The organism is Agreia sp. VKM Ac-1783, assembly GCF_900177765.1.
Classification (GTDB): Bacteria; Actinomycetota; Actinomycetes; order Actinomycetales; family Microbacteriaceae; genus Agreia.
The window spans coordinates 344348-458003 of the sequence record NZ_FXWI01000002.1 but is presented as its reverse complement, the minus strand read 5'-3'; the positions used below and the strand labels follow the sequence as shown (position 1 = coordinate 458003).

Annotated in this window: 113 protein-coding genes, 3 tRNA genes and 1 other RNA gene (2 of these 117 cut by a window edge); 79 read left to right on the top strand and 38 right to left on the bottom strand. The window is 65.6% G+C overall.

What is annotated here, in order from left to right:
* The 3 genes in view from CCK87_RS07220 to CCK87_RS07210 are tightly spaced (at most 48 nt apart) and all read right to left on the bottom strand, a layout consistent with a single transcriptional unit that may run on beyond the window.
* Positions 1-749 carry the 5' portion of a 2-dehydropantoate 2-reductase gene (locus CCK87_RS07220; protein WP_086460751.1) on the bottom strand. 244 nt of this gene lie to the left of the window's left edge, so the window shows 749 of its 993 coding nt (coding positions 1-749); the start codon lies at positions 747-749; its stop codon lies beyond the left edge, outside the window.
* 31 nt (positions 750-780) lie between these two features.
* A complete protein-coding gene (locus CCK87_RS07215; RefSeq protein ID WP_140162779.1) occupies positions 781-1437 on the bottom strand; it encodes a hypothetical protein in 657 nt (218 codons plus the stop codon).
* A 48-nt stretch (positions 1438-1485) separates the two neighbouring features.
* Positions 1486-2400 carry an A/G-specific adenine glycosylase gene (locus CCK87_RS07210; protein ID WP_086461214.1) on the bottom strand — a complete coding sequence of 305 codons (915 nt, stop codon included), beginning with the start codon at positions 2398-2400 and terminating at the stop codon, positions 1486-1488.
* Between the two features lie 76 nt (positions 2401-2476).
* Between CCK87_RS07210 and CCK87_RS07205 the strand changes: the two genes are divergently transcribed.
* From CCK87_RS07205 to CCK87_RS07160, 10 genes are all read left to right on the top strand, one after another.
* A complete protein-coding gene (locus tag CCK87_RS07205; protein ID WP_086460749.1) occupies positions 2477-3124 on the top strand; it encodes a GNAT family N-acetyltransferase in 648 nt (215 codons plus the stop codon).
* 41 nt (positions 3125-3165) lie between these two features.
* Entirely contained in the window at positions 3166-3720 is a 555-nt protein-coding gene (locus CCK87_RS07200; protein ID WP_086460748.1) for an AAA family ATPase, read from the top strand.
* 39 nt (positions 3721-3759) lie between these two features.
* Positions 3760-4776 (top strand): WXG100 family type VII secretion target, encoded by a 1017-nt coding sequence (locus CCK87_RS07195; protein WP_140162778.1) that lies wholly within the window; start codon positions 3760-3762, stop codon positions 4774-4776.
* A 49-nt stretch (positions 4777-4825) separates the two neighbouring features.
* Positions 4826-5497 carry a hypothetical protein gene (locus CCK87_RS07190; RefSeq protein ID WP_086460746.1) on the top strand — a complete coding sequence of 224 codons (672 nt, stop codon included), beginning with the start codon at positions 4826-4828 and terminating at the stop codon, positions 5495-5497.
* A 116-nt stretch (positions 5498-5613) separates the two neighbouring features.
* A complete protein-coding gene (locus CCK87_RS17975; protein ID WP_140162777.1) occupies positions 5614-5814 on the top strand; it encodes a hypothetical protein in 201 nt (66 codons plus the stop codon).
* Between the two features lie 33 nt (positions 5815-5847).
* A complete protein-coding gene (locus CCK87_RS07180; protein WP_086460744.1) occupies positions 5848-6471 on the top strand; it encodes a hypothetical protein in 624 nt (207 codons plus the stop codon).
* Between the two features lie 57 nt (positions 6472-6528).
* Positions 6529-7503 carry a tRNA pseudouridine(55) synthase TruB gene (gene truB, locus CCK87_RS07175; protein ID WP_086460743.1) on the top strand — a complete coding sequence of 325 codons (975 nt, stop codon included), beginning with the start codon at positions 6529-6531 and terminating at the stop codon, positions 7501-7503.
* The gene (locus CCK87_RS07170; RefSeq protein ID WP_086460742.1) at positions 7500-7868 is read left to right on the top strand and encodes a hypothetical protein; all 369 of its coding nucleotides are present in this window, start codon (positions 7500-7502) and stop codon (positions 7866-7868) included. Before truB ends, CCK87_RS07170 begins: the two co-directional genes overlap by 4 nt.
* A gap of 40 nt (positions 7869-7908) precedes the next feature.
* Positions 7909-8370 carry a hypothetical protein gene (locus tag CCK87_RS07165; RefSeq protein WP_086460741.1) on the top strand — a complete coding sequence of 154 codons (462 nt, stop codon included), beginning with the start codon at positions 7909-7911 and terminating at the stop codon, positions 8368-8370.
* A complete protein-coding gene (locus CCK87_RS07160) occupies positions 8367-9296 on the top strand; it encodes a bifunctional riboflavin kinase/FAD synthetase (protein WP_086460740.1) in 930 nt (309 codons plus the stop codon). The genes CCK87_RS07165 and CCK87_RS07160 overlap by 4 nt, the downstream gene beginning before the upstream one ends.
* On the opposite strand, the gene CCK87_RS07155 is transcribed toward CCK87_RS07160, so the two are convergent.
* Complete coding sequence (locus tag CCK87_RS07155) at positions 9293-10267, bottom strand: ROK family protein (RefSeq protein WP_249273765.1); 975 nt, start codon at positions 10265-10267, stop codon at positions 9293-9295. The two genes, CCK87_RS07160 and CCK87_RS07155, sit on opposite strands and share 4 nt — an antisense overlap.
* An 80-nt stretch (positions 10268-10347) precedes the next feature.
* Between CCK87_RS07155 and CCK87_RS07150 the strand changes: the two genes are divergently transcribed.
* The 4 genes from CCK87_RS07150 to CCK87_RS07135 all read left to right on the top strand — a co-directional run bounded on the left by CCK87_RS07150 (position 10348) and on the right by CCK87_RS07135 (position 14530).
* On the top strand, positions 10348-10812 hold the full coding sequence (locus tag CCK87_RS07150) for an SRPBCC domain-containing protein (RefSeq protein ID WP_086460739.1): 465 nt from the start codon (positions 10348-10350) through the stop codon (positions 10810-10812).
* A gap of 72 nt (positions 10813-10884) precedes the next feature.
* The gene (locus tag CCK87_RS07145) at positions 10885-12396 is read left to right on the top strand and encodes an SDR family oxidoreductase (RefSeq protein WP_086460738.1); all 1512 of its coding nucleotides are present in this window, start codon (positions 10885-10887) and stop codon (positions 12394-12396) included.
* Between the two features lie 24 nt (positions 12397-12420).
* Complete coding sequence (locus CCK87_RS07140) at positions 12421-13017, top strand: GDSL-type esterase/lipase family protein (protein ID WP_249273764.1); 597 nt, start codon at positions 12421-12423, stop codon at positions 13015-13017.
* Between the two features lie 34 nt (positions 13018-13051).
* Positions 13052-14530: an FAD-dependent oxidoreductase gene (locus CCK87_RS07135; protein WP_170927180.1), complete on the top strand. Its 1479-nt coding sequence runs from the start codon at positions 13052-13054 to the stop codon at positions 14528-14530.
* Here CCK87_RS07135 and CCK87_RS07130 read toward each other — a convergent pair.
* Genes CCK87_RS07130 through CCK87_RS07110 form a run of 5 tightly spaced genes read right to left on the bottom strand, consistent with a single transcriptional unit; the run spans position 14506 to position 18827 of the window.
* Positions 14506-15180, bottom strand: a complete 675-nt coding sequence (locus CCK87_RS07130; RefSeq protein WP_086460735.1) for a Pr6Pr family membrane protein — start codon at positions 15178-15180, stop codon at positions 14506-14508. The two genes, CCK87_RS07135 and CCK87_RS07130, sit on opposite strands and share 25 nt — an antisense overlap.
* A 5-nt stretch (positions 15181-15185) precedes the next feature.
* Positions 15186-16544, bottom strand: a complete 1359-nt coding sequence (locus CCK87_RS07125; RefSeq protein ID WP_249273763.1) for a M20/M25/M40 family metallo-hydrolase — start codon at positions 16542-16544, stop codon at positions 15186-15188.
* Between the two features lie 9 nt (positions 16545-16553).
* Complete coding sequence (locus CCK87_RS07120; protein WP_170927179.1) at positions 16554-17507, bottom strand: PfkB family carbohydrate kinase; 954 nt, start codon at positions 17505-17507, stop codon at positions 16554-16556.
* Positions 17488-18411, bottom strand: coding sequence for a pseudouridine-5'-phosphate glycosidase (locus tag CCK87_RS07115; RefSeq protein WP_086460733.1), 924 nt, complete (start codon positions 18409-18411; stop codon positions 17488-17490). The genes CCK87_RS07120 and CCK87_RS07115 overlap by 20 nt, the downstream gene beginning before the upstream one ends.
* An 8-nt stretch (positions 18412-18419) precedes the next feature.
* Positions 18420-18827 carry a hypothetical protein gene (locus CCK87_RS07110; RefSeq protein ID WP_086460732.1) on the bottom strand — a complete coding sequence of 136 codons (408 nt, stop codon included), beginning with the start codon at positions 18825-18827 and terminating at the stop codon, positions 18420-18422.
* Between the two features lie 79 nt (positions 18828-18906).
* On the opposite strand from CCK87_RS07110, the gene CCK87_RS07105 reads away from it, so the two are divergent.
* From CCK87_RS07105 to CCK87_RS07095, 3 genes are all read left to right on the top strand, one after another.
* Positions 18907-19917 carry a DUF1731 domain-containing protein gene (locus CCK87_RS07105; RefSeq protein ID WP_086461211.1) on the top strand — a complete coding sequence of 337 codons (1011 nt, stop codon included), beginning with the start codon at positions 18907-18909 and terminating at the stop codon, positions 19915-19917.
* Positions 19918-19929: 12 nt separating this feature from the next.
* Positions 19930-20286: a DUF6804 family protein gene (locus CCK87_RS07100; protein WP_086460731.1), complete on the top strand. Its 357-nt coding sequence runs from the start codon at positions 19930-19932 to the stop codon at positions 20284-20286.
* A gap of 212 nt (positions 20287-20498) precedes the next feature.
* Positions 20499-22619 carry a DEAD/DEAH box helicase gene (locus CCK87_RS07095; RefSeq protein ID WP_086460730.1) on the top strand — a complete coding sequence of 707 codons (2121 nt, stop codon included), beginning with the start codon at positions 20499-20501 and terminating at the stop codon, positions 22617-22619.
* 42 nt (positions 22620-22661) lie between these two features.
* Here the strand turns inward: CCK87_RS07095 and CCK87_RS07090 are convergent, their stop codons facing one another.
* Complete coding sequence (locus CCK87_RS07090) at positions 22662-23708, bottom strand: glutathione S-transferase C-terminal domain-containing protein (protein WP_086460729.1); 1047 nt, start codon at positions 23706-23708, stop codon at positions 22662-22664.
* 80 nt (positions 23709-23788) lie between these two features.
* Here CCK87_RS07090 and CCK87_RS07085 point away from each other — a divergent pair, with 80 nt between their 5' ends.
* Complete coding sequence (locus tag CCK87_RS07085) at positions 23789-24907, top strand: magnesium and cobalt transport protein CorA (protein WP_249273762.1); 1119 nt, start codon at positions 23789-23791, stop codon at positions 24905-24907.
* A gap of 94 nt (positions 24908-25001) precedes the next feature.
* The gene (locus CCK87_RS07080) at positions 25002-26624 is read left to right on the top strand and encodes a stealth family protein (RefSeq protein ID WP_249273761.1); all 1623 of its coding nucleotides are present in this window, start codon (positions 25002-25004) and stop codon (positions 26622-26624) included.
* A gap of 48 nt (positions 26625-26672) precedes the next feature.
* Here CCK87_RS07080 and CCK87_RS07075 read toward each other — a convergent pair whose 3' ends face one another.
* From CCK87_RS07075 to CCK87_RS17970, 3 genes are all read right to left on the bottom strand, one after another.
* Complete coding sequence (locus CCK87_RS07075; RefSeq protein ID WP_086460727.1) at positions 26673-27629, bottom strand: phosphodiesterase; 957 nt, start codon at positions 27627-27629, stop codon at positions 26673-26675.
* A gap of 100 nt (positions 27630-27729) precedes the next feature.
* Positions 27730-29913, bottom strand: coding sequence for a S9 family peptidase (locus tag CCK87_RS07070; RefSeq protein ID WP_086460726.1), 2184 nt, complete (start codon positions 29911-29913; stop codon positions 27730-27732).
* The gene (locus CCK87_RS17970) at positions 29862-31286 is read right to left on the bottom strand and encodes a phosphotransferase (RefSeq protein WP_140162776.1); all 1425 of its coding nucleotides are present in this window, start codon (positions 31284-31286) and stop codon (positions 29862-29864) included. The genes CCK87_RS07070 and CCK87_RS17970 overlap by 52 nt, the downstream gene beginning before the upstream one ends.
* A 69-nt stretch (positions 31287-31355) precedes the next feature.
* Here CCK87_RS17970 and CCK87_RS07055 point away from each other — a divergent pair, with 69 nt between their 5' ends.
* A complete protein-coding gene (locus tag CCK87_RS07055) occupies positions 31356-32195 on the top strand; it encodes an aldo/keto reductase (RefSeq protein WP_086460723.1) in 840 nt (279 codons plus the stop codon).
* Between the two features lie 20 nt (positions 32196-32215).
* Here the strand turns inward: CCK87_RS07055 and CCK87_RS07050 are convergent, their stop codons facing one another.
* Positions 32216-33082, bottom strand: a complete 867-nt coding sequence (locus CCK87_RS07050) for an alpha/beta hydrolase (protein WP_170927178.1) — start codon at positions 33080-33082, stop codon at positions 32216-32218.
* 188 nt (positions 33083-33270) lie between these two features.
* On the opposite strand from CCK87_RS07050, the gene CCK87_RS07045 reads away from it, so the two are divergent.
* The 4 genes from CCK87_RS07045 to CCK87_RS07030 are packed head-to-tail and all read left to right on the top strand — an operon-like array spanning position 33271 to position 37782.
* Positions 33271-34464: an inorganic phosphate transporter gene (locus tag CCK87_RS07045; protein ID WP_086460721.1), complete on the top strand. Its 1194-nt coding sequence runs from the start codon at positions 33271-33273 to the stop codon at positions 34462-34464.
* Entirely contained in the window at positions 34461-34757 is a 297-nt protein-coding gene (locus CCK87_RS07040) for a hypothetical protein (RefSeq protein WP_086460720.1), read from the top strand. Before CCK87_RS07045 ends, CCK87_RS07040 begins: the two co-directional genes overlap by 4 nt.
* 25 nt (positions 34758-34782) lie before the next feature.
* Positions 34783-36177, top strand: a complete 1395-nt coding sequence (locus CCK87_RS07035) for an aldehyde dehydrogenase family protein (RefSeq protein WP_086460719.1) — start codon at positions 34783-34785, stop codon at positions 36175-36177.
* Positions 36178-36231: 54 nt separating this feature from the next.
* Positions 36232-37782, top strand: coding sequence for an aspartate ammonia-lyase (locus tag CCK87_RS07030; RefSeq protein WP_086460718.1), 1551 nt, complete (start codon positions 36232-36234; stop codon positions 37780-37782).
* Here CCK87_RS07030 and CCK87_RS07025 read toward each other — a convergent pair.
* Positions 37763-38809: a YihY/virulence factor BrkB family protein gene (locus tag CCK87_RS07025; RefSeq protein ID WP_086460717.1), complete on the bottom strand. Its 1047-nt coding sequence runs from the start codon at positions 38807-38809 to the stop codon at positions 37763-37765. The two genes, CCK87_RS07030 and CCK87_RS07025, sit on opposite strands and share 20 nt — an antisense overlap.
* 56 nt (positions 38810-38865) lie before the next feature.
* Between CCK87_RS07025 and CCK87_RS07020 the strand changes: the two genes are divergently transcribed.
* From CCK87_RS07020 to CCK87_RS07005, 4 genes are all read left to right on the top strand, one after another.
* Positions 38866-40287 (top strand): FAD-linked oxidase C-terminal domain-containing protein, encoded by a 1422-nt coding sequence (locus tag CCK87_RS07020; RefSeq protein ID WP_086460716.1) that lies wholly within the window; start codon positions 38866-38868, stop codon positions 40285-40287.
* 67 nt (positions 40288-40354) lie between these two features.
* Positions 40355-41686, top strand: coding sequence for a PrsW family intramembrane metalloprotease (locus CCK87_RS07015; RefSeq protein ID WP_249273760.1), 1332 nt, complete (start codon positions 40355-40357; stop codon positions 41684-41686).
* Positions 41687-41749: 63 nt separating this feature from the next.
* Positions 41750-44014: a UvrD-helicase domain-containing protein gene (locus CCK87_RS07010; RefSeq protein WP_249273759.1), complete on the top strand. Its 2265-nt coding sequence runs from the start codon at positions 41750-41752 to the stop codon at positions 44012-44014.
* 66 nt (positions 44015-44080) lie between these two features.
* Positions 44081-44452 (top strand): FKBP-type peptidyl-prolyl cis-trans isomerase, encoded by a 372-nt coding sequence (locus CCK87_RS07005; protein WP_200920223.1) that lies wholly within the window; start codon positions 44081-44083, stop codon positions 44450-44452.
* 94 nt (positions 44453-44546) lie between these two features.
* Here CCK87_RS07005 and CCK87_RS07000 read toward each other — a convergent pair whose 3' ends face one another.
* Together CCK87_RS07000 and CCK87_RS06995 are read right to left on the bottom strand one after the other, a co-directional pair.
* Entirely contained in the window at positions 44547-45872 is a 1326-nt protein-coding gene (locus tag CCK87_RS07000) for an MFS transporter (RefSeq protein WP_086460713.1), read from the bottom strand.
* A 55-nt stretch (positions 45873-45927) separates the two neighbouring features.
* Positions 45928-46782 (bottom strand): LysR substrate-binding domain-containing protein, encoded by an 855-nt coding sequence (locus tag CCK87_RS06995; RefSeq protein ID WP_086460712.1) that lies wholly within the window; start codon positions 46780-46782, stop codon positions 45928-45930.
* 144 nt (positions 46783-46926) lie between these two features.
* On the opposite strand from CCK87_RS06995, the gene CCK87_RS06990 reads away from it, so the two are divergent.
* Together CCK87_RS06990 and rpsO are read left to right on the top strand one after the other, a co-directional pair.
* Positions 46927-48243, top strand: a complete 1317-nt coding sequence (locus CCK87_RS06990; protein ID WP_249273758.1) for an MFS transporter — start codon at positions 46927-46929, stop codon at positions 48241-48243.
* A gap of 121 nt (positions 48244-48364) precedes the next feature.
* Positions 48365-48634: a 30S ribosomal protein S15 gene (rpsO, locus tag CCK87_RS06985; protein ID WP_044438586.1), complete on the top strand. Its 270-nt coding sequence runs from the start codon at positions 48365-48367 to the stop codon at positions 48632-48634.
* A 78-nt stretch (positions 48635-48712) separates the two neighbouring features.
* Here rpsO and CCK87_RS06980 read toward each other — a convergent pair whose 3' ends face one another.
* The gene (locus tag CCK87_RS06980) at positions 48713-49012 is read right to left on the bottom strand and encodes a hypothetical protein (protein ID WP_086460710.1); all 300 of its coding nucleotides are present in this window, start codon (positions 49010-49012) and stop codon (positions 48713-48715) included.
* 62 nt (positions 49013-49074) lie between these two features.
* Here CCK87_RS06980 and CCK87_RS06975 point away from each other — a divergent pair, with 62 nt between their 5' ends.
* The 8 genes from CCK87_RS06975 to CCK87_RS06940 all read left to right on the top strand — a co-directional run bounded on the left by CCK87_RS06975 (position 49075) and on the right by CCK87_RS06940 (position 56808).
* Positions 49075-49530 carry a VanZ family protein gene (locus CCK87_RS06975; RefSeq protein WP_086460709.1) on the top strand — a complete coding sequence of 152 codons (456 nt, stop codon included), beginning with the start codon at positions 49075-49077 and terminating at the stop codon, positions 49528-49530.
* A 16-nt stretch (positions 49531-49546) separates the two neighbouring features.
* Positions 49547-49978 carry a hypothetical protein gene (locus tag CCK87_RS06970; protein WP_086460708.1) on the top strand — a complete coding sequence of 144 codons (432 nt, stop codon included), beginning with the start codon at positions 49547-49549 and terminating at the stop codon, positions 49976-49978.
* 56 nt (positions 49979-50034) lie between these two features.
* Positions 50035-50460 (top strand): hypothetical protein, encoded by a 426-nt coding sequence (locus CCK87_RS06965; RefSeq protein ID WP_086460707.1) that lies wholly within the window; start codon positions 50035-50037, stop codon positions 50458-50460.
* Positions 50461-50500: 40 nt separating this feature from the next.
* Positions 50501-51139, top strand: coding sequence for a hypothetical protein (locus CCK87_RS06960; RefSeq protein ID WP_086460706.1), 639 nt, complete (start codon positions 50501-50503; stop codon positions 51137-51139).
* A 371-nt stretch (positions 51140-51510) separates the two neighbouring features.
* Positions 51511-53784 (top strand): polyribonucleotide nucleotidyltransferase, encoded by a 2274-nt coding sequence (locus CCK87_RS06955; protein WP_086460705.1) that lies wholly within the window; start codon positions 51511-51513, stop codon positions 53782-53784.
* 79 nt (positions 53785-53863) lie between these two features.
* On the top strand, positions 53864-54796 hold the full coding sequence (locus CCK87_RS06950; protein WP_086460704.1) for an aldo/keto reductase: 933 nt from the start codon (positions 53864-53866) through the stop codon (positions 54794-54796).
* Positions 54797-54811: 15 nt separating this feature from the next.
* Positions 54812-56209 (top strand): pitrilysin family protein, encoded by a 1398-nt coding sequence (locus CCK87_RS06945; protein WP_086460703.1) that lies wholly within the window; start codon positions 54812-54814, stop codon positions 56207-56209.
* Entirely contained in the window at positions 56206-56808 is a 603-nt protein-coding gene (locus CCK87_RS06940) for a histidine phosphatase family protein (protein ID WP_086460702.1), read from the top strand. The genes CCK87_RS06945 and CCK87_RS06940 overlap by 4 nt, the downstream gene beginning before the upstream one ends.
* Here the strand turns inward: CCK87_RS06940 and CCK87_RS06935 are convergent.
* Positions 56805-57278, bottom strand: coding sequence for a GNAT family N-acetyltransferase (locus CCK87_RS06935; protein ID WP_086460701.1), 474 nt, complete (start codon positions 57276-57278; stop codon positions 56805-56807). The two genes, CCK87_RS06940 and CCK87_RS06935, sit on opposite strands and share 4 nt — an antisense overlap.
* A gap of 44 nt (positions 57279-57322) precedes the next feature.
* Between CCK87_RS06935 and dapB the strand changes: the two genes are divergently transcribed.
* Together dapB and CCK87_RS06925 are read left to right on the top strand one after the other, a co-directional pair.
* The gene (gene dapB, locus CCK87_RS06930) at positions 57323-58066 is read left to right on the top strand and encodes a 4-hydroxy-tetrahydrodipicolinate reductase (protein ID WP_086460700.1); all 744 of its coding nucleotides are present in this window, start codon (positions 57323-57325) and stop codon (positions 58064-58066) included.
* Positions 58067-58127: 61 nt separating this feature from the next.
* Positions 58128-58544 carry a tetratricopeptide repeat protein gene (locus tag CCK87_RS06925; RefSeq protein ID WP_170927218.1) on the top strand — a complete coding sequence of 139 codons (417 nt, stop codon included), beginning with the start codon at positions 58128-58130 and terminating at the stop codon, positions 58542-58544.
* Positions 58545-58551: 7 nt separating this feature from the next.
* Here the strand turns inward: CCK87_RS06925 and CCK87_RS06920 are convergent, their stop codons facing one another.
* The gene (locus tag CCK87_RS06920) at positions 58552-59472 is read right to left on the bottom strand and encodes a TIGR01777 family oxidoreductase (RefSeq protein ID WP_086460699.1); all 921 of its coding nucleotides are present in this window, start codon (positions 59470-59472) and stop codon (positions 58552-58554) included.
* A gap of 210 nt (positions 59473-59682) precedes the next feature.
* Between CCK87_RS06920 and leuA the strand changes: the two genes are divergently transcribed.
* The gene (leuA, locus tag CCK87_RS06915) at positions 59683-61449 is read left to right on the top strand and encodes a 2-isopropylmalate synthase (protein WP_086460698.1); all 1767 of its coding nucleotides are present in this window, start codon (positions 59683-59685) and stop codon (positions 61447-61449) included.
* A gap of 19 nt (positions 61450-61468) precedes the next feature.
* Here the strand turns inward: leuA and CCK87_RS06910 are convergent, their stop codons facing one another.
* Positions 61469-62185, bottom strand: a complete 717-nt coding sequence (locus tag CCK87_RS06910; RefSeq protein WP_249273757.1) for a TRIC cation channel family protein — start codon at positions 62183-62185, stop codon at positions 61469-61471.
* Between the two features lie 65 nt (positions 62186-62250).
* Here CCK87_RS06910 and recO point away from each other — a divergent pair, with 65 nt between their 5' ends.
* The gene (gene recO, locus CCK87_RS06905; RefSeq protein ID WP_086460697.1) at positions 62251-63006 is read left to right on the top strand and encodes a DNA repair protein RecO; all 756 of its coding nucleotides are present in this window, start codon (positions 62251-62253) and stop codon (positions 63004-63006) included.
* Entirely contained in the window at positions 63003-63812 is an 810-nt protein-coding gene (locus tag CCK87_RS06900; RefSeq protein ID WP_249273756.1) for an isoprenyl transferase, read from the top strand. The genes recO and CCK87_RS06900 overlap by 4 nt, the downstream gene beginning before the upstream one ends.
* 161 nt (positions 63813-63973) lie before the next feature.
* Here CCK87_RS06900 and CCK87_RS06895 read toward each other — a convergent pair whose 3' ends face one another.
* Positions 63974-64543, bottom strand: coding sequence for a DapH/DapD/GlmU-related protein (locus tag CCK87_RS06895; RefSeq protein WP_086460695.1), 570 nt, complete (start codon positions 64541-64543; stop codon positions 63974-63976).
* A complete protein-coding gene (locus tag CCK87_RS06890) occupies positions 64540-65412 on the bottom strand; it encodes a helix-turn-helix transcriptional regulator (protein WP_086460694.1) in 873 nt (290 codons plus the stop codon). The genes CCK87_RS06895 and CCK87_RS06890 overlap by 4 nt, the downstream gene beginning before the upstream one ends.
* 180 nt (positions 65413-65592) lie before the next feature.
* On the opposite strand from CCK87_RS06890, the gene CCK87_RS06885 reads away from it, so the two are divergent.
* The 3 genes from CCK87_RS06885 to CCK87_RS06875 all read left to right on the top strand — a co-directional run bounded on the left by CCK87_RS06885 (position 65593) and on the right by CCK87_RS06875 (position 67550).
* Complete coding sequence (locus CCK87_RS06885; RefSeq protein ID WP_086460693.1) at positions 65593-65991, top strand: cupin domain-containing protein; 399 nt, start codon at positions 65593-65595, stop codon at positions 65989-65991.
* 42 nt (positions 65992-66033) lie between these two features.
* Positions 66034-67068, top strand: coding sequence for an alcohol dehydrogenase catalytic domain-containing protein (locus CCK87_RS06880; RefSeq protein ID WP_086460692.1), 1035 nt, complete (start codon positions 66034-66036; stop codon positions 67066-67068).
* Between the two features lie 89 nt (positions 67069-67157).
* Positions 67158-67550 (top strand): hypothetical protein, encoded by a 393-nt coding sequence (locus CCK87_RS06875; RefSeq protein ID WP_140162775.1) that lies wholly within the window; start codon positions 67158-67160, stop codon positions 67548-67550.
* Positions 67551-67568: 18 nt separating this feature from the next.
* On the opposite strand, the gene CCK87_RS06870 is transcribed toward CCK87_RS06875, so the two are convergent.
* The gene (locus CCK87_RS06870) at positions 67569-68057 is read right to left on the bottom strand and encodes a YbaK/EbsC family protein (RefSeq protein WP_086460690.1); all 489 of its coding nucleotides are present in this window, start codon (positions 68055-68057) and stop codon (positions 67569-67571) included.
* A 91-nt stretch (positions 68058-68148) separates the two neighbouring features.
* Here CCK87_RS06870 and CCK87_RS06865 point away from each other — a divergent pair, with 91 nt between their 5' ends.
* The 15 genes from CCK87_RS06865 (at position 68149) to CCK87_RS06800 (ending at position 82676) form a co-directional block, all read left to right on the top strand.
* A complete protein-coding gene (locus tag CCK87_RS06865; RefSeq protein WP_086460689.1) occupies positions 68149-68853 on the top strand; it encodes a DsbA family oxidoreductase in 705 nt (234 codons plus the stop codon).
* Positions 68850-69026, top strand: a complete 177-nt coding sequence (locus CCK87_RS18225; RefSeq protein WP_170927177.1) for a hypothetical protein — start codon at positions 68850-68852, stop codon at positions 69024-69026. Before CCK87_RS06865 ends, CCK87_RS18225 begins: the two co-directional genes overlap by 4 nt.
* Positions 69027-69094: 68 nt before the next feature.
* Positions 69095-70300, top strand: a complete 1206-nt coding sequence (dusB, locus tag CCK87_RS18445) for a tRNA dihydrouridine synthase DusB (RefSeq protein ID WP_086460688.1) — start codon at positions 69095-69097, stop codon at positions 70298-70300.
* A 4-nt stretch (positions 70301-70304) separates the two neighbouring features.
* Positions 70305-71582 (top strand): deoxyguanosinetriphosphate triphosphohydrolase, encoded by a 1278-nt coding sequence (locus tag CCK87_RS06855; RefSeq protein WP_086460687.1) that lies wholly within the window; start codon positions 70305-70307, stop codon positions 71580-71582.
* The gene (gene dnaG / locus CCK87_RS06850) at positions 71582-73477 is read left to right on the top strand and encodes a DNA primase (protein WP_086460686.1); all 1896 of its coding nucleotides are present in this window, start codon (positions 71582-71584) and stop codon (positions 73475-73477) included. The genes CCK87_RS06855 and dnaG overlap by 1 nt, the downstream gene beginning before the upstream one ends.
* Positions 73478-73671: 194 nt before the next feature.
* Positions 73672-75303, top strand: coding sequence for an ABC transporter substrate-binding protein (locus CCK87_RS06845; protein ID WP_086460685.1), 1632 nt, complete (start codon positions 73672-73674; stop codon positions 75301-75303).
* 107 nt (positions 75304-75410) lie between these two features.
* Positions 75411-76511 (top strand): ABC transporter permease, encoded by a 1101-nt coding sequence (locus CCK87_RS06840; RefSeq protein WP_086460684.1) that lies wholly within the window; start codon positions 75411-75413, stop codon positions 76509-76511.
* Between the two features lie 101 nt (positions 76512-76612).
* Positions 76613-77575, top strand: a complete 963-nt coding sequence (locus CCK87_RS06835; RefSeq protein ID WP_086461207.1) for an ABC transporter permease — start codon at positions 76613-76615, stop codon at positions 77573-77575.
* The gene (locus tag CCK87_RS06830) at positions 77572-79296 is read left to right on the top strand and encodes an ABC transporter ATP-binding protein (protein ID WP_086460683.1); all 1725 of its coding nucleotides are present in this window, start codon (positions 77572-77574) and stop codon (positions 79294-79296) included. Before CCK87_RS06835 ends, CCK87_RS06830 begins: the two co-directional genes overlap by 4 nt.
* A gap of 11 nt (positions 79297-79307) precedes the next feature.
* On the top strand, positions 79308-80120 hold the full coding sequence (locus CCK87_RS06825) for an ABC transporter ATP-binding protein (protein ID WP_086460682.1): 813 nt from the start codon (positions 79308-79310) through the stop codon (positions 80118-80120).
* Positions 80117-81112: a D-isomer specific 2-hydroxyacid dehydrogenase family protein gene (locus CCK87_RS06820; protein WP_086460681.1), complete on the top strand. Its 996-nt coding sequence runs from the start codon at positions 80117-80119 to the stop codon at positions 81110-81112. The genes CCK87_RS06825 and CCK87_RS06820 overlap by 4 nt, the downstream gene beginning before the upstream one ends.
* A gap of 68 nt (positions 81113-81180) precedes the next feature.
* Positions 81181-81253: transfer RNA gene (locus CCK87_RS06815), tRNA-Asn, on the top strand.
* A 69-nt stretch (positions 81254-81322) separates the two neighbouring features.
* The gene (locus tag CCK87_RS06810; protein WP_086460680.1) at positions 81323-81634 is read left to right on the top strand and encodes a hypothetical protein; all 312 of its coding nucleotides are present in this window, start codon (positions 81323-81325) and stop codon (positions 81632-81634) included.
* 26 nt (positions 81635-81660) lie between these two features.
* Positions 81661-82374, top strand: a complete 714-nt coding sequence (locus CCK87_RS06805) for an AzlC family ABC transporter permease (protein ID WP_086460679.1) — start codon at positions 81661-81663, stop codon at positions 82372-82374.
* Positions 82371-82676 (top strand): AzlD domain-containing protein, encoded by a 306-nt coding sequence (locus CCK87_RS06800; protein ID WP_086460678.1) that lies wholly within the window; start codon positions 82371-82373, stop codon positions 82674-82676. The genes CCK87_RS06805 and CCK87_RS06800 overlap by 4 nt, the downstream gene beginning before the upstream one ends.
* Positions 82677-82689: 13 nt before the next feature.
* Here CCK87_RS06800 and def read toward each other — a convergent pair whose 3' ends face one another.
* Positions 82690-83256: a peptide deformylase gene (gene def, locus CCK87_RS06795; RefSeq protein ID WP_086460677.1), complete on the bottom strand. Its 567-nt coding sequence runs from the start codon at positions 83254-83256 to the stop codon at positions 82690-82692.
* A 42-nt stretch (positions 83257-83298) separates the two neighbouring features.
* Between def and CCK87_RS06790 the strand changes: the two genes are divergently transcribed.
* From CCK87_RS06790 to CCK87_RS06780, 3 genes are all read left to right on the top strand, one after another.
* Entirely contained in the window at positions 83299-84216 is a 918-nt protein-coding gene (locus tag CCK87_RS06790) for a DMT family transporter (RefSeq protein WP_086460676.1), read from the top strand.
* Positions 84217-84328: 112 nt separating this feature from the next.
* Positions 84329-85549, top strand: a complete 1221-nt coding sequence (locus tag CCK87_RS06785) for a glycosyltransferase (protein ID WP_249273818.1) — start codon at positions 84329-84331, stop codon at positions 85547-85549.
* A 55-nt stretch (positions 85550-85604) separates the two neighbouring features.
* Positions 85605-85678, top strand: a tRNA-Ile gene (locus tag CCK87_RS06780).
* A gap of 56 nt (positions 85679-85734) precedes the next feature.
* On the opposite strand, the gene CCK87_RS06775 is transcribed toward CCK87_RS06780, so the two are convergent.
* Positions 85735-87291, bottom strand: coding sequence for an SPFH domain-containing protein (locus CCK87_RS06775; protein ID WP_086460675.1), 1557 nt, complete (start codon positions 87289-87291; stop codon positions 85735-85737).
* A 254-nt stretch (positions 87292-87545) separates the two neighbouring features.
* Here CCK87_RS06775 and CCK87_RS06770 point away from each other — a divergent pair, with 254 nt between their 5' ends.
* The 4 genes from CCK87_RS06770 (at position 87546) to CCK87_RS06755 (ending at position 92786) form a co-directional block, all read left to right on the top strand.
* Complete coding sequence (locus CCK87_RS06770) at positions 87546-88070, top strand: hypothetical protein (protein WP_086460674.1); 525 nt, start codon at positions 87546-87548, stop codon at positions 88068-88070.
* Between the two features lie 166 nt (positions 88071-88236).
* Positions 88237-89169, top strand: a complete 933-nt coding sequence (locus CCK87_RS06765; RefSeq protein WP_086461205.1) for a MoxR family ATPase — start codon at positions 88237-88239, stop codon at positions 89167-89169.
* A 42-nt stretch (positions 89170-89211) separates the two neighbouring features.
* Positions 89212-90501: a DUF58 domain-containing protein gene (locus CCK87_RS06760; RefSeq protein WP_170927176.1), complete on the top strand. Its 1290-nt coding sequence runs from the start codon at positions 89212-89214 to the stop codon at positions 90499-90501.
* A complete protein-coding gene (locus tag CCK87_RS06755) occupies positions 90498-92786 on the top strand; it encodes a DUF3488 and transglutaminase-like domain-containing protein (RefSeq protein WP_170927175.1) in 2289 nt (762 codons plus the stop codon). Before CCK87_RS06760 ends, CCK87_RS06755 begins: the two co-directional genes overlap by 4 nt.
* Here CCK87_RS06755 and CCK87_RS06750 read toward each other — a convergent pair.
* Entirely contained in the window at positions 92783-93334 is a 552-nt protein-coding gene (locus tag CCK87_RS06750; protein WP_086460671.1) for a PadR family transcriptional regulator, read from the bottom strand. The two genes, CCK87_RS06755 and CCK87_RS06750, sit on opposite strands and share 4 nt — an antisense overlap.
* Positions 93335-93541: 207 nt before the next feature.
* Between CCK87_RS06750 and CCK87_RS06745 the strand changes: the two genes are divergently transcribed.
* Positions 93542-94045 carry a DUF3145 domain-containing protein gene (locus CCK87_RS06745; protein ID WP_249273755.1) on the top strand — a complete coding sequence of 168 codons (504 nt, stop codon included), beginning with the start codon at positions 93542-93544 and terminating at the stop codon, positions 94043-94045.
* A 72-nt stretch (positions 94046-94117) separates the two neighbouring features.
* On the opposite strand, the gene CCK87_RS06740 is transcribed toward CCK87_RS06745, so the two are convergent.
* From CCK87_RS06740 to aceE, 6 genes are all read right to left on the bottom strand, one after another.
* Positions 94118-95356: a beta-ketoacyl-[acyl-carrier-protein] synthase family protein gene (locus CCK87_RS06740; protein WP_086460670.1), complete on the bottom strand. Its 1239-nt coding sequence runs from the start codon at positions 95354-95356 to the stop codon at positions 94118-94120.
* Positions 95357-95461: 105 nt separating this feature from the next.
* Positions 95462-95710: an acyl carrier protein gene (locus CCK87_RS06735; RefSeq protein WP_044438497.1), complete on the bottom strand. Its 249-nt coding sequence runs from the start codon at positions 95708-95710 to the stop codon at positions 95462-95464.
* A 65-nt stretch (positions 95711-95775) separates the two neighbouring features.
* The gene (locus CCK87_RS06730) at positions 95776-96783 is read right to left on the bottom strand and encodes a beta-ketoacyl-ACP synthase III (RefSeq protein WP_086460669.1); all 1008 of its coding nucleotides are present in this window, start codon (positions 96781-96783) and stop codon (positions 95776-95778) included.
* 35 nt (positions 96784-96818) lie between these two features.
* The gene (locus CCK87_RS06725) at positions 96819-97739 is read right to left on the bottom strand and encodes an ACP S-malonyltransferase (RefSeq protein ID WP_086460668.1); all 921 of its coding nucleotides are present in this window, start codon (positions 97737-97739) and stop codon (positions 96819-96821) included.
* A gap of 90 nt (positions 97740-97829) precedes the next feature.
* Positions 97830-99059: a PucR family transcriptional regulator gene (locus CCK87_RS06720; RefSeq protein ID WP_086460667.1), complete on the bottom strand. Its 1230-nt coding sequence runs from the start codon at positions 99057-99059 to the stop codon at positions 97830-97832.
* 66 nt (positions 99060-99125) lie between these two features.
* Positions 99126-101852, bottom strand: coding sequence for a pyruvate dehydrogenase (acetyl-transferring), homodimeric type (gene aceE / locus CCK87_RS06715; RefSeq protein WP_086460666.1), 2727 nt, complete (start codon positions 101850-101852; stop codon positions 99126-99128).
* 241 nt (positions 101853-102093) lie between these two features.
* On the opposite strand from aceE, the gene CCK87_RS06710 reads away from it, so the two are divergent.
* The 3 genes from CCK87_RS06710 to CCK87_RS06700 all read left to right on the top strand — a co-directional run bounded on the left by CCK87_RS06710 (position 102094) and on the right by CCK87_RS06700 (position 103976).
* A complete protein-coding gene (locus CCK87_RS06710; RefSeq protein WP_055781107.1) occupies positions 102094-102567 on the top strand; it encodes a peroxiredoxin in 474 nt (157 codons plus the stop codon).
* 8 nt (positions 102568-102575) lie between these two features.
* The gene (locus CCK87_RS06705) at positions 102576-103829 is read left to right on the top strand and encodes an alpha-amylase family glycosyl hydrolase (protein WP_086460665.1); all 1254 of its coding nucleotides are present in this window, start codon (positions 102576-102578) and stop codon (positions 103827-103829) included.
* Between the two features lie 74 nt (positions 103830-103903).
* Positions 103904-103976: transfer RNA gene (locus CCK87_RS06700), tRNA-Val, on the top strand.
* Here CCK87_RS06700 and CCK87_RS06695 read toward each other — a convergent pair.
* The 3 genes from CCK87_RS06695 to CCK87_RS06685 all read right to left on the bottom strand — a co-directional run bounded on the left by CCK87_RS06695 (position 103950) and on the right by CCK87_RS06685 (position 105803).
* Positions 103950-104549: a GNAT family protein gene (locus tag CCK87_RS06695; protein WP_086460664.1), complete on the bottom strand. Its 600-nt coding sequence runs from the start codon at positions 104547-104549 to the stop codon at positions 103950-103952. The two genes, CCK87_RS06700 and CCK87_RS06695, sit on opposite strands and share 27 nt — an antisense overlap.
* A 7-nt stretch (positions 104550-104556) precedes the next feature.
* Positions 104557-105087 (bottom strand): hypothetical protein, encoded by a 531-nt coding sequence (locus tag CCK87_RS06690; protein ID WP_086460663.1) that lies wholly within the window; start codon positions 105085-105087, stop codon positions 104557-104559.
* A 74-nt stretch (positions 105088-105161) separates the two neighbouring features.
* On the bottom strand, positions 105162-105803 hold the full coding sequence (locus tag CCK87_RS06685; protein ID WP_086460662.1) for a class I SAM-dependent methyltransferase: 642 nt from the start codon (positions 105801-105803) through the stop codon (positions 105162-105164).
* A gap of 130 nt (positions 105804-105933) precedes the next feature.
* On the opposite strand from CCK87_RS06685, the gene CCK87_RS06680 reads away from it, so the two are divergent.
* From CCK87_RS06680 to rnpB, 3 genes are all read left to right on the top strand, one after another.
* Positions 105934-106749 (top strand): Nif3-like dinuclear metal center hexameric protein, encoded by an 816-nt coding sequence (locus CCK87_RS06680; RefSeq protein ID WP_086460661.1) that lies wholly within the window; start codon positions 105934-105936, stop codon positions 106747-106749.
* Between the two features lie 56 nt (positions 106750-106805).
* Positions 106806-107540 carry a hypothetical protein gene (locus tag CCK87_RS06675; protein WP_086460660.1) on the top strand — a complete coding sequence of 245 codons (735 nt, stop codon included), beginning with the start codon at positions 106806-106808 and terminating at the stop codon, positions 107538-107540.
* 36 nt (positions 107541-107576) lie between these two features.
* Positions 107577-107960: RNase P RNA component class A (gene rnpB, locus CCK87_RS06670), an RNA gene on the top strand.
* Positions 107961-107991: 31 nt separating this feature from the next.
* Here the strand turns inward: rnpB and ppgK are convergent.
* A complete protein-coding gene (gene ppgK, locus CCK87_RS06665) occupies positions 107992-108810 on the bottom strand; it encodes a polyphosphate--glucose phosphotransferase (RefSeq protein WP_086460659.1) in 819 nt (272 codons plus the stop codon).
* 167 nt (positions 108811-108977) lie between these two features.
* Between ppgK and CCK87_RS06660 the strand changes: the two genes are divergently transcribed.
* Entirely contained in the window at positions 108978-109166 is a 189-nt protein-coding gene (locus CCK87_RS06660; protein WP_086460658.1) for a hypothetical protein, read from the top strand.
* Between the two features lie 24 nt (positions 109167-109190).
* Here CCK87_RS06660 and panB read toward each other — a convergent pair whose 3' ends face one another.
* Entirely contained in the window at positions 109191-110024 is an 834-nt protein-coding gene (gene panB / locus CCK87_RS06655) for a 3-methyl-2-oxobutanoate hydroxymethyltransferase (RefSeq protein WP_086460657.1), read from the bottom strand.
* A gap of 129 nt (positions 110025-110153) precedes the next feature.
* On the opposite strand from panB, the gene CCK87_RS06650 reads away from it, so the two are divergent.
* From CCK87_RS06650 to CCK87_RS06640, 3 genes are all read left to right on the top strand, one after another.
* Positions 110154-112067, top strand: a complete 1914-nt coding sequence (locus tag CCK87_RS06650) for an alpha/beta hydrolase (protein ID WP_086460656.1) — start codon at positions 110154-110156, stop codon at positions 112065-112067.
* 71 nt (positions 112068-112138) lie between these two features.
* Complete coding sequence (locus CCK87_RS06645) at positions 112139-113476, top strand: glutamine synthetase family protein (RefSeq protein WP_044438472.1); 1338 nt, start codon at positions 112139-112141, stop codon at positions 113474-113476.
* Positions 113477-113530: 54 nt separating this feature from the next.
* Positions 113531-113656 carry the 5' portion of a bifunctional [glutamine synthetase] adenylyltransferase/[glutamine synthetase]-adenylyl-L-tyrosine phosphorylase gene (locus CCK87_RS06640; protein WP_086460655.1) on the top strand. The gene runs 2862 nt beyond the window's last position, so the window shows 126 of its 2988 coding nt (coding positions 1-126); its start codon is at positions 113531-113533; its stop codon lies off the right edge, out of view.

Sequence of the window (113656 nt, the reverse complement as noted above, 5' to 3'; positions counted from 1 at the left end):
CCTATGGCGATCGGTGCGATCGCGAATGCCCTCAGAATCGGCTGACTCATGCCCTGTAACGACGCGAAACGGACTCCGGTCGCGAAACCGATCCGCACCGCTTCACGCATGCTTGCCGTGACGATACGGCCCAGCACAGGATGCACGAGCGTCTCCTGCGCCGACAGCCCGGTGATGGCGGGCATCGCGTTGACCTGATTGACGATCAGTTTCGACCACTGAGCGCCGCGGAAGTCGGTGACCAGCAGCGTCGGCATGGCCGCACGGAGCACGGATGAGACATGGGCGGCGACCTCCCGGCGGGCCGGATGGTCGGTGCCGATGACGGTGGGTCCTGCAGCCGTCACCTCGATGAGGCCCGGCTTCAGATAGCTCGCGGCGTAGATCGCGATCGCCCCGATGACGGGGGAGTCGGGCAGCATCTCTTCGGCGAGGCGCACCCCGTCGAGCCCGTTCTGCACAATGACGACGGGGATCCCCGCCAGCGATTCGGCGTTCGCCGTGATCGCGCCGGCCGCATCCTGCGCTTTGGTGCACACGAACGCGAGCTCGGGCGTCACGTCGAGCACTGCGGATGCCCGGGGCCGGGCCGTGTGCTCGCCCCAACCGCCCGATATGCGCAGACCGGATGAGCGGATCGTCTCCAGCTGTTCGCCCCGCGCTGTGATCGCCACGTCATGTCCAGCACGATCGAGGAGTGCCGCGATGGTGCCGCCGATCGCACCTGCTCCGATCACGGCGATTCGCATGAGTCCAGCCTATGCGCCGAGATGCCTCGACCTAGTTCCACACGTCGCTGACGAGCGTGTCCAATAGTCCTGGAGTCGAGACGTTGGCCTGGCTCACCCGGATGAATACGCCGTCGCGGACGAGGACGGTCTGGCCGACCTCGACGTTGTACTTGGTCTCTGTCGTGAACTTGACGCACGTCTCGGCGGAAGCCTCCTGGGTGCAACTGAAGCCATCGGCTGGCAGCGACTGCAGATACGGGGCCGAAATGGCGGGGGTGACCTCGCCGATCTCGACGGACAGGTTCGTGATGTCGGCCTGGGGGTCTCTCCACACGCATCGGAGTTCCGTTGCTGACAACATCGACTCGAGCAGAGTCGCATCGCTCGGTGCTGGGGCCGGAGCGATGGGCCCCGTAGGCGTGTAGTAAGGCCCGCCGCGGTTTCCGACCACGGCCGGATCGTTCAACGGCCAGCTGCCGAACGTGGAGGCGAAGGGCGTCGATGCAATCAGCGACGCGCAATCTGTCGGTATAGCGAATGCTGCCGGCTCAGGGGCTGGCAGCGTGGTCTCGGGCGCGGCCGGGCTCATCGTGGGTGCCGCCGCTGTGGGTGGCGCTGTCGTTGACTGCCCGCTTGGCGGCGACCCCGCACATCCGGTCAGCATGACACCGAGAATGGTGATCGACACGCCGACAAGAGCCCTCATGCTGGTACCACCTTCGTCTTTCGATTCTGCTGGCCAGCATAGGGCCGGTCACGAGGGAAGGGCGAAGCCATCCGGTGTTCGCGCGAGCAGGCCGTCGCTGACGAGGCCGTCTATGGCCCGCTCGAGCTGCACGCTGTCGTGCCAGACCGCATCGACGGCCCCCATGGGTACGCCTTGGGCGGCCTCGCTCGCTCGGAGGAGCGCGAGGACAAGACCGCGCACCTGACGGTCCGACCCTTCGAACTTCTTCTGCACCTTCTTGCGCGGTCCGCCGGTCTCGGGGAACCCGGCGCGAAGCCATGCGCACGAGGCGCGAATCGGGCAGATGTCGCAGTCCGGTCGGCGCGCCGTGCACACCACGGCGCCGAGTTCCATGATGGCCGCGTTGAACCGGCGCGCATCGTGTTCGTCGTCGGGCAGCAGCCGCTCCATGGCTTCGAGGTCGCGTCTGGCGCTCGGCGGACCTGCGTCGTCGCGACCTTCGATGGAGCGGGCGATGACACGGCGGGTATTCGTGTCGACGACCGGATGCCTGTCGCCGTAGGCGAAGACGGCCACGGCTCTCGACGTGTAGTCGCCGATACCCGGAAGTGCCCGCAGCGCCGTCACGTCGGACGGCACAACACCGCCGTGCATCTCGGTGATCGCGACGGCGCAGGCGTGCAACCAGAGGGCACGTCGCGGGTATCCGAGCGACTGCCAGGCACGCACGGCCTCGCCGGGGGAGTCTGCAGCGAGAGCCTCGGGAGTGGGCCAGCGTTCGAGCCATTCTTCGAGTCTCGGGATCACGCGAGCCACGGGCGTCTGCTGCAGCATGAATTCGCTGACCAGGATGCCCCAGGCGCCGAACCCGGGAGCGCGCCACGGAAGATCCCGCGCAGACTCCTCGAACCATTCGATGAGCGCGCGAGCATAATCGCTCGTGGCGGTCGCTCCTGCAGATCCACTGGGCGAGGCGTTCATCGTCACCGTGACAGCCTAGGCTCACCGTGAGCCGCGATCGTGCCCGCGGTCGCGACCTTCGTGAGAAACTCGTGGCGTGATCGCTGACTACTGGCCCCTTCTCAATCTGCAGTTGACGACCGAGCGATTGGTCCTCCGTTCGCCGAACGACGATGAGCTTGCAGCACTCGCCCACGTCGCCGCTCAGGGCGTGCACGCGCCCGGGGAGCGCCCGTACCTCGTGCCCTGGACGGAGGGGACGCCCCGAGAGCGTGCGGTGCACGTCGTGCAGCAGCATTGGCGGCGGCGTGGTGAATGGTCTCCCGACTCCTGGGAGCTCGAGATGGGGCTTTTCCTCGATGGGCAGCCCGTAGGGATGGTGGCCATGCGCGCCCAGGACTTTCGAGTGCGGCGAGAGGTGAAGACGGAATCGTGGCTCGGAATCGACCACCACCGGCGCGGGCTCGGAACCGAGGCACGCGCAGCGCTGCTGCACCTCGCATTCGCAGAGCTCGAAGCCGATAGCGCGGTGAGCGAGGTGTTCCCAGACAACGCAGGGTCTCAGGGCGTCTCTCGACGCCTGGGGTATCGCCACGACGGAATCTCACGCGACAGGCGCGGCGACGATGTGCTCGTCTCCGATCGCCTTCGCCTGGACCGGCAGGATTGGGCCCGACTAGGCCGCCCGGATGTGGGCGTGCTGGGCCTGACCCCCTGCTTGCCGTTTTTCGGCGTCTCGCCGTGAGCTGAATGTGCTCGCACGGTCGCAGCGATAGAGTCCGGTGCATGATCGTATGGCTGAACGGCACCCACGGTGCAGGCAAGACGACGACAGCCGCGCTGCTGCAGCCTCTGCTGCCTGATTCTCGGGTTCTCGACGCGGAGCAAGTCGGCGGAGTGCTGATGAACATCACGCCCGGCCTGCCGGAGACGGACAACTTTCAACATTGGCCCCCGTGGCGGCCCCTGGTCGTCGAGACGGCGCGCCGTGTCCTGCAGTACGCCGGGGGAACGCTGGTGATGCCCATGACGGTGCTCGTCGAGGAGTACTGGCGGGAGATCAGCTCGGGTCTCGCCGAGCACGGTATACCCGTGCGGCATTTCGTACTGCATGCGGAGACGTCGGTGCTCCGCAACAGGATCATGACAGACGAGGTGATGGGTCCGTCGAGGTTCAGACTCGCCTACCTGGAGCCCTACGCCGACGCTGCTCGTACATGGCTGCACAAAGACGCCGAGGTGATCGATACCACCTCCGTCTCGCCTGAGCAGGTGGCGCGGCAGATCGCCGAATCCATCGTGCAAACCGGATGCGCGACCACGCCCGTTCCCGTGATCTAAGCTTGGCGACTGGCAAGGCCGACGAGGAAAGCTGCGGGAATGACTTCAGGCATGTGGGGCGCCGACCCGACCGAGTTGCGCACTCTGGCGAAGAGTGTTGATTCGGCCGCGCAGCAGCTGGGTGGCATCCTGACTTCGCTGACCTCGCAGATCAATGGCGTCAGCGCCTGGGCTGGGCCGGACGCCGATGGGTTTCGTTCTCAATGGAACACGACTCACAGAAACTCGATCGCCTCGGCCAACAACGCCCTCCTCAAAGCCTCCACGACGCTGCTGGCCAATGCCCGAGAGCAGGAACAGACCAGCGCCGTGGACGGATCGACCTCGGGTCCTTCTGGCGTGCCGAGCTCACCACCACATTCCGATAGCCCAGGATCGAGTCCAGAACCCGACCTGCTCGCTGATCTGCTCGATGACCCGGCCCTCGCCGCAGCCGGGGAGGCTTTCACCGACGCGGACGCGTTCGGTTTTGTCAGCGACCTCGCGAAACTCCGCCTCGGAGCGAGCTTCGACAGTCTCGAGGGGGCGCTGCACTTCAGCAGATTCGAGCAGGGATTCGGTGCCCTCAACGATTTCCTCCACGGCGAGAACTGGGGTGCCGCCACGCAGCGGTTGAGCAACATGCTCGGCGACGGTGTACTCGCCGGCAAAGTGGGTTCGGCGGCCGAAATTCTCGGTAACGCCGGCAAGATCCTCGGTCCTGCCGGTGCCGTGCTCGGGGTGGTCGGGGTCGCGAATGACATTGTCAAGAAGGATTACGGTCGTGCGGCGTACGACGGTGTTGCGACCGGATTGGGAATCGCGGCGATGGTGACGCCACCGCCCGTCGACTTCGCCTTGGGTCTCGCAGCTGGTGGTATGGCGCTCGGATCAGTTCTCTATGACAACGTTCCGTTGGTGCACGACATCGTCGATGGTGCCCCAGCCGCCATCGGTACTGCGGCAGACGCGACGGGCAAGGCCATCGGCGCGGGTGCCGAAGCCGTGGCTCATGGCGCGGAGGACTTCGCCGAGGGCGTGGCGGACACGGCCAAGAAGTTCTGGCCTTTTGGATGACCGCCCTGAGGTCCGCTGAACCGATGACAACCGCATACAAGGAGAAGAAATGACCTTCCTCAGGACTGACGCGCAGCCCGTGCAGCCGCCGGCCGACCCGAACGACGGTGTGGTCTGCTTCGGTGCCGCCGAGGTGGCATACGCGATCTCTCTGTCCGAGGGCATCCAAAAGCGCAAGGCCATTTCTTTTCTTCAGGTCGATGACGCCTTCCTGACCGACCAGATCATCGCCCTGGGGGCGTCGAGCCTGCTCGCACGCGGACAACTCTCGATCGAAGGAGACGTCATGCGCCCGAGAGGAGGCCTGAGGCTGCTTGCCGCAGCGCTTCGTACGGCAATGCGATGGACGGAGATTGCTCTCGTCAACGAAGACGGAACAACGGCTGCCGTCTACGTCAGCGCACCCGATTTGTCGATCTTCCTTCAACCTGCGGCGATGAGCACCTGGGAGCTCGTGGTGAAGGCCCCTCTTGTCTCGGACGCCGACATGCTGATGCAGATGATCGAGAGCAACGCCGTGAGGCACCCGGTCGGTGTCACGTACTTCGGAACGGAAACGGCTACGTCGCCCAAGAACCACCTGTTCGTTCGTGCCTCGGAGGACGGCACGTGGGGTGTCGCTGACGTCGAGAACGTCGACGACCGGAGGCATGTAGACGGTGTGTCAACGGAGGTATTGCGGGAACGTCTCGTCGAATTCGCGGAGCTTCCGGCGCTATGAGCGCGACCCCGCCGCCCACGGATGGGGTTCCGGCCGAGCCGTTCCCCTGGATGAGCAAGACCAAGCCGACGGGCCCATATCGGTTCACTCTCCGGAGTCCCGCGAGTGAGGCCGTCATGGGGATTTTTCTTACGGTCGTCGGCTTCGCGTTCGTCGCTCTGCTCCTCAGAGACCCGTCGACACCGGCCATAGCGGTCGCCGTTCTGCTCTTCGTGCTGACCGTCGGTCCGGGTGTAGTGCTCCTCGTCATGGCCGTGGCCCGAGCGCGCTGGATCCGGGCGTACAAGAGAGTGCACGGTCACGTGCCCCCGTACTGACCCGCTTCGGAGACGCGTGCCTAGACTTGACATGTGTCCTCAGACCTTTCTCTCGATCGAGCAGTCACCCGCCGGTTCTTCGACGCTCAGGCGGCGGAGATCCTTCACAACTACGGTCGCGGACGAGCCATCGTCGCGGTAGACGGCGCGGTCGGCGCCACAGGGTTCGGCCGCGAGCTGGTCGCTGCCCTCGAGCGGGCCGGTCACGCATCCGTCTTCGCCTCGATCGACGACTTCGCGCAGCCGACAGCTCCGGGCGAGGCCGCTCGGCAGACGTCGTCTGACTACTACGAACGGCGCTACGACTACGCCACGTTCAGGCGGGTCCTCGTCGATCCGTTCCGTCTCGGGGGCAGCGCCGGCTTCGTCGTGGCGGCCTTCGACGAGAGTGCCTCGCGGGCGATCGAACCGGTCTGGCGTACGGCGGCGGCCGACGCCATCCTCGTGGTGGCCGGACCATTCCTCGCGCGGCCAGAACTGCGCGGAACATTCAACTACACGATCTTCCTCGAGACTCCGGCTCGCCCCCGATCCGTCGCACTCGATGAGGCGCTCGACCGCTACACGGCTGACGCCGGGCCGCGCTTCGTGGCGACGGCCATCGTCGACACCACAGACCCCGACCGTCCCCGGAGGGTATTCGCGGACAGCTGCTGACTCGACAGCCCCGGCGCTCGGCCAGAGTTCGGCGCACCGCGCGTTTACAGTTGAGGGGTGCCACACCAGTTCACCCGAGAAAAAGTCGAGCCGTCGACACGAAGCGGCGTCCTCCTGATCGACAAGGCCGAGGGGCTCACGAGCCACGATGTGGTCGCCCGCACCCGCCGAATCGCGGGAACACGCAAAGTCGGGCACGCGGGCACGCTCGACCCCATGGCCACGGGCCTGCTCGTTCTCGGGGTGAACGCCTCGACTCGGCTGCTCACATATGTGGTCGGCCTCGATAAGGAATACCTCGCGACGATCAGGCTCGGCGCCGCTACGACCACGGATGACCGGGAGGGAGAGGCGGTCTCCGTCGCTCCGACCGGCCTCGTCAGTACTCTCAGCGCGGCGGACATCCGGTCTCAGATCGATGAGCTGACGGGCGACATCGAGCAGACGCCGAGTTCGGTGAGCGCCATCAAGGTCGACGGCAAGCGAGCCTATGCGCTCGTTCGTGAGGGGGTCGAGGTGCAACTGAAGTCCCGGCCGGTGACGGTGTCTGAGTTCGAGATCGTCGATCAGCGCGCCGCGAGCATGGAGGACGGCGCCGACGTGCTCGACCTCGATGTGCGGATCGTCTGCTCCTCGGGAACGTATATTCGGGCCCTTGCCCGCGACCTGGGCAGGTCTCTCGGAGTCGGGGGACACCTGACCGCCCTCCGACGCACACGCATCGGCCCGTTCAGCGTGACGGAGGCATCCGACCTCGACACTGTCGTCGTGGCTGAGGCGCTCGAGGCGCCTGCCACAACGGCATCGCGGCTCTTCACGACGCTCCGCCTCACCGAGGAGCAGAGCATCGACCTCGGGCACGGCAAGAAGCTCGCGCTGGGCGACGATGTCCCGGATGCCGGAGGCCCGGTCGCCGCGGTCGCTCCCGACGGTCGTCTGGTCGGGCTCGTATCGGTGACGGCCGGTCGCGCCAAGACGCTGGTGAATTTTCCCCCAGACCCGGAGCAGGCCGCATCAGGAGCGTCCGAATGATCGAGTGGCTCACCATCGTTCAGGTGGCGGTCGCAGTCGCCGGAGGCATCCTGTGTCTCGCCCTCGGATTCGCGGGACGCAAACCGAACGACTACACCCTCGGCGTCGTGGCGCTGGTCGAGGTGCTGCTGGTCGCGCAGCTGATCTCGGCGATCGTGTCTCCGTTCGTGGGCAACACCCCGAGCGGCGACCCTCTCGAGTTCTATACCTACCTCATCTCCGCGCTGCTGCTTCCGGCCGCGGGGGTGTTCTGGGCGCTCGTCGAGAGAACCCGCTGGAGCACGGTGATCCTGGGCGTGGTCTGTCTCGCGATCGCTGTCATGGTCTATCGGATGAACGTGATCTGGTTCGTGCAGGGCGCCTGACGGAGTAGAGGCCTCACGCGGGTTGTAAACTCGATTAGCCATGCCAGAACTCACCGCTCCCGCACCCCGCTCGACACGCTCGAAGGGCGTCGGCAGGCTACTCGTCGTCGTCTACGGCATTCTCGCCCTCGGGGCTACGGGTCGCTCGTTCGTGCAGATCGCCCATTCGCTCGAAGACGCGCAACAGGTGCCCTTGGCGTTCTGGCTGTCGGCCCTCGCCAGCGTGGTCTACATCGTCGCGACCATCGCTCTCGTCGCGCCGGGCCGGATCTGGTACCGCATCGCCTGGATCACGATCACCTTCGAGCTCGTCGGTGTGCTGGTCGTCGGCACGCTCAGTCTCACCCATCCCGAACTGTTCGCCAGGCCCAGCGTGTGGTCCTGGTACGGCAACGGGTATCTGTTCATTCCGCTGTTCCTCCCCGTTCTGGGCATGATCTGGCTCCGTTCGCGCCGCCGCAACCTCGACGCGGCCGATCGAGACGCGTCGGCCGCCGCATGAGAGTCTTCGACGATCTCGCGTCGGTGCCCTCGGACATCGGGCGCACCGCTGTCACCATCGGCAAGTTCGACGGCGTGCATGCCGGACACAGGGCTGTGATCCGCCAGCTGCTCGGAGTTGCCGAGGCGGAGTCGCTGACGAGCGTGGTCGTGACCTTCGACAGGCATCCGCTCGCGCTGCTCTCGCCGGGCCGCTGCCCGGCCACTCTGGTGGGCACGGAGCGCAAGGTCGAGCTGCTGTCGTCGACCGGCGTCGACGCGGCTGTCGTTCTCACCTTCGACAGGGCGTTCGCAGATCAGAGCCCTCAGGAGTTCGTCTCCCGCATGCTCGTCGACGCTCTGCACGCCAAGGTCGTTCTCGTCGGCAGCGACTTCCGCTTCGGCGCCCGCGGCGCCGGTGACGTGGGCCTCCTTCGAGAACTCGGGCGGCAGCATGGATTCGAGGTGCAACTCATCGACGATGTGCGACTCGACGGCGATCGCCGGGTGTCATCGACCTGGATCCGCGAGCTCCTGCGCGAGGGCGACGTCGAGGGCGCGGCAGAACTGCTCGGCCACATCCCCACGGTGCGAGGCATGGTCGTGCACGGCGCGAAGAGAGGGCGTGAGCTCGGTTTCCCGACAGCCAATCTGTCGCCGGAGTCCCAGGGCCTCATTCCGGCCGACGGAGTCTATGCGGGGTGGCTCACCGACAACGGCGTGCGATACCCCGCGGCCATCTCCGTGGGCAACAACCCGACGTTCACGGGTGTGCCGCAGAAGCAGGTCGAGGCATTCGTGCTCGATGAGGACATCGATCTCTACGACCACATCGTCGATGTCGAGTTCACCCATCGCATCCGAGGCATGGTCAAGTACACGGGAGTCGGGCCGCTGATTGAGCAGATGAACGACGACGTCGTGCAGGTGCGTGGGCTGCTGGCCTAGATCGACCGGTAGACGAGAGCGGCCGCGCCGATGAGCGGACCATCTGCATCGAGTCCGGTAGGACGAACCTCGACGCGGCGCGCGTAGTCGAACCGGGAGTAACGGTCGATCGCGGCGCGGATGATGTCGAAGAGGTCGGGCGTGACGAGAGAGAAGCCGCCTCCGATGACGACCACCTCGAGATCGAGAAGTGTCGACACCGACGCGATCGCGCGGCCGATCGCCGTTCCGCTTCGAGTCACGGCGGCCACGGCGATTCGATCACTCTGGGCATAGGCCTTGGCGAGATCCTCACCGGTCTCGCCCTTGAAGCCCCGCTCCCGCGCCCAGGCGACCGTGTGCGGGCCGGCGGCGATCTCTTCGAGCGTGCACGGCGCATCCGGCTCGGTGAAGCCGGGCACCTCGAGCTGCCCGATGTGACCGGCGTTCCCAGAGAAGCCTGCGACGACCGCGCCTCCCGAGATCACGCCACCGCCCACACCAGTCGAGACGATCATGCCCATCATGTTGTCGATGCCTCGGCCGGCACCGACCCAGTTCTCGGCAAGGGTGATGCAGAGGCCGTCGAGCCTCAAGACCGAAGGCGCGTCGTATCCGGCCTCGCGCGCCGCGGTCGCGACGGTCTCGCGCAGAGGGAAGTCGCGCCACACGGGCAGATTGACGGGGGAGACGCGGCCCCTTTCGCGATCGATCGGGCCCGCTGCGCCGATGCCGATGCCGCGAAGCGGCGTTCCTGCTGGAACGCGTTGAAGAGACGCTGTCACGACGGCGGCCACGGCGTCGGCGAGTTCACTGGCCGAACGATCTCGTCCGGTCGGTCGCCGAAAACGGCTGCCATCGACAAGGGTTCCATCGTCGCGGACGAGCGCGGACTCGACCTTGGTTCCGCCGAAGTCCACCGCGAGCACGACGCTCGCCGGGTGGAGCTGTTCGACGATCGACGGTGTCGTAGTGGGGCTCGCTGTTGGCACGCAGACAGCCTAGGCCACGGCTCGCCCGTGCCCCGAGCGGATGCACCTCGGCTGTCGGCCGTGCCGGATATCGTGAGGACATGGTCTTCGACGCGAACGCAGCCCCCATCTCGCCCAGGCGCGTCGTGGAATCTCGTATCGAGGTCGTGTTCTCGCCCGCCGTCGTGTGGCACTGTCTCATCGACCCTGTGCTGCTCGACGGCTGGCTCGGCCATGTTCTGACCGACGGTCGTGTCGACAGCGGGTTTGCGATCGTCTGGCCTCTGGGCGATCCCCACGAGGCCGATTGGTTCGGAACGATCGACGAGAGCGAGCCGCTCCACAGGCTCGCCGTGCGATTCGACCCGTGCATCAGGGTCGAGTTCGGCATCGCTCCTGGCTCCCCAGCAGATCCCCGATCGTGCACGGTGATCGTGCGGCATGAGGCTTTCCTCACTGCCCCCGAGGAACGGGCGGTGCGTGCATTCTGGGCACGGCGTCTGCACGATCTGTCCGAGCTCCTCCACGGCCGCCCGGTCCACTGGAATCGCGCCGACATACGCTGACGGCGCTCCGACGATGCGTCTCTGTGTGTCAATGCCTCCCTGGCTCACACCTGGGCGCCGTACCGTGAGGGAATGGACAATGCCGCGCAGTCTCGTGTTCTCGTCACCGGAGCGACTGGATACGTCGGTGGCAGGCTCGTTCCCCGCCTGATCGATGCCGGATTCCGGGTGCGGGTCCTCGTGCGCGACCCCGTCAAACTCACGGACGTTCCGTGGGCGTCGGAGGTCGAGATCGTCACGGGCGATCTCGATGACGCCAGCACCCTGCCCGCAGCGATGGAGGGCGTCGACGTTCTGTACTACCTCGTGCACTCGATGGGCAAGCCCGGACATTTCCGCGAGCAGGAAGAGCGCGCGGCCGAGAATGTCGCGCGGGCGGCCAAGGACTCGGGCGTCAAGCGCATCGTGTATCTCGGCGGACTCCACCCCGAGAACGGACGCCTCTCCGAGCACCTGGAAAGCCGGAAGCGCGTCGGAGACATCCTCCTCGCCTCCGGCGTGCCGACCGTCGCTCTGCAGGCCGGGGTCATCATCGGATCGGGCTCGACGTCGTTCGAGATGGTGCGCCATCTCACCGATGTGCTGCCGTACATGCCCGCCCCGCGGTGGGTTCGCAACCGCATCCAGCCCATCGCCATCCGCGACGTGCTCTACTACCTCGTGCACTCCGCGACCGTGCCATCCGACGTCAACCGAACCTTCGACATCGGCGGGCCCGACGTCTTGCGCTACGGCCAGATGATGAACGGCTATGCCCTCGAGGCCGGCCTGAAGCAGCGACCCATCGCCGCGCTTCCGGTGATGACGCCGTGGCTGGCTTCGCAGTGGGTCAACCTCGTGACCCCGATCCCGCGAGCCCTCGCGGTGCCCATCATCGCGTCGCTGCAATTCGACTGCGTGGCACACGAAGACGATATCCGCACCCTCATCCCCGATCCCGAGGGAGGGCTCACGTCGTACCGCCGCGCCGTTCGACTCGCTCTGGAGAAGGTGAACACCGGCGCCGTCGAGACGAGCTGGCAGAATGCCGTCGTGCTCGGCGCCGCCAGCGATCCACTGCCGTCGGACCCCGATTGGGCCGGCCACACGGTCTTTCTCGATGTCAAGCAGCGTCACAGCAGCGCGGACCCGTCCGAGCTGTGGAAGGTGATCGAGGGCATCGGCGGGGAGAACGGCTGGTACTCGTTCCCTCTCGCCTGGGCGGCCCGGGGGTGGATGGACAAACTCGTCGGCGGTGTCGGGCTTCGTCGCGGTCGGAGGAGCGCAACGGAGCTGCACAACGGAGACGCACTCGACTTCTGGAGGGTCGAGACCATCGAGCGCGGATCCCTTCTCCGCTTGCGGGCGGAGATGAAGGTCCCCGGGCTCGCCTGGCTCGAGATGCGCGCGACACCCGCCGAAGACGGTCGAGGCTCCATCTACGATCAGCGCGCCGTCTTCTTTCCCCGCGGGCTCGGCGGGCGCCTGTACTGGTTCTCGATCCTTCCCTTTCACGGCGTCATCTTCACCGGCATGGCCAACCGCATCACGGCGGCCGCGGAGAAGGCGACGACGACCAAGCCGAGGCCGACTCCCTCCTCGTGAATCGACCGCCGCGTATCATGGCACGTGAGCACTAACGGAGGCATGATGACTGACAAGCCCGTGACCGCATTCGTCGGAGACAGCATTACCGCCGCAGGATCCTGGCAGGACTGGTTCTCCGAGGTCGATGCGCGCAATTTCGGAGTCGACGGAGATACGACCGACGGACTGCTCGAGCGGCTGGATGCCGTCATCGAAGCCGATCCGCAGACCATCGTGCTGCTCATCGGCACGAACGATCTGGCCGAGCGCCGCAGCATCGAGCGCATCGTTCGCAACATCGAGAGCGCGCTCGTGCGACTGCACCAGGAGTTGCCCGACGCGCGCATCCTTCTGCAGTCCGTGCTGCCCCGTGGGCGCGAGTACGCCGACAATGTGCGCGAGATCAACCGTCACATCTGGCAGTTCGCCGCCACGCAGCGGGTGCACTATCTCGACCTGTGGCCGGCGCTCGCCGATGGCGACGGAGAGTTGAACGCGGACTTCAGTGAAGATCGCCTTCACCTCAATCAGGCGGGCTACGACGTGTGGCTGTCCGAACTGCGTCCGGCGCTCGAGAGGGTCAACGACCTTCCTCCTATGTCTCGCCCGATCAGGTTGCCGGACCTCTCCGCGCAGTGACGCGACGCCTTCGCCGGGAGTCTGGGATATGACCGTGGATCGTCGCACCTTTCTGGTGGGCGCGGCAACCGGTGCAGCGGTACTCGCTCTGTCGGCCTGCGTTGGCCCCCCACGCCCTGCGCCCACGTCGACGACGCCCATGCCTTCGCCGACGCCCGGCACGGTTCCGCCGCCGAATGGTTTCATCCGGTCGAACTGGGCTGCGGATCCCTTCTCTCTCGGCAGCACCAGCTACATCCCCGCAGGTTCATCGCCCGACGCCCGCGAGGCCCTGGCCGAGAGCGTCTCCGACCGACTCTTCTTCGCGGGCGAGGCGACGAGCAGCGACTATCCCGGCACCATGAACGGCGCTCAGAGCTCCGGTGAGCGAGCGGCTGCAGATGTGCTGCGCGAGGCGTCCGAGGGTGAGCGCATCGGAATCATCGGGGCCGGCCTCGCGGGTTCCGCGGCCGCCAAAGCGTTGGTCGCGGCAGGCTACGAGGTCTTCGTCTTCGAAGGCCGCGACCGCGTGGGGGGTCGGGTGGATGCCCATGGTCCCGGTGATTGGCCCCTGGTCGTCGACCTCGGCCCGAGTTTCGTACGCGGCGTCGACTCGTCGACCCTGACGGATCAGCTCAAAGACGACGATGTCGTCACCGTGCCCGTCGACGCCACGTCGCGCGTGCAGTTCACCCGCGCATCCGATCCCGTGCCCGACAACGCGGTCGGCCGTGACGCGGTCGATGCCGCGGTCGCGTGGGGCGCGGCTCAGTCGCGAGACCCCGATCTCGGTGACTCGCTCGCGCAGGGAAGCAGCACATCGGTCGACGTCTCGGTCGACGAGATCGGGGTCAGCCCAGCGTCACGGGTCGCAGAGTATGTCGACCGAACCGTGGTCACGATGCTCGGAGCCGATGCCGGTGAGCTCTCGACGTGGTACGGATTCGATGATTCGGCCGAGGGCGAGGGTGGCGATGCCTTCGTCGTCGGCTCGGCACAGCAGCTGATCGTCGACGGGCTCGACGGTGCCGATGTGGCGCTGTCGACACCGGTACGCGAGGTGTCGCTCGACGACGACGCCGTTCGATTGAAGATGGCCACAGGCGAGTCCATTCGAGTCGATCGGGTGATCGTCACGGTTCCTCTCGGCGTGCTGCAGTCGGACTCGATCACATTCGATCCACCACTTCCGTTCGGCCACCGAACCGCGATCACCACCCTCGGATCAGGCGCCGTCGAGAAGGTGTGGTTGCGCTATGACACGCCGTTCTGGACTCGTGAGGAGGCTTTTTGGAGCCTCGTCGTCAACGCGCCCGCTTTCACGGCGGATTCGACGCCGACCCCGTCGACGACCCCGTCTGAAACGGAGTCGCCGATGATCACCCAGTGGATCAATCTCATGCCCCTCACGGGCGACGCAGTTCTGATCGGTCTGGTCGGAGGCAGCGTCGCCCGCGCATTCGCCGATCTCGGTGACGACGAGGTGCGCGACATCGCGCTGGCCAGCCTTCAGCCCTTCTTGGCTACGTCATGACCCCGTCGTCTCGTTAGGGCGATGAGCCCAGCGGCCAGCCCCACGATGACCAGCAGGATGGCGCCCGAGTACGCGGCGAATTCGAGGGGGCCCGACACCTGGCCGGGGTCGAGGAAGAAGTACGGGTACCAGCCGACGATCGAGCCTCGGATCATGGTGAAGCCACCCCACACGAGCGGGTAGATGAGAACGAGCCACAGGCGTCGCCACGGAATGCTCGTGCGGCCCGGCGCGAGGAGCCAGTCGAGGATGACATAAGACGGAATCCAGAAGTGCAGCAGCTGGCTCGACCAGGGAACCACGATGCGATAGTTGTAATCGCCTGCCTGACTGACGATCAGCCCGAACACGATTCCGGAGATGATTGTGAACGTGGCCGTGAGCATCCGGGCCGTCATGAGCCAGCCCGGATCGGTCGGGCGCGTGAAGGAGAGCCACGCGCCGATCGCCAGCACAACGACTCCGGCGGCGTTGCTCTGATTGGTGAAGTAGGTGAAGTAGTTGACCGTGGAGAAGCTGCTGAATCCGAGGATGTACTGGAAGTCGCCGACCAGGGCCACGACGCCCACGATCGCGACCACCGCACGCGCCACCCCGAAGGCGGTGCGTGATCTCTTCTGGCCGGAGCTCGGCCTCGTCTTCAGCCGCACGCCGGCTAGAGTCGCTCGATCAGGGTTCTGTAGAACCGTATGCCCGACAAGAACGTGCTCACGTGCATGCGTTCGTCGATCGCGTGCAGGGTCGCGCGTTCCTCCGCCGACATCTCGAACGGTGTGAATCGGTAGACGTTCGCGCTGATCGCCGTGAAATGTCGGGCGTCGCTCGCGCCGAGCATGACGTAGGGCGACACGATCGCGCGGGGGTGGACGGCAGCGACCGCGTTCGAGAGGAGCTGCCAGATCGGGCCTGTCGAGGGGGATACGGGCGACGGTTCGCTCGGAGCGTCTGCCTCGATCACCACGAGCGGGTCTCGGACGGCACGCCTGATGTGTCGCAGGGTCGCGTCGACGGAGGAACCGATCGCAATGCGGGTGTTCACCACCGCGACGGCACGTTCGGCCAGAGCGTTGGCCGAGTCACTCGCACGAAGCTGCGTGACGGCCGCGGTCGTTCGGATCATGGCGTTCGTCTCGTCGCTGAGCCGAGAGAAGAGGGCGAGGAGGGGCAGCCGGAACACGCGCGCTCGAGTGAAGACGAAGCGGAGCACCGGAGTGGAGTGCGATCCGATCGTTCGAATCATCTCGAGGGTGGGCGCCGGTATCGACGCGGGGAAGGGACGCTTCTCAAGGCGGACAAGCGCCCTGGCGAGTCTGGCGGTGGCTGTCATACGCGGGGGCGTCGAGGCGTGGCCGCCCGAGCGTTCGACCGTCAGAGTGACGTTCGCCATGCCCTTCTCACTCACCCCGACGACAGCGGTCGGTCGGGTCACTCCGGGAAAGACGTGATCGATGACCGCTCCGCCCTCGTCGAGCACGAGTCGCGGGTGCACGCCCCTGCGCTCGAGTTCGGCGACGAGTTCGGCAGCCCCCGATCCCGCGGTCTCCTCGTTGTGGCCGAAGCTGAGGTACACGTCGTGCTCCGGAGTGAAGCCGGCGACGAGGAGACGGTCTACGGCCTCGAGGATCGCGGTGAGGGCACCCTTGTCGTCGAGCGTGCCCCGCCCCCAGACGATCTGCTCGGCGCCCGAGCCGGTGACGGTCGCGGCAAACGGCGGATGCGTCCAGACGGCCTCATCATCGGCCGCCACGACGTCGTAATGCGCCATCAGGACGGATTCGTCGCCCGCCGATCGACCGGCCCAGCGCAGGAGCAGGGCGTGCCCATCGATGACGTCGACCGACATCGCGGAATGAACCCGCGGATAAAGCAGCGCAAGAGTCGAGATGAATGCATCGAACTGAGACCAGTCGATCATCGACTCGTCGAGGCGTGAGACGGTCGGAATCCTGATCAGAGTACGCAGGTGGTCGAGTGCGAGCGCATCGCTGTGCCGCTCGGCTGCCTCATCTTCCACACCACGACTTTACGCGGTGGGCCTCGGCCTCGCCCCAACTTCGGCGACGGCGCGCGCTGCGGCGTCGAGCCCCATCGACATGGCTTGCGAAAGAACGTCACGACCACGGACGGGTTCGTGCAGCAGCTCGGCCAGGAACGAGGCGCAGAAAGCATCTCCGGCCCCGGTCGTGTCGATGGCGTGGGTTGCCCTGCTCGGTGCCCAGAGGCGGACTCCGTCGTTCGTTCCCAGTGCGACACCCTCTCGGCCCAGCGTCAGAGCGACGAGAGCGAAGCGTTCGACCAGAGCATCGAGGATGGCCGCCGGATCCGAGAGGCCGGTGAGCGCGCGACCCTCGTCGAGGTTGGGAACGATGATGTCCGCGTCTCCGATGGCATCGAGGAATCGATCGCGCCCGAAGTCGTCGATGAAGCCGGCCGATCCCGGATCGATGCTCACCGTGACCGCGGCGTCGTGTGCTCGGCGGATCAGGTCGGGAAAGTCGGATGTGCGCGCGTGTCGAAAGACCGAGTACCCCGTGAAGTGAAGATGGTTCGCGCGCGAGAGACGCTCCGGCCCGATATCGCGCGGGGAGAGCGCGGCGTTCGCGCCCCTCTGGGTGAGCATGGTGCGTGCTCCGTCAGCTGAGACAATCACGACGATGGCACCGGTCGGCAGGTCTGGTTCGCCGAGAAGATGAGGACTGACCCGCGCCTCGACGAGGAGAGCGCGATGCCGTTCGAGGTCGGTCACGTGCACCCTTCCCACGAAGTCGACGTGGCATCCGGCCCATGCGAACCAGGCGGCCGAGTTTGCGGCCGAGCCGCCGGCGGTGCGCACGATGCTCGCGGGCGTATCGGTGTCAGGCCGGATGTCGCCCGTCGGAGTGACGATGATGTCGTCGATCACGTCGCCGAAAACGACGACGCGCGGTGAGCCCGCAGAGAGATGCGTGGCGGCGCGATCAATCAACGGTGGACGCACGCTCGCTCCATGCGATCGCGATATCGGCCGCGAGACGCACGTTGTTGCGTGCGATGTCGAGGTTCACCTCGAGACTGTCACCGCCCGATGCCTCGACGATGAAGGCGAGCAGGAACGGCGTGACCGCCTTGCCGTGCACCCCTGCAGCTTCAGCGGCGGCGAAGGCCTGGTCGAGGATGCGGTCGTGCTCGTCGGGATCCCACTGCTGATCTAGAGGAATGGGATTCGCCACCACGATGCCTTGGTTCTGGCCCAACGCATCCTGGCTGTGCATGACCTCAGCGATCTCAGCCGCAGAGTCGACCGACCAGTCGAGGGTGTGGCCCGAATCGCGGAGCCAGAAGCTCGGAAAATGCGTGGTGCGGTAGCCGAGGACCGGTACCGAGAGCGTCTCGAGTCGCTCCAGAGTCGCTCCGATGTCGAGGACGCTCTTCACTCCGGCAGAGACGACGGCCACCGGAGAGCTGGCAAGAGCCGAGAGGTCCGCCGACTCGTCGAACGTCTGGCCCGCACCGCGGTGCACTCCGCCGAGGCCGCCTGTGGCGAAGACGCGGACGCCGGCCTTGCTCGCGAGGTACGCCGTCGCTGCCACCGTGGTCGCACCGCTGATCCGTTTCGCCGCGAGGATAGGGAGGTCGCGCACGCTGGCCTTCGCCATGTCTTCGGATGCGATCCGCTCGACCCCCTCCGCATCGAGGCCGATGCGCGGGACACCATCGAGGACCGCGATCGTGGCGGGGGTGACGCCGCGCGAGAGCAGGATCTGCTCGAACTCGCGCGCCGCGTCGAGGTTGCGCGGACGGGGCAGGCCGTGCGAGATGATCGTCGATTCGAGTGCGACGACCGGTCGGCCGTCGGACAGCGCGTCAGCGACGGCGGCTGCGACCCGAAAAGGCGACGTCATTCCTTGGCTCAGCCGAGTCGCTCGCGAAGGGCGGCGACGGGGTCTGCCGCCTGGAGTACGCCCGGCCCGAATCGCAGAACGGTCACCGTGTGCGACACCGGGCCCGCTCCGGCGGAGAGGCGTGTGGCAACGGTCGCCCGCTCCCAGATGAGGATGGCCTCCTGTGCCAACTGGACCGTCAGAGCGAGCGGCTGCGTGTTGCCGACACGCTGGGCAGGCAACGTGTAGCCGCCGAGAGATGCGAGCGCGTCATAGATGTCTGACACGTCACGCTGGGGCAACGGGGCCGATGCCTGGGGCTGGAAGACGGCGACGAACAGGCGCGCGGCGAGCTCGACGGGGTCGGCGTTCCACACGCCTTCAGGGCCGGAGAACAGGGCGGGGGAAGGGGCACCGAAGGGCACAGGAGAGGTCATAAGGAAAACTTAGCGTCGCGGCCGGTCTCGAACAATCGACGTGGCCGTGAATATCGGGGGCATCGACGAGACTGGATGCATGACACTCGACTCCTCTGCCCCGCTCGCCCCCCGCCGTGCCGTGCTTGCCGGTGCGAGCGGGTTCATCGGGGAAGTGCTGCGGCGCGAACTCGTGGCGGAGGGTTACGAGGTCCGTCTCATCGGTCGGTCGGTGCCGGCCGTGGGCTGGCACGATACCGAGGCGATCGACGCAGCGATCGATGGCGCGTCGCTCGTCATCAACCTCGCAGGCAAGAGCGTGAACTGCAGGTACACGGAGAGCAATCGGGCAGAGATCAGGCGGTCTCGCGTCGACACCACGCGCATCCTCCGCGAGTCGATCTCACGGGTCGCGTCGCCGCCGGCCCTCTGGCTCAACTCGAGCACGGCCACCATCTACCGGCACGCCGAAGATCGGCCGCAGACAGAGTCGACCGGTGAGATCGGCACCGGCTTCTCGGTGTCGATCGCTACCGACTGGGAGGACGCGTTCTTCGCGGGCGAGCTTGCCCAGACTCGGAGGGTCGCCCTCCGAATGGCGATCGTCCTCGGTCGCGGCGGCGCGCTGACACCCCTCGTCCGCATCGCGCGGCTCGGACTCGGCGGAACCCAGCACGACGGGTGGTGGTTCCGCTCTCTCTTCGGGTCCGCGGCCAGGCGTCGGGCCGGCGTCTGGCACGAGAAGAGGGGAACGAAGGGTCTGCAGAAGTTCAGCTGGGTGCACATCGACGACGTCGTGGCGATCGTGCGGTTCATCCGCGACAGGCCGAACATCGACGGCGTCGTCAACGTCTGCGCCCCGGAGCCGAGCGACAACAGGCGGCTGATGGCTCTGCTGCGTCGCAACGTCGGCGCACCCGTCGGCTTGCCGGCCCGCCGATGGATGCTCGAGCTCGCCATGTGGGTGCTCCGAACAGAGACGGAACTGGTTCTGAAGAGCCGTTGGGTCGTGCCCGAGAGGTTGCAGAATGCGGGCTACGTCTTTCGTCACAGCACTCTCGAGCAGGCGCTCGACGACCTCGCGCGGCCGGCACCCGCCGCGACCCGTTAAGCTGACGACACGATGTCGCAGCGCTATCCGAACCCGTCCTTTGCTCGTCTCGCGCTCGCGCCCGGACTCCTTGCGGCCATCGTCCTGCTCGCGGGCGTCGCGCTGATCGATAGCGACTGGTTCACCATCTTCCGGTATGCGATCAGCATCCTCGCGGCGATCATCGGTGTCTTCGCCTATCAGGCCAAGCAGTGGTGGTGGCTGCCTGCTCTGGCCGCGATCGTCGTTCTCTGGAACCCGATCGTTCCGCTCGAACTGGAGCTGTTCGTCTGGCAGGTTCTGCACCTCGCGGCGGCCGTGGTCTTCGTGGCGGCCGGCCTGCTGATCAAGGTGCCCATGGCGCCCGACAGGGCATCCACCCGTCGTTGAGACTGGCGGCGGCGTGGGTCCCACAACCGGTGACGTAGACTGTCTCAAGGCCGGGCCGCTTCGCTCTCCCCGTCGACCGTGACAATGTCATGTTGCTCGACGCCCTTACCCGGCCAGCACGACCGCACCGATCCCGGCCAGGGATCGTTACTGAAGCATCGTCGTCCACAGAGGGAGCACGGACGGCGGGGCCCACACTCCACAGGAGGAGCATGTCTCGATCCGGCGGACGCCGATCACCCAAGAGCGTCGACAACACCGGCCTCATTCCGATCCTCGCGCGCAAGGTGCGCGAAGTCGAAGCGGCGGCACAGCGTGGCAAGGTCGCGCCTTCGAACCGCACCAAATTCCTCGTCGTGGCTCTTCTCGCCCGCGAGGAGCGCGTCTCCGTGCGCAACAACCCGGAGCTCTCCGACGCGGACCGCGCCGAGCAGATCAAACGGCTCGACGGCATCGGGTCGATTCTCGCCAAGACGGCCGCACGAGACACCTCGCTGATCACTCTTCTCGAGAACGATGCGCCGATTTCGCCCGTTGCACAGAAGCTGCGCCGGCAGTACCTCGAGGAGGCTGGCGTGGACGTGCCCGACGACGTCGTCGAAGCACCCAAACAGACCACCATGCTGCCTCCGGAGCTCGCCGAGCGACAGGTCATTCCGCAGTCGGTGAAGGCGCGGCAGCTCGCGAACCCGTTCCTGGCCCCCGACTTCTCGTCCGCCTCGACGCAGAAGCACTCGTCGCACGGCCGGCTATCGAACTGGGAGCTGCTCGGGCCGCTGTTTCGCGCTTTCGAGTACGGAGCGGGAGGTCAGGTCGCCAGCATGGAGCTTCCTGAGGCACCCCGCATCGACAGGCTCTCGCCCCCTGGACAAGAGCTCATGCGACACCAGGCGCGTTTCGTAGCAAGCGTGGCTCAGGGTCACCGTTCGTTCCTGCTCGCAGACGAACCCGGTCTCGGAAAGACGGCCCAGTCGCTGCTGGCCGCATCCGTCGCCGACGCATACCCGCTGCTCGCCGTCGTGCCGAACGTCGTGAAGATGAACTGGGCGCGCGAGGTCGAGTTGTGGACTCCCTACCGGCGCGCGACGGTCATCCACGGTGACGGAGCAGGTCTCGACGCGTTCGCCGACGTCGTGATCGTGAACTACGAAGTGCTCGACCGGCACCTCGCCTGGCTGAGCACCCTCGGGTTCCGCGGCATGGTCGTCGATGAGGCGCACTTCATCAAGAACCTGTCGTCGCAGCGGTCGAAGCACGTGCTCGCCCTCGCCGAGCGCATCCGGTCGCAGGCGCCGGGCGGCAACCCTCTGATGATGGCGCTCACGGGTACACCGCTCATCAACGACATCGACGACTTCCGTGCGATCTGGCAGCTCCTGGGCTGGATCGACGGCACCAAACCGACACCGCAGCTCATGGAGAAGCTCGAGGAGACCGGGCTCACCCCCGCCGACTTCGGATTCTTCTCAGAGGCACGCGAGGCGGTCATCGACATGGGAATCGTGCGACGTCGCAAGCTCGACGTGGCCGCCGACCTGCCGGCAAAGAGGATCGTCGATCTTCCTGTCGAACTCGACGACGATCTGGGCCGCTCGATCAGAGAAGCGGAGGCCGAGCTCGGTCGTCGACTCGTCACTCGCTATAAGAGGCTGCTCGCCGCGCGTACGAAGTCAGACCCGGATGCCGAGGTCTCGACAGAGAATCTCATGCGGGCGGTCGCGCGTCAGGAGGTCGAGGAGTCGAAGGCTCAGGGCGGCAGCGGAGACAACGTCTTCACCATGGTGAGGCTCATCGGCCAAGCCAAGGCGTCGCTCGCCGCGGACTACACGGCCCAGCTCGCCCGATCGGTGGGCAAGGTCGTGTTCTTCGCCAAGCACATCGACGTGATGGACCAGGCTGAGGAGGCTTTCGCCAAGGCGGGGCTGCAGACGGTCTCCATCCGCGGAGACCAGTCGGCGCTGCACCGTCAGAAGGAGATCGACGCGTTCAACAACGATCCCGCCGTTTCGGTCGCGGTCTGCTCGCTGACCGCCGCTGGCGTCGGACTCAACCTCCAGGCCGCGTCGAACGTCGTGCTCGCCGAGTTGTCGTGGACTGCCGCCGAGCAGACGCAGGCGATCGACCGCGTGCACCGGATCGGCCAGGAGGAGCCCGTGACGGCGTGGCGCATCGTGGCAGCCCAGACGATCGACGCGAAGATCGCCGAGCTCATCGACAGCAAACAGGGTCTCGCGGCCCGCGCCCTCGACGGCAGCGACGAAGAGGTATCCTCGGGCGACAGCGTGCAGCTGGATGCGCTCGTGCACCTTCTCGAGCAGGCGCTGGAGGGCTAGGTCGACGCTCCGCGCCTGCTCGATTCTCGGGGTAGGTGCGGATCAGACCAGATCCGGTACTCTCTCGGCCGCGGGCGGGGGAGGAGGAGGCGTGCCGTCTCCGAACGGACGCCCGCCCAGGACCTCGCGACCCGACGGCTCGAGCCAGCCGGTCGCATCCGGACCGACCGGCACGATCTGGGTCGGATTCAGATCGGTGTGCACGATGTAGTAGTGCTGTTTGATCTGCTCGAAATCGATCGTGTCACCGAAACCGGGTGTCTGGAACAGGTCGCGCGCGTATGCCCAGAGCACGGGCATCTCGGTGAGCTTCTGCCGATTCGTCTTGAAGTGGCCGTGGTAGACGGCGTCGAAGCGAACGAGAGTCGTGAACAGTCGAATGTCGGCTTCGGTGATCGTGTCGCCCACCAGGTAGCGTCTCGTGCTGAGCCGTTCGGTGAGCCAGTCGAGCCGGGCGAAGAGCGTGCGGTAGGCGCGCTCGTAAGACTTCTGTGATCCGGCGAAACCGCAGCGGTAGACGCCGTTGTTCACGTCGGAGAAGACCACGGAGTTGATCTCGTCGATCTCGGCTCTGAGGTGCTCTGGGTAGAGCTGCGGTGCCCCCTCACGATGGAAGGCGGTCCACTCGAGTGCGAAATCGATGGTGATCTGCGGATAGTCGTTGGTGACGACCTGTCCGCTCGACACCTCGACGAGCGCGGGAACGGTGATGCCGCGCGGATAGTCGGGGAAACGTGCCAGGAACGCGTCCTGCAGGCGGGGGATGCGCAGCACGGGGTCGAGGCCGTCGGGATCGAGGTCGAAGCTCCAACTGCGCTTGTCGTGCACGGGGCCGGCGATGCCGAGAGAGATGGCGTTCTCGAGGCCGAGAAGTCTCCGAGAGATGACGGCGCGGTTGGCCCACGGGCACCCCCTGGCTACGATCAGCCGGTAGCGGTCGGATTCGACCGGCCAGAGCAGACGTCCTTCGTTGTCGCGACCCGACTCCGTCGTGAAGGCCGTGATGCGGTCGTCGATGTAGTTGGTGTCGCGGGTGAATTCTGCTCCGGCGGTCACGTAGGAGCCGGCCGTGCTCAGGTCGTCGTTCATGTCTCGTTCACATCCATGTGTCAAGGTTAACCGCCCAAATCCGGGCGCGTGCAGAAGAGGTGACGATGAAGAAGCCCAGCGTGTCCCAGGCCCTCCGGGCGATGTCGTCGCTCCGACCGGGATCTCACCCGCACACGCCGTCCGTCGCCAAGGTCGACACGGTGCCCTCGCCCCGACACAGCAGCACGGTCGACAACGCCGTGTACGCCGACGGCCGTCGCGTTCTTTCGCCGACGAGCCTCGAGGACACGCTGTCGGGATGTGCCCGGTTCACCGACTCGATGGCGTGGATCGGCCTCTATCGGCCCAACGAGGCAGAGCTGGCAGCCATCCAGAAGGAATTCGACCTGCACCCCCTCGCCGTCGAGGATGCGATCGGCGCGCACCAGCGCCCGAAGCTCGAGCGCTACGGCGACACCCTCTTCGTCGTACTCAGGGCGGCCAGTTATTCCGACGAGCGAGAAGAAGTCGACTTCGGCGAGCTGCATCTCTTTGTCGGGCCCAACTTCGTGGTCTCGGTCAGGCACAGCGAGTCACCGGATCTCGCCGTCGTGCGTCAGCGCATGGAAGCCGAACCAGAACTGCTCGCACTCGGCCCGGTCGCGGTGCTCTACGGCATCCTCGACGCGGTCGTCGATCAATATCTGCCTGTGGTCTCAGGGCTCGAGAACGACATCGACGAGATCGAGGCGCAGGTCTTCGCGGGCGACGCCGAAGTGTCGAGGCGCATCTACGAACTCTCGCAGGAGGTGCTCGACTTCCAACGCGCAACCCTTCCGCTCGTGGGCATGCTCGAGACCCTCCGCGCCGGATTCGACGCGTTCGAGACCAACCTCGAGCTTCGCCGAGCACTGCGCGACGTGGCCGACCACACCGCCGTCGTGAACGATCGCGTCGAGGGATTCCGCGGCACGCTCCGCGAGATCCTGGCCGTGAACGCGACGCTCGTCGCGCAGCGCCAGAACGAAGACATGAAGGTGCTCGCCGAGGCGAGCAACCGGCAGAACGAGGAGGTGAAGAAGATCTCGGCCTGGGCCGCAATCTTCTTCGCTCCGACGGTGATTGCGGGCATCTACGGCATGAATTTCGACGCCATGCCCGAGCTGCACTGGCAGTACGGCTACCCCGTGGCGATCGGCGTCATGCTGGTCGCCATGACGGGCCTGTACGTAATGTTCCGCCGCCGGGGTTGGCTGTAATAACGCATCGCGTCCGGCGTCGCGGACGCACGATAGAATAACGGAAGCGAAAACTGGGGCCGCCCCGTACTGCTCGGAAAGGCTTGATATCTACTTGTCCGGAAGCTCTGCCACTCACAACATCGACATCGACGAAGGTGTCGAAGCTTTCACCCCCGAAGAACTCTTCACAGCAGCCACGGGGGTACATGGCGCACCTCGCTCGTGGCCCGAGGTCCACGGTCGGCCCGACGTCATCATCAAGAAGGGTCTTGCGACCCTCATCAACACGTCGCTGACGCCGCACCAGGCCATGGTCGAAGATCTGCTCTTCATTCGCGACGCCTTCATCGCGGGGGGCATCGATTTCGTTCTCGTGCGCGGAAATGATGAGCGCCCGGTCCTCGTGGTCGACGCGCCGCTGCGCCGACGAGTCGAGAAGACTCTCGCGCTCGCCTGCGCCGACGAGCCGTTCTACTCGCGCACGGTCGGCGGCCGGCGTCGCCCACCGGTCTTGTTAGGAGACGGACTTCTCTCGGAGAAGCGCTCCGCAATGATCTTCCGGCTCTTCCGTCCGAGGCTCGAGCCCCTGGGGGGTCTCAGCTACGGGTCGTCGACCGGCATCGAGTTGCAGTTCTGGAGTATCGAAGGCGACCACTACGTGTGTCCCGTCGAGAACTCGCTCACCCGTCGAGAGCTGCCCCTGGTGGAGGCAATTCCCGCGACCGTCGAACTGTACGGCCGCAGCTGGGACACCTTCCAGGGCATGTTCGAGCCGCACGCGACCGACGTCACCTTCGACATCGACCTCGTCTTCTCGTGGGTCGACGGCAACGATGTCGAATATCAGAAGGCGAGAGCGGCCCGCATGGAGGGCGTCGTCGTCGGCGAGGGAGACGAGGCCGACGCCCGCTACCGCCAGGTCGATGAGCTCAAGTACGCCCTCAGATCGGTCTACCTCTTCGCCCCGTGGGTTCGAAACATCTTCATCGCGACGGATTCGCCGCGTCCGGCATGGCTCGACGACCACCCCCGCGTGCAGCTGATGCGAAGCGAACAGTTCTTTGCCGACCCTTCGGTGCTGCCCACGCACAACTCGCAGGCTGTCGAGAGCCAGCTGCACAACATCCCGGGCCTCAGCGAGCACTTCCTGTATTCGAACGACGACATGTTCTTCGGCCGTCCTGTTCCTCCGTCGATGTTCTTCTCATCGGGCGGCGTCACCAAGTTCATCGAGGCGACGACGCGCATCGGCCTGGGCTTCAGCGATCCCAGCCGCAGTGGTTTCGAGAACTCGGCCCGAATCAACCGCGACCTTCTCCTGAAGAAGTTCGGCCACGTCATCACGCGTCACCTCGAGCACACGCCGGCGCCGCTGCGCAAGAGCGTCATCGATCTCCTCGAGGCGGACTTTCCCGAGGAGTTCCGGCGCACGGCCGCCAGTCGGTTCCGATCGAAGTCGGATATCTCGGTCACCAACTCGCTCTACCACTACTACGCGCTCCTCGAGGGGCGGGCCGTCACTCAGGACGACGCGAAGGTGCTATACGTCGACACCACGCTGAAGAGCGGGCTCGGCAGGCTACCGGCGCTGCTACGTCGGCGGCAGTACGACCTCTTCTGTCTGAACGATGGCAGTTTTCCGGAGGTTCCGGCCGACGAACGCGCCGAGCTGATGGTCGACTTCCTCGAGAAGTATTTCCCCATCCCGGCGCCCTGGGAGAAGACGTCCGCCTGAGAACTGCCGGCCTCAGAAGTACGCTTCCTGATCGAACGAACGAGTCGATCAGGAAGAGATCGTGGCTTCCTGGGGCAGCAGCTGGGGAACGGTCAGCACCGGGTCGATAGGAATCGCCGTCGGCTTCGCCGGACGGATCACAACGTTCTCGCGTTCGAGGATCCGCGCGGTCTCCTCGGCCGAGGTGTACGACGTCGTGCTGTACGTTCCGATCGGAACGACGGTGTGCAGGATCGTGTTCTCGTAGACGTGCACGAGGTTGAACCCCTGTGCGCCGTCTCGAGCTCGCGTGCCACCCACGGGGACATTGAGGTCTTGCGTGTAGCACGTGGCCGAGGCGACAGACACGGGGATGCCGGCGAAGGTTGCGGTGCTCGAATAGTGCAGGTGCCCCGCGAGGATGGAACGCACGTCTGTTCCCTCGAGAACTTCGGCCAGGGCCGACTGATCTCTCAACTCGACGAGAACGGCCAGGTCGAGAACGCTGGGCACGGGCGGGTGATGCAAAGCGAGAATGGTGCCGTGGGGAGCGGGGGAGGAGAGCTCCTCGGCAAGCCAGTCGAGCTGCTCCGGCGTGATCTCGCCGTAGTGAGAGCCAGGCACGCTCGAGTCGAGCGCGATGACCCGCAGTCCGTTCACGTCGTGAACCCTGTCGATGGGCTTCATCGAGGGAAGCTGACCGAGCAGGCCCGCCCGGAACGACGCACGGTTGTCGTGGTTTCCCATCACCCAGATGAGCTGGGCACCCAGCCGTGCGGCCACGGGTTCGACCATGGCGCGGAGCTTCTCGTAAGCGCGGGGATCGCCCTTGTCGGCGAGATCTCCCGTGAAGACGATGGCCTCTGGCCTGGCATTCGAACTCTCGAGTTCGCTCAGCAGCTGGGCGAGGTGGGCCTCTGCATCGACGGCCCCGTAGAGAAGACCGTCTTCCCCGATGAAGTGCGTGTCACTCAGATGCAGGATGAAGTGATCGGGGCGGGGGTACTCGGCGGTTCTGACAGGCATGTCAACCTCGGGTGTGATGCCGAAGGCTCGGGCGACCTCCGTGCGTTTGCATCCAATAAACCATGCCTCCTTGAATGAGAGGTAAACGGCGCGCAGATTCCTAGCTATTTTTGATGAGCGGTGCGGTCCCGAGGCCCATGCGGTCGAGCACCCAGGCGTACTCCTGGGCGACTTCCTTCCACCGTTCGTATCGACCGCTCACCCCGCCGTGTCCGGCTGTCATCTCGGTCAGCAACAGCACGGGAGCGCCCGCTTGTCTGAGCCGCGCCGTCCATTTGGCCGGCTCGACGTAGAGGACTCGCGTGTCGTTCAGGCTTGTCACCGCCAGGATGGGCGGGTACCGGATGTCGTCGCGCACGTTCTCGTAGGGCGAGTACGACTTCATGTATGCGTAGACCTCTGCGTCGTGCAGCGGGTCACCCCATTCGTCCCATTCGATCACCGTGAGCGGCAGATCCGGGTCGAGAATCGACGTCAGGGCGTCGACGAACGGAACCTGCGCGAGGATTCCGGCGAATCGATCCGGGGCGATGTTCGCGACGGCGCCCATGAGCAGTCCTCCCGCGCTCCCGCCCTGCGCGACCAAGAGCTCAGGGCGCGTTCTGCCAGACGCGATGAGTTCGTCGGCCGCTGCGACGAAGTCGGTGAAGGTGTTCTTCTTCGCCAGCATCTTTCCCTGCTCGTACCAGGCCCGACCCAGCTCCCCACCACCCCGCACATGAGCGATGGCGAAGACGACTCCGCGGTCGAGGAGCGAGATCCTCGGAATCGAGAAGCCCGGATCGATGCTGGCCTCGTACGAGCCGTAGCCGTAGAGGAGCGTCGGGTGGGGTGCGTGCGGTCCGTCGACTCGACGGCTGACGAGCGAGATCGGGATGCGCGAGCCATCGGACGCCGTCGCCCAGACGCGCTCCTGCTGGTAGTCGTCGGGGTCGTAGTCGCCCTGCACCGCCTGCCGCTTCAGAAGAGTCATCGTGTTGTCGGCGACTGAGAAGTCATAGACCGTCGACGGAGTGACGAACGACGTGTAGCCGAGTCGCACCGTCTGTTGCGTCCACTCCGGATTGCCGCCCGTGCCGACCTGGAAGAGGGGCTCGTCGAACGGGATCTCCTCGATGGGGCCGAATGGTTGGGTGCCGCCCCGAAGCCTGATGACAGCGACTCGAGTGAGTCCGTCGCGGCGATACTCGAGGGTGAGATGGTCGGCGAAGGCGTCGACCTCTTCGACGCGCCGTCCGGGGCTGGCCGGCACGAGTATTCGCCACGAGCTCTCATCGAGCGGACGGTCCGCCGGCACATCGATCACCTGGAAGTCCTCGGCACCATCGTTGTTCACGATGAGCAGACGGTCTTCTCCCGCAACGATGGCGTGCTCGACCTGGTACTCGACTCCCTCTCGCCTCGGCCAGACGATCTCGAAATCGCACGACAGGTCGCGCGTGTCGAGGAGTCGCACCTCGCTGGTGATCTTCGACGCGATGTCGAGCACGAGATACCTGCCGCTGCGGGTGAGCCCGACGCCGACCCAGAATCGTTCGTCGGGTTCGGTGAACACGGCGATGTCGTCGGATGCCAGGGTGCCGACCGCGTGGCGCCAGATGGTGTCGGGGCGCCAGGCGTCGTCGACGGTCGGGTAGAAGACCACGCTCGCGTCGGGTGAGAAGGTCGCGCCCGGAAAGGTGTTGGGCACCACGTCGGCTCGATTGGAGCCCGTCTCGAGGTCACGGATGTAGAGCGTGTACCGCTCGTCGCCGGTGGTGTCGACCGAGTAGGCCAGCAGCCGTCCGTCGGTCGAGACATCGAAACTCCCGAGTGAGTAGAAGTCGAATCCCTCCGCCTCTACGTTGTCGTCGAGGAGGACCTCTTCTCGACTGTCGCCAGAGGAGACGTCGGGAGGTGTCCAATCGTCGTCACGCGCGAGGGGAATCCGGCAGTGGATGCCGTACTGCCGGCCTTCCACCGTTCGCGAGTAGTACCAGTACCGACCCTGACGCACGGGCACCGACAAGTCTGTCTCGAGCGTGCGGGACTTGATCTCGTCGAAGATCGATCGACGAAGCCCCGCGAGATGCTCTGTCGAGGCCTCTGCGAACGCATTCTCCTCGTCGAGATAGGCGCGAACGGCAGGGTCGTCTTTGTCGCGAAGCCACTCGAAGTCGTCGATCACGGTGTCGCCGTGGTGGATGCGCGGAGACGGTCGTCGCTCCGCTCGCGGAGCGTCCGAGAATTTGGTCACGGCAGGGCAATCAGTCGGGAGATAGCGGTCACGGGTATCGGCAGCCATGCGGGACGATTTCGAGCCTCGTAGATGGATTCGTAGAGTGCCTTGTCGATCTCGAGTGCGTCGAGAAGCACGCGGAAGTGGGCGACGTCGATGCCGGCGCGTTCGGAATATCCCTGGAGAAACGCCGCTCGGGACGCCGAGGCCCAGTCGCGAGCGGATTCACCCGGGTGGGCCTGCTCGTAGGAACCGGAGACGTAGTCGAACGACCTGAGCATGCCGGCCACATCACGGAGAGTGAGATCGGGTTGCGACCGTTCGGCAAGCGGCCGGAGGGGCTCGCCCTCGAAGTCGAGGAGAACCCACCCACGATCGGGAACGGCGACGACCTGACCGAGGTGATAGTCGCCGTGGATGCGCTGGAGGCGAGGCCACTCGGCCGATTCCGCGCGCGTGATGATGGCGTCGACGGCGGATGCGTAGACCTCGAGTTCGGGCACCTCGGCCACGGCGGCGCCCAGCCGACGACGCATGCTGGCCGCGACCTGCGCCCTCTCGTCTGTCGAGGCAGCTACCGTCGGCAGGATGTCGGCGAGAACAGCGTGCACCTCCGCGGTTGCCGCTCCGAGGCTTCGTGCTCGGTCGCTGAAGTCCTCGCCCTGTTCCGCAGCCTCGAGGGCGACGCGCCAGGCGTCTCGCACGCCCGGCAGGAATCGCTGAGCGAACGCGAGATGCCCGCTGTCCACGGGAGAGTCGTCTGATGCCTCAGCCCGCCACACTCCGGAGACGTAGCCGACAGACGGAGGAACGAGCGTGCAGCCGGCCTCCGCGAGCGCCGATTGAACGACGATGTCGGGGTTCTCACCGTGGTGGAGGGTGCGGAAGACCTTGCAGATGACGGGCAGCGACGGCTCGCCTGCGGAATCGACGGTCTCGAAGATGATCGACGTGTTCGACTGCTCGCCGCGGAGCACATGTGCCGCAGCGAAGACGGAGTTCGACGTCGTCGGATGGCGATGCCCCGCCGCCGCGGCTCCCGACGAATGCGCGCTCTCGAGGCTCACGCCGCCGTCGAGCATAAATGCGAGCAGCGCGGCGCAGTACGCCGGGTCATGCGGAGCGTCGTAGACCCACAGTGTGGCCGGTGAGCCGTCGACGTCGCCCTCTACGGTGCCGACGAGCGTGGACTCGGCGGCGTCGGACCTGGGTGCGGATCGGTAGGCGAGCGGCACCTGATAGAGAGTGGATGCGTCGCCCGACCCGTCGCGAAGCAGATGCGTCACGAAGGCGGTGCCGTCGGGCGCCGGCGGAAGGAGCCACTCGCCGACGAGGACGAGCTCGGCGGTCTGGGCCGCGCTCTGGTACCACCGTTGGCGGGCGACCCAGCCGGGCAGAGTGTTCGGACGGCGATCAGGACGGACTGCACCAGCGCTCATTCCTTGACCATACCCCGGGCAGATGTCGACACCCAGGGGGCTTGCCGCGCACAGGTTTAGGCTCGATACATGACGATCGCACCCACTCACCTGCTTGCAGACGGCAACACCCTCCCGGCCGTGGGGCTGGGCACCTATCCGTTGAAGGGAGCCGAGGCGGTGACCGCGGTGGGCGCGGGCCTGACCGCAGGGTATCGATTGATCGACAGTGCTGTGAACTACGGCAACGAGGATGCCGTGGGGGAGGCGGTGCGGAACTCCGACGTACCGCGCGACGACATCGTCGTGACCACGAAGCTTCCGGGTCGCGCCCACGGATACGAGAGCACCCTCGCCTCGTTCCAGGAGTCGCTCGACAGGCTCGGGCTCGATCGCATCGACCTCTATCTCATCCACTGGCCGAATCCGGGCGACGACCGCTACGTAGACAGCTGGCGGGCAATGGTGCAGTTGCACGAGCAGGGCCTCGCGCGATCGATCGGCGTCTCGAACTTCACCGAGGAGTACCTCACCCGCCTGCAATCCGAGACGGGAGTGTTGCCCACGGTGAACCAGGTCGAACTGCATCCCTACTTCCCTCAGCTCGCGCTCCTGGAATTCCACGAGGTGCACAACATCCGCACGGAATCGTGGAGTCCCTTGGGTAAAGGGTCAGACGTGTTGACGTCGCCGGTCATCGTCGAAGCTGCCAGGGCACACGACGTGACCGAGGCCCAGGTCGTGCTTCGCTGGCACGTTCAACTCGGCAGTGTGCCGCTTCCGAAGTCAGCTGATCCGGTGCGACAGGAAGGGAATCTCGGCGTCTTTGGCTTCGAGCTCTCCTCGGACGAGATGGAGGCCATCACTCTGCTGGGGCGGCCCGACGGGCGGCTGTTCGGTGCAGACCCCGTCACGCACAACGAGCAGTGACCGACAACGAGCAGTGACACTCAGTCGAGAGTGCTGATGAGCTTCTCGACGATGCTGCGAGCCTCGTCGCCCGATGCTCCCGACGACATCGCGAAGACATGGTTCGCTCCAGAGAAGGAGACCAGCTCGAAATCGAGACCCGCCTTTTTCGCCCGGACCTCGAGCCTCTGCGCATCCGGGTAGAGGATGTCGTTCGTGCCAGCCAACACGGTCGTCGGAGCGAGCCCGACGAGTGATCCGTTGATGGGGCTGAGTCTGTAGCTCTGCGGATCGTCGCCGTCGGCCCACGCGAGACCGTTCGGTACGAGGGCCTTGCGGTCGAGCAGCACGTCCGTCGCGTCGATAGCGGGGATCTCGGGATTCGTGAGGGTCAGGTCGAGCCATGGCGAGATCAGAACGATGCGATCCGGTTGAGGGAGGCCTTGTTCCACGAGGCTCTGCGCGAAGCCCAGCGCGAAGCCGCCGCCTGCGGAGCCGCCCATCAAAACGATCGGTGAATCGGGGTGCGCTGCCCGCAGCTCGAGGTAGACGTCGAGCACCTGCTTGTACGCGACACGGTAACCGTGCTCGGGAGCCAAGGCGTAGAGCGGCATGGTGATCGTCGCGTTCGCGTTGCGAAGAACTTTCTCGAAGAAGGGAGCGTGAAGGGCCGAAGCCTCGTGCACGTACGACCCGCCGTGAATGAACAGCACCTGAGTGTCTGTCGGCTTCGACGCGCTCGAGAAGATCTCGCTCGTCACACCGCCCACCAGAGCCTGCGCCGCCGGTTCCGCTCCGGATGCTGCGGCGACGCGCTCGGGTACTGCCGGGTCCGACGTCGGCTGGCATCCGCCGAGCGCAAGGGACGCGAGCACGATTGCGCACACGAGCACGAGCTGTCGGCGCATGGGGCGATTCAGGTCCATCTGCTCGGGACCCGCCGGAGAAGTTGACCGTGCGGAGCGAAGGATGCGATTATCGAGATGCCCGTGAACAGGGCAACCCTAGACACCCTAATAGTGTGTGAACTCATCGCGAAGTGAAGCGGTGAAATTCCCCTGCGCGAACGTGTGTGCACCTCTAGAGAGAGTCGCTGGTGGATCTCACCCTCATCGTTGTCCTGGTCATCGTTCTGGCCCTCTTCTTCGACTTCACGAACGGCTTCCACGACACCGCGAACGCGATGGCCACCCCCATCGCCACGGGCGCACTGAAGCCGCGAATGGCCGTCGCACTCGCTGCGGTCCTCAACCTCGTCGGCGCTTTCCTCAGCACCGAGGTCGCTCGCACGATCTCGGGCGGTTTGATCAAGGAGGGCGACGGAGGAATCCAGATCACGCCGGAGATGATCTTCGCCGGCCTGATCGGAGCCGTCTGCTGGAACATGGTCACGTGGCTCTTCGGCCTTCCGTCGAGTTCGTCTCACGCGCTCTTCGGAGGTCTGATCGGCGCGGCGATCGTCGGGGCGGGCCTCGGGTCGGTCGACTTCACCGTCCTCGTGTCGAAGGTCGTGCTTCCCGCACTCGTCGCGCCCATCGTCGCCGGCGTCGTCGCCTTCGTCGCCACGCGGCTCGCGTATGCCATCACGCGTGATCCCGCGACGGGACGCGGCCTCGGCCGCGGCAACTTCCGTTACGCGCAGATCTTCTCGTCGTCGCTGGTCGCGCTCGCGCACGGCACGAATGACGCGCAGAAGACGATGGGAGTGATCACCCTCACCCTGATCGCCACCGGAGCCCAGGCCGTCGGCACGGGTCCGGAGTTCTGGGTCATCGCCGCCTGTGCCCTCGCGATCGCGCTGGGAACCTACACGGGTGGCTGGCGCATCATCAAGACGATGGGAACGGGTCTCACCGACATCAAGCCGGCGCAAGGATTCGCGGCGGAGACCAGTACCGCAGCGACCATCCTCGCGTCGAGCCACCTGGGCTTCGCCCTGTCGACCACCCAGGTCGCATCCGGTTCTGTGATCGGGTCGGGTCTGGGACGAAAGGGAGCGTCCGTGCGCTGGCGCACCGCCGGCCGCATCGCTCTCGGATGGCTCCTGACGCTCCCCGCTGCTGCTGCCGTCGGCGCCGTGGCTGCACTGCTCGCCAGCATCGGCCCGGTCGGCATCGTCATCGATGCGGTGCTCGGTCTCGGTGTGATCGTGGCGATCTTTATCATCTCGTCTCGCGACAAGGTCACGAGCGGAACCGTCGTCAGCGAGGTCGACGCAGCTGTCGGCGCGGTGCGCACGCCGAAGGCCACTCGCAAGAACCGCAAGAAGAAGAGGCAGGCAGCCGAATGATCGACTGGGCAGCGTTCGCCATCGTGGCAGCAGCGGCACTCGTCTCGGCGTCTGTCGTCGTGAGCCTGTTCGCTTTCGGCCTGAGGCTGTTGAACGTGGGGCGCGGCCTCGACGCCGACGACACCCCCGGCATCATCGAGACCACGCCGTCGGGTTCCGTCTCGGTTGTGAGCGGCCAGGCGGAGCGGCGACCTCGATGGGCGACGGTAGCCGCTATCGCGTGTTTCACGCTGTGCAGTGGCGCGGTGCTCTTCGGCATCTATCTGATCGTGCCGGTTTTCCACTCGTCGTGAGGTCGGTGACGCTAGGGTCGTGGCCATGAATTCAACTCCGGCTATTCCCGAACTCATCTCCGCTGTTCGCGGCAGCTTCGATTCGGGGCGCACGCGGTCGCTCCGATGGAGACTGGAGCAGCTCACCGGCCTCCGTGCCTTCCTCGTCGAGCGTGGCCCCGAACTCGAGCGTGCTCTCCGCGACGACCTGGCCAAGAACCCCGGCGAGTCGCAACTGACCGAGATCGGCGTCGTTCTGGCCGAGGTCTCCCACACGATCTCGAACCTCAAGTCCTGGCTCCGTCCGCGCCACGTGCGGGTTCCCCTGGCTCTGGCTCCGGCATCCGCATCCGTCATGCTCGAGCCGCTGGGTGTCGTGCTCATCATCTCGCCTTGGAACTACCCGGTTCAGCTTCTCCTCGCGCCGCTGGTCGGCGCGCTCGCAGCAGGCAACGCGGTCGTCCTCAAACCGAGCGAACTCGCGCCCGCGACCTCCGCCGTCATGGCACGCTTTCTGCCGCGCTATCTCGACGCCCAGTCGGTTCTCGTCGTCGAGGGCGGGGTCGACGAGACGACCGAGTTGCTCGCCGAGCGCTTCGACCACATCTTCTACACGGGCAACTCGAGGGTTGCACGAATCGTCGCTGCTGCAGCGGCCAAGAATCTCACGCCGGTGACGCTCGAACTCGGGGGAAAGTCGCCGGTCTACGTCGACGACACGGTCGATATCGACGCCGCGGCGAGACGGATCGCGTGGGGCAAGTTTCTGAACGCCGGTCAGACGTGCGTCGCCCCCGATTATGTGCTGGCAACACCGGATGTCGCGGGTCGCCTCGTCGAGGCGCTGCGAGGAGCGATCGGTTCGCTCTACGGCCACGACCCGCGCCAGACCGCGGACTACGGGCGGATCGTCAACGACGCTCAGTTCGGCCGTCTGTCAGCACTCGCGGAGGCAGGCAACGCCGCTATCGGAGGCCGCTCCGAAGCATCGGAGCGCTACATCGAGCCGACCGTGCTGACCGATGTCGATCGACGAGACGATGTCATGGCGCAAGAGATCTTCGGACCGATCCTCCCGATCGTGACCGTGACCGGGCTCGACGACGCCATCGCCTACATTCGTTCCGGTGACAAACCGCTCGCCCTGTATGCCTTCACCGATGACACGTCGGCGCGGCGCAGGTTCTTGACCGAGACGTCCTCTGGCGCCGTCGGTTTCGGCGTCGCCGTGGCGCATTTGAGCGTTCCAGATCTGCCGTTCGGTGGCGTCGGCGAGAGTGGAACCGGCAGCTATCACGGAAGGCGGACCCTGGAGACGTTCAGCCACGAGAAGGCGGTGTTCTCGAAGCCCCTGTCGCCCGACACCCTCGGTCTGGTGTACCCGCCGTATACGCCCAAGCGCACCTCATTCATCCGCGGCCTCCTGCGCAGGCTGAGCTAGGGTTGGTTGCTGGGCCACGAGCCCCTTTCACCAAGCAATGGAGCTGATATTCACATGGAGAATGCCCCGACGACGGCGCCCACAACGGCCGCTGAGAGACTCGCCGCGCAGACCTCGGCCGAGACCGCGGCCAAGCCTTCGACGGCTACCCGCTTTCGCACCGAGACCGACTCGCTCGGCAGTGTCGACATTCCCTTCGATGCGTTCTGGGGGGTGCACACAGCGCGAGCACTCGAGAATTTTCCGATCAGCCGTCGACCCATCTCGGTCTACCCCGATCTGATCGACGCGCTCGTGATCGTCAAGCAGGCCGCCGCCAGGGCGAACGTCGAGATCGGCGTTCTCTCGGCAGAGAAGGGCGCCATGATCGATGCGGCGTGCGAGGCGATCCGTCAGGGCGAGTACCACGACCAGTTCGTCGTGGGCGTCATCCAAGGAGGCGCCGGCACGTCGACGAACATGAACACCAACGAGGTGATCGCCAACGTCGCCCTCCAGCTCGCGGGCGAAGAGAAGGGGCGGTACGACCTGCTGCATCCCCTCGACGATGTCAACCGCAGCCAGAGCACCAACGACACGTACCCGACCGCGGTGAAACTCGCGCTGTGCTTCTCGCTCAAACGACTGCTGGTCGAGCACGCTCTGATGCGCGACTCCTTCGCCGCGAAGGGCAAGGAGTTCGTCGGCGTGCTCAAGGTCGGCCGCACGCAGCTGCAAGACGCGGTGCCGATGACCCTCGGCCAGGAGTTCCACGGCTTCGCGACCACGCTCACCGAAGATCTCGACCGGCTGGAAGAGACCGTCCCGCTGTTGTGGGAGATCAATCTCGGCGCCACGGCCATCGGCACCGGCATCACGGCCGACCCTCGCTATGTCGAATCGGTGCGTGCCCACCTCAGCGCCTTGACCGGCTACGAGCACATCACCGCGGCCGACCTCATCGAAGCGACCAGCGACGCCGGCGTTTTCATGCAGCTGTCGGGAATTCTGAAGCGCAGTGCCATCAAGCTGTCGAAGATCTGCAACGACCTCAGGCTCCTCTCGAGCGGGCCCCAGGCCGGTTTCGGCGAGATCAACCTGCCGCCGCGCCAGGCGGGTTCCAGCATCATGCCCGGCAAGGTGAACCCCGTCATTCCCGAGGTGGTCAACCAGATCGCCTTCTCTGTGGCGGGCGCCGACCTGACCGTCACCATGGCAGCCGAGGGCGGCCAGCTGCAGCTCAACGCCTTCGAGCCTGTCATCGCCCACTCCCTGCTGCAGAGCCTGGCGTGGATGAGGCAGGGCTGCCGAACGCTGCGCATCAACTGCATCGACGGCATCACGGCCAATCACGAACGGCTCGATGCCATGGTCGCATCCAGCGTCGGCGTCGTCACCGCTCTCACCCCCTACATCGGCTACTCAGCGGCATCCTCGTTGGCGCATGCGGCCCTTCTGACGAAGCGCAACATCGCCGACCTCGTCGTGGAGGCGGGTCTGATGGACAGAGAGCGCGTGCTGAAGCTGCTGTCGCCCGCTCGGCTCACCGGACTCGAGCCGGTGACCGACGTGATCCAGGTGATCGCACAGGCCGAGGCCGAGGCGTCTAGGAACGACCATCGCTAGCCTTCGACTCCGTCTCGTGCAGCATCTGCGAGAGACGACGCAATTCGCGACCGTCTGCGAGGTCTGCCGATAGTCGTCGGGCCAGGATGCCGTTGCGCGCGGTATCGCGCAGCGGCACCTGGATCGTCTCCTCGGCGGGCAGCCCGGCGAGCAACTGCCGTGCGCGGGTGAGCTCGGCATCCACCTCGACCCCGAGCATCAGCACCGCCGACGAGATGTACAACCAAATGAGTGCGGCGATCGGAACTCCGAGCCAGCCGTACAAGCGGTCGTAGTTGGCGAACGTGGCGAGGTAGATACCGAAGGCGACGGCTGCGAGGGTCCAGACGGTCACCGTGAATGTGGCGCCCACCGAGAGCCAGCGCAGGCGTGGTCGATGCAGATTCGGTGTTCCGTAGTAGAGGAAGCCGACGGTGAAGATCGCCACCAGGGCGAGGGGGATCCACTTGAGCGCCGACCAGAGCTGGGCGATGATCTCGGGCCAGCCCAGGGACGCGACGAGAGCGTCCGCCACCGAGGGAGTGATGGCCACGATGAGGCCGATCAGGAGGTAGCAGGCGATCAGTCCCGCAGCGACGCCCAGCATCAACACCCGGTTCTTCGTCAGCCGACGCCCTTCCTCGACTCCGTACACGTTGTTCATGGCGCGGCCGAACGCCGTGGCGAACCCCGACACCGTCCAGAGGGTGAGCAGGGTGCCGACCAGGAGCGCCCACCCCGAGTTCGGAAGGAGCGAGAGCTGGTCGAAGATCGCGCGCACCGCCGTTGTCGTCTCGGGATGTGAGAGCCGCCCGACAACATCGAGGATGAGCTCGATGGTCGACCCACGGCTGTCGAACAGGGCGAGTCCCGATACGAGCGCGAGCGCCGCAGGAAATAGCGACAGCGCCGAGAAGAAGGTGATCGCTGCCGCAGCGTCGATGTCGCGATGCAGGATGAACCCGTGCCAGGTGCGACGAAATGCATAGCGGGTCGCTCGTCGGTCGAGCTGTCGGCGGGTGGGAAGGGGATCACCCGCGCTCGTCATGATTCGATAGTAGAGGGCGCCCTGAAGAGTGCGGCGACACGGCCTAGCATGGCCGTATGTTCTCCTCCGAGCCAACGTCGACTCAGTCCGCACTCGAGCTGCTCCAGGCGGAATTAGGCGATGCGGTGTCCACCGATCCGGCGCTTCTCCAGTCCGTGCGCACCGACAAGTCGGGATGGGTGGCGCCGGGCGTTCCCCTCGCGCTGGTTCTCGCCCGCACGACGGAACACGTGCAATCGGCCATGCGGATCGCCAGCAGATTCAGGATTCCCGTCGTACCGCGCGGTGCGGGCACCGGACTGGCCGGCGGAGGCGTCGGCACTGACGGCGCGCTCGTGATCTCGACGGAGCTCATGAACGCGATTCTCGAGGTCAACCCGGCCGACGAACTCGCCGTCGTGCAGGCCGGCGTGATCAATCAGCAGCTGAGCGATGTCGTGGCTCCGCACGGCCTCGTGTTCTCGCCCGACCCGGCATCCAAGGCCATCTCGACGATCGGGGGCAACATCGCCACGAACGCCGGAGGACTCCTCTGCGCGAAGTACGGGGTCACGAGAGAAGCCGTTCTGGGGCTCGTCGTCGTGTTGCCCGACGGCTCGCTGCTTCGAACGGGAAGACGCAGCGTGAAGGGTGTGACCGGCTACGACCTCACAGCACTGTTCACCGGATCCGAAGGCACGCTCGGGGTCATCGTCGAGGCGACCGTGCGCCTCCGGCCGATTCCGTCGGGCGACATCGTCACGCTCGGAGCTTTCTTTCCCGACGTGCGCGCCGGTGCGGCGGCGGCCGCAGCGATCACGGCTGCCCTCATCAGACCGGCCGTGATGGAGTTGATGGATCACGCGTCGCTGGTCGCTATCGACGCATACTCCGGCACCCGGCTCTCTGACGGGGGCGGCGCGTATCTCCTCGTGCAAACGGATGCGCGCGGTGCGGCCGAGGAGGCCTCGGCGATCTCCCAGATCCTGACGCGCCTCGGGGCCGATGTTCGCGTGGCTCGCGACGTGGAGGAGGGGGAGGCGCTTCTGACCGTTCGGCGCTCGTTTCATCCCGCCCTCGCCTCCGTCGGCGACGTGCTGATCGAAGACATCTGTGTGCCCCGATCGCGTCTCGCGGCGATGTTCGACGCGATCGATGAGATCTCTCGCCGCCACGGCATCCCGATCCCGACGATCGCGCACGCCGGCGACGGCAACCTGCACCCCAACTTCGTCTTGCCGCCACGCAGCTCCGAGGGCGAAGCGGAATCGGGCGTGCTGAGCGAGTCGTGGGTGCCGGCGTCCGTCTGGGCCGCGGCCGACGAGCTGTTCGTCGCGGCCATGGAGTTGGGCGGGACACTCACGGGGGAGCACGGTGTGGGCGTGCTCAAGAAACGCTGGCTCGAGAACGAGCTCGGGCCTCAGAGCCTCGAACTGCAACGCGGCATCAAGAGTGTCTTCGACCCTCTGTCGATCATGAATCCGGGCGCCGTCTTCTGACGCCCGGTTCCCCCCAAAGAGGTGCTGTGCCGCTAGGATCGGTGGCCTGTCACCGATGAGGAGCATTGTGTCCCAGCATTATCAGCCCGGCTACTATCCCCAGCAGGCCGAGCCTGCCTTCGCCCCTCAGCCCCAGCAGGCGGTGAGCCCTGTCTACGCCGAGCACGCGGTGTGGTCGGCGCCCACTCCTCCGGCGCAGAAGTCCACCGGCCTGGTGCTGTCGATCATCGGCATCAGCGTGCTCGGATTCGTCTTTCTCGCTGTCCTTGCATACGTGGCGATCGGGCTCGGACCTGTCGCGCTGGTGATCTGCGGTCTCGTCGCACTGATTCCTCTCGCCGTGGTCATCCTCACGATCACCTGGATCGACCGCTGGGAACCGGAGCCGCGTGGCGCACTGTGGTTCGCGTTCCTCTGGGGAGCGGCGGCATCGGTCGCGATCGCCCTTCTCGTGGGTCTCGGGATTCAGCTCGCCGTCTACTACGCCACGGAGGGTCAGGGCGGGGTAGGTGACTTCTTCTCCGCGGTCATCCAGGCACCCCTGGTCGAGGAGAGCGCGAAGGGCCTCGGCGTGCTGATTCTCTTCTTCGTGCTGCGTCGTCACTTCGACGGCCCGATCGATGGGCTCGTCTACGGCGCCACCGTGGCCGCGGGATTCGCCTTCACCGAGAACATCCTCTATTTCGGTTCGTCGCTGATCGAGTCCGGGGGAATCGGCCTCGGCTTCACGTTCTTCCTCCGCGGCATCATGTCGCCGTTCGCACACGTCATGTTCACCGCCTGCACCGGTGTCGCCCTCGGCTTCGCGTCGCAGAAGAAGGGCTGGCTTCCGGGCATCGGTTTCTTCTTCGTCGGTCTTATTCCGGCCATCCTGTTGCACGCCCTCTGGAACGGGTCCTCCTTCATCGTCGAGGGCCTCGGCGGCTTCTTCCTGGTCTACGCGATCGTGCAGGTTCCCCTGTTCGCCCTGGCGATCGTGGCGGTCGTCTTCCTGCGCAAACGCGAGGCCGCGCTCACGCGTGTGCGCCTCGAGGAGTACGCGTCGGCCGGCTGGTTCACGCCCGAAGAGGTCTCGATGCTCTCGACCGGAGCGGGCCGACGGCAGGCACGCGCCTGGGCCCAGGCGCAGGGCGGCGACAAGGGTCGCGTCATGCGACGCTTCACGCTGGATGCGACGCGGCTGGCTTTCGCCCGACAGCGGGTCGTCACCGGTCGCGATGGCATCGGCGGCCAACGCGACGAGGCCGAGCTGCTCCAGGCGGTGGCCGCCGACAGGGCGTCACTGCTCGCGTCGGGCCCCCAGGCACCCGCTCAAGCTGCGACGCCGCAGTATCAGCAGCAGCCCTCAGACCAGTACGGCGCCCCTCAGCCGCCGCAGCAGGGTCCGCCTGTGATCTGAGCGCACGGACACGGGCTCGAGACCCGAGTAAACTAGATGGCCGCTGTCAAGGAGTGTCTATTCGTGGTTTCAACCGAGCTCGCCCAAGAACGTCGCTACGTCGAGGAGCTGTACGCCCGTCTCGATGCGCTCAGGGTGGAGGCCAGAACGGCACTCGAGAGGGTGCGCCGCGACGACGTGGGCGGCAACCACCAGAGCCGTTCCGAGAGGGATGCCTACGCTCGGCTCTACGAGGACCGCATCGCACAGCTCGACGAGGTCGATGACCGGCTCGCGTTCGGACGACTCGAGCTGGCCGACGTCGATGACTCCGACGACGACTCGCCGTTCCGGTACATCGGCCGTATCGGGCTGCGCGACGAACAGCTGAAGCCGATTCTGCTCGACTGGCGCGTGCCTCAGGCCGCCGCGTTCTACCAGGCGACGGCGGCTACTCCGCTGGGTGCTCGGGCGAGGCGCCACCTGATCACCGAGGGCCGCGTGGTCACTCGCATCGACGACGAGATCTTCGATGCCGAACTCCTCGTCGAGCAGGCCGACTCCCTGCAGGGCGAAGCCGCGCTTCTCGCGGCGCTCACCAGCCAGCGCACCGGTCGCATGAGCGACATCGTGGCCACCATCCAGGCCGAGCAAGACAGAATTATCCGATCCGAGCTCGGGGGAGTGCTCGTCGTGCAGGGCGGCCCTGGCACAGGCAAGACCGCCGTCGCTCTGCACCGCGCTGCCTACCTGCTCTACTCGCATCGCGAGCGACTCGCGTCATCCGGTGTTCTCGTCGTGGGTCCCTCGCGGGCTTTTCTGCAGTACATCGAGGCGGTCCTGCCGAGCCTCGGAGAGACCGGCGTCGTGGTCTCGAGCGTCGGCGGCCTGTATCCAGGCCTCGAGGCGGTGCACGACGATGCTCCTGAGACCGCTCGGGTGAAAGGCGCCGCCGAGATGTCGGGGCTGATCAAGCGAGCCGTACGCTCCAGGCAACGCGTGCCTCTCGAGGCGATCGACCTCGACGTCAACGGTGAACGTCTCACACTCGAGCCTGGGCTGATCGCCTCCGCGATGAACCGGGCATGGGAGACCCGCAAGCCGCACAACGAGGCTCGCGTGGTCTTCGTCAAGAGCGCCCTCAATCAGTTGAGCCGTCTTCTCGCCGAGCAGCTGCGTTCGCACGGCAACACGGTCGACGATGCCGATCAGGCCGTGCTGCGCGAAGACCTTCGCACGTCGCAGGATGTCGTGGTCGCACTCAATACGGCCTGGTTGCCCCTCACCCCAGAGAAGTTACTGCAAGACCTCTACGCGAGGCCGCAGTGGCTCGCCTCGCTCACCCCGCAGTGGTCAGACGCGAAGCGCGCGCTCCTGCGCCGCGACCGCGACGCACCGTTCACCATCTCTGATGTGCCCCTACTCGACGAGGCGGCCGAACTCCTCGGCGAGTACAACGCGCAGAATGCGGCCCTCAAGCGCGAGGAGAAGCTGCAGAAGAAACGCGACATCGAGAATGCCGAGAATGCGATCCGCAACATGCAGGTCGAGGGCCTCGTGCACGCGGAGGACCTGGCTGCCGGATTCGCTGAGCGCAGCGTGCGCGGAACGACAGCCGAGCAGGCCGCAGCCGATCGCACATGGACGTACGGCCACATCGTGGTCGACGAGGCTCAGGAGCTGTCGCCCATGCAGTGGCGTGTTCTTGCACGGCGCTGCCCCCTGCGGTCGTTTACCGTCGTCGGCGACATGGCACAGGCGAGCGCGGCGGCCAGCGCGCGCAGTTGGCGGGATGCCGTTCAGCCGCTCGTGGGCTCCTCGCCTCTCGGAGAGCGGTGGCGGCTGGAGGAACTCACCGTCAACTACCGCACCCCGGCACAGATCGCCCTCGAGGCGGAGGCGATGGCCGAGAAGAACCATCTGCCGATCACCCGGGCCACGGCGGTGCGAGAGAGCGAGTGGCCTGTCACCACGACCGTCGTCGACCTCCGGCCCTCCGGTCGGCCTGTCGATCCCGATGCGCTCGGAGATGCGGTGATCACTGTCATCGAAGACGACCGCGATATCGACGACCGGGGCACCGTGGCCGTCATCGCCCCTGAGGCGACGGTCGACGCGCTCTACCCCGCCCTCTCGGAGTCGTTCGGCCGCGACATCGGATTGGGCGCTCAGGGTCTGAACCGCGCGATCGCCGTGCTGACGGCGCAGGACGCGAAGGGTTTGGAGTTTGACGCGGTCGTCGTCGTCGACCCCGACGGCATTCTCGCCGAGTCGAGCCGCGGCGCATCCGGCCTCTACGTGGCGATGACCAGGCCCACGCAGCGCCTGCACCTCGTGCGCCCCGCCTGATCGTCGCGATTACCCCCTGAGAGAACGCTTTTGACCGGCGCACCCCGGGAGCGGTTGGATGGAGCCATGACCGAAAACATGAACACCAAGCCAGAGATCGACTTCCCCGAGGGCCCCGCTCCCACCGAGCTGGTCATCGAGGACATCGTCGTCGGAGACGGCGCAGAAGCGACCCCCGGAGCAACCGTCGAGGTGCACTACCTGGGCGTCGAGTACGAGACCGGCGAGGAGTTCGACTCGTCGTGGGGTCGGGGCGAGACCATCAGCTTCCCGCTCAACGGCCTCATCGCAGGATGGCAGGAAGGCATTCCCGGTATGAAGGCCGGCGGACGTCGCAAGCTCACCATTCCCCCTCACCTCGCCTACGGTCCCGCCGGCGGCCACTTCCTCGGCGGCAAGACCCTCGTCTTCGTGATCGACCTGATCAGCGTTCCGTAAGGTTCTCTCGTCTCGATCGGGGCGGCGGGGCGTGGAGCAGGTCTCCACGCCCCGCCGTCGTCGTCTGAGACGATGCGTTCCGCGCCATGACGCGTCACGGCGTCGGATTCAGCGCGTCGTACTCCCTCAGCGAGCGATGCAGGCGCACGGCCGCGAGGGAGAAGAGAACCACGATGGCCCCACCGAGCAGGGGCGGCAACCACAGCAGTGCGGTCGCCGCGGCAAGCCCGACGTAGGCGTCGCCGAGACGTGGCCCGCCCGTGACCACCACGGTGAAGATGCCCTGGATGCGACCGCGCATGACGTCGGGAACGGCCGACTGCATCATGGTCTGGCGGAAGATGGCGCTGACGTTGTCGGATGCGCCGGCGCCGGCGAGTGCCAGACTCGCCAGAGCGAGCGCGGGCAGATTGGCGTCGTCGAACGATGAGGTTATGCCGGCTGCCGAGCCGTGGTCCATCACGAGAAGCACGAGTCCGAACGCCGCGATGAACCCTCCGTACACGGCGACGGCGCTGCCGATGGCGCGACCCTGCATCCGCACGTGTCCGAGCCTGCCCGAGAAGACCGACGAGAGCAGGGCGCCGACGGCGAACGCGGCCGAGAGGATGCCCACCGTTATCGCGCCTCCGCCGATCAGCAACGCGCCGACCGCCGGGAAGACGACCCGCGGCATCCCGAACGTCATCGCCACGATGTCGATGAGAAACGACATGCGGATGTTCGGGGCTCGTCTCAGAAACGCCAGGCCCTCCCAGACGGCGGCGAAACCGGCTCGGCGGGTTCCTCCCTCCGGAATGATCCGGGGAAGAGTCACGACACCGGTGAACGCGGCGACGAAGAGCACGACGTCGACCGTGTAGGTCCATTGGAATCCGACCGTGGCCACGAGCACACCGGCGAGCGCGGGCCCGACGGTCACCTGTACACCGAAGCTGATCCCCCCGAGAGCCGACGCAGCAGGAAGCAGATCGGGCGACAGCAGTCTGGGCACGATCGCCGAGCGGGTGGCGCCGACAACCGTCGTGGCGACCGCCGTGATGGTCGTGAGGGCATAGAACATCCACAGTTCGTCGATGCGGTTCCAAGCCAGGAGGGCGAGTCCGACCGTGGACCCCCAGGCCAGGAATTCGGCCACGAGTACGACCGTTCGCCTGTCGAAGCTGTCGGCGAGGACGCCACCGTAGACGCCGGCGACGATCATCGGAACGAGTGCGAACACGCCGACGAGTGACACCGCGGTCGTCGACCCGGTGATGTCGTAGATGTGCAGACCGACCGCGATGATGGTCATCTGGCCGCCGATTCCTGCGATCAGGCCACCGAGCCAGAGGCGGAAGAACGCGGGGCTGCGGCGGAACGGGGCGAGGTCGACGAAGTGCGTTCTGCGGGTCGGCGCGTCTGCCTGGGGTGTATTCACTGCGCGGGGTTTCCGATCATCGGGGGAGTCGTTCTATCGTGCACGACGATCGCCATCACGCCGTGCGATTGAGAGTGCGGCCCATGATGGCCGAGATGAGCGCGTCGACCGGTTCCGTGGGAGCAGCGGGATTGCGGAGCAGAGTCAGGTCGACCTCGCCCAATTCCGGCAGGTCGAACCGGTTTCCGACCACGACCAGGTCGTCGGGGATGAGGGAGCGGGGGAAGACGGCGACGCCGATACCCGCCCGCACGGCGGCGAGGAGACCGTTCACCTCGCGTGTGTTGCAGGTGATTCGCCATCGCCGTCCGGCCTGTTCGAGCGCCTCGATCGCGCTGGTGCGGCTGACGGTCGTTCCCTGGTAGGTGATCAGCGGAACCGGCGCTCCGGGCTCGACGATCGTCTTCTCCTGGCCGACCCACACGAGCTGGTCGCGCCGAACGACGGTGCCATCCGTGGTCTCGGGCTTCTGCTTGATGAAGATGAGATCGAGCGAGCCGGCGTGCAGTTTGCGAAAGAGCGGCCCCGACTGGTCGACGGTGAGTTCGAGGTTGATCTGGGGATAGAGCTGGCGAAAGTGCCTGAGGATGCGGGGGAGTTGCGTGATGGCCAGGTCGTCGGCGGTGCCGAATCGGAGTTTGCCCTTCATGGCCGAACCGCTGAAGTAGTCGTCGGCGGCGCTGTGCGCCGCCAGGATCGTGCGCGCGAAGCCGGCCATGGCATCCCCGTTGTCAGTCAAGGACACATCGCGCGTATCGCGGGCGACGAGAAGACGGCCGGATGCCTGCTCGAGCCGCCGGACGTGCTGGCTCACGGTGGGCTGGCTGATGCCCAGGCGCTGGGCGGCCACGGTGAAGCTCGAGGTCTCGGCGACGGCGAGAAAGGTGCGGAGCAGAGTGGGGTCGAACACGGGTCTCATTCCGAAACGTAATGGGAGTTATAGGGTCAATTTAGTCGGGGAATGATCCAGGTGGGCAATAGCGTTGAAGAAACGGATGCCCGGCATCCACTTTCTATACGTAACCGCCTTCGTTATCTCGCACCTGGATTATTCGTGACACCCCCTCCCTCCGACCCGTTTCCCGTAACCGCTCCCATGCCCGTTCTGACCTCGGCACCTCCGTGGAAAGACACCTTCTCCTCTCTGAGAGTCCCCAACTTCCGGCTCTTCACCTCGGCCAACATCGTCGCCATGACAGCCCTCTGGATCCAGAGGATCGCCCAGGACTGGCTGGTGCTCGAGCTCTCGGGAAGCGTCGCAGCCGTTGGTCTGACGGTCGCCCTCCAGTTCGCTCCGATGCTGTTTCTCGGGCTCTACGGCGGCGTTCTCGTAGACCGTTACTCGAAGCGGATGCTGCTGGCGATCACGCAGAGCGTCTCGCTGCTCGCCAGTGTGGCCCTCGCGGTGCTGGCGCTGACCGGAGTCGTCGAGGTGTGGCACATCATGCTCGTCGCCCTGATCGTGGGACTCGCCACGGTCATCGACAATCCCACCCGCCAGGTCTTCGTCAACGAACTCGTCGGGCCGAAGTATCTGCGCAACGCGATCAGCCTCAACTCGTCCGTCTTCCAGCTCGGCGCCCTGATCGGGCCGGCGATCGGCGGAGTGCTGCTCGTGTCTGTCGGTGCGGGCTGGTCGTTCGCCATCAACGCGGTGGCGTGCCTCGGCGTTGTGATCACGGTCTTGATGCTCAACCCCGCGACCCTGTATCCGGCTCCGGTCGCGCCGCGGGCGAAAGGCCAGTTGAAAGAGGGCCTGTCGTACGTCTTCGCCAAGCCCACGATCCTCTGGACCGTCGTGATGGTGGCATTCGTCGCGGTCTTCGCCCTCAACATGCCCGTGCTGCTCGCGGCCTATGCTTCAGACGTCTTCGACAGCGGACCCGGGGGTTACGGTCTGTTCAACTCGCTCGTCGCCGTCGGCGCATTGGCCGGGGCCGTGCTGTCGACTCGCCGAACGAGCATCCGGCTTCGCGCCGTGGTGATCACGGGTCTCGCGTGGGGAACCGTTCAGGCGATCGTCTCCGGCGCGCCCAACGAGCCCATCGTCTGCGTGCTGCTCGTCCTGGTCGGATTCTGCACTCTGCAATTCCTCACGGGCGCGAATCAGCTGATCCAGCTCTCCAGCAACGTGTCTATTCGCGGTCGTGTCATGTCGGTCTACGTGCTGGTGCTTCTCGGCGGCCAGGCGCTGGGCGGTCCGCTGATGGGGTGGCTCGTCGAGAGCTACGGCCCGCAGTTCGGCATGCTCGTGTCGGGTGTGGTGCCCGCGGTGGCCGCCCTGGTAGTCGGCGTGCTTCTCGCTCGAAGCGGCCGATTCACCGTTCGGTTGCGTCGTCGCCTGCCTCTCATCGCGATCGTTCAGCACTAGCTGACCGCCTCTCGCGCGATCTGCTAGAATCTCAAGGTTGCCGTCTAACGGCCGCGGATAAAGAGAGCCCGCACATACTGTGCCGGGCACCGCGCAATGAGGAGAAAGGGGATCACCAACTATGGCTCTTGAAGCTGATGTCAAGAAGGCGATCATCGAAGAATACGCAACCCACCCCGGTGACACCGGATCCCCCGAGGTCCAGGTCGCGATGCTCACGCGTCGCATCAAGGACCTCACGGAGCACCTCAAGGAGCACAAGCACGACCACCACTCGCGTCGTGGACTCCTGCTTCTGGTCGGACAGCGTCGCCGCCTGCTGGGTTACCTGGCCGACGTCGAGATCGAGCGCTACCGCGCACTGATCGAGCGTCTCGGCCTGCGTCGATAGTTCGCCGCATTTCTTGACGATGGGCCGTTCTCCCCGAGGGGAGAACGGCCCATTCGCATATGTGGCGGCGTTCGGTTCTCAGACGCGGTCGTCGTCGCCGAGCTCTTCGGCGCTCTCGGCCTTGTAGTCCTCGTCGTCGAGATCGTCGTTCGTCTCGTCGGGATCATCGATCTGCAGGGTGTCGATGCTCTCCTCGACACTGAACTCAGTGTCTGTGCCGTCGAGCAGATCCTCGTCGAGGGACTCCTCATCGTCGACCGAGGGATCGCCCGGGTTCGTGAATTCGGCGTCGCCCCTGTCGTCGAGTTCGCTCGATACCTCAAGCAGGTCCTCGTTGCCGTCGTTGTTGCTACTCTCGTCCAGTTCTCTGTCAGTCATATCTCGACTCTAGAACAGTGCATGCACACGATCCACCAAGACTTGTGCGGCAGGATCGACTCATGTTCCGACGCCATCCCGTGCTCTCCGTTCTCACGGTGCTCTATCTGGCGGGCGTGGGTTGGGTCACCCTGGGTCCGGAGCCCTACGACGACGGCACGAGCAGCATCCTGTGGCGTTTTCTCGACTTCTTCGGCCGTTATGACGCGACCGACTGGATCACGTTCGACCGGGTCGAATTCGTTGCGAATATTGCGATGTTCGTGCCGTTGGGCATGTTCTTCGTACTCCTTCTCGGCCGAAAGCAGTGGTGGCTCGCGATGATCCTCTGTGGTGGCATCTCCTGCGCCATAGAGATCTGGCAGGGAGCGCTCCTGCCGACGCGCGTCGCCGATGTGTCCGACATCGTGGCGAACACTTCCGGAGGCACGATCGGTGTTCTCCTCGGTGTCGTGCTCATGTCGATATCGCTGGCGCGTCGTGGTCGCCGCACGCGCGTTCGCGCACGAGCCGCGTAGGCGCTTGGATAGACGCATGAGATTTCTTTCCTTCGGTCGCGTCAACAACCCAGAACTTGCGAAGACCGACCAGGGTTCGGGCTCGCTCGACGACTACCTCTACGACCTGATGCCGCGTAACCAGAAAGTGCGCATCCAGATCGCCGACAGCGACCCCTGTCAGGACGCGTTGCGGGCGGTCGTGGATCAGGGTGTGAGCGAGACGGAGGCCTTCATCGCGAGACGAAGCGCAGACGACGAGAGAACCGATGCGCCGACGCCCGTGCGGCTCTTCGTGAACCAGCGGCCAACGCCCGTCGTCGGTTTCGTTCCCCGTGGCCTCGAGGCCCCCGTCGAAGCGGCCCTCGGACGGCTGGCCGATTCGGGCAAGTCCACCCGGATGCAGGCCACTGTCCGCAAGACCAAGAACGGTCTGCGTGTCGATCTGGCCATCGGTCTGACGCGCTGACTCGAATCGAGCAACTCGATCTTCCCTCCGGAACTCCAGGGGAGTTGAATGGCCCTATGGTCATGGGCGATCGGAGCGGCTCGGGGATTCCCGACAGGCACGACGCGGGCGCGGGATCTCTCGCCGACTACACCTACAACCTGTTTCCCCGGTTCACGAACGTCACCCTGAGAGCGGCGGGGAGCATGCCATTCCAGAGCGAACTGGCCCAGCTGCGAGAGTCTCCGGATTCGCCGACGGAGGCTTTCGTCGAACGCCGGCCTCCAGCCGAGGATCGTATCGACGCCCCGATGCCGGTGCGTCTCTGGATGGGGCCGGAGCTGAGCGGAGTCATCGGTTTCGTGCCTCGCGGGCTCGAAGCACCGGTCGACGCCTGCCTCGGGCGTCTGTCAGACCGAGGAAAAGCGCCTCGCATTCCGTGCGCCATCATCGTCACCCGACACGGACTTCGAGTCGAGCTCGGAATGGGCCAGGCATACTGAGCGGTCCATCCACCGAGGGCGGACATGCTTGGATTGAACCATGCCCGCACCTCGCCGAAAGCTCTCCGTCGTCGTATGGGAACCGTTTCTCCTCGGCCTCGTGATCGTCGCAGCTCTCGCCGCATCCATAACGGCACGTCTGCCCGTGATCGGCATGATCATCGGTGCGATCGCCATCGTGATCGCTCTCTCGGGGGTCGTGCAGCTCGTGCGCCTCGGGTTCAGGAGTGGGGGAGAGCGCAACTCGACATCGCGGCTCGCGACTCTCGACGGCTTCGATGTGCGCGCCGTTTCCGTCGATGGAGTTCTCATGCTCGACGAGACCAGTCGGCGTCAGGATTCAATCGACCTCGCTCTCGGCTGGACCGATCCAGCGCTCACCGTCGTTCTCTGGCCCGGCGCCACGCGGTGGCTCGGCCGCGAACTCCGTGTCGAGGCGTACTTCGTGGGCGGCCCGAGACCTGCTCGCGCGGGATTCCTGCCTCGCGGCACCGACGCATCCATCGGTCAGGCCCTCGAGAAGCTGCGCGATGGGGGCGTGCTCGTCACCGTACCGGCGCGGGTCTTCGGCGACGGCAAGCTGACCGATCCGGCGCGGCCGTTCACACGTCTCGCCCGCCCTCTCACCGTCGAGGTCGGACGACCCGCCGATGACGCAATCGCCGCTATCCAGCCGTAGAGAGCGCACGCCTGCTAAGATCGGCCTGTTGCCCCTCGTGGGCAACTCGAACAAATCAATACACGAGCATCAAATGCGGAGCAGGCCGGCAGGACGCTGGTCACCGGTGGTGGGTTTCGGAACGCGTGAGAAGCGGTCCGAGGTTTTCTACTGTTGGCCAGACATGCGCCCCATGCTCTGATGGTTCTGACGAATCCCTCGAATCCCTCGGATTCGACAAGGCGCGTACGTGTACGGGTCTCGCACTAGGCGAGTACCCGCATGTCGCTCTGTCACCCCACTCCGCTGTACGCATCGCGAGAGCCCACACGGGGCCGCGAATTCTCTTCGCCTGCATGGCGAGAGACAACACATAAGGAGAAAACCCCCATATGGAGGGTCCAGAAATCAAATTCGCCGAAGCCGTCATCGACAACGGCAAGTTCGGCACCCGCACGGTCCGCTTCGAAGCGGGACGTCTGGCACAGCAGGCACAGGGCGCGGTCGCGGCCTACCTCGACGAGGAAACCATGCTGCTGAGTGCCACCAGCATCGGAAAGCACCCGAAGGACAACTTCGACTTCTTCCCGCTCACCATCGACGTCGAAGAGCGCAGCTACGCCGCCGGAAAGATCCCCGGATCGTTCTTCCGTCGCGAGGGACGCCCCTCGACCGAGGCCATCCTGGTCTGCCGCCTGATCGACCGCCCTCTGCGTCCGTCGTTCGTCAACGGTCTCCGCAACGAGGTCCAGGTCGTCATCACGGTGCTCAGCATCGCGCCCGACGAGTTCTACGACACCCTGGCGATCAACGCGGCCTCCGCGTCGAGCCAGATCTCGGGCATCCCGTTCTCGGGCCCCATCGCCGGCGTGCGCCTCGCGCTGATCGGTGACCAGTGGGTCGCCTTCCCCAAGTACTCGCAGCTCGAGGAGGCCGTGTTCGACCTGACCGTCGCCGGCCGCGTCGTCACCGACGCCCAGGGCAACCAGGACGTCGCGATCATGATGGTCGAGGCCGAGGCCACCGAGAACAGCTGGAACCTGATTCAGGCCGGCGCCACGAAGCCGAACGAGGAGATCGTCGCCCAGGGCCTCGAGGCTGCCAAGCCGTTCCTCAAGCAGCTCGTCGAGGCCCAGGCCTCGCTCGCCGCTCAGGTCAACAAGCCGGTCCGCGAATACCCGGTGTTCCCCGCCTACAGCCAGGCCGGATACGACGCGGTCGCCGAACTCGCATACGACGAGCTCGTCTCGATCTACCAGATCGCCGACAAGACCGAGCGTCAGGACGCCGACGATGCTCTCAAGGAGCGCGTCAAGCTCGCCATCAACGAGAAGGTCTCCGCGGGCGAGCTGTTGGGCGACATCCCGCCGATGGTCTCGGCAGCATACAAGTCGGTCACCAAGACCGTCGTGCGCGGCCGCATCCTCACCGAGGGCATCCGCATCGACGGTCGTGGCCTCGCCGACATCCGTCCGCTCGACGCCGAGGTCCAGGTCATCCCGCGCGTGCACGGTTCCGCCATCTTCCAGCGCGGTGAGACCCAGATCCTGGGCGTCACCACGCTGAACATGCTCAAGATGGAGCAGCAGATCGACTCACTGAGCCCGATCAAGAAGAAGCGCTACCTGCACCACTACAACTTCCCGCCGTACTCCACCGGAGAGACGGGTCGTGTGGGTTCACCGAAGCGCCGCGAGATCGGGCACGGCTTCCTGGCCGAGCGCGCCATCGCACCCGTGCTCCCGAGCCGCGACGAGTTCCCCTACGCAATCCGCCAGGTCTCCGAGGCTCTCGGATCCAACGGCTCCACGTCGATGGGTTCCGTCTGCGCCTCGACCCTGTCGCTGCTCAACGCCGGTGTGCCGCTGCGTGCACCTGTTGCGGGTATCGCCATGGGTCTCGTCTCCGACACCATCGACGGAGAGACCCGCTACGCGGCGCTCACCGACATCCTCGGTGCCGAAGACGCGCTCGGCGACATGGACTTCAAGGTCGCCGGAACGAGTGATTTCATCACCGCGATCCAGCTCGACACGAAGCTCGACGGTCTGCCGACGAGTGTGCTCGATGGCGCCCTGAAGCAGGCGAAGGCCGCGCGTACCGCGATCCTCAACGTCATCAACTCCGCGATCGATGCGCCCGACGAGATGGCGCCGACCGCGCCGCGCGTCATCAGCGTTCAGATCCCGGTAGACAAGATCGGTGAGCTGATCGGCCCGAAGGGCAAGACGATCAACTCGATTCAAGACGAGACCGGCGCCGACATCTCGATCGAGGAAGACGGAACCGTGTACATCGGTGCCGTCGACGGTCCGTCTGCCGAGGCCGCCCGTGCCCAGGTCAACGCGATCGCCAACCCGACCAACCCCGAGGTCGGCGAGCAGTTCCTCGGAACCGTCGTCAAGATCGCGACGTTCGGTGCGTTCGTGTCGCTGCTCCCGGGCAAGGACGGCCTGCTGCACATCTCCGAGGTGCGCAAGCTCGCCGGTGGCAAGCGCGTAGAGAACGTCGAAGACGTGCTCGGCGTCGGCCAGAAGATCCTGGTCGAGATCACGAAGATCGACGACCGCGGAAAGCTGTCGCTCGCTCCCGTCGTCGCCGACGAAGCCGACACCGAAGGCTCCGCTGCAGCCAGCGAGGGCCCCGAGGCTCCGGCCGAAGGCTAGTCACCCAGAACGAAGGCCCGTCCCACTCCGGTGGGGCGGGCCTTCGTCGTTTCGCCCTTCTCACAACTACACTGCCCTCATGACGCCGAACAACGACGCCACTACCAGCACCGGCACGCCTCCTTCCCGTTTCCGGCTCGCGATCGACGGAAACGTCTTCGGATGGGCGTCCGGCGTGTCCGCGACAGCCGAGGCTCTCGACGCGTTTCACGCAGCCGGGGGCCGGCTCATCTCGACGGCCGATCACTACGCCGGGGGTCGCAGCGAGATCATGATCGGCAACTGGGTGCGCAGCAGGAAAGCGCGCTCCCGGGTCTTCCTCGCCACGAAGATCGGCCGTCATCCGGATGCGCCAGGCCTGTCGGCCGACGATATCGTGACGGCGACGGAGGCGAGTCTCGAGCGTCTCCAGACCGATCACCTCGATCTGCTCTCCTTCGACGGCGAGCATCCTCACACCCCACTGGAGGAGAGTCTGGCCGCTGCCTCCGAGCTGATCGCGAGTGGCAAGGTGCGCGCGCTGGCGGCGTCGGCGTACTCCGGGGCCCGTCTCCTCCAGGCCCGGCAGCTCGCCGACGACAACAACCTCCCACGCTTCCGGGCGGTGTTCAGCCCGTACAGTCTGATGACGAGACGGCCCGTCGAGCACGACCTCCTTCCCGCGGTCAGATCCCTCAATATCGGCATCTTCGCCCGACTGCCCCTGGCAAACGGTTTCTTGACCGGCAACTACCGGGTCAGAGCGGATGTGCCGGAGTCGAGCATGTTCGCCGACGCCGCATCGCATGTCGGCCGCGACGGATTCCGCGTGCTGAAAGCACTCGAACAGGTCGCGGCCGAGCAGAACGTCTCGCTGGCAGCGTGCGCCCTCGCATGGGTGCGGTCGAAACCCAACGTGATCGCCCCCGTGGTGCGGGCGGCGTCGGCCGAGCAGGTCGCCGAACTCGTCGCATCCCCCGATCTGGTTCTCGAGCCGCACCAGCTCATGGCCCTCGATCGCGCGTCTGAGTGACATAGGCTGGGCGCGATGAACAACGCCGTGCCCCTCCCTCTGAACCTGCCCGAACTCCGTGTCGAAGCGTCTGGAGGGTCTCTGGTCCGCCGAACCATTCTTCCGTCGGGGGTGCGCATCCTCACCGAGAAGATGCCGGGCGCGCAGAGCGCCACCGTCGGATACTGGGTCGCCGTCGGCTCTCGAGACGAGCTCGGCAGTGTGCTGGCCACGCCCACCGCTCCAGCACTGCCCTCGCGCTACGGCTCCACGCATTTTCTGGAACATCTGCTGTTCAAAGGCACGCCGACGAGATCAGCCCTCGATATAGCCGTCGCCTTCGATGCCGTGGGCGGCGAGCACAACGCCGCGACCAGCAAGGAGTACACCTGCTACTACGCCAAGGTCCGTGACAAAGATCTGCCCATGGCGGTCGATGTCATCGCCGACATGCTCACGTCGTCGCTGATCGAGCGAGGCGAGTTCGAGACGGAACGCGGCGTGATTCTCGAAGAACTCGCCGAGGCGTCGGACGATCCGTCCGACGTGGCTGGAGAACGATTCTTCGAGGCGGTGCTCGGTGATCATCCTCTCGGACGCCCCGTGGGCGGCAGCGCCGATGCGATCCGCGAGGTCACGCGTGACGCCGTGTGGCAGCACTACCTCGAGAACTACCGCCCGCAAGATCTCGTGATCACCGCCGCCGGTGCAGTCGACCACGATGAGCTCGTCGCGCGGGTCACGACGGCGCTGACCGCCGCAGGCTGGGACCTCGAGCGCGTTGCCGAACCTGTCGCACGACGGGGGTCGGCCGGAGTCGAGATCCACCGCGGCGCGCCTTTGGTCGTTGTGCAACGTCCGAATGAGCAGGCGAGTCTGATCGTCGGAACCTCCGGATTCACGGCCAACGACGAGCGCCGATCGGCCCTCAGCGTGCTGGGTTCGGCGTTCGGCGGAGGCATGTCGTCGAGACTCTTCCAGGAGATCCGCGAGAAGCGTGGCCTCGCCTACTCCGTCTACTCGTTCGCCCCGTCTTACTCCGACGCCGGTGTCTTCGGCATGAACGCGGGATGCACGCCGGCGCGCGTCGGCGACGTCGCCGAGCTGATGATCGAGCAGCTCCAGCTGCTCGCCGACGGCGGGATCACCGACGAGGAGTTGCGGCGCGCCCACGGTCAGCTGTCGGGCTCGGCCGCCCTCGCCCTCGAAGATTCTGACACCCGGATGTCGCGGCTCGGGCGCGCCGAGATAACCCAGGGCGAGTTCGTCGACCTCGACGAGGCGCTCAGACGCCTCGACCGAGTGACACCGTCAGACGTGCAGAGTCTCGCTCGCGACATCGCCTCCCGTCCGATCTCCATCTCGGCCGTCGGAGCCATCTCCGAGAACGCCTTCGACGGCCTCGGCTCGATCCTCGAGGGGGCAGCGTCGTGACCCGCACGCTCTATCTCGTTCGACACGGCGAGCAGCAGGACGCCGAGTACGGCATGGACGACGGGCCGCTCTCGCCTCGCGGTCAGCGCCAGGCGCGACTCGTCGCGGAGCGTCTCGGCGGTGTGCCCTTTACGAACGTCTGGCACTCCCCGCTGCAACGCGCAGAGGACACGGCCACGATCATGGCCGCCCATCTGCCGGCGCTCCAGCCGGAGCCCACGGCGCTGCTCTTCGACTGCGTACCCACGGGGTACTCGCCGCAGATGCCCCACTCGTTCCAGCCGTTCTTCAACTCGGTGACGATCGAACAGGTCGACGCGGGCAGGGCGCAGATGGCCGACGCCGTCGCGGAGTTCCTCTCGCCGACGCGTGAGACGACGAACGACCTCTTGATCACGCACAACTTCGTGATCGGATGGCTCGTGCGCGAGGCCATGGGTGCTCCGGACTGGCGCTGGGTGGGCGTGAACCAGGCGAACTGCGGCCTCACGATCATCAACGTGAAGGCGGGAAGACTGCCGGAACTCGTGACACACAACGACCTGGGTCACCTTCCGGTCGAGCTCCGAACGGGCCTTCCCGAGTCGCAGCCGTACTAGACGCCGAGATCCTTGGCGTACCAGACGGTGGCATTCGGGTTCTCGTTGTATGCCTCCACGGGCACGTAGGACCGGGCGGCGTAGAGACGCGCGGCGCCCGTGAGCGTGTGATGAGTGTCGAGCACCATCATCTCCGCCCCGAAGGATCGCGCCCGCGACTCGAGTTCGTCCATCATCGCCGTGGCCAGCCCTCGACCGCGGCTGGAGGGCGCGAGCCAGAGATGCTTGACCTCGAATCGCACGCGCCCGGCATCATCGGGTGCGATGCGTCGGATCCCACCGCATCCGACGGGTTCTTCGTCGACGGCGATGAGAAACGCGCCATCGGGCGCGATGAAAGCGCTCGGATCGGGATACGTGATCGTGTAGGCCCCCTGCGCCGGAGGGAACTCGCTCGCGCGCCACGTGAAGTAGTCGGTCAGCAGTCGGTGCGCCTCGGGCGAATCCGTGCGGGCCTCGCGGATATCCATGGGTCAAGGCTAGGGGAGGAGACCGGCGTTGGTAGATTGGTGCCATGACTACGAAGGTCGCCGTCGTCGGCGCATCCGGCCGAATGGGGCAGCTCTTTACGAGAATCGTCGACGAGACCGAGGGATTCGAGGTCTTCGCGCAGATCGGCTCTACGGGTGATCTGTCCGACATGGTCGGCGCCGATCTCGCGGTCGATGTCACAGTGCCAGCCGTGTCGCATTCGATCGTCGACTACGCGCTGTCTCACGGCATCCCTGTGCTGGTCGGAACGTCAGGATGGTCGGCCGATCGCATCAGAGGTCTGGAGCGTCGTCTGGTCGACAGTCCAGAGCTCGGCGCCGTGATCATCCCGAACTTCTCTGTGGGTTCGGTCCTCGCAAGCTCGTTCGCGGCGATGGCGGCCCGTTTCTACGATTCGATAGAGATCGTCGAGGCGCACCACGCCACCAAGATCGACTCGCCCTCGGGAACATCGGTCAGAACGGCAGAACTCATCGCCGCTGCGCGTGGAGCGTTGGGTCCCGTGTCGGCTCCCCACACCGACCAGCGCGCCAGAGGCCAGCAGGTCGCCAGCGTTCCGATCCACAGCCTGCGTCTGCAGGGTGTCGTCGCGAAGCAGGACGTGATCCTCGGCGGTGTCGGAGAGGTGCTCACCATCAGTCATGACACTCTGTCGCCGAGCGCGTACGAAGCGGGGATCGCCATCGCGCTGCGCGCGGCGACTCAGGCGAGGGGCGTCGTGGTCGGCCTCGACAAGCTCATCGATCTGACCGCGGGCGAGCGATGAGCCGCCGGCATCCGTCTCTGTCGCGAGCGACGACGTGAAAGGCCGTATCGCCGCATGGTCGATGGCCGTGCTCCTGGCCCTCTACCTGATCCTCGTGGTCGACCGATCGGTGCGTCTTGTCGCAACAGGACAGCCGGTCGCCATCGGCCTGGGGGTGGCGCTCATCGTCTTTCCGCTCATCGCGGCCTGGGCGCTGATGCGAGAGTTGCTGTTCGGTATCCGCACGGAGCGCCTGGCCAAAGACCTCGAGGCCGAGGATTCTCTGCCCGAGGACGACCTTCCGAAGAGGCCCAGCGGCCGACCCGACAGAGCGGCCGCCGATGCCGAGTTCGATCGCTACCGGGCAGAGGTCGATGCGGCCCCCGAGAGTTGGCGCGCCTGGTTCAGGCTCGGTCTCGCCTACGACGCGAGCGGCGACCGTCGTAGGGCGCGGGCTGCTCTGCGTCGTGCCATCGCGCTGAACAGGCAGGCCGCCTGAGCGCCGCTCAGCGCGCCACGTGATGAGACGCCGACAACGCGGCTTCGATGCCGTCATCGACGTTCTGGTCACGAAAGCCGAAGCCGTCTGCGACCAGGAGCTGCGATGACACGTTCTGGTCTGACAGGAGCAACTCTTTTCCTGCGTCGGCCAAGGCGGCCTTGATAGCCCAGCTCGGAGCCGGGAGCCAGAACGGTCGATTGAGCGAGCGAGCGAGGGTCTCGGAGAGCTCGGTCGCCGTCACCGGACGTGGGGCGGCGAGATTCACCGGGCCGGCGAGCGACGAGCCGAGTGCCAGATGAGCGATCGCGGCCGCCTCATCATGGAGGCTGATCCACGGCCAGATCTGCGTGCCGGAGCCGAGGGGCCCCGCCACGCCCAGGCGGGCGAGCATCTCCAGCGGCTTCAATGCGCCGCCGTTGCCGAGCACGAGGCCGGTTCGTGCCATGACCACGCGCGTGGTCGGCGATGCTTTGGCGGCCGCGCGTTCCCACGCCTCGACGACCTTGGCGAGAAAGCCGGTGCCCTGCACAGACGACTCGGTCAGGATCTCGCCGGGTCGATCTCCGTAGAAGCCGACAGCCGACCCATTCACCAGGGTGTGCGGGGGAGACGAAGATTTGGAGATCGCCGTCGTGATCGTATTCGTGGCCTGGAGCCGCGACGACAGGATCTGCTTCTTGTAGGGCAGCGTCCACGGCAGCCGTGAGATGGATGCGCCGGACAGGTTCACGATGACGTCGGCGGCGTCGACGGTGGCGACGTTGAGCCACGACACCTCAGGATCCCACTGGCGTTCCTTCGGGTGATGTGTCGGGCGCCTCACGAGCCGGATCACCAGGTGCCCGGCAGCCTCGAGTTGCCGGGTCAGTTCGGTGCCGATCATGCCGGATGCGCCGGCGATGACGATGGTCTGCTGTTCAGGCATTCGGCCTCTCCCTGTTTCTTTCAGCCTAACCGCACAGGGCGATCAGCCCCAGAAGTCATCGTTGCCGACAGCAAACGGTGCTAGCGTATCCACCATGCTGTTCGGTCTGCTTCTTCTTAGCTGCCGCGACGAGTCCTAATCTCAGGCCTTCCTCGTCGCGGAGTTCGCCATTGGCTGACAATCTGAAGACTATTTAGAGGAACTAAGACCGTGAAGAACAATCAAGCAGCGTCGGCTATGCCGATCCACAAGTACCGTCCTTTCCACGAGCAGATCTCCGTCGATCTGCCCGATCGAACCTGGCCCTCGAAGCGCATCACCGAAGCACCACGCTGGTGTGCCGTCGATCTGCGTGACGGCAACCAGGCGCTCATCGACCCGATGAGTCCCGAACGCAAGCGCGTGATGTTCGACCTGCTGGTTCGCATGGGCTACAAAGAGATCGAAGTCGGGTTCCCGAGCGCGAGCCAGACCGACTTCGACTTCGTACGCAGCCTCATCGAGGAAGACGCGATTCCCGAAGACGTCACCATTCAGGTTCTGACCCAGGCGCGAGAGCACCTGATCGCTCGCACCTACGAGTCGATCGCCGGAGCCAAACAGGCCATCGTGCATCTCTACAACTCGACGTCGATCCTGCAGCGAGACGTCGTCTTCCGCAGTGACCGGCAGGGCATCATCGACATCGCCACGGCCGGCGCCCGTCTGTGCCGACAGTACGAGAAGACGATTCCCGAGACGGTCGTGTACTACGAGTACTCGCCCGAGAGCTTCACGGGCACCGAGCTCGAGTTCGCTCTGGATGTCTGCAATCAGGTCATCGAGATCTTCGAGCCCTCGGCAGACCGCAAGGTCATGATCAACCTGCCTGCAACGGTCGAGATGGCCACGCCGAACGTCTACGCCGACTCGATCGAGTGGATGAGCCGTCGTCTCGCCCACCGCGAGAACATCGTGCTGTCGCTGCACCCTCACAACGACCGAGGCACCGCGATCGCCGCAGCAGAACTCGGGTACATGGCGGGTGCCGACCGCATCGAGGGATGCCTGTTCGGCAACGGCGAGCGCACGGGAAACGTCGACCTGGTCGCCCTCGGCATCAACCTGTTCACCCAGGGCATCGATCCTCAGATCGACTTCTCCGACCTCGACGAGATCCGGCGCACAGCCGAGTACTGCAACCAGCTGAAGGTGCCCGAGCGCAGCCCCTGGGCCGGCGACCTGGTCTACACCGCGTTCAGTGGTTCGCACCAGGATGCGATCAAGAAGGGCTTCGAGGCCATGGCGGTCGACGCGGCGGCGCAGGGCAAAGATGTCGACGACCTCGTCTGGGCGGTGCCGTACCTGCCGGTCGACCCCAAAGACCTGGGGCGCAGCTACGAGGCGGTCATCCGCGTCAACTCGCAGTCGGGCAAGGGTGGCGTCGCCTACCTGCTGAAGAACGACCACGCTCTCGATCTGCCCCGCAAACTGCAGATCGAGTTCTCGGGTGTCGTGCAGACCAAGACCGACGCCGAGGGGGGAGAGGTCACGAGCGAGCAGATCTGGGAGATCTTCCAAGACGAGTACCTGCCCGCTCCGGCCGAGCGTTCCGAGGCGAAGTGGGGCAGATTCGAACTCGCCCGCACTCGAACGGCCAGTGACATGTCTGGCAGTGTGTCGCTGCAGGTCGAGCTGCGCATCGGCGAGGAGACCCTCGATACAGAGGCGTCGGGCAACGGACCGATCGCCGCGTTCCTCAACGTTCTGAGCGAGCAGGGCGTGGAGGTCAAGCTCTACGACTACGTCGAGCACGCTCTCAGCGCCTCGGGCGACGCCCTGGCCGCGGCCTACGTCGAACTGCAGGTCAATGGCTCGAGGCTGTGGGGAGTCGGCATCGACGCCGACATCTCGACGGCGTCTCTGAAGGCCGTCGTCAGCGCCGTCAACCGCGCCATCCGCGTGTCGGATGCGGATCGCGAGCTCGCGGCCGTCTGATCGAGACCGGCGCTCGTCGTCAGTGCTGGCCCGGCTTGGCCGTTCGGCGAAGTCGGGGCCAGCGCGGGCGCAGCGCTGCGCGTGAAATCCTGGGCATGCTGCGGATGGCGCGCTGCTCGGGGAGACTCCACCCGTAGCGCACGGCGAGGAGACGCACCACCGTGGTGACGAGTACGCAGATCACGGCGGCGACGGTGATGTCCATACCGCCGGCCCAGAACGCGACGAGTACCGCGGAGCCCGCTCCGGCGGCGACGGCATAGAGCGAACCGACGTGCATCAGCGCGATCGGCATCGCGAGCAGCACGTCTCGAACGACGGAGCCGCCGACGGCCGAGACGACACCCACGAAGATCGAGGGGATCACGGGAAGACCCAACGAGAGGGCCTTGGTCGTACCGATCGCGCCGAAGAGGCCGATGGTCAGAGCGTCGAGGATCGTGATGACCGTGTCGAGCCTCTCGAAGAGGCGCACGAGGAGCATGCCGAACAGCGCCGAGAGAACGGCGACGCTCAGATACCAGTTCGTGTGCAGGGCCACGAGCGGCACGACGAGGAAGATGTCGCGGAGAAGACCGCCTCCGAGCCCGGTGGCGACGCCGATGATAGCGACTCCGAGAAGATCGAGCCTGCGATCGCGGAACTGCGAGGCGAACATGGCGCCCTGCAGACTGCCGATCCCCACAGCCAGCAGATCCGACCAGAGCGGGATCGAGAAGGCCACGGCATCAGACACCCTCAAGGTGTACCACGACCGCGCGTGCACCGGGCAAACACCTGGCCGAGGGTCGATAATGGATCGTGCCTGTTTACCGTGACGACTGCGTCGTGCTGCGCACCCACAAGCTGGGTGAGGCCGACCGCATTGTCACCATGCTCACTCGTCAACACGGCAAAGTCCGTGCCGTAGCGCGTGGGGTGCGGCGCACGGGATCGAAGTTCGGCGCGAGGCTCGAGCCGTTCATGGTCGCCGATGTTCAGTTCTACGAGGGCCGGTCGCTCGACACCGTCACCCAGGCCGAGACGATCTCGTCGTATGGGGCCGCCATCACCGCCGACTACGCGAGCTATACGGCGGCCAGCGCCATGGTAGAGACGGCAGACAAGCTGAGCGAGGCCGAAGCCGGTCTCCCGCAGTATCTTCTCCTCGTCGGCGCACTCCGTTCCCTGTCGCGCGGCGAGCACGGCGCAAGCCTCACTCTCGACTCCTATCTCCTGCGGGCTCTTTCTATGGCCGGATGGGCTCCGAGCTTCCACGACTGCGCCGTGACCGGCGAACCCGGGCCGCATTCCGCGTTCGTCGTGCAACTCGGAGGCGTCGTCAGCGACTCCGTGGCTCCTCCGGGCACGGTGCGGCTCGACGAGCAGACGATCGGGCTCCTCAGCGCACTCCTGACCGGAGACTGGGCTCGCGCCGACGCTGCAGACCAGGCCTCCCGCTCGAAGGCGAGCGGCGTCGTCTCGGCCTATACCCAATGGCACCTGGAGCGGGGTCTGCGCTCTCTCGAACACGTCGACCGCACCGCCCAGAAGCAGCGCCAGGAGGCCGCGTCGTGAGCAGATCTCGAGCATCCGTTGTCCCCGAGTTCCGTGCGCTCGACTGGACGGCCGTCTACCCGCCAGACATTCCTCGCGCGCAGGTGCCCGGCCACGTCGCCGTCGTTATGGATGGAAACGGTCGGTGGGCCAACTCCCGCGGACTGACCCGAGTGGAGGGGCATCGCGCGGGCGAAGCGGCACTGCTCGACGTCGTCGCCGGCGCCATCCAGATCGGCGTCAAGCACCTCAGCGTCTATGCGTTCTCGACCGAGAATTGGAAGCGCTCGCCCGACGAGGTGCGCTTTCTCATGGGCTTCAATCGCGAGGTTCTTCATCGTCGTCGAGACCAGCTCAACGAGTGGGGCGTGCGCATTCGCTGGGCCGGACGCAAGCCGAGACTCTGGGCGAGCGTCATCAAAGACCTGCAGATCGCCGAGCAGATGACGGCGACGAACAACACCATGACGCTGAGCATGTGCGTGAACTACGGCGGTCGCAACGAGATCGTGGATGCGGTGACCGCCATCGCAGAGGACGTGCGTGCCGGCCGTCTGAAGCCCTCGGGTATCAGCGAGAAGACGATCCAGAAGCACCTCTACCTGCCGGATCTGCCCGACGTCGACCTGTTCGTTCGCAGTTCCGGCGAGCAGCGCACCAGCAACTTCCAGCTGTGGCAGTCGGCCTACGCCGAGATGGTCTTCCTCGACACCCTGTGGCCCGACTTCACACGACTCGATCTGTGGCAGGCCATCGAGCACTACACCGGCCGATCGCGCCGGTTCGGCGGAGCGATCGACGCGCCCTCCTCACCCGCCACCCCCTAGTCGCGCGTCCCCGAGCCTGGACAGATTAGCGAGTAGCCAGGCGGGCAAGAGCTGCAGGACGTTTCTGCGATCTTCATCGGTGTCTCTTTCTATCGCTCGCTGCTCAGGGATTTCGCTTCGTTTGCGATGCTCTACCCAGACCATCGTTCCGACTGCCGCCCCTAGGTGGGAAGAGCGCGGATAACGCGCGCGGGTGAGCCAACAGCGATGACCCCGGCGGGGATGTCTTTTGTCACGACGCTGCCTGCGCCGACGACGGAGTCGTCACCGATGGTGACTCCAGGCAGGACGGTGACATTAGCTCCGAGCCACACGTTCCGCCCGAGGATAACGGGCGACGGGATGAGGTCGGCCCGTTTGCTGGGTTGCATGCCGTGCTGGAGAGTGGCAATGACCGCGTTGTGGCCGATCAGGCAGTCGTCGCCGATCGAGATGCCGCCCTGATCTTGAAAGCGGCATCCGGAGTTGATGAACACCCGGGCGCCTAACCGGATGTTCTTGCCGAAGTCGGCGGTGAATGGCGGAAACAGCGTCACCGTCTCATCGACGGGACGGCCGGTCAGCTCTGCAAGGAGCTGCCTCACCCGGGCGGGCGGGTGATATCCGGCGTTGAGCTCCCCAGCGATACGAAGCGCTTCTTGGCTGGTCTCGTGCATGACCGCGTGTCCGGGGGAACCTCCGGGGATCGTCTCGCCGGCGTTCAGTGCGGCGAGGAGGTCGGCGAGGGTCATGAGTGCTCCGTGACTGGGGTATCGGACGCCCAGTTCGCAAGGAGCTGTAGGCGTTCAGCCGACGGCGACCCGGGTTCCGGAGTGTAGATGAGTAGGCTGAGGCCGTCCTCGGCCGTGACGGTAAGTTCTTCGTACTGCAGCGTGAGCGATCCGACGATCGGGTGGTGGAAGCGCTTGGTGCCGGATCCGTGCGTGCGAACGTCATGGGCTGACCACAGTCGCGCGAAGGTCTCGCTGCGGGTGGTGAGTTCGCCGACCAGATCCTGCAGAGTGCGGTCATGCGGGTCCCGGCCAGCCTCGACACGCATGATACCGACGCACATCTGGGCAAAGAGTTCCCAGTCGGGGTAGAAATCGCGTGATGCGGGGTCGAGGAACTGGAACCGCGCCAGGTTTGGGGTCCTCCCGCCGTTCCCGATGACAGGAGAGTAGAACGCCGCACCAAGCGGGTTCGTCGCGACGAGGTTCTGGTGCCGGTCTCGGACGAAGGCCGGCCCGCCGGTGATCGCGTCGAGCGTGCGTTGCAACGCGAGGCGGGAGGGCTGCTGGGTGCTGGCACGTCGGCGGTGGCGACCCGATGTCGGGATGCCGTCGGCGGCGCGTGCAAGATCAAGCAGATGCATCCGCTCCGTCTCGTCGAGAACGAGGGCCCGGGCGAGCGACTCCAGCACGGCAGTCGACGCGCCGGCGATGTCCCCGCGTTCGAGCTTGGCGTAGTACTCGACGCTCAGGTCAGCGAGCATCGCGACCTCGGACCGGCGCAGTCCTGCAACTCGCCGGTTCGCGCCAGCTGTCAGTCCGACGTCCGTCGGTGAAAGTCGCGCGCGTCGTGACATGAGAAATTCACGCACCTCGGCCATGTTTTCCATGCCCCCCACCGTACGACGGTCCGTGGGACCGAGGGATGCACTATCAGTACACCTTTCGCGAGAGACTCCCTGCCAGGGGTCTGATCGAGTTTTACTTGCGAACGACGTCGAAGCGATCGCAGGACAGACGGGACCGTTCATCGTCACCATCGCTACCACGCAACCATAGAAAGGACGATCATGCGCATCCTCCCCATCGCCCCCACGGTGAAAAATCCTCCCGAATGGTTCACCGGGGACGTGTGGCTCGACCCTGTCATTGCTCCGCAGGACGAAGGCCAACGCCTGAGCGCCGGCATGGTCCGGTTCAGCCCCGGAGCTCGCACCGCCTGGCACTCCCACCCGCTCGGCCAGACGCTCCGAATCATGGAGGGCACCGCGCTCGTGCAGGCGCGGGGCGGGGACGTGGTCGAGGTGTACGCGGGACAAACCGTGTACACGCCTCCGGGCGAAGAGCACTGGCACGGCGCCGCGCCCGACAGCTTCATGACGCACCTTGCGCTCTGGGAAACTCCGGACGGTGGCGACAGCGCCCATTGGGGAGCACACGTCACCGACGACGAGTACGACAACCGCTGAGCGCGCGTTCTGCGCGCCAGCACCAACAAGAGAGGAACGCTCATGCGAGCAACACTGATGTATAACGCGGGCGACGTCCGCGTTGTCGACGTCCCCGAGCCCTCAATCCAGAATCCAACCGACGCGATCATCCGCGTCACTTATGCGTGCGTATGCGGCTCCGATTTGCACCCGTACCACTCTCTGGAGGAAACCCCCGACGGTCGCCGGATGGGACACGAGGCGATCGGCGTCGTAGAGCAGATCGGCGACGATGTCGCCCGTATTGCCGTCGGAGACACCGTTATCGTGCCGTTCGCCTGGTGCGACAATACCTGCGTGTACTGCCGCGATGGAGTGACTACATCGTGTGTGCATGGAGGTTTTTTCGACGGCGCGTCATCGGCAACCCAAGCCGAGAAGCTGCTCGTGCCCCAGGCAGACGGCACGGCAGTCGTCATCCCGGCGGGGACGGATGAGGCGTTGATGCCGTCGTTGCTGACGCTTTCGGACGTGTATCTCACCGGCTATCACGCCGCGCACAAGGGCGGGGTAGAGGCAGGCAAGACCGTCGTCGTCATTGGCGACGGAGCTGTGGGTCTGTCCGCCATCCTCGCCTCCCGACAGCTCGGCGCCGAGATGATCATTCTCATGGGCCGGCACAAGGCACGCACCGACCTCGGCCGCGAGTTTGGTGCCACCCATGTCGTGGCAGAACGCGGCGATGCGGGTATCCAGAAAGTGCTCGAGTTCACCGGCGGGGAGGGTGCGCACGTCGTACTCGAGGCCGTCGGACACATGCCCGCCTACGAGCAGGCCTACGGCATCGTGCGGCCCGGCGGAACGATCTCACGCGTCGGCGTCCCACAATACGAGAACGCACCTGTCGGCTTCGCCTCGCTGTTCGGCAAGAATGCGACTCTTACCGGCGGCCCGGCAACTATTCGCGCCTATATAGAGGCCGCGTTGCCGCAGGTCCTCGACGGTACGATCGCGCCCGGCAAGGTCTTCGATCGCGAGCTGCCTCTCTCCCAGATCGCTGAGGCGTACCGCCTCATGGACTCCCGCGAAGCACTCAAAGTACTCATCCGCCCCTAGGAATGTTCCAGACTCCACGAGGACAGTTCACGCCGAAATCCGAGTCAGCGCCCCGCCAGCTATAGGGCGGTCGCCGCTATGCTTCGAGCATGTCGAATATGGTTCCGTCGTCGAACGCCTCGGTACCCGAGCAGCCGCTTGTCGTGATCGGTGACGTGACGCTCACGGAGCATTGGCTCGTCACGCCGAGCGGCAGCACTGGCCTCGCCGGCACCGAGATCTTCGTCACGGACTTCACGCGGGTCGAGACCAAAACCCCGACGTGGGCGATCGTGCTCGCGATCATCGGATTCTTCTTCTTCTTCCTCGGACTGCTCTTTCTGCTGGTGCGCGACCAGGTCGCCACGGGCTACGTGCAGGTGACGGTGCGCAACGGTCCGCTGCTGCACACCACGAACATTCCGGCGGCGAACTCGGCGACGGCGCCGGATGTCTTCGGTCGCGTTCAATACGCGCGTCACGTCATCGCCCAGGCAGCCTAGGGCGCATTACCCCGCGCGTCAGGTCTCGCGCGGTTTCAGCTCGTCGGTGATGTCCCCGATCGTCGCGCCGTAGGCATCCAGAAGCGCGTCGGCGTCGACAAAGGCCGACAGTCCGTGCTCACCCGCACCGAGGGCGATACGTTTGCCGACGATGCGCTCGTCGGCGAAGACAGGCCACGCGCTCGTGCTTCCCAGCGGCGTGATCGTCCCGCGCTCATAACCGGTCGCCTGCAGCGCGACGTCCTGATGCGGCAGCGACAGCTTGTTGACGCCCACGAGTGCGCGAAGCTTCGCCCAGCTGATCTGCCGGTCGCCTGGAACGAGGGCGAACACGAAGTCGCCGTCATGCCGCTTGACCACCAGCGTCTTCACGATCGCCAACGGATCGAGACCGAGTCCCGCTGCAGCATCTTCGAGGCTGTTCGCCGGCGGGCGTTCCACGATCTCGACCTGAATATCGCGGCGTGCCGCATCGTCGATTACCCGGTCGCGTCCTGAAGTCGTCATGAACGGAGTAAACCATGCGGTCTAATGAATTCTTCCGTGCAGATGGCTGTCGATCGGGAATAGCCGGCCGCGGGCATCCGTTCGACCCATCGTGACCGATCTCCAGACCCCTGCCGTTCCCGCCTCCATCAAAGTCGATGTCTGGAGCGACATCGCATGCCCGTGGTGCTACATCGGCAAGCGCAAGCTCGAAGCCGGCATCGAGGCGTACTCCGCTCAGCCGGGCACCCCGGCTGTCGAGATCGAGTACCACAGCTTCGAACTCTCGCCCGATACGCCCGTCGACTTCGAGGGCGACGAGGTCGATTTTCTCCGAAACCACAAGGGCATTCCGGCCGAGCAGGCTCGCGAGATGCTGCAGCGTGTGACCGGCATCGCCGAAGACGTGGGGCTGCACTACGACTACGACGCCCTGCAGCACGCGAACACGGTGAAAGCGCACGAGCTCATTCACTACGCCAAGTCGAAAGGCCTGCAGTTGCAGGCCAAGGAGCGCCTGCTCAAGGCCTACTTCGAAGAGGGCCGCAACGTCGGCCGCATCGACGACCTGGCCGACCTCGCAGCAGAGATCGGCCTCGAGCGAGACGACGTCGTGCGGTCCCTCGAGTCGGGGGAGCACCTCGCTGCGGTTCGCGCCGACCAGCGCCAGGCCCAGGAATACGGAATCCAGGGAGTGCCCTTCTTCGTCATCGATGGCAGGTACGGTGTGTCGGGCGCGCAGGATGCCGCCACGTTCGTCGACGTGTTCGGCCAGGTCGCGAGCGAGCGCGACACCGCAGACGCGGCTCAGGCATGACGCCGGCATCAGAGTCGATGACCTCGACCGAAACGACGGCCCCGTCGAGGCCGGCCGTTCCGGATGCGCCGACACTGCGCATGGTCGGCTCGTCGGGTGCCGTCTGCGTCGACGGGGTGTGCAGCATCGAGCCGGTGGCCCCCTCCGGGCAGGCAGAGGCCGAACCCAGCTGACGTGCGTCATCCACAGACGCACTCAGTCTGACCTGACCCCAACAAATGTCTGGGAGAATCGACGAGTCATGAATTCCTCCCTTGCAACGGTCGAGACGGCCGTCACTCCCGCTCCCGTGCTGCGCATCGGGCCGATCGAACTCGACGTGCCCGTCGTTCTCGCACCCATGGCGGGCATCACGAACACCGCATACCGGCGACTCTGCCGCGAATACGGCGCCGGTCTCTACGTGAGCGAGATGATCACGAGTCGCGCGCTCGTCGAGCGCACGCCCGAGTCCATGCGTCTCATCCGCCACCACCCCTCCGAGACGTTGCGTTCCATCCAGCTCTATGGAGTCGACCCGGCCACGATGCGCCAGGCCGTCACGATGCTGGTCGAAGAGAATCTCGCCGACCACATCGACATGAACTTCGGATGCCCGGTGGCCAAGGTCACCCGCAAGGGTGGCGGCTCGGCTCTTCCCTGGAAGCTCGGGCTGTTCCGGCAGATCGTCGAGCAAGCGGTCGAGGCCGCCGGCGACATCCCGGTGACAGTCAAGATGCGCAAGGGCATCGACGACGATCACCTCACCTACCTCGAGGCTGCCAAGGCGGCAGAGGGCGCGGGAGTCAAATCCATCGCACTGCACGCGCGCACCGCGGCCGACTTCTATTCGGGCCAGGCCGACTGGTCGGCGATCGCCACCCTCAAAGAGACGATCACGAGCATCCCCGTTCTCGGCAACGGAGACATCTGGTCGGCCGACGACGCCATTCGCATGGTCGACGAAACCGGATGCGACGGGGTCGTCGTCGGGCGCGGGTGCCTGGGCAGACCCTGGCTCTTCGGCGATCTCGCAGACGCGTTCCGGGTTCGCAGCGGCCAGCTCGACGCATCCGTCGCTCGTGATTCGCGCGCCGCGCCGACGCTCGGCGAGGTCGCCGGGGCGATCCGTCGGCACACCGAACTCCTCGCGGAGTTCTTCGAAGACGAAGACCGCGCCTGCCGCGACATCCGCAAGCATGTCGCCTGGTATTTCAAGGGCTATCCGGTCGGTCACGAGGTGCGAGCCAGCCTCAGCATGGTCAAGTCGCTTGCAGAGATGGACGAGGTCCTCGCCACGCTCGACGGCTCGCTTCCGTATCCCGGCATCGACGCCGAGGGCCCCCGAGGTCGGGCCGGCTCGCCGAAGCGGCCGTCGCTTCCCGACAAGTGGCTCGACTCCCGCGAGCTCGACCTGCCCGAGCGCGCCGAGCTGGCGAGCGCCGAACTCCACCACAGTGGCGGCTAGAACGATGCAGACCTTCTCTGACATCGCGGCTCTGCCGACCGCTCTTCCTTCCGGATACGAGGCCCGCGACAGCGAGCGCATCGTCGCCGAGCAGCACTCGTCGAGGCGCAGCGACTTCGCTCGTGACCGCGCCCGCATCCTCCACTCAAGCGCGTTTCGTCGACTCGCCGCCAAGACACAGGTGCTCTCGCCGGCCGACCTCGACTTCGCCCGCAATCGCCTCACGCACTCGCTCGAGGTCGCCCAGGTCGGCCGCGAACTCGCAACGAGTCTCGGGCTCGACCCCGATGTCGTCGACACGGCCTGCCTCGCCCACGACCTCGGGCATCCTCCCTTCGGTCACAACGGAGAACGTGCCTTGGCGGAGTGGGCCGCCGACATCGGCGGTTTCGAGGGCAACGCGCAGAGCTTGCGCATCCTCACGCGGCTGGAGCCCAAGGTGATCTACGCCGACGGCACGAGCGCCGGGCTCAACCTCACCCGGGCCAGCCTCGACGCGAGCTGCAAGTACCCGTGGACTATCGAGGACGCGATCGGAGACCCCAGCGGTCGCGCGAAGTACGGTGTGTACCCCGAAGACGATGCCGCTTTCCGGTGGCTTCGACAGGGCGCACCGGCGGGCCAGAAGTGCATCGAGGCGCAGGTCATGGATCTCTCCGACGACATCGCCTACTCGGTGCACGACTTCGAAGACGCCGTCTTGACCGGTTACATCGACGTGGGAGCCCTCGGGGCTCGAGCCGATCACGACGATCTGGTCGCGGCGATCTCGTCGTGGGTCGGCGACGACTTCAGCCGCGACGAATTGACCGCGGCCTTCGACGAGCTGACCTCGCTCGAGATCTGGCTCGACGGCTGGGACGGATCGCGGCTCGCCCAAGGCCGGTTGAAGAATCTCACGAGCCAGCTCATTGGTCGTTTCGCGGGCAGGTCGACGGCGGCCACCCGCGAGGCATACCCCGCCGATGCCCTGGCCCGTTTCGGCGGCAGCGTCGTCGTTCCCCGACCGGTTGAGGCTCAGATCGCCGTGCTGAAGGGCATCGTCGCCGCCTACGTGATGGCCAGCGATTCCCGTCAGCCGCTCTACGTCGAACAGCGCGCCATCCTCACCTCGCTCGCGACCGAGCTCCTCCGTCTGGGCGAGGGCGCGCTCGAAGTGGCGTTCGCGGCCGACTGGCGCGAGGCATCCGATGACGCGGCGCGCAAACGCGTCGTCGTCGATCAGGTGGCGAGCCTCACAGACCAGTCGGCGATTGCCTGGAGCAGGGGACTGCTGGGCTGATGGCTGGTCTGATTCTGCGACGCGATATCGACGAGGTCCGATCGCGCATCAACCTCGGCGACGTGGTCGGAGAGTACGTCACGCTGAAGAGCGCCGGCGTGGGGTCGATGAAGGGCCTGTGTCCGTTCCACGATGAGCGAAGCCCCAGCTTCCACGTGCGCCCCCAAGTGGGGTACTACCACTGCTTCGGTTGCGGCGAGGGCGGCGACGTCTTCACCTTTCTGCAGAAGATGGACCACGTCTCGTTCAGTGAGGCCGTCGAGCGCATGGCCGCCCGCATCGGGTTCGAGCTGCACTACGAAGACGGGGGAGCTCCGTCTGACTACTCCAGCAGAGCGCGGCTCCTCGCGGCGAACGATGCGGCCCGCGAGTTCTTCATCGAACAGCTCATGACTCCCGAGGCCGAGGTCGGCAGACGCTTTCTCGGCGAGCGCGGATTCGACGCCTCGGCCGCTCAGCGGTTCGGCGTGGGTTTCGCCCCCAAGGGCTGGGACATCCTCGGAAAGCATCTGCGCAGCAAGGGATTTACGGCAGACGAACTCACAGCGGCCGGGCTCACCAGTGCGGGCGAGAAGGGCAGCTACGACCGGTTTCGTGGGCGGCTCATCTGGCCGATCCGCGATCAGACCGGCCAGACGGTCGGCTTCGGCGCTCGTCGCCTTCTCGACGACGACAAGGGTCCCAAGTACCTAAACACTCCCGAGACCCTCGTCTATCACAAGTCGCAGGTGCTCTACGGGCTCGACCTGGCCAAGCGCGACATCGCGCGGAGTCACCAGGTCGTGATCGTCGAGGGCTACACCGACGTGATGGCGTGTCACCTGGCGGGCGTCACCACGGCGGTCGCCACCTGCGGCACCTCGTTCGGCGTCGACCACATCAAGGTCATGCGTCGTGTGCTCTCCGACGACACTGCCGGGCTCGGTGAGGTCATCTTCACCTTCGACCCGGATGCCGCGGGTCAGAAAGCCGTGCTGCGCGCGTTCAGCGAAGAGCACCGATTCGCCGCGCAGACCTATGTCGCCGTCGCTCCGGATGGCCTCGACCCGTGCGATCTCCGTCTCGGTCGGGGAGACGATGCGGTGCGGCGTCTCGTCACGGGCAAGAAGCCCATGTTCGAGTTCGTGATCAAGCAGCGACTCTCGACCTTCGATCTCAACACGGTCGAGGGCCGCGTCGCCGCGCTGCGGGCCGCAGCCCCCGTCGTCGCAGACATCCGCGACCCATCTATTCGCCCGGGCTACGCGCGCGAGCTCGCTCGGCTGCTGGGCATGGACCTCGGCGAGGTCGGCAGAGCCGTGGATGCCGCGGGGCGATCGAGCGATCACGCCGCGTCGCGAGAGCTCGAGTCACCGCGACTTGCTCCGGCCGCCGAAGGCGGTCCGGCATCCATCACCTCACTCGAGGTCGCGCCGCCCGTAGCGATTTCGCTGACCAGCCTGCCGAGCACCACGGCCACTCGTCTCGAGCGTGACGCTCTGATGGCCATGCTGCAGTTTCCGAACAGCGTGGGCAAAGACCTGCTGGCGCGGGGAACAGCGGTGGCCTTCAGCAACGGCGCCCTGGCTGCGGTGCGCGATGCCGTGGCCATGCGGCTGAACTCGTTCGACAAGCCAGAGTGGGCGTCCATCATCCAGGAGACCGTGCCCGATCCGGTGAAGACCCTCGTCGCGCAGCTCGCCGTCGCGCCGGTGCCGGAGCGCCCGGAGCGCGAACTCGACGTCTACCTGCAGCAGGTGGTGCTCTCTCTCGTCGAGCGCGATCTGGTTCGTCGCAAAGAGGAGCTGCTCGGGCAGTTCCAGCGCACCGACGCGACCACCCAGCCCGAGGAGCATCGCGCGCTGCAGCGGCAGCTGATGCAGGTCGAGGCCGACAGACGCGCCCTGCGCGAATAGAGCGCCGCAGCGGCACACCGATGGTGCTTGTCTGCAACCCACGTGTTTCGATCCGGTAAACATGTTCATCGCCGCTCCCTGTCAGCTTGGTGACAGTTCGCCTGCTGCGGTATGACTGGGGTACAGCAATCACGGTACGCCCCGATACGGGGTACATCTGTGCCTGAAATATCACTCCAGAGAGGTAGACGGATATGAGATCCGCATCCACACGCACGACCAGGCTCGTCGCGTCGCTCGCCGGAACAGCAGCGGTGGCCCTCGTGCTCGCCGGTTGCGCCGGCGGTTCGAACGGCGGCAGCGCCGGCGGCAAGGCCATCACCATCGGCACGACCGACAAGGTCACCGTGCTTGACCCGGCCGGCTCGTACGACAACGGCTCGTTCGCCGTGATGAACCAGGTCTTCCCGTTCCTCATGAACACGCCCTACGGCAGCCCGGACGTCAAGCCGGACATCGCCGAGTCCGCTGACTTCACCGGGCCCACCGAGTACACCGTCAAGCTGAAGTCCGGACTGAAGTTCGCCAACGGCAACGACCTCACGTCCTCCGACGTGAAGTTCAGCTTCGACCGGCAGCTCAAGATCAACGACGAGAACGGCCCGGCGTCGCTGCTCTACAACCTCGACTCTGTCGCCGCTCCCGACGACACCACCGTCGTGTTCACCCTGAAGTCTGCTGACGACCAGGTGTTCCCCCAGATCCTCTCGAGCCCTGCCGGCCCGATCGTTGATGAAGACGTCTTCTCGGCCACCGAGCTCACGAGCGACGAGGACATCGTCAAGGGCAAGGCTTTCGCCGGCCAGTACGAGATCGCCAGCTACGACTTCAACAACCTGATCTCGTACAAGGCGTTCGCGGGCTACGACGGAGTGCTGGGCAAGGCGAAGACCGACCAGGTCAACGTCAAGTACTACGCCGACTCGTCGAACCTCAAGCTCGACATCCAGGAGGGCAACATCGATGTGGCGTTCCGCAGCCTCTCGGCCACCGACATCGACGACCTCAAGGGCAACGACAAGGTGAAGGTCGTCGACGGCCCCGGAGGCGAGATCCGCTACATCGTCTTCAACTTCGACACCCAGCCGTTCGGTGCCAAGACTCCCGAGGCCGACCCGGCCAAGGCTCTCGCCGTTCGCCAGGCCGTCGCCGACCTCATCGACCGCGACGAGATCGCGAAGCAGGTCTACAAAGACACCTACACCCCGCTGTACTCCTACGTTCCCGCCGGACTGACCGGAGCGACCGAGTCGCTCAAGGCTCCCTACGGCGACGGAAACGGTGGCCCCGACGCAGACAAGGCCAAGTCGACCCTGGCCGCCGCGGGCATCACCGGACCGGTCGAGCTGTCGCTCCAGTACAGCAACGACCACTACGGACCCTCGTCGGGTGACGAGTACGCGCTGATCAAGGACCAGCTCGAGTCGAGCGGCCTCTTCACGGTGAACCTGCAGACGACCGAATGGGTGCAGTACTCGAAGGACCGCACGACAGATGTGTACCCGTCGTACCAGCTCGGCTGGTTCCCGGACTACTCCGACGCGGACAACTACCTGACGCCGTTCTTCCTCACCGAGAACTTCCTGGCCAACCACTACGACAACCCGGCCGTGAACGACCTGATCCTCAAGCAGGCGGTCACGACCGACCCGGCAGCGCGCACCGCGCTGATCGAGCAGATCCAGGATGCTGTGGCTGCGGACCTCTCGACGGTTCCGTACCTGCAGGGCGCCCAGGTGGCGGTCACCGGAACGACCGTCGAGGGAACCAAGGACACCCTCGACGCCTCGTTCAAGTTCCGCTACGGAGCACTGACCAAGGGCTGATCGTCCACAGGCTAGAGTCTCTCTAGCATTGTGGCTCAGGGGCGAGGCGCACAGGCGTCTCGCCCCTGAGTCACGTCACCCCGTCGTTTTACCGAAGGACATTCCACGTGACTGCAGAACTCAGCTCTCCGGATCCGGCATCCGCCGCACCTCCGGCCGTACTCCGGCGTGGCTCGTCGTCGGGCGGGGGAGGTCTCGGCCGCTACGTCCTCGTGCGGTTCCTGCTCATCATTCCGACGGTGTTCATCCTCGTCACCCTCGTCTTCCTGCTCATGCGCACGACGGGAGACCCGATCACGGCCGCCCTGGGCGGCAAGCTCACCGGTCCGCAGCTTCAGGAGCGTATCCACGAGGCGGGCTACGACCGCCCGCTGATCGTGCAGTACCTCGAGTACCTCGGCAACATCTTCACCGGTAACTTCGGCAACACCCTCAGCGACAACCGTCCCGTCACCCAGGTGCTGCTCACCTACGGCGGCGCCACCCTGGAGCTCGCGTTCTACGCCCTGATCGTCGCCTTCATCGTCGGTATTCCGCTCGGCATGGTCGCGGCCTATTTCCGCGACCGCACGCCCGACGCTTTTCTGCGCATCTTCGCGATCCTCTGCTACGCCACCCCGGTGTTCTTCGCCGGACTGCTGCTCAAGCTCGTCTTCGCCGTCTGGTTCCAGATCCTGCCCGTCGCGGGACGAGCCTCCACGGGTGCCGAGTTGCAGATGCAGTTTTTGCAGTCGAAGACCGGCATCTATCTGATCGACGCCATCCAGACGGGCAATCCCGATGTGATCGGCGACGTGCTCTCTCACGCCGTGCTTCCCGGGGTCGCACTCGGCCTTCTCACCGCGGGCGTGTTCCTGAGGCTCGTGCGCACCAACCTGATCGGCACCCTCGGAACGGACTATGTCGACTCTGCGCGCTCGCGCGGCGTCACGGAGTTCCGTCTCGTGCGCAAGCACGCCTACCGTCCCGCGCTGATTCCGATCATCACAGTGATCGGATTGCAGATCGCACTGCTGCTCGGCGGAGCAGTGCTCACCGAGACGACATTCGAGTGGAAGGGGCTCGGCTTCCAGTTGGCCCAATACCTCCAGGCCCGTGACTTCGTCGCCGTGCAGGGCATCGTCGCCCTCCTGGCTGTCATCGTCGCAGTCACCAACTTCATCGTGGACATCATCGCCGCGCTGATCGACCCGAGAGTCAGGTACTAGTCGTGACGGACACCACCGCTCGCCCCCGCCCGCGCCGCAGTCTCGCGACGCGCATCCCGCTCTTCGCCCAGGTACGCTCGAGCATCGGCCTGCAGCGCGGCATGCTCGTCGCCGGCCTGGTCATCACGGGCGTCTTCGTGATCACGGCGATCTTCGCTCCGCTGCTCGCGCCATACGGGTTCGCGCAGCTTCGCGCCGACGGCACGCCGTTCGGTGCTCAAGAGGCGCCGAACGCCGAGCACCTCCTGGGCACCACGGTCGGCGGCTACGACGTGCTCTCCCGGGTGATCTGGGGTGCCCAGACGGCGATCCTCACGATCGTCGTCTCGGTCATCCTCTCGATCTTCGCCGGAATCTTCCTCGGACTCGTGTCGGGCTACATCGGTGGATGGCTCGATCGCGTGCTGGTCGTCGTCTGCGACGCCATCTACGCGTTCCCGTCGCTCCTGCTCGCCATCGTGATGTCGATCGTGATCTCGGGCGGCCAGAGCAACCTCTTCGGCGGCATTCTGGCGGCATCCATCTCGATCACCGTCGTCTTCATTCCGCAGTATTTCCGGGTGATCAGGGCGGAGACCGTCCGCATCAAGAGCGAGGCCTACGTCGAGTCCGCGAAGGTCATCGGAACTCGCGCCCCTCGGATCGTCTTTCGCCATGTCCTGCGCAACGCCACCCGGTCGCTTCCCCTCCTTCTGACTCTGAACTCCTCAGAAGCGCTGCTCACGCTGGCCGGCCTCGGCTTCCTGGGTTTCGGTATCGAGCCCTCGGCGGCCGCCGAATGGGGGTACGACCTCAACAAGTCCCTCTCAGACGTGACGAGCGGAATCTGGTGGACGTCACTGTTCCCCGGACTCGCCATCGTTCTGGCTGTTCTGGGCATCACCCTTCTCGGTGAGAGTCTGAACGACCTGGCCGACCCGCGTCTGCGTGGACGCCGTGCCGCCCTCGACACCGGTGCACCGGCTCCCGACAACGGCGCAGCGCCCCATGGTTCGGCGGCATCAGGCCAGGCGGTGGTCGCCGACGATCGAGCGACAACGAACGACGAGGAGCGCGTCTCATGAGTGCAGTCCCCACCGATATCCAGGGCGACGAGCCCGACATCGTCTCGATCGTCGATCTGCGTGTCACCTTCGCGACCGACGCGGGCGCGGTGCGAGCAGTCGACGGAGTCTCCATCGCCGTCAGGCCCAGGGAGATCGTGGCGATCGTCGGCGAGAGCGGCAGCGGCAAGAGCGTCACCGCGAAGTCGATCCTCGGGCTCGTGCCGGCGACGGCCACGTCGTCGGGTTCGATCCTTCTGCGCAGCCGCGATCGCAGCCGCACCACCGACATCGTCGGGGCCGGCTCCGGCACCCTGCGCAGCCTCCGAGGCGAAGACGTCGCCATGGTGTTCCAGGAGCCGTCGACGGCCTTGAACCCCGTCTACACCGTCGGCTGGCAGATTGCCGAGGGCATCCGGGCGCACGGATCGACCTCGCGCGCCGAGGCCAAGAAGCAGGCCATCGACATACTGCGCCGCGTCGGGATCCCCGACCCGGAGACCCGGGTCAACTACTACCCGCATCAGTTCTCGGGCGGCCAGAAGCAGCGTGTGGTCATCGCCATGGCGCTCGTGCTCAACCCCGGCCTGATCGTCGCCGACGAGCCCACCACGGCGCTCGACGTCACCGTCCAGGCAGAGATCCTCGATCTGCTTCGGCGCCTGCGTGACGAATTCGACACGGCGATCGTGCTGATCACGCACAATATGGGAGTGGTCGCCGACCTCGCCGATCGCGTGGTGGTGATGTATCAAGGCAAGGTCGTCGAAGAGGCCGACAGCCGTACCCTCTTCGCATCTCCTCAGGCCGACTACACGAAGCAGCTCCTTGCCGCCGTTCCCCACATCGGCCAGGGAGAGGCGCGAGCTGCCGTTCGCACCCAGGAGCGTCTCGAGCGCGCGTCCTCCACCACTCCGGTGGTGGCCGCACGCGATCTGGTGATCGAATATCCCGGTCGTCTCGGCCGAGGCGGTTTCCGCGCGGTGAACGGCGTCTCGTTCGAGATCAAAGAGGGTGAGGTTCTGGGTCTCGTGGGGGAGTCTGGCTCGGGCAAGACCACCATCGGCCGTGCGATCGCCGGACTCTCGAAGGTCACGGGCGGCTCGCTCAACGTGCTCGGGCGCGAAATGCTCGGCATCAAGGAGCGCTCCTTCCGCAGCGCTCGGGTCGACATCGGGTTCGTCTTCCAGGATCCCGCGTCGAGTTTCAATCCGCTGCTCACCATCGCCGAGTGCGTGGCCGAGCCGTTGGTGGTGCACGGCCGGGCTACCGATGCCCGCGACGCGCGCGCCCAGGTCGACGAATTGCTCGAGGCCGTTCAACTGCCCAGGGCCTTCGGTGATCGCTACCCGCACGAGCTCAGCGGCGGCCAGAGGCAGCGCGCGAGCCTTGCCCGCTCGATCGCCCTTCGCCCGAAGCTGCTCATCGCCGACGAGCCCACCAGCGCCCTCGACGTCTCGGTACAGGCGCGTGTGCTCGAGCTCTTCACTGAGCTGCAGAGAGAATTCGGATTCGCGTCGCTGTTCATCAGCCACGATCTCGCCGTCGTCGACATGCTCGCCGACCGCATTGCGGTGCTCTACAAGGGCGAGCTCGTCGAAGAGGGAACCGGAGCCCAGGTGCTGGGCTCTCCGAGTCACCCCTACACGCAGAGGCTCCTGGCGTCGCTTCCCGTTCCGGATCCCGCGGAACAAGAGACGAGACGTGAGGCGCTCCACCGACTTCAGGCGGTCGACGGCTAGGGTCGGTATCCATGAGCGAACGGATAATGACGGCATCTGACGTCACGATCGAATATCCGGCACACAGCGTCAGTTCCGCGCACACCGCGGTCAAGGGATTCACGCTGAATGTCGAGCCGGGCGAGATCATCGGACTGGTCGGCTCGAGCGGGTCGGGCAAGTCGACGATCGCGTCGGTGATCTCTGGTTCGGCCGCCATGGCACCGTCACGCGACGGGGCACCCCGCATCGTCGGTGGCGCTCTCTCCGTGCTCGGCTACGACCTCAAGCGCACGCGAGGCCGCAAGCTCAGCAGGCTCACGTTCGGCATCGGCCACCTCGCGCAGGATGCGGGGTCGACGTTGACCTCGAACATGACGGTCGCCGAGATCATCGCCGAGCCGCTTTTGCTGCGCGACAAGCACTACGACGCCAACGACGCCGGACTGCGAGCGGCGACTCTCCTCGACAGCCTGCTGCTTCCGGTGGGCATGCTCAACATGCTGCCGCACGAGCTCTCCAGCGGTCAGCGTCAGCGTGTCGCGGTCGCTCGAGCCCTGGTCATGGACCCCGTCTTCCTCGTCGCAGACGAGCCGACCGCCGGCATCGATGTCTCCGTTCGCGGGCAGGTCGTCGATGTCATCGCCTCTCTGCAACGCGACAGGGGAGCCAGCGCCATCATCATCAGCCACGACCTCGATGTCCTTCGTCGATCCGTCGACAGGATCGCAGTGCTGCACGAGGGCATGGTCGTGGGGCTGGGAACGATCGACGAGGTGCTCGACGATCCCCACCACCCCTACGTGCAGGGGCTCGCTCGCACCGTGTCCGGCGATCCTCGGTGAGCGCCCAGCAGCACCGCGAGATCCTCGCTGCACCGGCGTACGTCCCCGCTGACGATGCACGTCCCGTTCCCGGACCCATCGCCGTTCTGCCCGAGCCGGTGCAGCTGTTCGTCGATGCCGTCGAATCGGCGGGGGGCCGGGTATCGGCGCTCTCTGAGGAGACGCGTGGCCTCATCTGGCTCGATCCGTCAGGATCGGAGAGATTCGGCCAGGTACTCTCGGACAACCCGCAACTCAGTTGGATCCAGCTGCCGTACGCAGGGGTGGATGCCTTCGCCGACATCCTGAAAAGATTCGCCCGGCCGACGTTGACGGTCACGAGCGCGAAAGGCGCCTTCGCCCAGCCCGTCGCAGAGCACGCTCTGATGCTCGCTCTGGCCTTGCTTCGCCGTCTTCCCCTGCGCCTGTCGGCCACCTCGTGGGGAGACGGAACCGTGGGTACGTCGCTCTACGGCCTCCACGTCGTGATCGTCGGAGCGGGCGGAATCGCGATCGAACTCATCCGACTCCTCCGGGCCTTCGGCGTCACCATAACCGTCGTGCGGCGAGGCAGCGAGCCGGTCGACGGCGCATCAGCCACCGTCTCGACGAACGATCTCGACGCCATTCTCCCGACAGCTGACGTGGTTGTACTCGCGGCCGCACTCACCGACGACACGCGCGGGCTCATCGGCGGCAGGCAGTTCGCCGAGATGAAGAATTCGGCCGTGCTCGTCAATATCGGTCGTGGCGGTCTCATCGTCACCGACGCCCTCGTCGACGCAATTCAGACCGGCAGCATCGCCGGGGCCGGCATCGACGTGACCGACCCCGAACCGCTTCCCGACGGGCATCCGCTGTGGATCGCCCCGAACATCATCATCACGCCGCACAGTGCCGACACTCCCGCGATGACACGGCCTCTGCTCGCTCGGAGAGTGTCGAACAACACGCGCGCGTTCCTCGGCCGAGGCGGTTTCGACGGAGTGGTCGATCCAGTTGTGGGATACTGATGGAGGTCGATGAGCGTGACAAAGACATCGCCGAATTGGTGATAGTGTAACTACGCTGTTTCCAGCAATCCTCGATAGCTCAATTGGCAGAGCAGCCGGCTGTTAACCGGCAGGTTCTTGGTTCGAGTCCAAGTCGGGGAGCGAAAAGGCCACCACGGGCTCCACCCCTGGTGGCCTTTTTTCGTTCTCGATCGCCCATAAAATGGAACGATGAGTGATCGCTCCACACCGACCGTGCTCGAGAATCCCATCCGGCTTCGGCGGCGAGCGAGAGGCTTCCTGATCGGCGCCATCGTCGCCTGGGTCGTCTTCCTCCTCGTGGTTCTCGGATCCATCGCCGGATCGATGATGTCCGCGCGCACTACCGCTGCGGTCAACGGAGCCGAGATCGCCGGCCGCATCATCGCCCTCGTGCTGATGGTCGGCGTGCCGACGGTGCTCGGTATTCTCCTCACCGTTCGAAGCGCGACGCTCTACAAGCGGGCCGCCACCGTCGAGCTCCGCGAAGCTTCGTCGTACTGAATACCAGCCCACACCGACGACATACCGTGCGATCTCGAGACGCTGAGGACACGCGCGCCTACCGTGCCGCCCTCGCTGTCGGGCTGCCGACTGCTGCCTACGGGATCTCGTTCGGCGCGCTCGCCACAGTAGGGGCCGGGCTCGACGTCTGGCAGACGATGGTGCTCAGTCTCGTGATGTTCACGGGAGGCTCTCAATTCGCGCTCGTCGGCGTCCTGGCATCGGGCGGACTGTCTGCGTGGCCGTCGGCCGTCGCATCCGCCGCTCTGCTCGGCTCCCGCAACGCCGTCTATGCGATCCGGATGTCGCCGGTCGTCGGACGAGGATTCGCACGTCGGGCTCTGGCGGCCCATCTGACGATCGACGAGTCGACGGCCGTGTCCAGCGCACAGCAGTCGCCTCGAGCGCAGAGGATCGGCTTCTGGGTGACTGGACTCGTCGTCTACGTCGGCTGGAACCTCACGACCTTCATCGGCGCCCTTCTCGGCGATCTACTCGGCGATGTCAGTGCCTACGGACTCGATGCCGCTGCAGCCGCTGCGTTCCTCGGTCTCCTCTGGCCACGAATCGCGAAGTTGCAGGCGCAGGCCGTCGCCGTGGCAGCCGCCTTCGTGGCGGCGCTCCTGACGCCCGTTCTGATGCCAGGGCTTCCCGTTCTGGTGGCCGCCCTGGTCGCTCTGGTGTTCGGGGCCACGAACTGGCTCGGTTCGAGACGGCCTCGTCTGGGGGAGGCGTCGTGACGGCGTGGCACGTCGTGCTCCTGGCCTCGATCGTCTGCTTCGGATTGAAGGTGCTCGGGTATCTCGTGCCGGCGCGCCTCATCGAACGCCCCGCCCCGGCGCGCACGGTCGACCTGCTCACGGTGGCTCTCCTGGCCGCACTGATCTCTCTGCAGACCTTCGCCCACGGTCAGCAGCTTCAGCTCGACGCACGTCTGCCCGCAGTGCTCGTGGCTGCGATCCTCTTTGCTCTGCGAGTGCCGTTCATCGTGGTCATCGTTGCCGCGGCCGTCGTCGCAGCCGGCATCCGGGCTCTGAGCTGACCCGTCGCTGACGTTATGCGTCGAGGTCGTCGACCCCGGGCATCCAGCTGCTGCCGGGCTCCGTCCAGCCGCGCTTTCGGGCGATCTTCGCCGCGCGTCGCCCGTAGATGAACTCCAGCCGGTCGACGTACAGGATGCCGTTGAGGTGGTCGAACTCGTGCTGGAAGATGCGGGCCAACCATCCCGTTGCGGCGATCTCGAAGGGGTTCTGGTCGAGATCGACCGCGCGCAACAGGGCGTCTGTCGATCGAACCAGAGGAAAGCGCTCACCGGGGAACGACAGGCACCCTTCGGCGTCGGAGTCCTCGTCGCTCTCGGCGACGGGAGGCGGGCTGATGAGCAGAACCGGATTGATCGCCACTCCTCGGTGTTCTACGTCGTCGTCATCGGTCCACCCGTAGGTGAAGAGGCGGAGTGGCACACCGACCTGCGGACCTGCCAGACCGACGCCGGGCGCGGCATCCATGGTCTCGAACATGTCGGCGACCAGCTGACGCAGCGTGTCGTCGAATACGGTGACGTCGGATGCGGGGGAGTGGAGAACGGGGTCTCCGGAGATTCGAATCGGGAGAACAGCCATTCGCTAAGCCTATCGGCGCTGTCCTCAGGGTAATCTCGGGGGGTGCCTCCCGAACTCACCGACATTCAGGACCAGTTCGCTCTCGACCCGGCTCAGTTCATCGGCATTCCTATCGCTATCGTGGGCGCCGTCTTCTTGAGCCTGGGTGCACAGTTTCAGTCTCGCGGGGTCGCCAAGGTCGAGGCGAAAACCAATCTCTCCGGCTCGAGTGGTCTCAACCTGGCCCAGCTCTGGTCGCTGCTCTCGCGTCCCTCCTGGGTCTTCGGCACTCTGATGCTCGGTCTCGCCGTCGTATTCCAGCTCACGAGCCTCGGCTTCTCGCCGATCATCGTCGTGCAGCCGCTCGGCGTCGTGGCACTCGTTATGACGGCCTTTCTGAACGCCAGGCTCAGCAAGGTGAATCTCGATCGAAAATCGATTCTGTCGATCGTTCTCTGCGTCGGAGGCGTGTTCCTGTTCGTGGTGCTTGCCGCGTTCACCGCGCGGGATCGTCCGATCACCGAAGTGCAACTCACCGTGATCCTCGTGATCCTGGCCGCGGTTCTACTGGTGTTCGGGGCGGGTTTCATCGTGTTCCGTCGCAAGGTGCGCGCCATCGGCTACATTATCGGCGCGGGAGTGCTCTACGGTTTCGTCGCAACGCTCGCCAAGGTCGTCATCAAGCGGTTCCAGCAGGGCGACTTCGAGTGGCTCACGCTCATCTGCGTCGCCGGTCTCGTCGCAGCGTTCGCCCTCGGTGGGTACTTCGTGCAGACCGCCTATTCGTCGGGTCCGCCCGACCTGGTGGTCGCAGGTCTCACCGTCGTCGACCCTCTCATCGCTGTCGGCATCGGCATCATCGTCTTGGGCGAGGCTGCGCAGGCACCGTGGTGGGCGATGATCGGCTACGTCATCACCGGCCTCATCGCCATCGTCGGGGTCTTCGGACTCGCCCGATACCACCCGCAGATCGAACGCTAGGGTAGTTTGTCCCCTTAGCCCCTTTCGGGTGCTCCCGCTCTTTCCCCCTTATCCCCAACAGAAGGCTCACTCCGTGTCAGATTCCTCCGACCCACGTCCCGCCTCGGCGGAGGTGCCGTCGACGGCTTCCTCCGAACGGCCCCTGCGCATCGTGATCGGCGCCGACACCTTCTCTCCCGACGTCAACGGCTCAGCTCGTTTCTCAGAGCGTCTCGCATCGGGTATGTCTTCGCGGGGACACGATGTGCACGTCGTCGCTCCGGCAGCCTCGAAGAAGCACGGCACCTGGACCGAGACCTACGACGGTCACGACATCACGGTTCACCGTCTGCGCAGCTGGCGCTGGTACCCGCACGATTGGCTGCGATTCGCCCTTCCCTGGGTCATCAATCAGAACAGCGCCAAGATCCTCGATGCCGTCAAGCCCGACGTCGTCCACTTCCAGTCGCACATCGTCGTCGGTCGCGGCCTGTCTGTCGAAGCCGAGAAGCGCAACATCCGAATCGTGGGCACCAACCACTTCATGCCCGAGAACCTTCTCGAGTTCACACTGCTACCGAAGTCGTGGCAGGACTGGGCCGTAGGACTCGCGTGGAAGGCGGCAAAGCGTACCTTCGGCCGAGCCAGCGCGATCACGACGCCCACCAGACGAGCCGCGGAGTTCCTCGAGAAATCGACCGGACTCAGCAACGTCTATGCGATCTCCTGCGGAATCAACGCCGAGAACTACACGCCCGACTTCACCGTTCGTCCAAAGAACCGCATTCTGTTCGTCGGACGCGTCACGGGTGAAAAGCAGATCGACGTGCTCCTCAAAGCCATGACGCTTCTGCCCGGTGACCTCGACGCACAGCTCGAGATCGTGGGTGGAGGCGACCTCAAGAAGAGCCTCGAGGCGATGGCTGTCACGCTGGGCATCGCCGACAGGGTCACCTTCACGGGCTACGTCACCGAACAGGAGTTGCGCGACGCCTACACTCGCGCCACCGTGTTCGCCATGCCCTCGATAGCCGAGCTGCAGAGCATCGCGACGATGGAAGCGATGGCGTCGGGGCTGCCCGTCGTAGCGGCCGACGCGATGGCCCTTCCCCATCTCGTGCACGACGGCGAGAACGGGCACCTGTTCGCTCCCGGAGACGCCCAGCAGATGGCGGATCGTCTCGCCGACATCCTCACGCTCCCGCAAGACGAGCTCGACCGCCTCAAGAACGCGTCGCTGCGTCTCATCGCGGCCCACGACATCCAGCGCACCCTCACGACGTTCGAGAAGCTGTACCGTGGCGAGGTCGTCACAGACCCCCTGATCGTCTCGCCGAGCGCCTCGCACGAATAGCGGTAATGTGGTGACTCGGCATCCGGGCCGCTCGTGAGAGTGTCGGATTCTGCAGGGGGCGTTAGCTCAGCCGGTTAGAGCAGCGGACTCATAATCCGTCGGTCGTGGGTTCAAGTCCCACACGCCCTACCGAGAAAGATGTATGCACTGAGGGCCGCCTCGCGAACGCGGGGCGGCCCTCAGTGTCACTCGGCGCTGGGAGCCGTGGCAGGCGGGGAAGCGGCCGCAGCCATGCCCTCGCCGATACCTCGCCCGACGGCCTGTCCCTGAATGATCGAGGCGAGGTCGAGACCTGTGGCCGAGCTGACGGTGTCGAAGACCGACTTCAGTGCTTTCGCGCTGTCTGCACCGACGAGATTCGAGGCACCGTCGTCGCTTGATCCGCCGACGATCGACACGCTTCCGATCGCGGAGTATCCCTTCGCGAACTCGGCCATGACCGACGGCAGCACGTCGAGAACGCGCTGTGAGAGGAAGGCCTCCTGGTTCGAGGCGATGGCCTTGGCTTCCGCTTCAAGCGCGGCCGCGCGGGCGTCACCCTCAGCGCGGATGGCGTCAGCCTCGGCATTGGCGCGCATACGCCGCGCCTCCGACTCCGCCTCAGCCTGCGCTCGAAGGGCGCTCGCTTCACCGGTCGCCTTGGCGACCGCAGCCGCTGCCTCACCGTCTGCACGAGCCTTGTCGGCCTGCGCCTGCTGCTCGGCAATGCGGGTACGCGCCTCAGCCTGCTTGACCTGCTCGATGGCCGCGGCCTCTGCTGCGCGTTCGCGGGTGTAGAGCTCCGCCTGTGCGCGGGTCTCCGCCTCGTAGCGCTGAGCGTCGGCGACACGCTTGACGTCGGCATCCAGCTGGGCTTGGCGGTTCTCGGCCTGCTGCTGGAGAACGGCCTGCTGGGCCTGCTCGCGTGCGAGGTTCTCGGCCTGTTCCGCCTCGGCCCGCGCGCGGCCGATACCAGCGTTCGAGTTGGCCGTGTTGGTGTCGAGGCCGGTCTGCTCGACGAGGTTGGCTTCCTTGTTGGCGATGTTCTTCTGATTGATGGCGCGGTCGGCGTTGGTCTGCGAGATCTCTGCGGCCTGGCGCTTCGCCTGGATCTCCGGAGCGCCGAGCGACTGGATGTAGCCGACCTTGTCGGTGATGCCCTTGATCTGGAACGAGTCCAGGATCAGTCCCTGCTCGGCGAGTTCCTGAGACACATCGGCGGCGATCTGATCCGAGAACTTCTTGCGCTCTCGCATGAGTTCGACAACCGACAGAGTCGCCACGATTCCACGGAGCGCGCCTTCGAGCTGCTCGGTGGTGAACTGCTCGATCGCCGTGTCCTGCGAGGCGAAACGCTCGGCAGCGCGCCGCACCAGGAGGGGATCGGATCCGATCTTCACGATGGCCACGCCGTCGACGTTCAGCGTCACACTGTCGAGCGATTGGGCCTCGGCATTCAAGGAGACCTGACGAGAGCGAAGCGAGATGATCTCGTGGCGCTGTGTGATCGGGTTGACGAGCGATTTGCCGTTGACGATGACGGTGACCGGCGACTCCGACATCTCGTCGCGGCTCGAACCATCGGCGCTGAGCACGGCGAGCTGGACCTTCTGCTTGCGGCCCGAGATGACAAGGGCCTCATCGGCCCGAGCCACTTTGATCCAGCTGCGTGCGAACAGCAACAGGACAAGAACCACGACGACAGCGACGACGAGTGCTATCCCGACGATGACGAGGATCCCGGCGATTTCGGCGTTGTCCATAAGTACCTCTCTGGATCCCTGACAGGGACGGTCTCGGATGCCGCAGCGGACGCGCAGTCATTCAGGCTCCACCCTGCCAGAAAAGGCAGGATGGCGTGTCGAAGACACCGCGCAGTCGAGATGGCGGCCACGTGGTCGGTTTCGGAACGGGCTCTCGAATCGGGTGATCGGGGCATGCACGGCGCGCCGCTCATGTTTCATTGGGTGCAGTGCAGGCGTTAGAGTCGATTCACTATGCGCCGGGGAGGAGCCTCGTGTTCAGTTCGTTCGAGATCCGCATCCCCGCGCCCATTCCCCGGGCCCTGCAGTCGCCGATGCCGGCATCCGTCACGTACATCAGCACGTACAGGCTGCTCGATCCCGAGACGCCGAGTCTCACGATCGGCATCGGCATCGCCAACGCGAACTACTGGGTCATCGACGGAGAGCTGAAGTATCGCTACTTCTCTGACAGCGACAAGACGCTCCGCAATTGCCCGTGGGATGCCAAGACGGACTTCGATCTCGTGGCGTGGGCGCAGGGCGTCTTCCGAGACGGAGAAGACTACGGCCCCTCGTTCGCGGTGCATCTTCAGGCTGCCCAAGCCGCGTATAGGCGAGGTGCGTCGAGTTATCTCCCGGTTGAAGAGGGGTTGGTGACGACGGCGCTGATCGACCACCCCGACCTCGGCGAAGTGCAGATCCGAGACGACATGGTGATGCTCTTCACCGAGTGGCTCACAGACCCCGACGAAGGCGCCAAATATCTGACGACCGGGCATCCGGCTCACCGCTCATAACACGAGCGCCGTTTCGCGAGGAACGGGGGAATCACTCATTTTTCGCGGTTAGAATCGAGCGAAACGAGGGAGTTTCCTGTTGCCCGATTCGATCATCCAGTCAAGCGCACGTGCCGGCGCACCCGACATCGACCTCGACGAGTTCGCTCGGCTTTCTGGTGCGATCATGGCCAATCTCGAAGCGGTCATCAACGGGAAGACCGACGTCGCCACGCTGTCACTGATCGTTCTTCTCGCTGAAGGGCACCTGCTCGTCGAAGATGTGCCCGGCGTCGGCAAGACCACCCTGGCGAAAGCCCTGGCTCGTTCGGTGAGCGCCTCGGTCAGTCGCATCCAGTTCACGCCCGATCTGCTGCCGTCGGATGTGACCGGCGTCTCGATCTTCAACCAGCAGGCCAACCGCTTCGAGTTCAAGCCGGGAGCGGTGTTCGCCAATATCGTGATCGCCGACGAGATCAATCGGGCCTCGCCGAAGACGCAGTCGGCGCTCCTCGAATGCATGGAGGAACGACAGGTTTCGGTCGACGGTGTGACGCATCTTCTCGAGACGCCCTTCAGCGTCGTCGCGACGCAGAACCCCATCGAGATGGAGGGGACCTTCGCTCTGCCCGAGGCTCAGCGTGACCGTTTCATGGCTCGAATCTCGATGGGCTACCCCGATGCCGAGGCGGAACTCGCCATGCTGCACAACCGTGAACTGCAGAGTCCGCTCGACGACATCCAAGCCGTCGTCGACCGCGAGGAGCTGCAGGCGATGACGAGGTGCGCCCGAGAGGTGTTCGTCTCACGGGCCGTCGAGCAGTACGTCGTGAACATGGCGCAGGCGACCCGGCGTGATCCAGAGGTTCGCTTGGGCGTCAGTCCTCGGGCGACGCTGCACCTCGTTCGCGCCGCGAAGGTCGCCGCCGCCCTCGAAGGCCGCGACTTCGTTCTGCCCGACGATATCGACGCACTGGTGATCCCTGTGCTGGGACACCGCATCGTTCCCACCCGCAAGTCCGTCAGCGACCATCGCAGCGGCGTCGACGCGATCGAAGAGATCCTCACGAGGATCGTGCAGGCGACGCCGGTGCCGCTCGTCGCGGCTCGGTCTCTCTGATCAATGGCCGCTCGTACTCGGCTTTCTCGACGAGGCACGCGATTGCCCACCCTCACCCTGCGCGGCTGGGGATTCCTGGCCGTGTCCGTGGTTCTCTTCGTTCTCGCGCCGATGCTCGGTCAACGAGAGATCGCGTTCGCTGCGTCCGCCTCGTTGATGCTTCCCCTGCTGTCTCTCGTGCTCGTCGCAGCGCGTCGACCGAAGCTCACCGTCGTGCGGCGATTCTCGCCCGAGACGGCGAGTGCGGGAACTGACTGCGAGGTGATCCTCTCGGTGCAGAACTGGGGAATCGCACCGACTCCTGCGGCCCTCTGGTACGACGACGCGGTCGCGCCCTTGCATCGCAGTTCCGTCGCCACCCTCCCCGCGCTGCCCTCGTTCCGCTCGCTCGAGACAGACAGACCACGAGTGACGACCCTGCGCTACCTGATCGATACCCCACGGCGGGGCGTGCACTCGGTGGGTCCGCTCTGGGTCAGATTCGGCGACCCTTTCGGTCTCGCCACGCGTCGATTCTCAGTGGGCGGCACCGACAGCGTCACCGTCACCCCCGAGGTCGAGACTCTCTCTCGTGGTTCGTTCCGGCTCCCGAGCGGCGACGGACAAGCCATGCAATCTCGACGCCCCTCCGCGAGTGGCGAACAAGACGTGATCGCGCGCAAATATCAAACCGGCGACAGTATTCGACGAGCGCACTGGCCAGCGACAGCTCGGCACTCGGAGCTCATGGTCAGGCAGGACGATCAGCACACAGACCACGAAGCGGTCGTCGTCTTGGACAACCGTCTCGACAGTTTCGTGCACGCCCGGCCCGGACGAGCCGACGAAGCGCAGTCAGACGCGTTCGAGTGGGCCGTGTCGATGGCGGTCTCGATCGGACTGCATCTGCTTCATGAGGGGTATCGGACCGTGTTCGTCGAATCACACGATCCGCGAGCAGCGCACTCCGGTGAACGTGCGGCCGACGGCCCTGATGAGTTGCTTCTCCGGGGCGCATACGCGCGACTCGGCTCCGAGCATCCGCCTCTTGCCGTTCGAGACATCGTCGCGGATGCCGGACGGGTGTCAGGGGAGCTGCCGCCCCTTTTCGCGGTGCTCGGAGATATAGATCCTCAGTCACTCGACGCCCTGTCACGCGCGGCGACGGCGAGTTCGTCAGCTCTGGCGTTCGTCGTGCACGATGTGCAGCCTGCGTCTGAAGAACCTGCACCCGAGTGGGCCCGGCAGCTATGCGACCGCCTCGCCCAGGCCGGATGGGCGGCTCGGCTCGTGACGCCCGTCGACACGCCGTCGTCGGTGTGGGAATCAGACACCGCGAGGATCGCCCGATGACCGCGCGCACAAGGCTCGATCGGCGTCAGCGGCAGCGGGGCTCCTGGCTGGTTTCTCTGACGGTCCTTCTGACGATCGGCATACCCCTCGCAGGCTTGGCCCCGATCATCCAGGGTTCCGACTGGTGGTTCGCGGCCATGGCCATGTCCGGGGTGTGCGTCGTCGCATCCTGGGCGGTTCGAGCCTCGGGCGTCCGACCAGCCTTCGGGGTCCTCGCGTCGTTCGTCGTCTGGGTTCTCGCCAGCCAGTGGATCTTCGCGCCCGGTACGGCCATCGCCGGCATCATTCCCACACCGGCAACCATCGAGGCGCTCGTCGCCGGCTTCGTCGACGCCGGCGCCCAGATTCAAGTACAGACGATCCCCGCGGACCCCGTCGCATCACTCATGCAACTGATCTGCATGGCGTGCGCACTGTTGGCCGTCGTCGCGGACGCGGCTATCGTCGCGCGCTTTCCCGCCTTCGTCGGTCTCCTGGCGCTGGCCCTCTTCGCGATGCCCTCAGCGGTTCAGGCCCGTGATGTCGACGTCGTTCGATTCGTCGCGACGACGGCCTCGTTTCTCTTACTGTTGTGGATTGCCGCAAGGGTCGATGGAAGGACGAGGTCGAAGAACCGCGCGGTCAGCCGCGCCGGACGTTCCCCCGCAACAGCGTTGGCTCTGGGTGCGGCGGCCGTCGTGTGCGCACTCATCATTCCGTCTGCGACCCCCGGTCTGACCGCTCAGGCCTTCGCCGATTCGAGGAATGCCGGTCGCCTGCCGTCTGTCTACGGTGCGGGCATCGACCCGGTGATCCAGCTCGGACGAGATCTCCGACGGACAACGCCGATCGTGTCGCTCCGCTACTCGACGACGGCCGACAAGCCGCTCTATCTCAAGATGGTCGATCTCACCGACTTCTCGACCGGAGCGTGGCAGCCGAGTGAGAGCTCCGACGGGTTGGTCGAGCAGTTGCCCGGTCCGAACGGCCTGGCCGAGGATGTGAAGCGCTCGACGGCGACCACCGACGTGTCGATCGAGGGGCTGAGAAGCGAATGGTTGCCCATGCCGCCCCCGGCGACGAGGCTCAGCAACGCCGGTCAGGGCTGGACGGCGGATCCGGACACGGGCGTCGTCACGCTTCCCGAGGCACGCAACGACAGCAGGGGCGACGATTACACGGTCGACAGTCTCGCACTCACCCCTTCGGCGGAACAGCTGGCATCGGCGGGAACGACAGTGCCGCCTGACATGAGTCCCCTTCTGCAGCTCCCTCCGGATCTGCCGGCGATCGTGTCCAACGTTGCCAACCAGGTCGCGTCCGGCGCCACGACGAACTATGACCGCGCTGTGGCTCTGCAGTCCTACTTCACGTCGGGTCAGTTCACCTACTCGGTCGATACGCCCGTGACGGAGTCGTTCGACGGCAGCAACGCCGAAGCACTGGCGGCCTTCCTCGAGGTGAAGAGCGGTTACTGCGTGCACTTCGCCGCATCGATGGCCACCATGGCGCGCGTTCTCGGAATTCCGTCGCGCATCGCGATCGGATACTTTCCGAGCTCGGCCGCGTCGAGCTACGTCGACGGCGAACCGCAGTACGAGGTACTGACCGACCAGCTGCACTCGTGGCCGGAGCTGTACTTCGACGGAATCGGCTGGCTGCCGTTCGAGCCGACGCCGGGCCTGGGCATCTCCGTTCCGGCCTACTCACTGCCGACCTTCGCCGAGAAGTCTGCCGAAACCGCAGCGCCCACACCGCAGACATCGGAAGCCGCCCCGACGACGGCACCGAGAGACAAAGCAGACCCGGCCGCTCAGTCGTCCGCGGGGGAGGCCCGTTCTCTCGCTCAGGTACGGGGATGGTTGACCTTCTTGGCCATCGTGGCGGGAGTGTGCCTCGCAGGCCTGCTTCCCGCTTCCCTCAGAGTCTGGCGACGGCGGCGCTTTTTGACATCGATCGACCGATCGGCGACTCCGGCAACTCGGGCATGGTGGGAACTCCACGACTTCGCCCGTGATTTCGGCATCGAGGTGTCACGCGGAGACACTCCGGCCGTCTTCGCCGCCCGGTTGCTGTCGCTGCGGCGAATACCGCACGCAGAGGTCGACCTGCTGCGCCGCTCGGTCGAACGCGAGCAGTATGCCGACCGCCGCGGGGCACCGGTAGGGGGACTGGAGCGGGCCGAGATCAAGTCCGCACTGATCGCCATCGAGAAGGCCATCCGCGACGAGGCGGACCAGTCCGTTCGACGGCGAGCGAGACTGTTGCCCGCCTCACTCTTCGTGCGCTCGGATCGAGTCTCTTAGACGTCTTCTCGTCGCGGACGACGGCCTCGTCGAGGACGAAAGCTGCCCAGCGGACGTGCGCAGTCGACCCGCGCCAGCACATCCTGCACCTCGTCGAGCCAGGCCATGGCGGCACTCGACAGAATCTCGCCGCTCCTGAGGCCGAGCTCGTCGAGAGGCCCGTCCAGGCTGTCGGGAGCAGGAGTAGGGGTCGCGTGAACTCGTCGGTACGCGTCGATGAGAGCGCCCACCGGTGCGTCGGGGAGAGAGGCGACCAGAAGCACATGGCCCACGAAATCGGTCCACCCGGCGCGGGCGTCCGGCTCGACCAGCCAGTTGGCGACTTCGGCGCGTCCCCGTGGAGTGAGCGTGTAGAGGGGCAATCCGTCACCGGTCATACCGTCGTTGACCACGGAGCCTTGGGCCTGGAGTCTGTCGAGAGTCGAGTAGATCTGCCCGACGTTGATGGAACCGACCCGATGCATGCGCGTCTCCACCTCGCCGTGCACCTGAGAACCGTAGGCCGGACCAAGGCTCAACACCGCGAGGATTCCCGACCTCACCGACATAATCCACTCCAACGCAGTAATTGTCTACTCAGTATGTCGGAGACGCGGAGCCATCGAGAGTCGGCTCGCCGAGCACTCGTGCGGCAATTCATCTGGTACTACGCAGCGGGGTCGTGCATAATGCAAAGAACAACTTCATAACAGTGCCGCCGCAGTTCCATTTCACAGGTCGTTGGGGAAGACGTACCTCACGAAATGGAGAAAACAATGGTGGCACCCGTCGCACACGGAATGATCTTTGTTCATTCCGCCCCTCGCGCGCTCTGCCCCCACGTCGAGTGGGCCGCAGGTCGCGCTATTGGTCGTGCCGTCAACTTCACCTGGCGCGAGCAGCCCGTGTTGCGCGGCTCGCAGCGCACGGAGTTCTACTGGGAAGGCCCAGCAGGAACGGGTGCAGCCATCGCTTCCGCACTTCGAGGCTGGGAGCACCTCCGTTTCGAGGTGACCGAGGATCCCGCCGCCGGCTCTGACGGCGGTCGCTGGGTGCACACGCCCGACCTCGGCATCTTCTATGCGCAGACCGACAGCGCCGGCAACACCGTCATACCGGAAGACCGCATTCGCGCGGCAATGGAGAATGCCGGCACCGATGCGCTCGAACTGCACCGCGAACTCCGCCTGGCCTTAGGACAGGCATGGGACGACGAGCTGGAGCCCTTCCGCCACGAGAGCGATTTCTCTCCCGTGGTGTGGCTCCACTCCGTCGGTTAACCAGTTCGGTCCCCTCGCTTCCACCGACACAGTCGGGTGAAGCGAGGGGACCGAACGACAACCGCTCGCGCGTCAGGCGGTCTTGAAGGCCACGACCGCGTTGTGACCACCGAAGCCGAACGAGTTGCTGATCGCAACGAGATCGCCATCGGGCAGAGTGCGCGGCGCGGTAACCACGTCCATGTCGATCTCAGGGTCTTGCTCGGTGAGGTTGATCGTGGGTGGCGCCGTGCGCTCGTGCAGCGCCAGGATCGTGAAGATCGCCTCGATTCCGCCGGCGCCACCGAGAAGGTGACCGGTGGATGCCTTGGTCGCGGAGACGGGGATGCCCGCAAGCGAGTCGCCGAACACGTGACGAAGAGCCTTGTACTCGGCGATGTCGCCGACCGGGGTCGAGGTCGCGTGGGCGTTGATGTGTGCGACGTCGGACAGCGAGTACCCGAAACCCTCGACCGCAGCGATCATCGCTCGAGCCGCCGCCGATCCCTCGGGATCGGGCGCCGTGATGTGGTAAGCGTCGCTCGTGACGGCTCCGCCGATGACCTCGGCGTAGATGCGTGCGCCGCGGGCCAGAGCGTGCTCCTCGGTCTCGAGAACGATGGCCGCTCCGCCTTCACCGAGCACGAAACCGTCTCGCGTGACGTCGTAGGGGCGCGAGGCCGTGGCCGGGTCGTCGTTGCGCTTGGAGAGGGCCTGCATGGCTGCGAACGACGCGATGGGAAGCGGGTGGATCGCCGCCTCCGAGCCGCCCGCGATGATGATGTCGGCATAACCGGCCTGCAGGTGGTCGTAGGCGTTCGCGATCGACTCGGTGCTGGATGCGCAGGCCGAGACGACCGTGCGAGCACCGGCACGTGCGCCCAGGCTCATCTCGATGGCCGCGGCGGGACCGTTCGGCATCAGCATGGGAACGGTCATGGGCAGGACCCTGCGAGGGCCCCGCTCGCGCAGAGTGTCCCAGGCGTCGAGCAGCGTCCAGACGCCGCCGATTCCCGTCGCCCAGTCCACGCCGAAACGCTCGGGAACGACCTCGGGCGAGCCGGCGTCGGCCCAGGCTTCCCGTGCCGCGGTAAGCGCGAACTGGCTCGAGGGGTCGAGTCTCTTGGTCTCGATACGCTCGAGGACCTCGCTCGAGGGCACCTTCGCCTGTGCGGCGAAGGTGATGGGGATCTCCCACTTGGCGACCCACTCCTGCTCGAGGGTGGTGGCACCGGACGCACCCGAGAGCAGCGCTGCCCACGTGTCGCGGGCGTTGCCGCCGAGGGGGGAGGTCGCACCGATTCCGGTGACGACGATTCGTTTGGAACTCATGGAAAAACTCTCTAGCACGTGGTCAATCGTGGGCAGTATTCGGTGCGTGGACGACGGGCCCGGGCGTGATGCCCGGGCCTGTCGTCTGCGCTGCAGCGGGGAGTGTTAGTCCTGTGCCGCGACGATGAACGTGACGGCATCTCCGACGGTCTTGAGGTTCTTGACCTCTTCGTCGGGGATCTTCACGTCGAACTTCTCTTCAGCGTTGACGACGATCGTCATCATGGAGATCGAATCGATGTCCAGGTCGTCGGTGAACGACTTGTCCATCTCGACCGTGTCGGTGGCGATACCGGTCTCGTCGTTGATGAGTTCGGCCAGGCCGGCCAGCACTTCTTCGGTGGACAATGCCATTGTGTTTCTCCTTGAGGGTTGAATTGACCGTCACTTAGTTTAGGTCAGGCGATACGAGTTGATGGCTAAGGCAGCACGACGACTTGCGCGCCGAATACCAGACCGGCTCCGAAACCGATCTGCAGGGCAAGGCCGCCGGAGAGCTCCGGGTTCTCCTCCAGGAGGCGATGGGTCGCGAGAGGGATGGACGCGGCCGAGGTGTTTCCGGTCGTGGCGATGTCACGCGCGATGGCGACGGATTCGGGAAGCTTCAGCTGCTTGGCGAACTCGTCGACGATGCGCATGTTCGCCTGATGGGGAATGAAGGCCGCGAGATCGGCACTGGTGATGCCCGCCGCGTCCAGAGCGCGCTGGGCGACCTTCGCCATCTCCCAGACCGCCCAGCGGAAGACCGTGGCGCCCTCCTGGCGCATGGTCGGCCACACGTCAATCTCGCCGTCGCGGAACTGCGCGTGCGTTCCGGTCATGTAGATCGTGTCCCACTTCGACCCGTCGGAACCCCAGATGCTGGGGGAGATGCCCGCGTAATCACTGGGACCCACGATGGCAGCACCCGCACCGTCGCCGAGAAGGAACGAGATCGAGCGGTCGGCCGGGTCGATGAACTCGGAGAGCTTCTCAGCGCCGACGACGAGCACGTACTCGGCGAGCCCGGAACGGATCAGCGAGTCGGCCTGGGCGATGCCATAGGTGTACCCGGCGCACGCGGCCTCGATGTCGTACGCGGCGGCGGGGTTCGCTCCGACGCGCTCTGCCAGCAGCGACGAGATCGAGGGCGTGACGACGGGGTTGCTGATGGTCGCGACGATCACTGCGCCGATCTGCTGCGGATCGATGCCGGCCCGCTCGATGGCCTCGAGGGAGGCCGTCGTCGCGAGGTCGACTGCGAGCACGTCCTTGCCGGCACGTCGACGCTCGATGATGCCCGTACGCTGCCTGATCCACTCGTCGGAGGAGTCGATCGGGCCGATGAGATCGTCGTTCGGAACGACGTTCTCGCCGCGCGCGGCGCCGACACTGTGGATGCGAGTGAACTCGCTTCCGCGATTCTGCTTGAGCGGGGCATGCTTCATAAGAGTCTCCGGGTGGATCGAATCGGGTGTCGGGTTCACGCGTCGCCGTCGAGCAGTGCGAACGCCGCCTCGAGGTCGTCAGGGGTTTTGACTGCGACGGCGGGCACGCCGCGAAGGCCACGCTTTGCGAGGCCGGTCAAGGCGCCGGCGGGCGCGACCTCGATGATTCCGGTGACCCCGGCGTTCGCGAAGGCCTCCATGTCGAGATCCCATCGAACGGGTGACGAGACCTGGCCGACGAGCAGATCGACGAACTCGCGACCGCTCGTCACGACGCTGCCGTCTTTGTTCGTCCAGAGAGTGGTCGTGGGGTCGTGCGCGTCGAGTCGCGAGGCTACCTCGGTGAGTGTCGCCACGGCGGGCGTCATGTAGCGCGTGTGGAACGCGCCGGCTACCTGCAGGGGAATGACCCGGGCCTTCACCGGGGGTTCTGCGGCGAGGGCAGCGAGGGCGTCCGGCGCACCGGCCACCACGATCTGGCCACCGCCATTAAAGTTGGCGGGCTGCAGTCCGAGCGAATCGAGTCGGGCGAGGAGCTCCTGCTCGTCGGCACCCACGACCGCGCTCATGCCGGTCGACGTCTCTGCGGCGGCCGCGGCCATCGCGAGCCCGCGCTGACGAACGAAAGCCATCGCATCCGTCTCGGTCAATACGCCGGCGCCTGCTGCCGCCGTGATCTCGCCGACAGAGTGGCCCGCGATGCCGCCGATGCGCTCGACGCGACCGTCGGCCAGCAGTGCGCGAAGGGTCAGGATGCCGGCAGCGACGATCAGCGGCTGGGCGACGGCGGTGTCACGAATCGTGTCGGCATCGCTCGTCGTGCCATGAGCCACGAGATCGAGGCCGGCAGCGGCTCCCAACTCGTCGAGGTGTTCGCGATAACCCGATACATCGAGCCAAGGAGAGAGGAAGCCGGGGGTTTGAGAACCCTGGCCGGGGCAGACGATGACGATCACTAGATCATCCTCCCAAGAGTTGAGATCAAAGGTGTGTGCAATTCCCACCAACAATGGCGAGAACTGCTGTCGAAAGGGTACAGGGCCGCGTCACCGTCGTGCGCCGCCACCCTCATGGTCGTGCATCGTTCCGAGGATGAGCGCCGATTGCAGGATCAGCGCCTCGCGCGCTCCCGTCGCGTCCCATCCGATGACCTGGGACACGCGCTTGAGGCGGTAGCGCACCGTATTGGGGTGAACGTAGAGCTCTCGAGCTGTCGCCTCGAGCGAGCGGCCGTTGTCGAGGTAGCACCAGAGCGTCGCCATCAACTCCGGCGACTGGTCTTGCAGCGGGCGGTATACGCGGTTGACGAGCGTCGAGCGCGCCAACGGGTCTCCGGCGAGCGCACGCTCGGGCAGCAGGTCGTCGGCGAGGGTGGGCCGCGGGGCGTTGCGCCATGCGCGAGCCACGGCGAAACCGGCCAGCGCTGCTTTGGCACTTCTGGATGCGTCGACCAGGCTCGGCACCTCGTGCCCGAGAACGAGATGGCCGGGGCCGAATCCCGGCTCGAGCGCACGAGCGATGTCCATGAAGCTCAGGGTCGGCTCGGCGTTCGTCTCGTCGGTCTCCGCGGCCGACGCCGCTTCGCTCGCCGGAGTCGCGCTGCCGGGCGCGGGAATCGATCGACCGATGACGAGGACGAGGCGGTTGCCCTGAACGCCGATCAGAACGTCTGCCTGAAGGTGCCTGGCCGTGCGGCGCAGCTGGTCTACATCGAGGACTCGCGGGGTCGTTCCGACGAGGACGCTCACCTCACCGTGACCGTGCCAGCCCAACGCCGCGATGCGGGAGGGCAGTTCGTCATCGTATTCGCCACTGAGGATCGAATCGACGACGAGGGCCTCGAGGCGCGCGTCCCAGAGACCACGGGCCTCGGCGGCGCGAGCATAGACATCGGCGGATGCGAACGCGATCTCGCGCGAATACAGCAGGATGGCCTCGCGCAGCGAGGCATCCGCGCCCTTGACCCGGTCTTCGACGACCTCGACGACCACGCGGATCAGCTGAAGCGTCTGCTGCAGCGTCACCGAGCGCAGGAGCTCGCGCGGCGCGGATCCGAAGACGTCGGACGCGATCCACGTGGTGGTGGAGGGATCCTCGTACCACTGGATGAACGACTTGATACCTGCCTGCGCGACGAGACCGACGGCGCTCCGCCGCCCTGGTGGCATGTCGCCGTACCAGGGCAGCGTCGCGTCGAGGCGCTTGATCGTCGCGGTCGCGAGCTCACCCGAGATGGTGCGGAGCCACGCGAGTGTCTCCGCTTTACTCTTGGCCATGCTCGGTCGTCTCGTCGATCGGCGCGCTAGATCTGTTCATCGAACGCTTCGGCCGTGGCGCGTTCGTCAGCTCTCTCCGCCTGCGGAACCCGACGTTCCGGCCGTCACGTCGTACAGACGGTACTTCTCGATGGCCCAGGCCGGTGCCGAGGCGTCGACCTCGCCCTTGGCAGCGAGCTGCTCGAGGGTGCGCACCACAACCGACGGACCGTCGATCTTGAAGAAGCGACGAGCCGCGGGTCGGGTGTCCGAGAAGCCGAAGTCGTCGGCGCCGAGCGTGGCGTAGTCACCGGGAACGAACTGCCTGATCTGATCGGGCACCGCGTGCATGTAGTCGGTCACCGCCACGAACGGTCCGGCAGCGTCGGCTAGCTTCGTCGTGACGTACGCCGTCTGCTTGGGGGCGTTCGGGTTGAGGAAGTTGTGCTCCTCGGCCTTCAGCCCGTCGCGACGGAGCTCGGTCCACGATGTCACGCTCCACACGTCGGCGGAGACGCCCCAGTCGTCGGCCAGAAGCTGCTGCGCCTCGAGAGCCCAGGGGACCGCGACGCCGGAGGCGAGGATGTTCGCCTTCGGACCCTCGACGGTGCCGTTCTTCAGCTTGTAGATGCCGCGGAGCACGCCGTCGACGTCGAGGCCCTCGGGCTCGGCCGGCTGCACGTGCGGCTCGTTGTAGACCGTCAGGTAGTACATGACGTTGGGGTCGCTGTGCGATCCGCCGTACATGCGCTCGAGACCGTCGCGAACGATGTGGTTGATCTCGTAACCGTAGGCGGCGTCGTACGAGACGACGGCCGGGTTCGTGGAGGCGAGCAGCAGAGAGTGTCCGTCGGCGTGCTGCAGGCCCTCACCGGTCAGGGTCGTGCGGCCGGCGGTGGCACCGATCACGAATCCGCGAGCCATCTGGTCTCCGGCGGCCCACAGGGCGTCACCCGTGCGCTGGAAACCGAACATCGAGTAGAACACGTAGACCGGAATGAGCGGCTCGCCGTGTGTCGAATACGAGGTGCCCACCGCCGTGAACGCGGCCAGCGCGCCGGCCTCGTTGATGCCCACGTGGATGATCGTTCCCTGAGGGCTCTCCTTGTAGGCGAGCAGCAGGTCGCGGTCGACCGAGGTGTAGTTCTGGCCGTTCGGGTTGTAGATCTTCGACGTCGGGAAGAACGCGTCGAGACCGAAGGTGCGGGCCTCATCGGGGATGATCGGCACGATGCGGTGACCGAAACCCTTGGAGCGCGTCAGATCTTTGAGGAGACGCACGAAGGCCATGGTCGTGGCGATCTCCTGAGTTCCCGAACCCTTCTTGAGGGTCTGGTAGGCGGAGTCGTCAGGCAGATCGAACTGCTCGTACTTCGAGCGACGCTCGGGCAGGTAACCGCCGAGTTCGCGTCGACGCTCGTGCAGGTACTCGATGGCCTCGTCGCCCTCTGCCGGCTTGTAATACGGCGGCAGGTAGGGGTTCTCCTCGAGCTGGGCGTCGGTGATGGGAATGCGAAGCTCGTCGCGGAACGACTTGAGGTTGTCGAGCGTCATCTTCTTCATCTGGTGGGTCGCATTGCGGCCCTCGAAGCTCTTGCCCAGGCCGTAGCCCTTGATGGTGTGGGCGAGGATGACGGTGGGCTGGCCCTTGTGCTCGGCCGCAGCCTTGAACGCCGCGTAGACCTTGCGGTAATCGTGTCCACCGCGCTTGAGGTTCCACACGTCGTCGTCGGTGTAGTTCTCGACGAGCTTGAGAGCGCGGGGGTCGCGACCGAAGAAGTTCTCGCGCACGTACGCGCCGTCTTCAGTCTTGTACGTCTGGAAGTCGCCATCCGGAGTCGTGTTCATGAGGTTGAGCAGCGCGCCATCGGTGTCGTTGGCGAGCAGCGAGTCCCACTCGCGGCCCCAGATGACCTTGATGACGTTCCATCCGGCACCACGGAAGAAGCTCTCGAGCTCCTGGATGATCTTGCCGTTTCCGCGTACAGGGCCGTCGAGGCGCTGCAGGTTGCAGTTGATGACGAAGTTGAGGTTGTCGAGGCCCTCGTTCGCCGCGACCTGCAGCTGTCCGCGGCTCTCGACCTCGTCCATCTCGCCGTCGCCGAGGAATGCCCAGACCTGCTGATCGGACGCATCCTTGATGCCGCGGTTGGTGACGTACTTGGCCAGCTGTGCCTGGTAGATCGCGTTGATGGGGCCGAGGCCCATCGACACAGTCGGGAACTGCCAGAATTCGGGCATCAGGCGCGGGTGGGGGTACGACGAGAGTCCGCCGCCCACGTGCGACTTCTCCTGGCGGAAGCCGTCGAGCTGGTTCTCGCCCAGGCGGCCCTCGAGGAACGCTCGAGCGTAGGTTCCGGGGGACGCGTGGCCCTGGACGAAGATCTGGTCTCCGCCGGATGCGTGGTCTTGACCACGGAAGAAGTGGTTGAATCCGACCTCGTAGAGGGCGGCGCTCGACGCGTAGGTCGAGATGTGGCCGCCGACGGCGATGCCGGGTCGCTGGGCGCGGTGCACGAGCACGGCGGCGTTCCAGCGGATCCATGCGCGGTAACGGCGCTCGATCTCTTCATTGCCCGGGAACTCGGGCTCGTTTTCGGAGGCAATGGTGTTGATGTAGTCGGTGGTGGGAACCATCGGCACACCGAGGTGCAGCTCTTTGCTTCGCTTCAGCAGGCTCAGCATGATCTCGCGCGCACGCCCGTGGCCGTGAGCCGCAACCAGCTGGTCGAGTGACTCGTTCCACTCCGCGGTTTCTTCGGGATCGGAATCGGTCGAGCTAACCGAGTACGGGTCCTGGTCGTTGACAGTCAACGTCGACCTCTTTCTGTGGGTGACAGATTTTCTAGTGCTGGTGCGAGCCGTGCCCGGATTCGTGTCCGGGCGTCGGGATGCGCGCCATCCTCCAGCCTAGTGAATGTTGACGGCACTCTGGCCGCGTTCCGGTTGGTACTCCCTGGGATCAGGCGTAGGATCGGCGACGTTCAGCGAACGGGCACCCAGGTCGGGGCCCACAAGGCGTCCATCCCCGCTCGCGAAAGGAATCAGAACGATCATGGCTTTGGAGAACGACACCCGCGCTCCCGATTTCGACCTCGCCAACCAGTTCGGCGAGCGAATCCGGTTGAGCCAGTTCCGCGGCAAGAAGGCCGTGGCTCTCGTCTTCTTCCCTCTCGCATTCTCCGGAACCTGCACGAGCGAACTCTGCGCACTCGAAGAGAACCTCAACCTCTTCAAGGACAACGACGTCGAGCTTCTCGGCATCTCGGTCGACTCCAAGTCCGCATTGCGTTCGTGGGCCGAGGTGCAGGGCTATGACTTCACGCTGCTGGCTGACTTCTGGCCGCACGGTGCCGTCGCCAAGGAGTACGGCGTCTTCCTCGACGGCAAGGGCTTCGCGAACCGTGCGACCTTCCTCATCGACATCGACGGCATCATCCGAGAGAGCTTCATCACCGCCCCCGGAGAGGCTCGTTCGATCGAGGCCTACAGGGCAGCTCTCGACGAGATGCGGTCAGTCGCGGCCTGAGTCGACGCATGCCCGCATGGACAGAGCACGTCATCTGGTGGCACATCTACCCATTGGGCTTCGTCGGAGCTGACACCACGTCGAATACGCACGTGCCCGTCGAGCATCGACTCGGCGAGATCGTGCCGTGGCTCGGTGACGTCGTCGATCTCGGCGCGAACGGCCTCGCTCTCGGGCCGATCTTCGACTCCGAGACCCACGGTTACGACACGATCGATCACCTTTCGATCGATCCGAGACTGGGTGATGACGGCGACTTCGATGCGCTCGTGGCGGCGTGCCGCGAACGCGGCATCCGCCTGCTCCTCGACGGCGTCTTCAATCATGTCGCCCGCAGCAACCCCCTCTGGCAGGCCGCGGTCGCGGCCGGCCCGGGTTCGGCCGAGGCGGCATGGTTCCGTCTCGACGCAGATCAGGCGCCCGACGCCGAGCTGAAGCCGGCCGTCTTCGAGGGCCACGGCCATCTCGTCGAACTCGACCTCGCGCATCCGCCCGCTGCCGATTATGTGACGCGCGTTATGCGGCACTGGCTCGACCGCGGTGCTGACGGCTGGCGGCTCGACGCGGCGTACGCCGTGGCACCGGATGCCTGGCGGCCGATCCTCGACGCGGTCCGCTCGACGCATCCCGACGTGTGGATCGTGGGAGAGGTCATCCACGGCGACTACGCCGCCATCGTCGACAAGTCCGGCATGGATTCCGTGACCCAGTACGAGCTGTGGAAGGCGATCTGGAACTCGCTGAACGAGAAGAACTTCTTCGAACTGGCGTGGTCGCTGGAGCGGCACCAGGAGTTCGTGGAGCGTTTCGCGCCGCTCACTTTCGTGGGAAACCACGACGTCACCCGCATCGCGTCGCTCATCTCCGACAGCCGACATGCACAGCTCGCGCACGCTCTCCTGTTCTTCCTGCCCGGCGTTCCGAGCGTGTACTACGGCGACGAGCGCGGCCTGACCGGCGTGAAGGAAGACAGGGCCGGGGGAGACGACGCAGTGAGGCCGGAGGCCGACCGAGGTGCGTCGGAATGGCAGCGCAACGAGGTCTTCGAGCTGCACCAGCGGTTGATCGCCTTCCGTCGCCAGCACGCGTGGCTGCACGACGCGCGCATTGAGGTGGTCGAACTGGCGAACGAGACGCTTCTGCTCGAGGCAACGGCACGCTCAGGTGAGGGCAGCGCGACGCTGGCGATCAATCTGACGGACGACGAGGTCACGCTTCGCGGAAACAGGGTGCCCGCCCACGGATACGCCCTGGCGGACTGACCGCCGGATTCCGGCTTTGCGCCGCGAGCGTGTAATCTGTTCACCGCACGAAGATGAGTTTTCTCGTGATGCAGGGGCCTTTAGCTCAGTTGGTAGAGCGCCACGTTTACACCGTGGATGTCATCGGTTCGAGCCCGGTAGGGCCCACCCCTGTTGCTCTGTCTGTTCTGTGCGCGCGCGATCGGTGATCCGAGCGTACATGTACATGTCCCGGGGGCGACCGTCGATTCGTTCCCACGCACGCAACAGGCCCTCACGCTCGTAACCGGCTTTCTCCGCCGCTCTCCACGAGCCGACGTTCCACGGCTCCACATACAACTCGAGCCGATCAAGATCGTGAAGTCTCAGCGACCAGGACGTCAGCGTGGCGAGCGCGTCCGCAGCGTATCCGCGTCTGCGCTCAGAAGGACCGACCCAGTACCCGATACTGGCGCGCGCGCCCGCGCCGTTCGTGAAGAAAAGGCCGATATGGCCGACGGCTCGATCGTCTTCGTTTGCGATCGCAAAGACGTAGCCTGCGCCTGATTCGACCCGCTGGTTCTGGCGCTCGATGAACGCCAACGCCTCAGGCTCGCCCGCCGTGTCGGGCACGGTCGTCAAAAGCGGGATCAGCGGATCATGGGATGCATCGCGCACGATCGCAGTATCGGACTGCCGCCACTCTCGAAGGCGTACGTGCTCTCCAAACAGCGTGGGGAGATGCAAGGGCACGGCGTTCATACGTTCATCACGCCCGCAGCAGCTCCGGGAGCGACGCCAGCGTCTGCAGCATCCGGCTCTCGGAGTCGACGTCGCCGGCAGCCGCGTAGAGTGCTGCTGCCTCTTCGAGTCGCAGACGCGCCTGCAGTCCATAACCGTCTTTGATGGCGTGCCCCGCGAGGAGCGTCGCCGCCCGAGCGCACCAGATGCCGTCTCGCTCTTCGTCTGACGAGGTGCGCAGCACCTGCGCGAGCGCCTGACCGCCTGATCGATCGGCGTCGTCGAACTCGTCTGTGGCCGTGCCGTAGAGCCGTTCACGCAGCGATTCGAGCACGTCGCCGAACGGTGCGTCGGTTGCGCCGAGCGACGACGTTCGGATGCCTCTGCCCGATACCGTCTCGAGTTGCCACGTGCCTGAGAGGGCCGAGAGCCGAACGGAGTACGGCGCCGCAACGTCGAACTCGATCGATCGCTCGCCGACCCTCTGCCAGGCAAGGTGCGCCGCATTCTCGGCTGCCCAGCGCATCAACTGGGCTGCAGCCTGCGCGTCGTTCATCATGGTGTTCTCCCGTTATTCGCCCCACTAATCGACGATAGCGAGAGCCCCCGACAGCCAGGCGTCACGACACCGCTTCACACTGAGACAGCGCGTCTCAACGCGAGGACCGCGTCGGTCATGACCACTGTTTCGCCCGACGGAGAGACGGCGTCGCGGTCGACCATGGCACTCGTCACTACGGTCCAATCGGACATCGATAGACCGAGACTCGCCAGCACGTCGTCTGGCACGGGCAACGGAGGGCCGTCGTGTCGGTGCGTCGACCACGGTGGGAAGGCTCCGTGTCCGACGATGAGCAGTACTCCAGACGGAGCCACGGCCGATGCGGCGCGCCGGAGAATCGCCTCTCGAGGAAGCTCGACGGGGGAGTGCAGGAAGTGCGCGGACACGAGGTCGAACTCGCCGTCGGGAATCCACGTCGCGAGATCCGCCTCGATCCACGAGATCCGATCGCCGAGATCCGCAGAGTCCGCAGTGAGGCGGCCTCGCTCCAGCGCGGTCGGCGAGATGTCGACAGCGGTGACGCTCCATCCGTGGTACGCCAGCCACAGCGCGTCACCGCCCTCGCCGCTGCCCAGGTCGAGGGCTCTCCCTGGAGTCAGTCCGCCGGCTTCGCGCTCCAGCGCCGCATTGGCGCGCCCACTCCAGGCCCTGTCGGACTCTCGGTAGCGCGACTCCCAGAAAGACGCCGGCGACTGCTGCTCGTGATCGGTCATGACACAACGATGGGTCGAGCGCATTCGCAGTGCAACTCGGCATGCGACTTCGGCAAGACGGATGCCCCGGGTTCTGCGAGGTGCGGGTGCCGGAGTCACACAGGCACCCCGCCGGTAGGCTGGGCAGGTGATGCACACGCTCCAGGATTTCGAGGCCGCCGTCGAACGGCTCTGGCCGACACGGTTCGCCGAAGACTGGGATCGTCCGGGACTCAGCACAGGAGACCCGACGCAGTCGGCCATGCGCGTTCACCTCGCCGTCGATGCCGTCGCAGAGACCGTCGACGAGGCGATCGAGCTCGGCGCCGATGTGCTCTTCGTGCATCACCCGCTTCTGCTTCGCGGAGTCACGTCCGTCGCCACCGACCGCTACAAGGGCGCCCTCCTCACCCGGCTCATCCGCTCGGGATGCGCCTTGGTCGCCGCCCACACCAACGCCGACATCGTCGACGATGGCACCTCCTCAGTGCTCGCGAAGCGGCTCGGACTCGAACTGTCCGAGCCCATCGTGGCCGGTGAGCGTGCCGGAACAGGGCTCGGCCGGGTCGGAGACCTCGCCGCGCCGACGACTCTCGGCCGGCTAGCACTCGCCCTCGGCGAGATCCTCCCGGCGACGGCCACGGGCATCCGGGTGTCGGGCGCCTACGAGCAGGAGATCTCTCGGGTGGCCCTCTGCGCGGGTGCCGGCGACTCTCTGCTGGCCGATCGTGCCGTCACGTCGGCCGATGTCTACATCACAAGCGACCTCCGCCACCATCCTGCGTCGGAGTCGAGACAGCAGTCGATGCTGTCGACCGGTCCCGCTCTCATCGATGTCTCGCACTGGGCGAGCGAGTGGATGTGGCTCGAGTCCGCAGCAGAAGCGCTCGCTGTGGAGTTGCCCGGCGCCACGTTCACGGTGAGCGAGCTGCGAACCGACCCGTGGGACTTCGTCGTCACCCAATAATCTCGTCCGCCTCGCCGTCACACGGCATCCACAACGCTCAGCCAAGGAAGGCACCCATGAAGGCACCGATCACCGAGCAGAGAGCACTTCTCGACCTGCAGGCTGCAGACACGCGACTCGATCAGCTCGCGCACACCGCCAAGACGCTTCCGCAGTCGCTCGCACTCGCAGAGCTCGCCAAAGACGTCGCGCGCTCACGCGCGCTGTCGGCTTCCATTCGCGGCGAGCTCGAAGACACCAAGGTCGAGATCGGCCGCGTCGAGTCAGACGTCGAGGTCGTGGCGGCACGTATCGCCCGCGACAGGGAGCGGCTGGCCATCAGCTCGTCGCCCAAAGACATCCAGGGTCTCGAACACGAGTTGGCCTCGTTGCTGAAGCGCCAGTCCGACCTCGAAGACATCGAACTCACGGTCATGGAACGTCAGGAGGAGATCGACGCTCGCTTTCAGGCTGCGTCCGCCCGCCTCGACGAGCTCCTGGTGACCGAGAAGGAGCTGACTGCCGACCGCGACGACAAGCTCGAGCAGATCAATGCCGAGATCGCTCAGGTGACCGAACGCCGAGCCCGCATCGCCTCTGCGATCAGTGCCGAGCTCGTCGCCCTGTACGACAAGCAGCGTTCGCGCTACGGAATCGGTGCGGCACTCTTGACCCGCGGCGTGTCTGGCGGAAGCCACGTCAAGCTGCACGAGTCCGACCTCGCGATCATCCGAGCGGCTGCGCCAGACGACGTGGTTCTCGACCCCGACAGCAACTGCATCCTCGTGCGCACGGAGGAGTCCGGCCTGTGATCTGCTGCGGCGTTCTGCCGTAGACTTCCACACGAATGGGTCGGTGAGACGGTCGCGTCAGTCGCGCATCTTCGGATGCTCGGCTGCCGAGGAACGTCCGGGCTCCACAGAGCAGGGCGGTGGGTAACACCCACCCGGGGCAACCCGCGAGACAGTGCCACAGAAAGTAGACCGCCTCAGGCTCACGCCTGCGGTAAGGGTGAAACGGTGGTGTAAGAGACCACCAGAGGCCAGGGTGACCTGGTCTGCTTGGTAAACCTCGCCCGGAGCAAGGTCAGACAGGGAACGATCGAGACTGCTCGTCGAGTTCCCGGGTAGACCGCTAGAGGGTTGCGGCAACGTAGTCCCGAGATAGATGGCCGTCACGGATCCGCGGCGACGCGGATCCGGACAGAACCCGGCGTACGGCCGGCCCATTCACCTCTCCGCCCGGCGGGCGCAGAGGGTCGCGTTAGAGCGCTGCGGCCGGATGCTCCTGGGGCGACTCCTCGGCGCCCGCGACCACGCGGGGCTGGGCCGCGAGGGCTGCCGCGCCGAGGATACCAGCGTTGTTGCGCAACACGGCGGGCACGATCTCGGTCGTCAGGTTGAGCATGGGCAGGAACTCCTGGTAATTCTTCGAGACACCGCCGCCGACGATGAAGAGGTCGGGGGAGAGCAGCTTCTCGAGCTCGGAGTAGTACTTCTGCAAGCGTTCGGTCCACTTCGACCAGGACAGATCTTCGCGCTCCTTGGCGGAGTACGCCGCCTTCAGCTCGTAGTCGCCGCCATCGATCTGCAGGTGTCCGAGCTCGGCGTTCGGCACGAGAACTCCGTTGTAGATGATCGCGGTGCCGATTCCGGTGCCGAGCGTCGTCATCATGACCAGACCCGACCGGTCGCGCGCCGCACCGAATCGCACCTCGGCGTAGCCCGCGGCATCCGCGTCGTTGACGAAGAAGATGTCTCGACCCAGGGCGTCTTCGAAGAGCTTCTCGGCCTCGAGGCCGATCCACTTCTTCGATACATTGGCGGCCGACATCGTGCGTCCGTTCCGCACGACGGCGGGGAAGCAGATTCCGATGGGCGCGTCTTCGGGCGCATCCGTCAGCTTCTCGAGGATCTTCGTGACCGTGCCGACGATGTCTTTCGGCTTGCCGCCCTCGGGCGTAGAGAGCTTGACCCGCTCGCTCAACAATTCGCCGGAGGCGAGATCGACGATCGCCCCTTTGATGCCGGTGCCACCGATATCGATGCCGATGGCCACGTCGGATGCGGTTGGGGTGCTCATGGTCGGTCTCCTCGAACTATCACCGCCGACGCGTCGGGCGCGCCTGTGCGTTTCGTATCGAGCCTAGGGCAGTTCGAGCACCTGCGGCGTTCGCGAAACTGGGCCTAGGATTTGTCGTAGCCGAAGCATGGACCATCGGAGGTCTGCGCGAGATCCCGGGAGTTGACATGTCGGAAGACGCTTCGAAGCAGTACTGGTACAACATGAAGACAGGCAAGGTCGAGCACGGCTACGAGTCTTCTGTCGTCGACCGAGTGGGACCGTTCGCCACCGAGGCCGAGGCGTCTCACGCTCTCGAGAAACTCCGCGCCAACAGCGCGAAGTGGGCCGAAGAAGAGGCTGAGGAGCAGCGCTGAGTCAGCGCCCGTCGTAGAGCCTCGTCACTCGTAGGAGTTCTCGGGGCCCGGGTAGCTGTGGTCCGCGACGTCTGAGCGGAACCGGGTCACGGCATCCGTCAGCACACCGCGAAGATCGGCGTACTGCTTCACGAACTTCGGAATGCGGCCCGTCGAGAATCCCGCGAAGTCGGTCCAGACGAGGAGTTGACCGTCGACGTGCGGCCCCGCGCCGACCCCGATAGTGGGGATCCGCAGCTTCTCGGTGACGAGTCGTGCCGCCTCGCTCGGCACCATCTCGAGAACGACGGCGAAGGCACCGGCCTCCTCGACAGCGAGCGCGTCTGCCATCAGCTGTTCGAGTCCTTCGCCTCGTCCCTGGATGATGTGACCCCCGAGTCCGTGCTCGCTCTGCGGGGTGAATCCGATGTGCGCCATCACCGGGATGCCGGCGCCGACGATGCGACGGATCTGTTCGACGCTGCGCACTCCGCCCTCGAGTTTGACGGCGTGAGCGTGGGTCTCTTTCATAAAGCGCACCGCCGTGTGCAGAGCTTCGAGTGGGCCGCTCTCGTAGGAGCCGAACGGCATGTCCGCGACCACGAAGGCCCGCTGAACGGCCAAGGCGACGGCGCGCGTCAGCGGAATCAACTCGTCGACCGTGACAGGCAGCGTCGTGTCGTAGCCGAAGACCGTGTTGCCCGCCGAGTCTCCGACGAGAAGAAAGTCAATGCCGGCTTCGTCGAAGATGCGAGCAGACAGCTGGTCGTAGCTCGTCAGCCCGGTGATCGGGGTTCCTGTCGCCTTCGCGTTCTGAAAATGGCGTGTGCGCACGCGCTTCGGGGCAGAAGGGGGCACTGACGGCGGCGTCTCTGACATCGTGCCAGTCTATCGACGCAGAGAGAAACACCCTGCGGGGCGCAGCCTGGCGAAGCGATCGATCACGGTATCGTGTGGCTGACTCGATAGTGACGGTGATGTGTAGTGATAAGAACAAGTCGGCTGCGAATGCCGTTCATCGCCCTTGTGGCCGGCGTAGTGCTGGCCTTGAGTGTGCCCAGCGCAGCGGCTGCTGCCGGCAGCGACGGATGCCCCAAACCATCGAGCGGTGACGCTACGTGCGGCGTGCTGACGGTTCCCGAGAACCGCTTGAACCCCGCCAGCCGAACGATCGACATCCCCTACGCGGTCATACCGGCGCGTGTGCAGCCGGCGACGGGCACTCCCGTGGTCGTCATGGCCCCCGGACTCGGCCAGTCAGCCGCGGCAGTCGGCCAGCACCTGTCTCGCGACCTCGGATTCGGCACGCACAGAGACGTCGTCGTGCTCGAGCAGCGCGGCGGGTCTGCCTCGACTCCAAACCTCGACTGCCCCGGCGCCACGAACGCATGGATCGATTCGTTCACGTCGACCGACGACACCGTCGAAGCCGAGGGAACCGCTGTCGGAATCGAACTCGCCGACTGTCTGGCCGACTTCAGCGCAGCCGGGGGAGACCCGAGCGGCTACACGATCGCCCAGACCGCGGCTGACGTGGTCGATCTGCGCAACAAGCTTCAGATTCCGGCGTGGACCCTGTTCGGCTCCGACTGGTCGTCGAAGGTGATGACGGCTGTGGCCGCACTCGACGCTGCAGGCAGCGACGCCGTCCTTCTCGACTCGTTCAGCCCGGCAGCCGCCGACATCAAGGGCGAGGCCTACGCCGGACTCACGACGTCGCTCGCCGAACTCTCCGCTCGATCCGGTGCCGAGGGAACCGACTACGCCGCCACGGTCGCCCGACTCGCATCCGACTTCGACGACGATCCGTTCAAGGGCCCGGTCAACAACCCGTTCACCGACAGGCAGCGTTTCGTCGAGCTCGAGGGCAACGACTTCGTGAGCCTCGTTCAGCAGTTGCTGACCGATCCCGCTGTCACCAGCACGCTGCCGCTGCTGTTCGATCGACTCGAAGCGGGCGACACCGGCGCCTTGGCTCCCTTCGTGGTGCTCGGCTCCGATGCCGTGGGCACCACGAACTGGGGTCAGTATCTGGTCTCGACCTGCCTCGACCAGAAGGCCAACTGGTCCGCCGATCCGGTAGCGCCCGAGTCGGCAGCGCCCGCCGAGGGCGAGGAACCGGTCGTTCCCGTCGACCCGCCACTGCTCGTCACGTACTCGCTCACCGACGCCGTCTGCGCCCAGTCCGGCATCGCCCCGGCCGGCGCCGAGCTGAGAGTAGCTCCGACGTTCACACAGCCCACGCTGATCCTCGCCGGATCGAACGACCCGATCACGCCGGCTGCGACCGCACAGGCCGCCGCGGCTTCGATAGCGGGAAGTCAGTTCGTGACGTTCACCGGCGCAGGCCATGAGGTCCTCGGCACGAGTGCGTGCGCGGCGAAGACCGCGGTCGCCTGGCTCGACAAGCCAGGCGACGACGTGTCATCCGTCTGCGACCACGACGACGCGACGACCCCTCTGGTCACCGCGTCATCCGTCCACGAGACGTCTCGAGCCGCGTCCGTCGTTCGCGCGGTAGACGAGGTGAACTGGTTCGAGCTGCTGATCCCGATCATCTTCTTCGGCTTCTGCGCCCTCTGGTTCGTCGGCTGGATCATCACCCTGATCGTGCGTGGCATCCAGCGTGAACGTCTCGGCCTGCTCATCGCGTCGGGAATCTCGCCCGTATCCGGCTTGGTGTTCGGCGCCATTCTGGCTCTCGGCATGGGCTCGGCGACGGCGTCGCAACCCGCGCTCGCCCTGGTGGGAGTTCCCTCGTACTTCCCCTATCTCGGTATTCTCCTCGCCGTCGGTCTCTTCGCACTGATCGTGGTCTGGAAGCTCGGCAGCAGAGGCGCAGCCCTTCTCGCATCGACCGGTGTCATCGTCTGGCTGGGCATGCTCGCCTGGTTCGCGTGGATCGTGCTCGTCCCGAGCTGACCCGTCAGATCGAGGGCGTGCACTAACCTGTAACTGGTTGAAAGACCCCGTTCGAAAGAGAGTCCCCATAGATGGATAAGCAGCGTGACTTCGTTCTTCGCACCATTGAGGAACGCGGCATCAAGTTCATCCGGCTCTGGTTCACCGACGTGGTCGGAACCCTGAAGTCAGTAGCCATCGCTCCGGCCGAGGTCGAAGGGGCGTTCACCGAGGGTCTCGGCTTCGACGGCTCCGCGATCGAGGGCCTCACTCGGTCGTATGAAGCGGACGTGCTGGCTCATCCCGATCCCACGACGTTCCAGATCCTTCCGTGGCGCGGCGAGATCGACCCGACCGCCCGCATGTTCTGCGACATCACCACACCGGATGGCCTGCCGGCCGTCGCCGATCCTCGCAACGTCTTGAAGCGCACGCTGGCCAAAGCGGCCGACCGCGGCTTCACGTTCTACACGCATCCCGAGATCGAGTTCTACCTGCTGAAGTCGTCGCAATACGGCGCCGCCGGTCCTGAGCCCGTCGACTCGGCCGGGTACTTCGACAACGTGCCCGGAGGCACCGCGCACGACTTCCGCCGCCGTTCCGTTCGCATGCTCGAAGACCTCGGCATCTCGGTCGAATTCAGCCACCACGAGGCTGGCCCCGGCCAGAACGAGATCGACCTGCGGTATGCCGACGCGCTGACCACGGCCGACAACATCATGACGTTCCGCACCGTGATCAAAGAGGTCGCCATCGAGCAGGGCGTCTATGCGACATTCATGCCCAAGCCTCTCGCTGGGCACCCCGGATCGGGAATGCACACTCACCTCTCGCTCTTCGAGGGTGACGGCAACGCCTTCTACGAAGCCGGGGCCGAGTACCAGCTCTCGAAGATCGGTCGTCAGTTCATCGCCGGCCTGCTGCACCACGCGCCGGAGATCACCGCCGTCACCAACCAGTTCGTCAACTCCTACAAGCGCCTCTGGGGCGGCGACGAGGCACCGAGTTTCGTGTGCTGGGGCCACAACAACCGCTCCGCGCTCGTGCGCGTGCCGCTCTACAAGCCCAACAAGGGCCAGAGCTCGCGCATCGAGTACCGCGCCATCGACTCGGCCGCAAACCCGTATCTCGCCTACTCGCTTCTTCTTGCTGCGGGCATGAAGGGCATCGAAGAGGGCTATGAGTTGCCGCCGGAGGCGGAAGACAACGTGTGGAGCCTGAGCGAGGCCGAACGCCGCGCGCTGGGCTACAACCCCCTTCCCGCCAGTCTCGACCGCGCCATCACGTTGATGGAAGGATCAGAGCTGGTCGCAGAGACGCTCGGAGAGCACGTGTTCGACTACGTGCTGCGCAACAAGCGCCAGGAGTGGCAGGCCTACCGGGCCCAGGTCACGCCGTTCGAGCTCAAGAGCAATCTGGAGATGCTCTAACACCAGGCTGAAAAGGGATGCGACGGGGTCGTCGCATCCCTTCCCCGGAGGACCATGCGCGAATCGAGATCACTCAGCTATCTGGCCCGATTGGGTTTCGCAGATCTTGAGTGGGCAGACGAACAGCTCCGCGTCGTCGCCTCCCTGGCGAGCCTCGACATCGACGATCTGGTCGCGGCG

Coding starts and splice junctions, on each gene's coding strand:
- CCK87_RS07215 (WP_140162779.1), bottom strand. CDS start 1,437: ATGAGGGCTCTTGTCGGCGTGTCGATCACCATTCTCGGTGTCATGCTG.
- CCK87_RS07210 (WP_086461214.1), bottom strand. CDS start 2,400: ATGAACGCCTCGCCCAGTGGATCTGCAGGAGCGACCGCCACGAGCGAT.
- CCK87_RS07200 (WP_086460748.1), top strand. CDS start 3,166: ATGATCGTATGGCTGAACGGCACCCACGGTGCAGGCAAGACGACGACA.
- CCK87_RS07195 (WP_140162778.1), top strand. CDS start 3,760: ATGACTTCAGGCATGTGGGGCGCCGACCCGACCGAGTTGCGCACTCTG.
- CCK87_RS07190 (WP_086460746.1), top strand. CDS start 4,826: ATGACCTTCCTCAGGACTGACGCGCAGCCCGTGCAGCCGCCGGCCGAC.
- CCK87_RS17975 (WP_140162777.1), top strand. CDS start 5,614: ATGGGGATTTTTCTTACGGTCGTCGGCTTCGCGTTCGTCGCTCTGCTC.
- CCK87_RS07170 (WP_086460742.1), top strand. CDS start 7,500: ATGATCGAGTGGCTCACCATCGTTCAGGTGGCGGTCGCAGTCGCCGGA.
- CCK87_RS07165 (WP_086460741.1), top strand. CDS start 7,909: ATGCCAGAACTCACCGCTCCCGCACCCCGCTCGACACGCTCGAAGGGC.
- CCK87_RS07160 (WP_086460740.1), top strand. CDS start 8,367: ATGAGAGTCTTCGACGATCTCGCGTCGGTGCCCTCGGACATCGGGCGC.
- CCK87_RS07150 (WP_086460739.1), top strand. CDS start 10,348: ATGGTCTTCGACGCGAACGCAGCCCCCATCTCGCCCAGGCGCGTCGTG.
- CCK87_RS07145 (WP_086460738.1), top strand. CDS start 10,885: ATGGACAATGCCGCGCAGTCTCGTGTTCTCGTCACCGGAGCGACTGGA.
- CCK87_RS07115 (WP_086460733.1), bottom strand. CDS start 18,411: ATGACGTCGCCTTTTCGGGTCGCAGCCGCCGTCGCTGACGCGCTGTCC.
- CCK87_RS07110 (WP_086460732.1), bottom strand. CDS start 18,827: ATGACCTCTCCTGTGCCCTTCGGTGCCCCTTCCCCCGCCCTGTTCTCC.
- CCK87_RS07105 (WP_086461211.1), top strand. CDS start 18,907: ATGACACTCGACTCCTCTGCCCCGCTCGCCCCCCGCCGTGCCGTGCTT.
- CCK87_RS07100 (WP_086460731.1), top strand. CDS start 19,930: ATGTCGCAGCGCTATCCGAACCCGTCCTTTGCTCGTCTCGCGCTCGCG.
- CCK87_RS07095 (WP_086460730.1), top strand. CDS start 20,499: ATGTCTCGATCCGGCGGACGCCGATCACCCAAGAGCGTCGACAACACC.
- CCK87_RS07090 (WP_086460729.1), bottom strand. CDS start 23,708: ATGAACGACGACCTGAGCACGGCCGGCTCCTACGTGACCGCCGGAGCA.
- CCK87_RS07075 (WP_086460727.1), bottom strand. CDS start 27,629: ATGCCTGTCAGAACCGCCGAGTACCCCCGCCCCGATCACTTCATCCTG.
- CCK87_RS07070 (WP_086460726.1), bottom strand. CDS start 29,913: ATGGCTGCCGATACCCGTGACCGCTATCTCCCGACTGATTGCCCTGCC.
- CCK87_RS17970 (WP_140162776.1), bottom strand. CDS start 31,286: ATGAGCGCTGGTGCAGTCCGTCCTGATCGCCGTCCGAACACTCTGCCC.
- CCK87_RS07055 (WP_086460723.1), top strand. CDS start 31,356: ATGACGATCGCACCCACTCACCTGCTTGCAGACGGCAACACCCTCCCG.
- CCK87_RS07050 (WP_170927178.1), bottom strand. CDS start 33,082: ATGCGCCGACAGCTCGTGCTCGTGTGCGCAATCGTGCTCGCGTCCCTT.
- CCK87_RS07040 (WP_086460720.1), top strand. CDS start 34,461: ATGATCGACTGGGCAGCGTTCGCCATCGTGGCAGCAGCGGCACTCGTC.
- CCK87_RS07035 (WP_086460719.1), top strand. CDS start 34,783: ATGAATTCAACTCCGGCTATTCCCGAACTCATCTCCGCTGTTCGCGGC.
- CCK87_RS07030 (WP_086460718.1), top strand. CDS start 36,232: ATGGAGAATGCCCCGACGACGGCGCCCACAACGGCCGCTGAGAGACTC.
- CCK87_RS07025 (WP_086460717.1), bottom strand. CDS start 38,809: ATGACGAGCGCGGGTGATCCCCTTCCCACCCGCCGACAGCTCGACCGA.
- CCK87_RS07020 (WP_086460716.1), top strand. CDS start 38,866: ATGTTCTCCTCCGAGCCAACGTCGACTCAGTCCGCACTCGAGCTGCTC.
- CCK87_RS07005 (WP_200920223.1), top strand. CDS start 44,081: ATGACCGAAAACATGAACACCAAGCCAGAGATCGACTTCCCCGAGGGC.
- rpsO (WP_044438586.1), top strand. CDS start 48,365: ATGGCTCTTGAAGCTGATGTCAAGAAGGCGATCATCGAAGAATACGCA.
- CCK87_RS06980 (WP_086460710.1), bottom strand. CDS start 49,012: ATGACTGACAGAGAACTGGACGAGAGTAGCAACAACGACGGCAACGAG.
- CCK87_RS06975 (WP_086460709.1), top strand. CDS start 49,075: ATGTTCCGACGCCATCCCGTGCTCTCCGTTCTCACGGTGCTCTATCTG.
- CCK87_RS06970 (WP_086460708.1), top strand. CDS start 49,547: ATGAGATTTCTTTCCTTCGGTCGCGTCAACAACCCAGAACTTGCGAAG.
- CCK87_RS06965 (WP_086460707.1), top strand. CDS start 50,035: ATGGTCATGGGCGATCGGAGCGGCTCGGGGATTCCCGACAGGCACGAC.
- CCK87_RS06960 (WP_086460706.1), top strand. CDS start 50,501: ATGCCCGCACCTCGCCGAAAGCTCTCCGTCGTCGTATGGGAACCGTTT.
- CCK87_RS06955 (WP_086460705.1), top strand. CDS start 51,511: ATGGAGGGTCCAGAAATCAAATTCGCCGAAGCCGTCATCGACAACGGC.
- CCK87_RS06950 (WP_086460704.1), top strand. CDS start 53,864: ATGACGCCGAACAACGACGCCACTACCAGCACCGGCACGCCTCCTTCC.
- CCK87_RS06945 (WP_086460703.1), top strand. CDS start 54,812: ATGAACAACGCCGTGCCCCTCCCTCTGAACCTGCCCGAACTCCGTGTC.
- CCK87_RS06935 (WP_086460701.1), bottom strand. CDS start 57,278: ATGGATATCCGCGAGGCCCGCACGGATTCGCCCGAGGCGCACCGACTG.
- dapB (WP_086460700.1), top strand. CDS start 57,323: ATGACTACGAAGGTCGCCGTCGTCGGCGCATCCGGCCGAATGGGGCAG.
- CCK87_RS06925 (WP_170927218.1), top strand. CDS start 58,128: ATGGCCGTGCTCCTGGCCCTCTACCTGATCCTCGTGGTCGACCGATCG.
- CCK87_RS06920 (WP_086460699.1), bottom strand. CDS start 59,472: ATGCCTGAACAGCAGACCATCGTCATCGCCGGCGCATCCGGCATGATC.
- CCK87_RS06895 (WP_086460695.1), bottom strand. CDS start 64,543: ATGACCCTCGCCGACCTCCTCGCCGCACTGAACGCCGGCGAGACGATC.
- CCK87_RS06890 (WP_086460694.1), bottom strand. CDS start 65,412: ATGGAAAACATGGCCGAGGTGCGTGAATTTCTCATGTCACGACGCGCG.
- CCK87_RS06885 (WP_086460693.1), top strand. CDS start 65,593: ATGCGCATCCTCCCCATCGCCCCCACGGTGAAAAATCCTCCCGAATGG.
- CCK87_RS06880 (WP_086460692.1), top strand. CDS start 66,034: ATGCGAGCAACACTGATGTATAACGCGGGCGACGTCCGCGTTGTCGAC.
- CCK87_RS06875 (WP_140162775.1), top strand. CDS start 67,158: ATGTCGAATATGGTTCCGTCGTCGAACGCCTCGGTACCCGAGCAGCCG.
- CCK87_RS06870 (WP_086460690.1), bottom strand. CDS start 68,057: ATGACGACTTCAGGACGCGACCGGGTAATCGACGATGCGGCACGCCGC.
- CCK87_RS18225 (WP_170927177.1), top strand. CDS start 68,850: ATGACGCCGGCATCAGAGTCGATGACCTCGACCGAAACGACGGCCCCG.
- dusB (WP_086460688.1), top strand. CDS start 69,095: ATGAATTCCTCCCTTGCAACGGTCGAGACGGCCGTCACTCCCGCTCCC.
- CCK87_RS06855 (WP_086460687.1), top strand. CDS start 70,305: ATGCAGACCTTCTCTGACATCGCGGCTCTGCCGACCGCTCTTCCTTCC.
- dnaG (WP_086460686.1), top strand. CDS start 71,582: ATGGCTGGTCTGATTCTGCGACGCGATATCGACGAGGTCCGATCGCGC.
- CCK87_RS06845 (WP_086460685.1), top strand. CDS start 73,672: ATGAGATCCGCATCCACACGCACGACCAGGCTCGTCGCGTCGCTCGCC.
- CCK87_RS06835 (WP_086461207.1), top strand. CDS start 76,613: ATGCTCGTCGCCGGCCTGGTCATCACGGGCGTCTTCGTGATCACGGCG.
- CCK87_RS06830 (WP_086460683.1), top strand. CDS start 77,572: ATGAGTGCAGTCCCCACCGATATCCAGGGCGACGAGCCCGACATCGTC.
- CCK87_RS06825 (WP_086460682.1), top strand. CDS start 79,308: ATGAGCGAACGGATAATGACGGCATCTGACGTCACGATCGAATATCCG.
- CCK87_RS06810 (WP_086460680.1), top strand. CDS start 81,323: ATGAGTGATCGCTCCACACCGACCGTGCTCGAGAATCCCATCCGGCTT.
- def (WP_086460677.1), bottom strand. CDS start 83,256: ATGGCTGTTCTCCCGATTCGAATCTCCGGAGACCCCGTTCTCCACTCC.
- CCK87_RS06775 (WP_086460675.1), bottom strand. CDS start 87,291: ATGGACAACGCCGAAATCGCCGGGATCCTCGTCATCGTCGGGATAGCA.
- CCK87_RS06765 (WP_086461205.1), top strand. CDS start 88,237: ATGGCCAATCTCGAAGCGGTCATCAACGGGAAGACCGACGTCGCCACG.
- CCK87_RS06755 (WP_170927175.1), top strand. CDS start 90,498: ATGACCGCGCGCACAAGGCTCGATCGGCGTCAGCGGCAGCGGGGCTCC.
- CCK87_RS06750 (WP_086460671.1), bottom strand. CDS start 93,334: ATGTCGGTGAGGTCGGGAATCCTCGCGGTGTTGAGCCTTGGTCCGGCC.
- CCK87_RS06745 (WP_249273755.1), top strand. CDS start 93,542: ATGGTGGCACCCGTCGCACACGGAATGATCTTTGTTCATTCCGCCCCT.
- CCK87_RS06740 (WP_086460670.1), bottom strand. CDS start 95,356: ATGAGTTCCAAACGAATCGTCGTCACCGGAATCGGTGCGACCTCCCCC.
- CCK87_RS06735 (WP_044438497.1), bottom strand. CDS start 95,710: ATGGCATTGTCCACCGAAGAAGTGCTGGCCGGCCTGGCCGAACTCATC.
- CCK87_RS06730 (WP_086460669.1), bottom strand. CDS start 96,783: ATGAAGCATGCCCCGCTCAAGCAGAATCGCGGAAGCGAGTTCACTCGC.
- CCK87_RS06720 (WP_086460667.1), bottom strand. CDS start 99,059: ATGGCCAAGAGTAAAGCGGAGACACTCGCGTGGCTCCGCACCATCTCG.
- CCK87_RS06710 (WP_055781107.1), top strand. CDS start 102,094: ATGGCTTTGGAGAACGACACCCGCGCTCCCGATTTCGACCTCGCCAAC.
- CCK87_RS06705 (WP_086460665.1), top strand. CDS start 102,576: ATGCCCGCATGGACAGAGCACGTCATCTGGTGGCACATCTACCCATTG.
- CCK87_RS06695 (WP_086460664.1), bottom strand. CDS start 104,549: ATGAACGCCGTGCCCTTGCATCTCCCCACGCTGTTTGGAGAGCACGTA.
- CCK87_RS06690 (WP_086460663.1), bottom strand. CDS start 105,087: ATGATGAACGACGCGCAGGCTGCAGCCCAGTTGATGCGCTGGGCAGCC.
- CCK87_RS06685 (WP_086460662.1), bottom strand. CDS start 105,803: ATGACCGATCACGAGCAGCAGTCGCCGGCGTCTTTCTGGGAGTCGCGC.
- CCK87_RS06680 (WP_086460661.1), top strand. CDS start 105,934: ATGCACACGCTCCAGGATTTCGAGGCCGCCGTCGAACGGCTCTGGCCG.
- CCK87_RS06675 (WP_086460660.1), top strand. CDS start 106,806: ATGAAGGCACCGATCACCGAGCAGAGAGCACTTCTCGACCTGCAGGCT.
- ppgK (WP_086460659.1), bottom strand. CDS start 108,810: ATGAGCACCCCAACCGCATCCGACGTGGCCATCGGCATCGATATCGGT.
- CCK87_RS06660 (WP_086460658.1), top strand. CDS start 108,978: ATGTCGGAAGACGCTTCGAAGCAGTACTGGTACAACATGAAGACAGGC.
- panB (WP_086460657.1), bottom strand. CDS start 110,024: ATGTCAGAGACGCCGCCGTCAGTGCCCCCTTCTGCCCCGAAGCGCGTG.
- CCK87_RS06650 (WP_086460656.1), top strand. CDS start 110,154: ATGCCGTTCATCGCCCTTGTGGCCGGCGTAGTGCTGGCCTTGAGTGTG.
- CCK87_RS06645 (WP_044438472.1), top strand. CDS start 112,139: ATGGATAAGCAGCGTGACTTCGTTCTTCGCACCATTGAGGAACGCGGC.